Raw genomic sequence first — 115343 nt, 5'->3', positions numbered from 1 at the left:
GTAGTTTCCTTATTCATTTCCAGCCGTAAGATAATGCTTGTGGTTGCTCCTGAAGGTATAGCCATTAGATTCGATCACGTCCTCTGTTGTTGTTGTGGCTTTATGATATCGCTTACAAAATGTTTTGTGAATCATTTGACCATATTGGTGGTTTTGGTCTTTTTGGTCACGAAAAAGAGCAGCGGATGGGTATCCTGCTGCTCTTCGTCTAAGGGTTTATCGGTCGGATCGGCTTAACGCTTTAAACCGGATAAAATGTATTTGTTGACTGGGCGGCCTAGTCCATACTGAAGATCTAGATGAACCTTGCCGCTCTTTTCCAAATATTCGAGATATCGTCGAGCAGTAACCCGGGCGATACCTACACCTTCAGCGACTTCTTCAGCGGACAAGGGCCGAGACCGTTCATTCAAAAATAGAACAATCTGGCGCAGCGTAACAGCTTGCAGTCCCTTCGGAAGCAGAGCGGAGGTGGCGTCTTGGTGCTGTACAGGATCACTGGCCGTACTACCTCGTCCATAGGTTCCGAACAGCAGCCGATCGAGCTCACTCTGAGATACGGTCGTTTCGGCCTCGAATTGTTCCTTCATCACGCGGTAATGCTCCAATGCTTGCTTGACCCTATCAAATTTAAACGGCTTGATGATGTAGTCCACAGCTCCATTTTGCAGCATGCGTTGAATCGTTCGCTGATCGTTGGCCGCGCTGATGACAATGACGTCTACGGACATCTGCTCCTTGCGAATTTGCGCCAGTGTCTCGATGCCATCCTGCAGGGGCATGAAAATATCAAGGATCACAAGATCCGGCTGCAGCGAACGAATCTGTTCAATCCCTTCCAATCCTGAGCCTGCAACACCTGCTACGCGGAAGCCATCGACTCGTTCCACAAACTGCCGATTAACCTCCTGCACCATCAGGTCGTCCTCAATAAGCAGCACATTCATGATCCTTTGACTCATCGTGTATGACGCCTCCTTTACTTAATTTGGCTTATACCTAGTTAACGCCTGGCACAGTGGTTTCCTGAGTCAATCGCATGGGAAAAGAGATGAAAATCGAGGTGCCCTCAGCCGGTTTTGAGTCGACTACGATACTGCCGCCCCCTTTACGAATGATGCTTGCAATTAAATAAAGGCCGAATCCTCTGCCGCCCGACCCTTTGGTCGTAAAGCCCTGATCAAAAATCTTCTCCTGAATAGCGCTATCGATGCCGCAGCCGTTATCCTCAACTAAAATTGACAGTACCTCTTCATCCTGCTCAATGCTGAGGGAAATCCGTTTGTCCGCTCGGATGCCTCCCAGCGCATCAAAGGCGTTTTCTACCAAATTGCCGATCAGGATCACGAAATCATGATCATCGATTCGTTCCGGCAAATGCTCCAGATGGCTCTGCCGATCTATTTCAAGCGTAATGCCCAGCTCTTTACCGCGGCTGATTTTGCCTAGCAGCAAGCCTGTCAAGCTATCGTTCTTGATCCGCTGAGTCAAATATTGAGTCAGTTCGACTTGCTGCTCTGTAATCTCGAAAATATAATCCAAAGCTCTATCCGTACTGCCAAGCTGGATTAAGCCACCTATGGTGTGCAGCTTATTCATGTATTCGTGATTTTGGACACGCAGTGCGTCAACAAAAGTCCGGACGCCTGTTAACTCCTCCGCCATCTGCGCAACCTCGGTCCGATCTCGGAATATGGCAACAGCGCCGACGGTTTGTCCTTTGACGGTAATGGGGACACGGTTGCTCATAATGACTGCGTGACCGATCTGAAGCTCTTTATTATATATAGGCTGGTTCAGCACCAGAATTTCCGGAAGCCTTGTGTCGGGGACAACCTCGCGGATCATCCGTCCAATAACTTCGCCTTGAATGTTCAGCATTTGTTTGGCCGGATCATTGCAAATGGTAATGCGTTCATGTTTATCGATAGCAATAACCCCTTCATGCATGGCGTGAAAGGTTGCGGTTCGCTCGGTTAATAGCTCGGCAATTTCATGAGGCTCCAGCTCGAACATCTGCTTTTTGATATGCTGCGCAAGCAGCCAGGAGCCCCAAATACCAAACACCAGAGAGATCAGCAGGATCAGATAAGCCTGACCGCTCAGCTCCAGCAGCACTTGACCCACACTGGGCAGCAGCTGTCCGACGAGCACAACGCCGACCTGTGTATGCTCAGTATTCATCACGGGAACGAACGCACGGAGCGCGGTGCCCAGCTCTCCTTTGGCCTTGGCGATGTACGTATGCTCGGCAAAGGCAGGTCCTTCATCGGTGCCTCTGGAATAGGTTCCGATATTGCTCTCAACCGGATGCGTCAGCCGCATTCGGTTCATGTCCATCACCACGATGTAGGTCACATCGTTAATGATCCGGATCCGCTCGGCCGCTGCCTGCATCGACGTATCCTTCTGTTGGGGAGTCGATAGACGGCTCGCTACCTCGGGCATTTGCGCGACGGTACGGGCTGTGACGAGCAGCCGCCGTCCAAGCTCGTCCTCCTTAAGGCTGATGATCGAGCCAACCAGAATGGTCCCGCCGATCAGCAGGGAGAAGACCACGATGCCGAACGATAGAAAGGCGATTTTCCAGTTAATTTTCAAACGCTGCAGCATCGTCCGGCACCCCTACAATTTCGTATCAACTACCCCCATACAATAAATCTTTTTAAACGCTATAGCAAGAATAATGCTGGATGATCTCTTGTAGATAACGAATGATTTGATTTTTGTATACCAATGAATACAATAGAGAGGAAGACAAGCGGTAAGGAAAGCAGGTACAGGGATGAGATCGGTAACGGGAATCATAGTTATTGTTGTAGTGGGCCTGACGGCTGCATGGCTGATCGGTTTTTACCCGACCTTATTTGCAGGGCCTACTGTCTATGATGATGAGCAGGTCGGATTTGATCGGCAGATCGTAATTAAATTCAGTCATGTTGTTGCGGAGAATACGCCTAAAGGTCTGGCTGCGCAGGAGTTTGCCCGGCTGGTCAAAGAAAAGACGCATAATCGGGTCAAGATCGAGGTATACCCGAATAGCGTCTTATATACGGAAATTGATGAGATTAGGGCTTTGCAGGAGGGTCATGTCCAAATGATCGCGCCGTCCTTCCCGAATTTATCCTTGCTTCAGCCCGGATGGATGGCGCTTGATTTGCCCTACGCTTTTTTGACCCATGAAGCCGTGCAAGAAGCTTTTAACGGTAAAATTGGACATGTGTTATTCAACCAGCTAGAGCAGGTTAATATGGTTGGCATGGCCTATTGGGGCAATGGTTTTAAGCAGATGACGAGCAATCAGCGGCCTCTTGTGCATCCAGCCGATTTTAAAGGATTGCATTTCCGGACGATGCGAAGCAAATTGCTTGATGCCGAATTTCGTCTGTTTGATGTCAAAACCACCCAAATGCCGTTTAACGACGTCTACAAAGCGATGGAAAATGGAACTGTAGACGGGGGCGAAAACTCCATTTCCAATATATATTCCAAGCGATTTTTTCAGGTTCAGCAGTACATGACGATCAGTGATCATGGTTACCTTGGCTACGCTGTTTTGATGAATAAATCCTTCTGGCAAAAGCTATCGCCCGAGCTGCAAGCAGCGCTTCGCGAGGCTATGGCGGAAGCGACAATATGGGGAAATAAAATGGCTTATGAACTGAATGAAAAGCAGCTTGAGGATATAAGGAAAGAATCCAATATCCAGATTTATACACTAAGTCCGGCAGAAAGAGCTGAATGGAGACGCGCCTGGGAACCGATCTATCCCCAATATGAAGCTGTTATAGGACGGGAATTAATAGATGAAATTCGACGTCTTCAGCAGAAGTACGGTCCATAGGGGGACAGTATGTCAGTGTTCTCCCAAGGCAGTTTTTGCCTTTTCTATTCATTTGAAAACAGTCGTGATATATTAATATAAAATAATCTCATCGATTTCGGAGGCATTCATAATGAACAAGGAAACATTTGTAGCTTGGCTTGAGGAAAAAATTCAGCGCATCAACGATACACCGGTTAGTCTGGTCGAAACGAAGGAAAAACAGCATTACCTGTTAGGTAGCCTGAGGACGCTAGAATTAATAAAAGAAAAAATGGTTAACGGTGATTTTGATAACGAGTAGATTCAGTCGTGGATATCTGCGACTTTTCAACCATTAGTAGGCCATCGACGAAAGAGCAGACGAATAATGACTATTCGATCTGCCCTGCGCCTCTAGCGTATAGGCTTAGTGATTACCGTCTTGATGACCATGATGCTGACCGCTGGAATGCTCACCCATATGGCCTCCCACTTGACCGCCTACGCCATGACTGCCAAAATGGCTGTCTGCATGAACACCTGCCTCATGGTTTCCCCAATGACCGCCAGCATGGACGCCTACGCCATGACCACCAAAATGACTGCCAGCATGGATACCGGCGCCATGATTGCCCAAAACCCCACCGGCATGCACACCTATGCCATGACCGTTAGTACCATGGCCAAAATGAGTGCCAGCATGAACACCGGCACCAAGGGTGCCAAGGTGACCGCCTGCTTGAACGCCAACACCTTGACTGCCAAAATGAGTACCAGCATGAACACCCGTACCATAACCAGCGAGATGTCCACCGGCATGCACGCCAAGTCCATGACTTCCAAAATTACTGCCGGCATGAATACCAACGCCATGCCCGCCCAGATGCCCACCCGCTTGAAACCCGACTCCATGTGGTCCATAATACCCTCCAGCTTGTGGGTGTACCCCGAAGAACTGCTGCGAGTAGGCTTGTGGATAATTCATATGTGGATATTGCCCTTGGGCGTACATATGAGGAATTCCCGGATAGGGCATCGCGTGCTGCTCCGGCTCCCTGTATGTGACTGATTGAGTCACATACGTGGGCACTTCTTGCTGCACATACATGGTTTGGCAATGCATTTTATCCAGACGTGGAATATAGGCAGTGCTTCCCGGAGCGATATCATTAAAGTTTTGAATTTGCGGGTTCATGGCTTCAAGAATGGGCTTGGGGACATTATACATCTGTGCAATTTGCTCCATGGTTTCGCCTTCTTGGCTAAGATGCTGGGCATAATAGTTGCCGTCCAAGTCATCTTCTCCCCTGAAAGAAGGAAAGGAAAAAGGTGACAGTGAGAAAAAAGGCAGTAAACGAGGACGAGAATCCGTTCGGTAAAAGGATGGCTGCCCAACAAAACCTCCGCCAAAACCATCATGACTCTCCAATCCCCCGAAACCTCCCAATCCAAAAGCAAGCTCATTCATAATGTTAACCTCCGCTTATGATAATATAGTCATTTGTCCCTATTGTATGGGCAAATGTCATAATCGGTTCGTAATAAACAGTAAAAATTTTAGTGAGGGCCGCTATGTGATCAGAACGTATTCCAGATATGCCAAGCATCCTCAGGAGGCTGATCAAGGATTGGAGCGTTTTAAGCTTTACCGTTACTGCCAAAAAGTCTGATTTTATTTCTGACGATATTTTTCATCGCATCACGAGCCGACCCCTGATATTTTCTTGGATCCGTGATTTCGCTATCCGATTGAAGAAATTCACGTACTGCCGCGGTGTACGCTACCAAATTTTCCGTATTGACATTGATTTTACCAATACCAGAACGAATAGCATCAACAATCTGTTGATCTGGAATACCTGATCCCCCGTGAAGCACAACCGATACATCAATAGCTTCCGCAACGGTGCGAATATTATCACAGCGAATCCTTGGCTCTTTTTTATACATCCCATGTGCAGAGCCTACAGCCATTGCCATGGCATCGACTCGGGTTTCATTCCAGAAATAGATCGCTTCATCGGGCTTGGCCAGCAGGGCATCCTCCTCAGATACCGTATGATCGTCCTCTGTACCACCAATAGAGCCCAATTCAGCTTCAACAGATACACCAACCGCATGTGCCGCCTCTACGACCTTTCTGGTCATGCGGATGTTTTCCTCCAAGTCGTATTTGGACCCATCAAACATCACAGAGCTAAAACCAGCATGGATACATTTCATCGCGACTTCAAAGCTGCTGCCGTGATCCAGATGCAGAGCCACGGGAACACTTACCTGACGGGCTGCATTTTGGGCAATAGATACTACATTTTCAAGGCCCATATAGCGAATACCCAGCTCACCCACACCAAATATAACCGGTGATTGTTCTTCTTCGGCCACTTCCGCTATCGTATGCGCGAATTCCAAGGTAATCAGGTTAAACTGTCCGACGGCAAACTTTTGTTCTTTAGCTTTCGGTAAGAAGTGAGTCATAGGTACAAGATTAGTCATAGGATGATTCCTCCGTTGATTTAATATCAGCTCGATAAAACTTATGTTCGAAAAAACTGTTGCTTTGATAAAATGGTAATACGATGATCATTTCCCCGTCAAAATATCACATCCTGATCGAAAATTTGATTAAATGTGCAATTTCAACTCAATAATAATTCAATAATTTAAATTTAGCAACAAAATAATGAAAAAATAACGTTTAAAATATCAAAAGTTATCAAAATAAGAGCATTTACATATCATGTTTGTATCGTTTACAATTGAACAATGATAAGTGAAGTGAGCATGTCCAATAAAGTAACACCAAAACAATGGCAAAGAAGAGGTTGAATGGTAATGATTATTAAGAAAAGACATAATCAAATACTTGAAATGATGAAAATACACAAAACCTTGAGTATTGCCGAAATCGCCGAGAAACTGCAAATATCGGAAATTACGGCTCGCCGGGATCTGGAATTTCTCGATAACAATACGAACCTGCTAGTAAGAATCCGCGGTGGCGCCCAGTGGGTTGAGGAACAGCCTGAGCCGAATACAGCCTACCTGAATGATCGCTACTCCGACCGATTTGCCAAAAATCAGCAGGAAAAAATAGCGATTGGCAAATTGGCCGCGTCGCTAATCAAGGAGGATGAAACGATCATTATTGATGCCGGTTCCTCAGCGATTCAACTGGCCAAGCATATCGATGGGAGAAAACGGATCACAGCGGTAGTGACGGCTATCAACGTTGCCGAGGAACTGGAGGGTAAGGAAGGTGTAGTGACGGTTATCACCGGGGGGGTGTTCCGTTCAAGCACAACGACATTAATCAGCCCTTTCATTGAGCAAAGTCTGACAAGTATATATGCTGACAAAGTGTTCATCGGAGTGGCCGGAGTTTCGTTGTCGCACGGCTTTACGGACAATGATCTTCTGGAAACCGATGTCAAAAAAATATTGGTCAACTCAGGCCGAGAAATCTATTGGCTTGTGGATTCCTCCAAGCTCGGATTTATTGCCTCCTTTCATATATCCAAAATTTTACCTACCCATACACTGATAACGGATCAGGGAATTTCACCTCAAATGAAAGAGGATTTGGGTAAGCTATGTCGCATACTAGTCGCTGAAAGGGCGTGACTGCCGTCATTCAAGTAAGGTTTGTCCATTAGAGGTGCCCGACAATAACATTTATTTACTCTTGACCGCGAACCTCCAGACCCACTAAGAAAGTGGAATCTGGAGGTTTTGTTGTTCACGGCCTTACAATCTAATCGCTCTTATTTTGATAATATCGTGATAGATATAATCATTTATACGAAATTAATTATCATATAATATCAGTATTTTGTTGATTTGAACCATATAAAATAGAAATTGAAGAAGATTAATTATTAAAAAAGCGTTTACAATTGAGGTGAATGGCTATATAATCGATTTTAAAGACAAATGTTACAAAATTATCATCCATATTACAAGTGTTCATGAAATATTGATATCATAAATTATCATTTCTATCATGAAACTAATGATCAATATTGTTTCATTTATAAGTTGAAGAGCGAGGGTGAAATCAATATGCTTCCAAACGAAAGGCAACAGGAAATTCTGGAGCTGCTTAAACAAAAGAATACGATCAGTATTACTGATTTTGCTGCTGAGCTTCAAGTATCAGAAATAACGGTGAGAAGAGATTTGGAGCTTCTGGACAATAACAACCAAATCATCCGCATTCGCGGGGGCGCCAAATTATTGGAGAACGAGAAGGTTGAGAAGGATACGAATTTTCTGAACCGGAGGTTTTATAATCAGGCAGCCATTCAAAAGCAGGAGAAAAGGGCCATCGGCAAGCTGGCTGCTTCGCTTGTTAAGGATGACGAAACGATATTGATTGACGCCGGCTCGACAACCCTGTCGCTCGCCAAGCACCTGCATGGAAAAAGAGGAGTCACGGCAATCGTGACAACCGTCAATATTGCCGAGGAGTTAGAGGGAAGGGAAGGCGTTACGACCATTTTGTCGGGCGGCATTTTTCGTTCTAAAACCACTACGCTCGTCAATCCGATTATGGACCGGATGCTGATGCAGATTCATGCTGACAAGGTGTTCATCGGGGTAACAGCGGTTTCACTAACCAAAGGCTTTTCCGGAAACGATTTTCTGGAATCAGAGGTCAAGCGGCAGCTGTTGAATTCCGGTAAGCAGATTTATTGGCTGGTGGATTCTACCAAGATCAATTCAATTAGTACGATTCATATATCACCATTTATCAAGGAGCACTTTATTATTGTCGATGATGGTATTCAGCCTAGTTCGAAAGAACAGCTGGAAAAGCAGTGCCAGTTATTAATTGCAGCTCGGGAAAGGGAATCTGCAGATGAATAAAATGAATGTGGTTATCGGTCAATCAGGGGGACCTACACCTGTTATCAACGCATCGCTGCGAGGAGCAGTGGAGAAGGCATTAAAGCATGATCAGGTGGGCTCCGTTTATGGAACGCCTAATGGATTGCAAGGGATACTGAATCATAAGCTGATCCGCTTAAATGAAAAATTGCCTGAGATTTGTAAGGCATCGGAGCAGCCGGGAGCCATATTGGGCACATCAAGGCATCCGCTGGCTGAAGAAGAATACGCCAAAATCATTGATGAGCTGGAGCGAGTGAATGCTAAGATTTTCTGCTATATTGGCGGCAATGGGTCCTCCAGAACGGTATTGGCGCTGCATCGGTATGCGAGCGCTATGGGCAAGGATATCCGATTTGTTCATGTTCCGAAAACTATCGATAATGATCTGGACGGAACGGACCATTGCCCCGGTTATGGAAGCGCATCCAAATTCCTATCCCATACGGTGCAGCTGTTTGCAGCCGATATGCTGTCATTGCAGACAGTGTCCAAGGTAGAAATTATCGAGGTCATGGGCGGGAATCGGGGATGGCTGCCTGCAGCTAGTGCATTGTTCAAGAAGCAGGAAACCGACTACCCGGATCTGGTCTATTTGCCTGACCATCCGATAGATGCTGATGCCTTTCTAGCTGATGTGGACAACACCTTCAGCAGTAAAGGACGGAGCATTATTGTCATTGTGCCGGATCACATGAAGGTGAACGATCTGGCCAAAGACCCGTATGCCACGGAGGACCCCATTCGCGGACATAATGCAGGCATCGGCTTCAGACTGTCGCAGCACATCAATCGTCAGCTGAAAATTCCGACAAGAGTCACCGTACCGAATTCATTATTTCGAATCGCTTCGGGTTTTGTCTCCAGAATCGATTATCAAGAATCGCTGCTGCTTGGCGACAAGGCCATTGATTACGCTCTGGCAGGTTATTCCGGCGGGATGGTCACCCTGGAGCGGCAATCAAGCTCCCCTTACGTAAGCCGAGTTCAGTGGGCTCAGCTGGACGATTTCGCAGGCAAAGAGAAAACGTTCCCAACGTCATACTGGGATGCTAGCAGACATATGCCGACACCTGCCTTTATCGATTACCTGCTGCCACTGATTGATCAGGAGGAGCCGGGGCTGGTATTCAGCTTGAATTGAGGGTCAATGTGGAGCGGGTGAGGTTCACGTTAATTTTGAAGGGGGGTGAGCGGCTCGGCTTGGCAGAGCGTTCAGACTTATGGCATGAGGTTTTATGACAAGGGGAACTTTAGAAACGAGAGGAGCTTTTATCTATGACATTTATAAAGAATCAACGCCGTCTTATTGCCATGCTTGCCTGCACTACTTTTATTCTTTCTGCTTGTTCAGCCCCAAGTGGGGTCGTTAACAACAATAATCCAGCCCCATCCACCGGTGCAGCTGGCGTCAGCAAAGCCAAAACAAAGGTTACCTGGCTGCAGTATTGGAAAAGCGAGGTTGGTGAAAAGCCGCTCAATGATTTAAAAGCAGGGTTTGAAGCCAAGAATCCGGATATTGAATTGGATATTCAGGACATGCCCTTCTCCCAGATGCATGACAAACTCGTAACGCTGCATGCCGCAGGCAATGTCCCCGACCTCATTCTGCTAACCTCCCCATGGGTAGCTGAATTTGCCGCCTCTGGCATTACCGAGCCTCTCGATACTTACTACAATGCGATGCCCAAGGAATTTCAGACAAGCAATGAAGGTCCTTACTGGAGTCCGTGGAAGGGCAAGCATTATGGTATGGGCTTTATCACAGGAAATACGGCACTTTTCTACAACAAAAAGAAGCTTGCGGAGGCCAATCTGACGCCTCCTACGACCTGGGACGAATACCGCAGCGCCAGCATCAAACTGGCTGATGCCAGCAAAAACAAATTTGCCTTTACAGGCAACATGGCATCCGAGCCGCCATCCACGATTAACACCGAGCTGTGGCCGTTCATCCTGCAAGCCGGCGGCAAGCTGACGGAGAACAATAAAGCGGTGTTTAACTCTCCGGAAGGTGTCAAAGCGCTGGAATTTTACAAAGGGTTGATCAAGACGGACAAGGTGGCTACCCCAGGTGAGCTGTCGGCCGGAGAAAAAGAGAAAAGATCGAATTTCAGTGCCGAGAATACAGCCTTTATGTTTGATGGGCCGTGGGGAATTGCGATTCAGAAAACCGCTAATCCGAATCTGGATTTTGGCGTTGTACCGATGCCTAAGGGCGCGGTTGGCGCCACGATTGCTGGTGGAGGCGCAATCGGCATGATGTCCAAGAGCAAGAACAAGGACGCCGCCTGGAAAGTAATGACCTACATGATGGAACCGTCTACACAAATTGCATGGGCGAAAGCTACCAACAACTTCCCGCACAATAAAACTGCCCTGAAGGACGATTATATTCAAAAAAATCCGCTGCTTAAAGTGTTTGCGGATCAGAATGAGAGTCTCAAGCCGATTAATCCCGATCTTCAGCTGCCGGAAAGTACAGTAATGAGAAAGATCATGATCAATGAGATTCAAAACTATCTGACTGATAAAAAGACAGCCCAGCAAGCGTTGGACGATGCAGCGACAGGTTGGAATGCGGTATTTGACAAGTATAAATAAATGGGGCCAGATGGCCCCTTATCTTTTCACAAAGGAGTTTCCCTTATGAGAGAACAACCGGTCATTCGTTATGTACGAAGGCTCTCGTTTATTTTTCCGGCGATGATCCTTTTAATTCTGCTTACGGGATACCCCTTGTATGATGTTGTTACAATGAGCTTGTTTGATTATCGGAATCCGGCACTGCCGGTGTATGCAGGCATGTCCAATTACAAGTATGTGCTGATGGACCCTCTATTCTGGCATTCTTTAAAAAATACATTGGTGTATACCTTTGGAACCGTAGTATTGGTTATGTTATCCGGATTAATATTCGCCGCATTACTCAATCAGAAAATTAATGTCAAGATACGGGGCGCTTTTCGCTCGGTTCTGATGTTCCCATGGCTGTTATCCAGCGCTGTCGTCGGTTCGGTATGGATGCTGCTGTTATCACCATTTGGTTTATTGAACTGGTTTCTATTGAAAGTAGGGCTCATTAACGAAAGTCTGGCGTGGTTAAGCGACGAAAGATTCGCGATGATTGGATTAATATTGGCTAATACATGGAAAAGCTTCCCTTTCGCCATGCTGATGATATTGGCGGCTTTTCAAACCGTTCCTGATGATATTATAGAAGCGGCACAAGTGGACGGTGCCAATCGGTTCAGACGTTTTGTATTTATTGTCATTCCCCAAATCAAGGATCTGCTGTTTACGATCATTACGCTCGAAATTATTTGGCATTTCCGGTCCTTTGATCTTGTATTCCTGATGACGGGCGGAGGTCCGGTGAATGCAACTGAAGTATTATCGACATATGTATATACCGACGCTTTCCGTTCCCTGGATTTTGGGCATGCCTCTGCAACTGCCATCTTCATGCTTATTGCGATGATAGCTATTTCCAGTCTCTACTTGAGAGCCTCGTTAACCAAGGAGGGCAAATAAGATGAATATGCGCAGGGTTGGTTTGTATGCACTAATTTCATTACTGACTTTCCTCGTAATGGTACCGCTGCTCTGGATGCTCTCGGTTTCTCTGCGAACGAATGTGCAGGTGTTCTCGATTCCGCTCAATTTGCTGCCGCCATCACCCGACCTGGATGCTTACAAGCAAATATTTGCCAAACCGGACATGATCCGTTTGTTTCTGAACAGCTATATTGTTGCTTTTGCCGTTACGCTGCTGTGCATATTCCTGTCTGCTTTATCGGGATACGGCTTGTCACGCTACCAATATAAAGGGAAACGTTTTATTGTTTTATATGTTTTGTTGACCCAGATGTTCCCTATGGTTTTGTTATGTATTCCTTATTTTCTTATTATTTCTCGGATGGGCCTATACAATACGTATACAGCGTTGATTCTTGCTTATACCTCCTTTGCACTGCCTTTCTCGATGTTGATGATGAGAGACTTTGTGAACAGCATTCCGCGTGAACTGGATGAAGCTGCAACGATGGATGGCTGTGGTGCTTATCGAACTTTTTTTCAGATTATATTACCGCCCTGCCTGCCGGGCTTGATCGCTACGGGTGTGTATACGTTTATTTTGGCCTGGAATGAATATTTATTCGCTGTAGTTTTGACCCAAAATATTTCTTCCCGGCCTTTAACATTGGGGATCGGTATGCTGATCGGCGAGTTTACGACACAATGGAATCAATTGATGGCATTATCGCTGATGGCAAGTGTTCCGCTGCTGGTCATCTTTATGTTTGTACAAAAATATTTCCTGCAGGGTCTCACAGGCGGCAGCGTCAAGTAAGGCTGCTGCAGATGCCGAAATTAAGCATAGTTTTTCCGTAGATAAGAATAGAAGCAGTGTTCCCCAATCACCTATACTAATGTTGTACCTACAAGCACTGCTGACTAGTGAAATTCATGAAATTCACGGTCTGTCATGCTTAACTACAACACATTTAGGGAGGATCACAGTCATGTCAACACAAAAGAATCCATTGCTTTCCAAAGAAGAGGTTACTTTTTACGAAGAAAATGGCTATTATTTATACAAGAAGCCATTGTTCAGTCAGGAAAAACAGCAAGAACTGAAACAAATCTTTGAAGAGCAATGGGAGCTGGTTGGCCGCAAATTGAACAGCGAGCTGGATACACCTCATTTTCGGGATGAAAGGCTGCTTAAATTTTTGCTGAGCGATGAGGTGCTGGATTTGGTTGAGCCGCTTCTTGGGCCCAATATCGCGCTATGGTCCAGCCATTTTATTTGCAAAGAGCCTTTCATCGGCAAACAGACGCCATGGCATGAAGATTCCGCCTATTGGAACGGCCGGTTAAGCAGATTCGACAAACTGGTGACCGTATGGCTGGCGATTGATCGCAGCTCGGAAGAGAATGGCTGCATGCGGGTTATTCCGGGCACGCACAACAATGGTTTTTCGGAATATGAGGCTGTGGATAAAGATGAGAATATCTTCGCTACAGAGATCAAAAAAGTCGATGACTCGAATGCCGTATACTTCGAGCTGGAGGCTGGTGAATGCTCACTTCACGATTCAAGGATTATGCACGGAGCCAAGCCCAACACGAGTCCTTACCGTCGCTGCGGTTACACGATGCGTTATTTTGCCACAGATGCTAAATATATTGAAGAGAAGAACTCTCCTGATTTCAAAATTTGGCTGGCACGCGGAATAGACCTGGCCGGCAACCGTTACGAGAATGCCTAAAAGAAGTGGAGATTGCCATGCAGCTTAAAATGTTCAAGGCGACTTGGGGAAATAAGGAACCTCTAGCCAGTTTATTCGCAAAATCAGTTGATGCCGGCTATGCCGGCATCGAGTGTCCGCCGCCTGACCGTGACCATGAAACGGAATTCCGCGAGCTGCTGGAGAAGTACAACTTCGAATATATTGCCCAGGTTGCCACTTATAGTGGAGACCATTATCACGAGTTTGCCGAACTGTCGGCAAGAGCGATCGAGTTTAAGCCGATTCTCATAAATTGCCACAGCTCCGTTCATGGCTTGAAATTCGCAGAAAATGTCCGCTTCTTCGAGCAAGCGCTGGCCATCGAGAAGCAAGCCGGTATTCCCTTCGCGCATGAAACCCATCGAGGTCGGGCGATGTTTACACCCTGGACGACGGCCGAGCTGCTCCAGGCTTTCCCTGATTTAAAAATCAATGCTGATTTCAGCCATTGGTGCTGTACCTGTGAAAGCCTGTTGGGAGATCAGTTGGATAATCTGGAGTTGGCGATGTCCAGAGCCATCCATATTCATGGCCGGGTTGGCCATCGTCAAGGACCACAGGTATCGGACCCTGCAGCTCCCGAATATGCCGCCGAACTTAGTGCGCACACGGGGTGGTGGCTGGAGATTTGCCGACAACGACTGGCCGAGGGCAATTCGTATATGACATTCACACCCGAATTCGGTCCTCCCGGCTACATGCCAACGCTGCCTTACACCAGACAGCCGATCAACGATTTATGGAACGTGAATGAATGGATACGAGTTTACTTCGAACAGCAGTATAAGCAGCAAGCATAATTATGGGAAAAGGGGGATATGAATGGATGAGGATTTCATCGGACCAGAGCGATTGACGAATGAAAAATTTATGATTCTGCCGTCCCCCTTTCGTATTTATCAAACAACAATTGAGCAAAGAGTGAGAACGCATTGGCACGAATTTTTTGAAATGTCGTTCGTACGATCCGGAGCAGGAACACATATACTGAACGGGAATCCGATTCCGATTTCAAGAGGCCATTCCTTTTTGTTAACTCCGGCAGATTTTCACGAAGTCGTACCGGACTCAAATCAACCGCTGCATATTTATAATTTGATTTTTACGAACAGGTTTATTAAAGATGAGCTGATGCCCCACATTTTCGAGGGAATTTCTGTTCATTCCTGTCTATTTCAAGCTGAAGAGTGTGAGTTTATTGAGCAGGTCTACAAACGGATTTGGGAAGAAGCCCACAATTGGCGGTCAGATAGTGAGTTCATTGTGCAAGGCAGTATTGAGCGCTTGCTGATCGATCTCTCACGCAAATGCCGACAGGCTATCGATATACCTCAATGGGCCGGCAATACGGCGGTGCATGAGGGAGTCCGCAAATCGTTAATTTATATACAGCATCATTTTCGTACAACCCTTTCCCTGGAGGAAGTCGCTTCTTATTGCGGCCTATCGACCAACTATTTCAGTGAGTGCTTCAGCAGGATGATAGGCATGCCCTTTCAGGTCTATGTCAAGGAAGCACGGCTTCAATTTGCCAAATCGCTGCTCGGTACGACAACACTTCCGATTACCGATATTTGTTTTGCCTCCGGCTTTAATACGCTGCCTTACTTTGAGCGGGCTTTCAAGCAAAAATTTGCGCTTTCACCCCGCGACTATCGTAAAAGCTCTGTCTATTGAAAGAAAACAGAGCTCTTAACAGTATGATTAAGGATACCAGAAGTACTTTTGTCACAGCTTGCTTACATCAATACGAGGAGGATATGCATGTCTGATAGCGCTGCTTGGGAAGGCACTTTTCATGGAGAACCCGCCATATGGCTGAAATCCGGGAAATATGCAGCAACAATGCTGCCGAACATAGGCGGCAACCTGGTTGCTTTTCGCGATACGAAAAGGGACTTCCGTTTTTTGCGTGAGCCCTCCGAGGAGGAGATGCCTGCGTTTAAAGCGCGTCCGCTTAATCACGGTGTCCCCGTGTTATTTCCGCCTAACCGTTATGAAAATGGCCGATTTCCGTGGGAAGGCTCGACACTTCAGCTGCCGATCAACGAGCAATCCAGAAATAATCATCTCCATGGGTTTCTGTACAATACACCCTGGACCGTTGACGATTATGGGTGTACAGCCAATGAAAGCTACGTGGTCGTCTCGGTTCGTGTGGATGAGACCCATCCCGCCTATTCTCATTTTCCTTATACCTTCACTTTCACACTTCGTTATGTATTAAGCAAACATGGTCTTCTCCAACACGTTATCATACGTAACGATGGTCATAGAACGATGCCTTGCCTGCTTGCGTTTCATACCACGATCAACGCGCCTTTCACATCGGAAGGGGCATCCACGGATTGTCGTGTCAAACTGACGATTGGTCGTCGGTGGGAGCTAAACGATCGTATGCTTCCGACAGGGCGCTTCCAATCACTCAGCCGAGAAGAAGAGCACATGCGTGATGATGGTGTTTACCCATTCAATGAGGTCATGGATAATCACTACACAGCAGAAGCTCAGGACGGACGCAACCGAATGGAACTGACGGATGCCAGGCAGGGCATTAAGTTGATTTATGATGTCGGAACCTCCTACAAGCAATGGATGGTGTGGAACAACTTTGCCAAGGAAGGCTTCTTTTGCCCAGAGCCGCAGATTAACCTCGTCAATGCACCAAACGTCAAGCTGCCAGACCATGATATCGGACTATATGGATTGGCACCGGGCCAAATATGGGAAGAAACAAGCCGTCTCTATATTACGCAAGCTCCATTATTTACATGATAATGACAATATTTGTAATTATTAACAGGCGGGGCTGAAAAAAAGAGAAACGAAGGCGCTGTTTCATGATGACGCTGCAAGTAATCTCATTTATTATGTTGGATGGACAAGCAGGGGTGACTATTGATTTTCCACTGACCACCAAGGAAAAACAACGTGTGTTCACAAACGGCTCTGCTCGCAGCATTTGCGAAAAGAGCTTTTTTCCATTCAGCAGAAAAAATTGTTTGTCTTTGCAGCAACCTTTTTCGTCTATATTCCGTCTTAAAAATTAAGCATTTATTGGTAATGCACTTTGAGGAGGAATGAATGATGAGGATACGCAAAAACGCAAGCACGGCAGCACTTGTATCGATGTTATTACTTTCCAATGTCCCACTGGCACTGGCAGATGAAGCAGTGCCTGCAGCCATGAGCTCCAGACCAATGTCAATCCCGCCAGGTGGCTCCGAGGCTAGTCCAGGAGATGCAAAAATCTCCAAAGAACGGGCTATCGAGCTGGCTAAATCGTATGTAACGATACCAGAAGGCTATACGATCGAATCGGTAAATCTAAATTCCAACAGCTACAACGGGAATCGAATAATAAACTGGAACATAAGCTTTCGCAAGCTTGTTGATAACAAAAATATCGGCAATATGAACATTACCATTAACGGATTGAACGGCAAGCTGATGGAATATTATTCGTACAGCAATGATCCCGATTATAAACCGAGTTATCCTCCTAAAGTGGACCTACAAAAAGCGAAGGGCATTGCCGCGGAGTGGATTGCCAGGCTGAACCCGGATGAGCGTGAGCAGTTGCTGTATAACGACATTCTGGAGCAGTCGCTTAAGGCGCCGCTGAATGGCTCCTACCAGTATTCAATTCGATACGACCGCACGCATAATGGTGTGCCCTTCCCGCAGAACGGTATTAATATTCAGGTGAATGGAGACGGCGTCGTTACCCAATACAGCTTTAATTGGGATGAGAGCTCAACCTTCGAGAAGGCAACGCCGATCAGTGAAGAAGCAGCTGCCAAAGCCTTCAGAGACAAGCTCGTTCCCAAGCTGAATTATCTGATGCTGAACGAAGCGAAGGGCGAGAGAAAGCCAGTCGTTGCATATACGATGGAGCTCCCAATTCTGAATGCAGCTACAGGAGAAGTATGGAAGCAAGGACCCGCTGCCAGCGTCAGCCAAGAAACGGAAAAGCCTTTAACGGATGCGCCTTTAAGTGCGCCACCTGCGAGCAATCTCAATCTGACCAAGGAACAGGCGTTGGAAAAAGTCAGCTCCACGTTTAAGCTTCCGGATGGCGTCAAGCTTGAAGACGCTTCATATAACGAATCGACCAATCCGGTAACAGGTGAGGTACAGTCCATATGGAACCTTCGCTGGAATGAGGAGAAGAGTGCAGACTCCAACATTAGAGCGGGGATCAATGTATGGGCTACAGTCAACAGCAAAACGGGGGAAATTACCAACTTTAGCCGTAATACTTATACACCTTATGGAGATCAAAAGCCGGTTGAGCCGAAGGTAACCGTGGAAGAAGCGAAAGCGAAGGCTATCGAATTCGTTAAAAAGCAGCTGCCTGCGCACACCGACCAGTTAGTGCTGGACACAGCAGCAATCGCCAATTTATTGACTATGCCAGCTGAGCAAAGAAAAATGATGACCGCCTGGGACATCCCTTTCAAGAGAATGATTGACGGTGTTTATGTGAATTATGAAAACGTGCATCTGGCTGTGGATAAAGTGACGGGAGACATCACGAATTATCAGTTCAACTTTTCCAACGTTGCTTATCCGAAGCAGAAGCCAACTGTTATTGATCTAAGCAAGGCTAAGGAGCTGCTGTTGTCTCCCTATACGATCAAGCTTAATTATGTGCAGTTGAATCAAGGGTTTGGGATTATGCCCATAGAGAAAATTCGCGTAATGATGGCTGCGGGAGAGCTGCCGCAAGGCTCTGATACAACCGACAAAGAGGCCAAGCTCGTGTATGTCCTGCAGTCTAAATATAGTGGCGAAAGTTATTTTCTTGATGCCGTAACCGGTCAATGGAGAAATGGCTCTAACGGTGAAGCCATGAGCTTGGAGAAGGTACATGTCACGGATATCGAAGGTCATTATGCACAAACAGAGCTGCAAATCATGCTGGATTACCAGGCGCTGGATGTCACAGACGGAAAAGTAAGTCCGAATGCTTCCATAACGCGCGGTGAATTGGTCAAAATGCTCGTTATCGCAATGAACGGGGGTCGCTCCGGTATTTATTATGGTGCGGAGCGCGCAGCATCCTTCAAAGATGTGAAAAATGAATCACCACTTTTTGCCTACGTGGAGAACGCTGTTGACCGCGGAATCATTCAGCGCGGCAAGGATTTCAATCCGCAGGAGATTATGAATAGGGAAGATATGGCTGAATTGATCGTAGGTGCGCTTGGTTATAAAAAACTGACGGACTATGCCAATATTTTCAGTGACAAATTCAGTGATGCGGGCTTGCTCAAGAACCGTGGTGAAGCAGCCATTGTGATTGGACTCGGGATTATGACGCTTTCGGATGGAAGCTTCAACCCCAAACAGGAAGTTACTCGCGCACAGGCTGCCGTAGCATTCTATCGTTACTTGCAAAAGGCGACTGAGCTGGGAAATAGATACTATTAATTTTATGAGAAGTCCTTTCTAATCTACATGTCAAAGAACCAACATCCCTACTTCAGAAGTAGAGATGTTGGTTCTTTGGCATTGCCACTGTCTTTCCTTTCTTCAAGCCCAAACGGTTGTGTTTGAGTTTATTCTAATATTCTAATGGCATTCGACACTGCTTTAACGTAAATGGCTGCACGTTTGCGAAGATTAATTGGACAGTGTTTCTTTCAAAGAGTCTTCAAACGATATGGGTGCATGACCAATCAAGTCAGCCAGAGTAGAATCTGTTTTCGCAAAGTCGCCTCTGCGGCTAGCTCGAAAAATACCTGGAAGCAGGTTGGCCGTGAATTCAGGAATACCTTGAGAGAGTAAGGCATCCCGGTATTGCTCGTCGGTCACAATTGTTCGCCGAATCGGGCGGCCAGTAACCCTGGAGGCAATCGCAGCTATATCGCTCATATCAAGCGCTTGGGATGAGGTAAGATTAGGTGTTATGCCCTCATAGTTTTGATTAACGATGATCATGGCTATCGCCTCGGCCAGGTCGGCGTGAGAGGTCCAGGCAACCGGACCGTCCTCGGGAGCAATCAGTTCTCCTGTCTCGCTGGCATGTCCCATAAACATAAGCCCTGATGAGCTGTAATATCCATTCCGAAATGATGTGAAAGGTATTCCTGAGGCTTTAAGCATTTCTTCGGTAGCTGCATGGATTGTCATAGGCTCAAAAGGTGACGTCGGAGAAGCCCCTATATGGCTTGTGTACAGCACTCGGCTTGCTCCGGCCTTGCTCGCTGCATCAATTGCCGTCTGGTGTTGACGGAGCGCGGCCTCCCCCAGACTACCGGAAGATACGATGAGAACTTGTGAGGCTCCCTCAAATGCATGAAGCAGAGTCTCGGCATCTTCGAAATTTCCCAACCGGACACGAACTCCCAAATCATGAAATTCATATGCTTTTTTCGGTTCACGGACACTTACACCAAGCTGTGATGCAGGAACATGCTGAAGCAGTCGCCCTACTACCGCACGCCCCAATTTTCCATTAGCCCCGGTTACAATAATCATGATTATCATCATCCTTTCTTTTCTTGTAAAGCGGATTCAAGCATCGAACAAAAATTCAAATGAAGATTCAAATAAAAATACAGTGTTGCTTACACAACAGTTTTGCGTAAAATACATTGTATAATAAAAGAATAAAGAGATTGAGCGCTGACAACAACCAGCAGAAGACCGTTTCTGTTGGATTGACAACGTTTAGGCGATTTTGTAGTTTAACTTTCCATAAGAAAGTGTGGTGTATGGATGAAGGCAAATCCTAATGATCCGCGAGTAAAAAGAACGCATCAATTATTCATGCAGGCTTTCATGGAGCTGCTTGAGCAAAAGAAAAACATATACTCCATATCTGTGCAGGATATTACAACAAGAGCGACTGTTAATCGTTCTACCTTTTATGCACATTTCGAGGACAAGTATGCATTCCTTGAGTATTGGATGAGAGAAAAATTTCAGAAAATCATACAGCAAAGATTGCCAGAAGATTTAGTATTGAATAGAAGCAGTTTGAGAACCTTGATTCAAGCCGTATTCGATTTTCTAATCCGGTTTCGGCAATATATGACTCCTGGAGATAAGGAATTTGAACCCATGTTTGAAACCGCAATGCAGAAGGAAGTTTATCAAATTCTGCTCAAATGGTTAACAGAGAGATCGGGTGGCGCCGCCTTGCCAGAGAGAGCGGAGACGATTGCTAATTTTCTGAGTTGGGGTATATTCGGATCAGCTATGCAGTACAGTCGAAGTTCTCAAGACCTCAAAGCTGATAGGATGGTTGAAAGCGTGTTGGAAGTTGCGGAGATCAGTTTAGTAGCCATTTGTGACTACAAACCCAGTAACGCAAGTGACTAACCAAGCTATACCCTTGCGAAACCTATCCATTTTCACGCAGTCTTCCGTCCTTCAATATTTTTATACAGATTCCATATATTGGAATTTTCCATCTCCTACTTGTAATTGAAAATACATGTCGTTGAAACACTCAACACGATCAGTGACTTTCCGCTTTACCACTATTTGTGATACGGTTCTCCGTGCTGTCTGTAACGGCAAGTTTTAAGGCCATCCTTTTGTGGGATGGCCTTTGCTCGATATCACTCCGTTCTTGACAAAGCATTCTGCTTTGACACGTGCGTTCATGAGAGGTACAGCGACCCTCAAATACCAAGGCGCGTTCCTCGCGAGATTGGATTTCACAAACCCCGGATAAAAAGCGTGCTCCATTTGAATATCATCGAAGTTAATGTGATGCCCGAACCCTATACGGTTTGGTCCGTTTAACCGTTTTGACGTGTCTGCTTAGCTTCTTAAACCGTAATGTGCCCATAAGCACATAATAACTAATGCTCATGGGCAATTCTTCTATTTAATAATTATTGTTTAGCTCCCCATTCCGCAATTTGATCCTTGTAAAGAACCAATAGCTTGGCCAGGGATTTTGTAATCACTTGGGCATCCTTCGATTCAGCAGCCTTTTGCAGTTCCATCTCACCTTTAAACAAAGGGTTATCTAAAGAAATAGTAGCGCCACTTCCAGTGTTCTTGGCTTCGGCAGAGGTGAGAGTGAATGTCTCTGCATCAGCTGGAAGAGCAGGAATAGCAGCAACAGCTAAGGCTACCCCGGCCTTGATATCAGTGCTGGCTGTTGGATTCGTAAGCTCGCCTTGAGTCAGAACTTTTGTGAACTGGCCATCTGCGATCTCCTTCGTATCGGTCGGGTCCATTACTCGAGCAAAACTGATATTTAAGTTTGTCCCTGTGCTATCCAGAGGGGTAGCCTGTCTGAGTACGGCTCCGAATTTTTTCTGAATAGCTTCATGGTATTGAGTTAAAGTGTTTTTCCAATCATTCACCGTATCCGGCGCATAGGTTGCAGCCAGCTCCACAGGATCAGTACGCTTAACGGCAGTAGTAGCAGTAACAGCCTGAAATTGGGTTGATGATGTCAATGTTTGGGATGGGCTTGTCGTGGTCTGACTGGATTCACTCGCATAGGCAGAACTGGCAGCAACGGACAGCAGCAGGGTGGACAGGGCAATTTTTTTAACGATCAGTTTGTGATTCAAGATTCAACACTCCTTGGTTTGTTTTTGTCTTACAAGTTCTAGTTTAGAGTTCAGGTGTGGCAGAAGATTGGTTAAATTGTGGAAAAACAATGGCATTCTCCCCTATCCATCGAAGTCTTGGTTATAATGTAGAAGAGACTTAATAGGAGGTCATATTATTGAACAGCTATCTGATTGCCGTTGTAGACGATGATCTTCATATACGTAATCTTGTTGAAGCCTATTTGCAAAAGGAAAACTACCAAACCATTGGATTGGAAACGGCGGAGGCGGCGTGGGACCTATGGAGAACAAACCCTCCGGATATGTGGGTGCTGGATATTATGCTTCCCGGGATGAACGGCTACGAATTTTGCAGAAAGATTCGCAATGAAGCCGAGGTGCCGATCATTATGATTTCCGCTCGTGACACTGAAGTCGATATCATTCTCGGTTTGGAGCTGGGGAGCGACGATTATTTGGTCAAGCCCTTTAGTCCGCGTGAACTGGTAGCCCGCGTCAAAAGGCAGCTTCAACGGGGAAACAAGCTGAAAAACGCTGATGAAGCCAGTAAAAATCCTGCAGAGCTGCCAAAGATCATAGTCGGCCAGCTGCAGCTGATGCTGGAAGAAAGACGCGTGTTTTGGCAGGGGGAAGAAGTGGAAATGACGCTGAAGGAATTTGAGCTGCTTAAAGCATTAGTCGAGCATCCGAATCGCGCTTTTACACGAGACGAGCTGCTAACCATGGTGTGGGGAGACGATTATTTTGGAAGCGAGCGAGCCGTGGATCATTTGATCAAACGCCTACGCAAAAAAATCGGTCAATTGCCAGTCGAGTCGGTATGGGGACATGGCTATCGCCTGAGAACGGATGGAGGAGAGTTGAAATATGAAGCTGGTTCATCAAATTAATCTCGCTTTCGGGATATTGCTTGTTCTTGTGCTAACGGTTACTGCGATCAGTATTCATTTTGTACTGCTGGACCATTTTATAGGCGCACAAAAAGATGATATGCATGCAGTGGGTTGGAAAATGCAAGAGACACTGGAGCAAGAAGCATACCAGATGACCGAAGGTGCGTCAGAAGTTAACATGGTTCCGAGGATATTCTCGGGTAGCACTGCTGCCATAGCTGCTGTCCCCATAGTAGGCGTTGATGCTATCATCACAGATAATATGGGAAATATTGTGTCCGGCACACTCCCGGCTGCTTCGTCTACCTCGATTACAGGGTTCAAAGCAGTTAATGCGGTTAGCCCGTTGAGCTTAACGAGAGCTGCCACTACAGTTGATATTACTCTGCAGGAAACTGCGAACGTTTCAAGCCTGCAAAATATATGGGAAGGGAGAGACACACGCTTCATAGCCACAGTCAACGCTATTCCCCAAGGTACATTGACTCTCATTACACCAGTTAGTAAAATTACAGCTATTGAACAGGCGCTGTTTGGAAGGCTGCTCATCGTATTAGGGGTTGGAGGCATATTGATGTTCCTGCTCAGCTTATTTATTACCAAGAAACTGATTAAACCGTTGATGAGATTGCGAGAGGAATTAAAAAAAGTGAAGGAACGCCGATTTTCTGAGGTTCAGTTGATCCATGCCGGTGGGGAGATCGGTGTCGTTGCCCATACTGTATATGATCTGGCTGAAGAACTGAATAGATACAACCGGGTACAGAAGCAATTTTTCCAGAATGCATCACATGAGCTCAAAACTCCACTAATGTCCATATCAGGATATGCGGAAGGTATCCGTGACGGTATATTTGAAGGGGAAAGCGTGCAAAAAGGATTGGACATTATCCTCAGTGAGAGCGGCAGGCTAAAAAACATTATCACCGAAATGACGCTGCTGGCGAAGCTGGATAGCGAAGAAAATATTTTCCAGTCGGCAAAGGTTAGCGTGCAGGATATGCTGACGGAAACGATTGAACGGATCACGCCGCTGCTGGTCCAAAAGGGATTAAGTATGGAAATCGTGTACGGTGAAGACAAGCAGGATACAATGGCGATTACCGCTGATCGGGATAAGCTGCTGCAGGCACTGTTAAATGTGGTTGCGAACGCGACGAGGTATGCGAGCAAACATATCTGCATTCATGCCCGGATTTATCAGGACAGGGTTGAAATTTCCATTATCGATGATGGATCAGGAATACCGGAGGACCTGCTTCCCTATTTGTTTCATCGCTTTGTGAAAGGCAAGGGAGGGGAGAATGGACTTGGCTTGGCTATCTCCCGCGCCATCGTTGAGCGCTGCGGCGGTCTTATCAAGGCTCGTAATCGTAAAGAGGGCGGGGCTGTGTTCACGCTCGATTTTCCTTCCGCGGCCTGACTTCATAGATCGCCATCCCCTTTTACAGGAGGCTGGCGATCTTTTTGTCATCATAGTTATCTGTATTACTTGGTTGCGGTGATAGCAAACATAGGCTTATGCTGATTCAGCACCTGCTCGGCATGGCTCAGAATATCTGCATCGAAGCCCTGCCAAACCTGAACCTGCGTAAAGCCGATATGCTTCAGCATATCCACATCCCACATTGGCCTTTTTACATAGCTGAGCGGCAGAGCCAAGGCAAAATCATGACCTTCGGCAATTTCATCCTCCGTACGATAAGGAATATAACCCTGTTCAACAGCCTCCTGCTGAGCCAGTTTTTGAAGGTAGGCTTCTTTGGGATCGGTCAAAAACAGATTCCAATTCCCGTCAAAAATGATCACATCCCCGCCTTCATTCAGCCAGGAATGCCAATTCCGATAAGCTCTGACTGGATTCGTCAAAAACCACGTCACATTACGGGAAATAATCAGATCGAACGACTCAACAGGATCAAATTCAAAAATATCCGTTTCAATGATCTGAACAGGACATCCAAAGTGTGCCGCATTTTTCTTTGCTTTCGCAATCATTTCCGGTGAAGAATCGATGGCTGTCACATCATGGCCTAAACGCGATAAGAGTATGCCGAAAAAGCACGGTCCGGTACCCACATCTAGCACCTTCAGCCCCTTTTTATCCTTAAGCAGTCGGCTAATGATAAGCTCCCATTTTTCGTACGCCCCGTTCGTAAACTCGTTATGTATAATACCGTCATAAATATCCGCCCCCTTATCCCAATAGGCACGGTGCTCTTTGGTTAGCTGCTGTTCACTGGCTGTAGTCATACATATTGCCTCCTTTGCGATGATTGAAAAAGCTTTGTTCATAAATGCTTGCGAATGGTGATCATTATACTAATTGTAATAATTACTGTCAAACGTTAATATTAGGTATAGTAGTCACCTTCGATTTGGCTCATAACGAATCATGGCATGTAATCGCTCTCTAAAAAAATAACTTGCTAATTGTATTATTTACGATTAATAATAAAGGCAAGAAATAATAGGAGGCGTACACATGTATACACGATTTAACATCATGCTCTTCACATTTATGGTTATTATGGCGTTATCAGGCTGCTCGGATAACTCGAATTCCCAGATAGCTGGTCCCAAGGCAGCAGACGTACAAGCTGAAAGCCCCACAACGATTACTATCGCCACTACGCAGGATTCCATGGGAGACAAGCTGGATGCGGCCACCTATAATGGCACCAGACACGCACATGCCTCTGTATATGATGCGTTACTGGATTATCAGGGGAAGGGTGAGCTATCGCCAAGTCTTGCGGAATCCTGGGATATAGCTGAGGATGGTTTGACGTACAGCTTTCATTTGAGGAGAAATGTGAAATTTTCGGATGGTAATGAATTGACTTCCGAAGCAGTCAAATTCTCCTTAGAGCGTGCCGTCAAGCAGGAGGCGAATGCGCCATTGGAAATTTCACAGAAACTGGCCAAGATCGAAACACCGGACAAATATACGGCCATACTCACCTTTAAGGAGACCGCTCCCCAAACCTTGCTGGAGCTGAGCCAAGCCCGTCCCTTCCGGATCATGAGTCCAGATGCTGTAAGTCCCCGGGGCGCTATTGAGGGTGAGTTCAAGAAGGCTATCGGCACAGGTCCATGGCAAGTAGGCAGCTACAAAAAAGGAACCGAAACGGTCTTGGTTGCCAACCCGTATTACTGGAGGGATAAGCCATCGCCATACTCGCTAGTTCTAAAGGTCATTACAGACCCGCAGGCTCGGGTGCTGGCGCTGCAAAATGGTGAGGTTGATTTGGCTGGTGGTGAGATGGGCAACCTGCCGCTTGAAAACATCCCGTTGTTCGAGAACAACAAGAATTTCAAAATCGAAACCAATAGCAGTACAATGTCTTATTTCCTTGTCATCAATCAAAAAAATGAGTTTCTCGCAGATAAAAACATTCGCCAAGCGATCAATTACGGAACCGATACAAGCAAAATGATGAATGGAAAGGGCGCTGAGGTCAGAGGTTTATTTCAGAAAAATGTCGCCTTTGTCACGGACAGCAATCAGCCCGCATATGGATATCATCCCGATAAAGCCAAGCAGCTGCTCGAAGCATCGGGCTACCGATGGAACGCCAGCAAGAAGCTATATGAAAAGAATGGCAAACCGATTCAGCTTAAGCTGGTCATTCAAACGACCGAATATCCGGAATGGAAAGAGATGGCCGAGATTTTTCAAGACAATATGAAACAAATCGGCATACAGGTAGAAGTTCTCAATCAGGAGAGAGCCGCTTACTATAACACGCTCTGGAAGACCAAGGAATACGATCTGATGATTTATCGAACTTATACGGATGCCCAATTACCTTATCGATTCCTGTCATCGCTATTTTATAACACAGACAAGGTGCCAGCCGTTGCTTATCAGGATGACCTCTTAAACGGTTATCTGGACAGCATAGCCAAAACTCATGTGAAAGCGAAGCAGCAGCCTGTGTTTGATCAAATCTTTGCCCGTATTCACGACGAAGCGATGACCGTCCCGATATTTTACATGAAGCAGACCTTTATACATAGCAGCAAAATCACCGGTTTCTCCTTCGGTACGATTGAAGATGATCCTGTCCAATGGCATAAGCTGCAAATTGAGGGAAAATAAATGACCCGCTATCTGTTGAATCGGTTCGTTGTGCTGATTCTCACTCTGCTTTTGTTTACCCTGTTTGTATTTACGCTCATGCGTATGGCTCCAGGAGATCCGGCCGCACTGTTCCTGCAGGACCTTGGGGCTGCCCCTGACAGGGCATTAATTGCAGCCTTACAGCAAAAGTGGGGGCTGGACCAATCCTTTGCCGTTCAATATTTCAGATGGCTGTATGAGCTGATACAGGGCAACCTTGGCAATTCCTATATATCAAGTATCCCGGTTACCGAGGAGATCGTTACGCGTCTGGAACCGACAATGCGTCTAATGCTCAGCTCCTTCGTTGTGACCCTGTTCATTTCGGTTCCGCTCGGCATTCATATCGGACTGCGCGAACACTCACTGCTGGATCGGGTAACTTATGCAAGCACCGTTCTGGGATTGTCGATTCCATTGTACTGGCTGGCCATTCTGCTGATGTTTGGTTTTGGTGTCATGTGGAAGCTGTTTCCCATTGTGGGCAGCGGGTCGTTACGCCATTATGTGCTTCCTGTGACGGCAATCAGCATCATCGAAAGCGTCTATTTTATCCGTATGATTCGCTCCCTGACGCTGGAATATAAACGGGCTTTTTATATAGAAGCTGCTGCTGCCCGTGGCTTGAAAAGGCGGATTTTGTATCCATCCTATTTATTTCGTTCGATGCTGGTGCCGATTATTACGATAATCGGGAGCAGCTTTCCCAGTTTTTTTGGTGCGGCGATCATCATAGAAAATATGTTCAGCTTTCCGGGAATCGGCACCTATATGCTGGATATGATATACCGTCGGGATTTCCCGGTCATTCAAGGCTGTACCCTGCTGCTGGCGACTGCCATCTTTATTTTAAATTTTTTCACCGACCTTTGCTATTATTGGGCTGACCCGCGAATTCAATTAGAAAAACAGAGGTGGGAAAACTGAGCTTATTTGTTTCGAATCATAAAATAGGTTCAGCAGCTATCCTATTTATCTTTCTGTTAATAGCCGTTGGCATATGGGCACCGTGGCTGTCCCCGTATGATCCCTATGCAACGAATTATAACGCCAAGCTGCAAGCACCGAGTCTTGAGCATTTGTTTGGCACCGATTATTTGGGACGGGATATATACAGCCGATTGCTTGCGGGTATTAGTCAATCTGTGTTTCCGGTGTTTGTCATATTAGGCATCGTTATCGTGATCAGCTTATTGATGGGGACGCTAAGCGGCTATTTCGGAAACAGGCTGGATATGCTGTTGATGAGTATTACGGACATTTTTGTCGCTTTACCGAATCTGCTGCTTACAATTGTGATTGTCGGCTTTTTGGGTTTTGGCATCGAGAACGTATACTTGGCTATTATTTTGTCCTGGTGGGCGAAGTATGTACGGTTGATCCGCGGTTTGGTTCACGATGTGAAAAAAGAAGCCTACATCCTGTCCAGCCGGGTAAGCGGCTCCTTTGGTCTTGTGACCATCATCCGCCATGTGCTGCCCAATATCGGTCCGCAGGTGCTGACGATGTTGATTCTCGATGTAAGCCGGGTCATTCTGACCTTATCCGGTCTGTCCTTTCTTGGTATCGGAGCTCAGCCTCCTTCACCCGAGTGGGGAGCAATGCTGCTGGATGGGAAAAATTATTTGCAGATTGCACCCTGGATGGGATTTTTCCCAGGCTTCGTTATTTTTCTGACAGCCTGTGCATTCCAACTATGCGGTGAAATGCTGCGGAAGCGGTTCAAACTGAAGTAGACGACAAAGGAGGCTGCAGATGGCGGTTATAGCTGAAGTGAAAAAGCTGTCCATTACAAGTCAGGATCATCAAACGCTGGTGTCGGACATTAGCTTTTCTTTACATACAGGCAAGACGTTTTGTCTGATTGGCGAAAGCGGCAGCGGGAAAACCTTAACACTCAAAGCGATGCTGGGCATGCTCCCGAATCAGCTTCATCTCTCGGGAGAGCTATTATTTAAAGGTACGAATACCGTTCCATTTACCCGCAGAGAGTGGCAGCAGATTCGAGGCAAGCATATCGGGATCATCTTTCAACACCCGGAACAAGCGCTGCATCCCGCTATTCCAATCGGTCGGCAGCTGGTTGATCTGCTGAGAAGTCATATTTCGATTACAAAGCTTGAGGCCGAACGACAAGCCTGTCGGATGCTGGACAAGGTTGGTTTAAAGCCAGCGGATACAGTAATGAAACGTTATCCTCATCAATTAAGTGGAGGTATGAATCAACGGGTGATGATCGCGATGGCCCTGCTGCTTGGACCGGAGCTGTTGATTGCTGATGAACCGACAAGTGCTCTTGATGTGACCACACAGGCGGACATTCTCACTCTGCTGCGAGGGCTGACTGCCGAGAGGGAGATGAGCCTGCTTCTCGTTACGCATGATCTGCTAATCGCCAACTATATCGCAGATACCATTGCGGTGATGGTTCAAGGGACTATTATCGAACAAGGAAACGCACAGGATGCCATAAAGCACCCTCGGCAAGCGTACACCCGAACCCTGTGGGAGTATCGTTCGAAATTCATGATAACCTAAGGCTGTATAAGAGGAACCAAAGGAGAAGGTCTTATAAGTCATGCTACACATCCAGCATATAAGCAAGCGGATCGCGTTTAAGTCGATTCTTGAAGATATTCATTTCACCTTGCAAACAGGTCGTTCTCTGGCGGTTGTCGGTGAGAGCGGGAGCGGAAAGTCCACACTGGCCCGAATCATTATGGCACTGGAGCGTCCGACATCGGGACGAATTATGTTCAATGGGGTGCCCGCACCGGAGAGAAAAACTGCTGAATTTAAAAGCTGGTATCAGCAGATCCAGTTTGTATTCCAAAACACAGCGGCCTCACTAGATCCCCGTATGACGATTTTCCAAAGTATAGAGGAGCCTTTGTGTCATTTGACCAAGCTCAGGAACAGCGATAGAAAGGAGCTTGTGCACGAATACGCAGCCAAGGTCGGACTACCACAGCGTTTGTTAAGCTCGGTTCCGAGTCATTTAAGCGGTGGGCAATATCAACGGGCTTGTATCGCCAAAGCTTTAATTGTGAGGCCAACGCTGCTCGTGTGTGACGAAATCGTATCCAATCTCGATGTGATTCATCAGCATACCATCATCGAATTGTTGCGGTCCTTGCAAGCGGAACAGCAATTATCACTATTATTTATCACTCATGATCTTTCGCTCGTTCCCAGCTTGTGTGAGGATGTACTGGTCATGAAAGACGGGCGGATGGTGGAGCTTATACAATCAGCTTGTCTGAATTCCAGCCAACATCCGTACACAGCATCGCTTCTGGGTGCGGTTAAGCTGCTTGGGCGTCATTGGAACCATTGATATATCGATTATTGTAGAGCATCGCATCGGTTAGCCGATTCACCAATTGTAGACAGCTGTCATAACGGATACTTATCCGATGATAGCTGTTTTTTGTTTATTTACACGGGTTTTAGGCTTAAATGGTTTTATCGTTGACATTTAAAAAAACTACCACTACGATAACCATTATAGAAAGGGGACTTTAGTCCAATAAGATTAAAGATGATGGGAGGGAAGGATATGATGATAAAGGCAGGACATGTACTGGCACGTTTAACCTCCAAATCACTCAAACGAAGCCTGGTTATTTATTTGCTTATAGCCTGCCTGATGCCTATGCTGCTGTTGACGGTTATTACTTATGGAAGTATTTATTCGATTCTTGAAAATAAAATCAAAAATGGGATTTATTCTACCCTTAAGCAAGAACGAATTGGTCTTGAGAATGTCCTGAATAATCTGGACTTTGCCTCCAAACAACTTGCAATAGATGGAAAAATTGTTAATGATGTACAGTTGTATTCTACGCAAGGCGATTTTTATGACAAAGCGAACATTGGGGCAAGCATTAAAGACAAGATCAATATGATCAGCTATACAAATTTGAATCTGGGAATGATGTTCTATTATGATCCTCGTTCCGATCAGCCGTACAAGTTTGAGAATTTACAGGTGGATTCGAGCCGAGCCATCTCAACGCTTCCTCATTTTACCGAATACCAGGGTGCCGTATATTACGGACCGCACAAAACGATGTACAAGAGCAGCGATAATATTGTCTTCTCCTCGCTCCGCAGGCTGGAAACGAAGGAAAATCTCGAATTATATGTGTATCTGGAAACGAATTACAATTTATTTCGCAAAATTTTAAATAATGAAACTTATGGTATCGAGGTTTCCCACCTATTGATCAATGCGCGGGGGGAGGTTACCTACATGGAAAATGAAAAGGGGTTCACAGAAGCTGACAGTGTGCCTATCCTGCAGGCGATAGATAATGAGAGCGAATACAAGGGCTATATTTTGTTTCATACGATGAGTGAGCAGGGCTGGCAGCTCGTTATTGCCGTCAAGAAAACGGCCTTCAATAATGAAATTTATGCGTGGCTGACCAAGATTGCACTGCTTGTCGTAGCGACTACCTTGTTTGCGCTGCTGCTTGCGCTCATTATTTGGAGAACGGTGTACAAGCCGATGAAAAAGCTGAATAAGGAAATTATTTATATGGCGGAGAACCGCAGCGCTCCCGTTCAGTTCACTAGAGTCGAGGAATTCGACCACCTCTTAATTAATTTTCAGGAAATGAAGCAGAAGATCAATGTGCTGATTGCCGAAATTGAGGAGAGTGGCAGGGAAAAAAGCCGCCTGGAGGTCGAGAAGCTGTTAACCCAGATCAACCCGCATTTTTTGCATAATACACTGAACACAGTCCAATGGCTGGCCAGAATGAATGGCCAAAAAGAGATTGATCGCTTGGTCACGCTGCTGGTCAAGGTGCTGCATTACAATCTCGGTAAGCAAAGCATGATTGTCACGGTGCAGGAGGAGGTCGATGCACTGAACAACTATATAGAGCTGCAGCGTATTCGTTATGATTACGAATTTGATTTGCGGCTGCAGGTGGATTCAGATGTCAGCCATGTAGCGATGCCAAGGTTCCTGCTTCAGCCATTGGTGGAAAATGCAATTTATCATGGCAATGGTGAAAGAAATAATTATATTGAAGTTTCGATTCATAAGAATGATACGGACGGGCTCCTATTGAAAGTAACAGATAATGGTCAGGGCATGGACGATGAGACGCTCCGCAAGCTGCTGGCTGAAAGCAATGAGAATTTAAAAAGAGGGTTGGGGATCGGCTTGCAGTATGTGAGCCGTCTCATTAAACGATATTACGGCGATGCGAGCAGGATGTCGATCGACAGTGTAGTCGATAAAGGCACGGTAATCCGGATCGACATTCCGATTAAGTCTAAGGAGGATTTTGATGATTAAAGCGATAGTCGTAGATGATGAGAGACTGGTGCGCAAAGGCTTTATTTCGATGCTGGATTGGTCAGCCCGCGGGATTGATATTATAGGGGAAGCGGCGGACGGCAAGACGGCTTTGGACATGCTGAAAACTCAGGATATCGATTTGCTGATTACTGATATTACGATGCCGGGCATGTCGGGCTTCGAGCTGATTCAGCAGGTGAATCTGCTGCCCCGCCGAATATGGACGGTCGTCCTTACGTGCCACCACGAATTTAATTTCATTCAGGATGCGCTGAGGCTTGGAGCTATCGATTATTTGGTCAAAACGTTGCTGGACATGGACAATCTGGAGCAAACCATCGACCGGATTGTAGAGCGGATTCATACCGAGGAGAAATACCATCTGGATCGGCAGGCAGAGGTTCATCCCCAAATTTATACAGAGCATGCCGCCATTGTATTTTGCTCATTGGATGAGGTGCCTCCTGGTTCCGAGCTGCTTCAGCAGCCCTTTATCCGTAAGAACCGGATTATCGAGATTGCGCCGGATTTGTGGTCTTTGCCGCTCCGCCAGTCGTATTCCTATGATGAGCTAGTGAAAACAGTGGAAGGCATGGCGCTGCGTCGATGGCAGGGGATGTACCTAACAGGTCTGGAAGGACGATCGATTCAGAACGTGTCCGGATTGCTCGCGCAGGCCTTGCACAACAGAGTTTTCTACACGGCCAGACCCGGAACAAGCTTGATGCGAACAACCTTGGCCGATCTGGAGCGGCGGTATGGAAGCAATCGGACTCATGCTGTAGAGTCCTGCTTAACGAACTGGGTACATCTGAGGTGGGCTTTGAATAAATCCGAATGGGAGCGGCTGCTGGAGGAGACCGAAGCTGTACACCCTGACTTCAATCAGCTGCGTCTGTCCATGCAGCAGTTATTAACCGATTGGGAGCCGCTTTTTCACTGGCACAAGAACGCTCCACAGCTCATCGCGGCGATCAAGAAAAATCAGTACTGGTATGAGTGGAGAAGCTGGACGGCTGAGCTGTCTGCTTATACACAGCTGAAAACCTACGAGCTGTCCGTGACGGCGGAAGTGATGACTTGCTTGATCCGTTCCATTCAATTGATGCGTGATAATCTGGGAAGTGAGCTGACTCAAGAGGCAATTGCCAAGGAAGTAAATATGAGCCGCAGTTATTTCAGCCAATGCTTCAAGAAGCTGGTCGGGGACTCATTTGGCGACTACTTACGTGCCCTGCGGGTAGACGAAGCCAAGAGGCTGCTGGAATCCAGTGACAAGGCGGTTTACGAAATAGCAGCAGCTGTCGGCTTTAGCGACGATAAATATTTTAGCAGAGTATTTCGTGATAAAACAGGTCTGCTGCCAACCGAGTATCGAATGGCCCGAAAGGGAAAATGGTTCGATGAGGGTTGAATTTCGTTCACAAAGTGTGGACGTGGAGTCTATGTTATGATACCGCTTTCTATCCCGCTGCTGGAGTAGGATCTAGTATGATGATAAAGCAAGCAAGGATCAGCACAGTAGATAGGGGACCTATATGAAAGTGAAGCCGTTTTCCTTAATATTGACGACGATGCTGGCTTTGTCAGCATGCAGCCCCGATCACACACCAAGCCGTGCGGAACTGAGCGACAAGGTAAACCAAGACGTTGTAATGAAAGGAGAAGACCTGGCCTTTGGCAAATACAAGGTACCTATCACACTGAGGATCGGTTTTTCGATTCCTAATGAAGCTGGAAGGCTGGCTCAGGGCGATACCTATGATGACAATCCCTGGTCCCGTTATTTCCAGAGCAAGACCGGTATACAGGTTGTACACAGCTGGCAGATCAGGAATGAAGGCGATGCTTACAAAAACAAGCTGAACGTATCGATTGCTGATAACGATCTGCCGGATGCGATGGTCGTGGATCGTCAACAGCTGCGTGCTCTGGTTGATCGCGATATGCTGGCTGATATGACGGAGGTGTTTCCCAAATACGCATCACCGCTTGTAAAAGCAATGTACGATTCCTCCCAAGGACTTGCGACAAGAGATGCTACATTCGGTGGAAAGCTGATGGCTCTACCCAACATTGCGATTGAAGCGGATAGCCCGACCCTCGTGTGGGTACGTCAGGATTGGCTGGATAAGCTGAAGCTGCCTGCTCCCGCAACGTTAAACGATATTGCCGCCATCGCGAAGGCATTTATAGAACAAGACCCGGATGGCAATGGCAAGCCGGATACGATAGGGATTCCGGTAAATAAAGCAATCGTATGGGGTGCAAAGTCGAATATGAATGGCCTTGATTCCGTATTTGGCACCTACCGATCATTCCCGGGAAACTGGCTGAAGGATAGCAAAGGGAACATCTATTACGGCTCGGTCGCCCCAGAAACGAAGCAGGCACTGGGAATGCTGGCAGGGTGGTATAAGGCCGGCATTATCGATCCTGAATTTGTACTGCGTCAGGACCCTAACGAACCGATCGCCGATAACAAGGCCGGTATTTTCTTTGGCCCCTGGTATGCGCCGAGCGGCCCCCTAAGGGAATCCGTCAAAAAGGATATGGCTGCAGAATGGAAAGCTTTTGCCGTTCCCCTTGATACAAACGGGAGGTTCGTCACCCATATGGCCCCGATTACAGACCGTTATCTGGTTGTCAGAAAGGGCTATCCCAATCCGGAAGCTGTCGTACGCTTACTGAATCAGTTCACGCAGTACGAGCGGGTAGACAGCTACATAGCCAATTATGGCAGTGATATGGACCCGGCTCTGCAAGCCTTGAAAACCTACAAGGAAGCTAACCATGTTCAGCCCAGGCATTATTATCCCTTTGATCTGCTGCTGGATTATACCGATTCCGTGCAGCGTTCCTACAAGGCTGTGCTTGAGGTTATAGAGGGCAGGAATCAGTTGGAAAAGCTTGCGCCTCAATATCAGAGCAGCTACAAAAACATGATCATCGACCGTGAGCACCCGAAGAAAAACCTTGATGCCTGGGTCAGCGCCCATGCGAGGGCATACGGTGCCAAGGTTATCGTGGACACGCCGATGGATAAGGTGTACAGCGAATTTTACGGCTTGACGACAACGATGGAAGCCAGGTGGGGAGCGCTCGAAAGGCTGGAGAAGGAAACCTTTCTCCGTATTATTAACGGCAGTGCGTCACTAGACAGCTTCGATAGCTTCGTTCAGCAGTGGAACCAGCTGGGCGGTGAGACGATTACGAAGGAAATACAGAAGTCCATAGATCGATAATAACGATATGACAAGGGGGATTAGCTGTGAAGAAAGGGAAAAAGCTTATAATTGGATTGTTGTCCATGGTGTTGGTCGCGTTATCCGCCTGCTCGAGTCCACAGACGGAGGGTCAAGGTACTGCCCCTGTCAAGGATAATAAAAATGAAAAGGTGGAGCTGCGCGCAACGTGGTCAGGGACAGCAGGACGCCACGAGCGTACATTGAAAGTCATTGAGCTATTCGAGAAAAAATATCCGAACATTAAAATTAATGCGGAATACTCAGGTACTGACGGGTTTTCCGACAAGCTGAATACCCAGATTGCCGGAGGGAACGCTCCTGATTTAATTAATGTCGGGGGCATTACCGATTTGGTGGCCCGGGGCGCAGCCCTGGACATTACACCTTATGTGACCAGTAAAGAAATCAATCTCGATAAATTCGATCCTGCTTTATTGGAGCCGGGCAAGGACAATGGCAAGTTCTATGGCATCAGTCTGGGTACGAATGGGATCGGTTTTTTTTACAACGCGGATCTGATTAAGAAAGCAGGCATGGAGCCTCCCAAAGATACATTCTCCTGGGAAGAGTACGAAGCTTATGGCAAGGAAGTCGTTAAAGCGCTGGGACCCGGCTATTATGCTTTTGCCGATCAATCGAGATATTCGCTTTATATGAATTATTTCCTGCGCCAAACCGGTAAAACCATTTATAAGGACGGCAAGGCAGGCTTTGATAAAGCGGATGTGGTCAGATGGTACACGATGTGGGACCGGATGCGAAATGAAGGACTGCTTCCGACTCCAGAAGAATCGGCAACTTTTACCGATCTATCTGTAGACACCTCTATATTCCCGAAAGGCAAAACCGTATTTCTGATGAGCTGGCTGAATCAATTAACGGCATTTCAAAATGGGATGAAGGATGAACTGCAGATTACAGCGCTGCCGTCCGGCGGACCAGGAGCCAAAAATGGACTGTGGGTACACCCCAGCCAATTCTGGACGATTAATAAAACTTCCAAGCATCCGAAGGAAGCGGCCATGTTCATTAATTTCTTCATTAATGATGAGGAAGCGACCAAGGCTCTGGGCAGTGAGCGTGGTATCCCCAACTCATCGGCCGTACGTGACATGATGAAGCAGACACTGAATCCGACAGAGAAAAAATTCTATGCGTATTTTGAAAATTATATTTCCAAAGCTGGACCGAAGGATCAGGATCTCCCTAACGGTACGGAGTTTGGCAATGCCGTTGTCAGCTCCTCGCAAAAGGTTTATTTCAAAAAAGCGACCATCGATCAGGCTGCGCAGGAAGTTGTAGATGCCTTTGAAAAATCGGTCAAGAAATAAACGATAGCATGATGATCAAATCTGTATGAGGAGGAACCGTGTTGAATTCGATTGTTGCTACGAATAAGGGGCGAGGGCACAAACTGCGGAGACTTTGGAAGGAAAATAGTGCTGCTTACCTTTTTCTCCTGCCATGGTTGTTTGGAATCTTCCTGCTCACGCTCGGTCCGATGCTCAGCTCGCTGTATTTATCCTTTACCAAATATGACATGCTGAAGCCCTCGGAATGGATCGGAATGGACAATTATAAGACGATGTTCACGAATGATGTCCATTATATGAATGCTTTGAAGGTAACGTTCACCTTTGTATTTACATCGGTACCACTCAAGCTTGCTTTTGCGCTGGCGATTGCCATGCTGCTCAATATGGGTCTAAGAGGACTCGGGATATACCGTACGCTTTATTATATCCCGACCCTTCTTGGGGGGAGCGTAGCCATCTCCGTGCTGTGGCGCAAGATGTTCAGCGCAGACGGTGCCGTCAACCAGGTTATGCTCAGTCTGCTCGGTTATCAGGGGCCGGATTGGGTAGCCAATCCCAAATATGCGCTGTATTCGGTTTCGATGCTGGCTGCCTGGCAGTTTGGCTCCTCGATGATTATTTTTCTGGCCGGGCTGAAACAAATTCCTTATGAGTATTACGAGGCATCCAAAGTGGATGGAGCAGGGAAAATTCGCCAGTTCTTCAATATTACGATTCCGCTGCTGACACCTGTGCTGCTGTTTAATATTGTGATCCAGATCATCGGAGCATTTCAGTCATTTACGCAGGCGTTCATCATTAGCGGAGGCACGGGCGGACCGATTGATTCGACGTTATTTTATACCCTGTATTTGTATATGAAAGGATTTACTTCTTTTCAAATGGGATATGCTTCTGCTATGGCGTGGGTGCTGCTGGTTATCATTTCAATCTTCACTGCACTGATTTTCCTCTCATCCAAATACTGGGTAAATTACGGGGATGGAGGTAACTAACAATGACTGATCATCTCGGAAATCGGGCTTGGCTGCTTCATTTTGCGATTGTTTCGCTCGGTGTCATCATGCTGTATCCGATCGCCTGGCTGATTGCCAGCTCATTTAAGCCCAGTAATCTGATTTTCTCTGATCCGGGTCTGTGGCCGACCGAGTTTACGTTAACCAATTATACGACGGGTTGGGCGGGATTCGCCAAAAACAAATTCAGCACCTTTTTTATTAATTCTTTTATCGTGTGTGCTCTGTGTGTAATCGGCAATCTGGTGTCCACCTCCCTGACGGCGTTTGCTTTTGGCCGAATGGGCTTCATCCTGAAGAAGTTCTGGTTCGGTCTGATGCTGATGACGATCATGCTGCCGCACCATGTGACGATCATTCCACAGTATGTGCTGTTCCGCAATCTGGATTGGATCGATACGTATTTCCCGTTGTTTGTACCCAAGTGGCTCGGGACCGAGGCGTTTTTCATCTTTTTGATGATCCAGTTCATACGTGGACTTCCCAAGGAGCTGGATGAATCGGCAAGAATCGATGGCTGCGGGCCGTTCCAGATTTATTGGCGCATTATTATGCCGCTTTGCACGCCAGCGCTGATTACGACCGCCCTGTTCACCTTTGTCTGGACATGGGACGACTTTTTCACGCAGCTGCTGTATCTGAACTCGGCCAAGCTGTTCACGGTTCCACTCGGTTTAAGACTGTTCATGGATTCATCAGGTGAATCGGCTTGGGGACCACTGTTTGCGATGTCGGTGCTTGCGCTTGTTCCCAGCCTGATTATTTTCTTCTCGCTGCAAAAATATTTTGTGGAGGGTATTTCAACCACTGGAATTAAAGGTTAATTAAAACGTGATATGAGAGGCGGAGTTAAAGTGAGTGTAAAAGCGAAGGAAGTCCCTAATGGCGTTTGGCCGGTAATGCTAACCCCGTATACGAAAGACAATGAGGTTGATTATAACGCACTTGAGCAATTAATCGACTGGTATATCAATAATGGTGTCCATGGACTGTTTGCGGTATGCCAATCCAGTGACATGGTTCAGCTCTCGTTAGCTGAGCGGGTAGAGGTTGCACGTTTTGTCAAAGAGAAGGCGGCTGGCAGAGTGCCTGTTGTGGCATCAGGGCATGTATCCGAATCGTTCCAGCAGCAGCTGGAGGAAATTAAACAAATATCGGCAACCGGTGTGGATGCTTTTGTACTGGTAACGAACCGCCTCGCTCAAGAGCATGAGGACGACGAAGTATGGAAGGCCAATGCTGAGAAAATATTGGCGCAATTCCCAGATGTGGATTTTGGTTTATATGAATGTCCTAATCCCTACCATAGACTGATGTCTCCGGAATTAATGAAATGGTGCGGTGAAACGGGCCGATTTGGCTTCATGAAGGAATGCAGCAACAATATTGAACAGATCAAAGCGAAGATCAAAGCCGTAGAAGGCACGCCTCTTAAAGTGTTTGTCGCCAATAATCCGCATGTGCTTGAAACGATGCAAGCAGGCGGTGCGGGCTACAGCGGTATGCTGGCGACGTTCCAGCCTAATCTGTATTCATGGTTGACAGACAATTGGAACAAGGAGCCTGAAAAAGCCGAATTGATCCAGAACTATCTGGGTGCCTCGTGTTTGTTTGAGGGCAGACATTATCATATCGCAACCCGCTACTATTTACAGCTGGAGGGACTTGATATTACCTTGAAGGCCCGCACGAAAAAGGCTTCAGATTTTAAAGTCACGCATGAGCGTGAAGTGGAGCAGTATCGAAAGTTTAATCAATATGTGACGCAAACGATTTTAAATTAGTCGAATCTTTACAAGCAAAGAGCTGATGCATCGTTCATGGCATGGCTCTTTTTTCGATTGAAAACGCCCTGTAGCTACTTGGTCCAGTTTTTATGCTTGCGATATTCGGTTGGCGTCATTTTTATTTTTTGCTTGAAAAAATGCGAAAAGTGAGAGGTGTCATAAAAGCCGAGCAGCTCGGAAATATTCTCGATCGTATAGTAGGAAGCGCTCAGATAAGAGCAAGCCTTATTAATTCTAAGCTGATTATAGAGATCAATCACACCGCAGCCAAATTCCTTCCGCACAAGCCGCTCCAAATGGGATTGGCTAATCGCAAGCTCCTTGGATACATCGCTCAAAGTAATTTTCAGATTCAAATTTTTATTCAAATACGTTAACAAATGATTTTTGAAGTTAACTTCATTGCCATTCATAATCATTTCCACGCAGGAAACAATAATGCCGTCCAAAATATTCGCTATTTTGATTTTCGACAGCTTGGTGAATCCTCTGGATTCCTTCTCAAGTACAGGAAGAAGATCGAGATTATGCGAGTAATCGATAATGATAAAATCCGGAATGTAGGCATCCAGCAGGCCAATCATACCCTTGACATCCTTGGGTGTTTGCAAATTGATACCGAACTGATAATAGCCGGTGGTCGATCTTAATGAATGCGGCTGCAGCGGAGGCGTAATACAAATTTTTCCACGCGTTAAGGTATATTCCTCTCCACCGATCGTAAACAATAAAGTCCCGTCAATCACCCAAATAAACTGGTAGTAGGTGTGATGGTGCTCGGGCATAAACCAATTCTGGGCACGGTTGTAAAAATTGACCTCCTGATAAGGCTCCGCAACGTTATACACCATAAAGCTCTCATTATTTTCCATATTTCTGAGCAGCCTCCCGCTAAAAAACGATATGAGCGAAATATACAAATAATTGATCTGATTGTCAATAGTGGGATTGATTGAAACTATATATAATCTAATTATCAAGACACGCCACACCCAATGTGAAACAGCGTGATTATACAACCTTTTTTCAAATGCGTCTAAATGTGCAAAGGGAAGTGATACAAAGCCTTTCATGTAAACGCTATCTTGATCAAACCATAATCAGGGGTCAATGGAGAATTGCTTAATCATTATGAGGAGGATGAATATGTCTACAAAAAAGTTTGCTCTGTTAGTCGTGACGCTGGTATTTTCAACTACAACTGTATTAGCTGGATGCACAAGCAGCAATCCGCCTGCTGCGAAGCCTGGGGACAGTACTGCTGCACCACAAGCAGGCACGGGTACGATGATTACCGATAAACCGTTAACGGTTACGGGCTGGACTGATTTTATACCTGCACCGGGCTCAACGGGAGTCAGCAGCTATAGCGATCAGATCCTGTGGAAGGAAATCGCGAAGAAAACGAATATTTCCGTGAAGTGGGAAACGACAGCCGCCCCGGCAGCAGATGAATTTAAGCAGCAGTTGGGCCTGATCATGGCTTCAGGTAAAATTCCCGATATTATCGGACATATCGATCCACTGCTGGCTGATCAGTACGGCCGTCAAGGCGCACTACAGCCGTTAGAGGATTTGATTAAGAAAAATGCGCCTAATCTCCAGAAGATTCTGGACAGCAACCCGGCGGTCAAGGGGCAGATCACCTCACCTGACGGGCATATTTATTTCTTCCCGAGGCTGCTGCTGGACCCTCGTACGCAAGCGTTTGCAGGATATATGATCCGCGGGGATTGGCTGCAAAAGGTTGGGATGAAGGCTCCGGAAACGACGGATGAATTGTATCAGGTTTTGAAAGCGTTTAAAGAAAAGGATCCGAACGGAAATGGCAAGGCGGATGAGATTCCATTCACCGACAATCCGAACCCGATCATCTGGGCGTTTGGCGTGGGCAGCCGAGGTCCGAACAGTACCGATGATTTCTTCATCGAGGATAGCAAAATCAAATACGGTCCGACCGATCCGCGCTACAAGGATGCCCTGCAATATTTGAACAAGCTGTACAGTGAAGGGCTGCTGGACCCTGAATACGAGAAAATGAAAGGTGATGTGCGTGACGGCAGAATTATGAATGAGCAGTCCGGCTTCATTTATGGCTCAAATGCGGGTTACCTGACTAAATATAACAAAATGCTGCAGGGTGCAGGCAAAACTCCTGGCTTTAACGCACTGGCTGCTCCCAAAGGACCAACAGGGGAACGCAATATTCTTGGTAGACATAACGAAATCGATCCAGGTCGTGGCGTGTCCATTTCCAGCACAACCAAAAATGCGGTAGAGCTGACGAAGCTGATGGATTACTTCTACTCCAAGGAAGGAGCTACGCTGCTGTACTTTGGTACGGAAGGCGATACGTACACGATGAAGGACGGTGTACCCACCTATACAGATAAGGTGGCGAACGATCCGAAGCTTGATATTCTCGGATATCTGAATACGTATGTCGGCTATGTCAGCGGCTGGCCTTCCGCACAAATTCCTGAGCATTATTTGGCTACGCTCAGCGACGAAGGAAAGAAAGGCAACGCACTGGCCGTGCAGTACGCAGGCAAGAAGAAGGTTCCTGCGTTTCACTTTACCCAAGAGGAGCTGAACGAGGTGCAAACGCTTCAAAGAGATATCAACACGTATATCGATGAAAATATGAATGCTTTTATTCGCGGAAAGAAGCCCTTCAGTGAATATGACGCTTTCCAGGCAGGACTTAAAAAGATCGGCTCTGATAAGCTTGCTGATTTGTACGGCAAGGCTTATGCCCGATTCACCGCAGCGCTTAAGTAAGGTAGTAAGCATTACAACATAAATAGCGTGAAATCAGGCCAAATGCAGGAAGGAGCAGGTTTCCTTCCTGTAGGTCCTGTGAGCCTAAGGAGGTGCATTCAACTTGGAAAATACCGCAGTGCAGCGCAAATCCGGTATGTGGATGCGAAATAAAATGAAGCGGAACCTGGTCTTGTATCTGTTTATCGCTCCAGCTGCTATCTATTATTTATTATTTCATTACGCGCCGATGTATGGCACGCTGATTGCTTTTCAGGACTATAATCCTTTTAAAGGAATGACGAGCAGTCCTTGGGTTGGTTTCAAGCATTTTCAAGCCTTTTTTGATTCCATCTACTTTTTCCGTTTGGTTCGAAATACACTGCTGATCGGACTATACACCATTGTGTTCGGATTTACGATTCCCATCGTGTTTGCAATTCTACTGCATGAGGTGAGAAATTCGAAATTTCGCAATGTAATCCAATCCGTCAGCTATTTGCCGCATTTTATTTCGACGGTCGTTGTAGCGGGCTTGATTGTTAACTTTTTGTCGCCTTCGACGGGATTTGTTAACGGAATTATTGAGCTATTGGGCGGCACGCGAATTGATTTTTTACGTGATCCAGGCTGGTTTCGAACGATTTATGTATCTTCAGGGGTATGGCAGACGGTTGGCTGGAGCTCCATCATTTATTTTGCTTCGTTGACCGGGATCAGTCCGAGCCTGTATGAAGCCGCAGAAATAGATGGAGCAAGTCGGTGGGATAAAATCTGGCATATCTCGCTTCCAGGTATCAAGCCGACGATTATTACGATCCTGCTGCTCGATCTGGGGCGCGTGATGGATGTAGGCTTCGAGAAGGTATACCTGCTCTACAACACTGCCACCTATGAAACGGCAGATGTGCTGAGCACCTATGTATATAGAGCCGGTCTGGAGCAGCAGCAGTACAGCTTTGCTTCCTCCGTAGGTTTGTTCAATTCGTTCCTGACATTTGTCTTTATTATTGTGTGCAATCGGTTGGCCCGGCGACTCAGCGGCTATTCTCTATGGTAACCGAATCTCTTGAAAGCGGGTGGATGTAAGATGAGTCGTATATCAAAAAAAACAAATGTGACCGACGTGGCCATTTATGTGCTGCTGGTACTGACCGCAGTGTTGTTCATATATCCGTTCCTGTACATTATTTCTGCCTCCTTCAGCGATCCGGCCCAGGTGATAGCGAACCCGATGCTGGTCGTTCCGGTAGGTTTTACGCTGGGGGCCTACAAGCTGCTGCTGTCCACGGGTACGATCTGGCTCGGCTATTACAACAGCATCATTTATACCGTCTGCGGTACGGCTTTGAACGTAACGGTAACCCTGCTGGCTGCCTATGCCTTATCGCGCCAGGAGCTGACCGGAAGAAAGGTGATCATGTTTTTTATCGTGATTACTTTATTTTTCAACGGCGGCATGATTCCGACTTATTTGATCGTCAAGTCATTGGGACTGCTTGATACGCGTCTCGCGCTGATTGTCACGGGTGCCGTGACGACCTGGAATCTGCTGATTACCAAAACCTTTTTTGAAATGAACATTCCCCAGGAGCTGCGCGATGCTGCCGAGGTAGATGGCGCAACCGAGTTTACTTTTTTCCAAAAGGTTGCTTTGCCTCTATCGAAGCCGATTATTGCCGTTATCGCTTTGTTTTATGGCTCAGGGCACTGGAACGCCTATTTTAACGCACTTATTTATTTGCGTCAGCGTGATTTGTTCCCGCTTCAGGTGTATTTAAGAGAAATTCTTATTCTCGATCAGAACACGGATATGATGGGGGACGTCAGTGATGGTCGTGTGCTGGTGGCGCTTACGCTGAAATTCGCCGTTATGGTGGCTGCTATAGCGCCGTTATTACTTGTATTTCCGTTCGTGCAGCGCTTTTTTGTAAAAGGTGTATTGATTGGAGCTTTGAAAGAATAGGCAGCGTTTCATGCTGAACCATGAGGAGACGGAGGCTTTACAAATGGAGATAGAGATAATCAAAAACTTGTCAGTGGATGTGCACAGATTAACGAAGGGCGAAGGGCATTACTTTTACGGTTATTATGATAATCCGTCGTGGAGCGGGAATGACCGTTATCACCTGTATACAAAAGTGAAATTTTGGGATCGCCTGCAGACAAGCGAGGATATTGCCGAACTGGGCATGATTGACGTGGAGACGGGTCAGGAAATCCCGCTTGCGGAAACGACAGCCTGGAATTTTCAGCAGGGAACGATGCTGCAGTGGCATCCGTTGGCCCCGAATGATGAAATTATTTTCAATCAGCAGACGGATGATGGCATTAAAGGCGTGGTGATGAATGTCCACACCAGGGAGTCAAGACTTCTGGAACGGCCTGTAGTGAATGTCGATCCGACGGGAAAATATGCGCTGAGCGTTAATTTCTTCCGGATGTATGATTTTCGCCCGGGCTATGGCTACGAGGGGACTCCTGATCCGTTCGTAGATATGCCGCATCCTGAGGAGGACGGAATATTCCGGATTGAGCTGGATACAGGGATTAGCAAGCTGGTGCTGTCGTTACAGAAAATATGGGACTTTACCAAGGGCTATTTTGCAGGCGAAGATCAGAAGATTATGATTAATCACATCAATATGAATACAGATGGAACCCGATTTGTTTGTTTGGTAAGGAATTTTCCTTCAAATGGTAAAAGTTGGAAAACGGCAATATTGACAGCCAACCATGATGGCTCCGATCTATTCCTGCTGTCCGATTATGCGTATGCATCCCATTATCATTGGCGTGATCCGCAGCATCTCGTGATTTATTCGAGCGGCTTGGAAGGCTCGACAGCAGGTGTTCAATTGTATGAATTGAAGGATCAAACACACGAGGTTACGCTGCTGGATCCGCAGTACTTTTTGAGGGATGGCCACTGCACCTATTCACCGGACAGGACTATTATGCTGTATGATAGCTACCCCGATGAGGACAGCTATCGTCATCTGTATGTATATGATTTGGTCAACAGGAAGGGTGTAACGCTCGGTTCGTTCTATTCCTACCCCCATATTAACGGAGATTTCCGCTGCGATTTGCACCCAAGGTGGAACAGGGCCGGAACTGCGCTATCGTTTGACTCCACGCATGAAGGGAATCGTCATATTTATACCGTAGATGTCAGCGACGTATTTAAATAATCGATTGGGTAAGGACAGACTGTTTCCAAGGTCAGAATGCTGACTTGGGGACAGTCTTTTTTTTGGAAACTGAAAGGTGTCGTCACCGTATAATGAGCTATCGACAAAAAGTGAGTTCATGCTTGTCATTTTAAAATAATTACAAGATTATTTTGGATATTTATAGTAGAATAAGTCCGAGTTAATTTTTTTACAGAAAAGGATATTAGAGGGGGAACAGGGCATGGCCCGACTGGAATATCGTTTACTACATAATCCTGCAGAAATGATCTGTCATTATGATCCTATTTCTATCGATGAATTGCTTGTACGCAACGACTCCGATTGGTTTATTCGCGGTGGAACGATATATGAACGGCATCGTACGGAAGAGGAAGACGGTGTTCATCTGATCTATGTGATTCCATCGGATACATCGATAGAGCAGTCCGAACCTGAAATCGTGCAGCAAGAAGGAATTGTAGTAGAAATCCGACAATTTGCAGATGAGGCTGCTGATTATCCGCTCCTGCATCTCAAGCCTTGCAGCAGCTTGCTTGAGGTTCTGCTGCTGCTGCAAACGGAAACGATCAAGCTGAATGGACGCAAGTGGAGTAAAACATCGTTCGAGCTTGATGAGGATCGAAAAATGTTCGTTTATTATGCGAGAACCAACGATTGAGGTGACCAATGATGCTGCCCAAAAAAGAAACGATAACACACACAGAAAAGACTGCTCCCATGAATAAAACGGCGCTAATGGTTTCCGTATTCATGGTTACGGCCTTGGTGGGGTGTGGACAAACTCCCCCAAACGCCAACACTGCTGCATTAGCCAACAAGACCGCTCAGGAGGCGGTGGTATCCGGCGAGGAAGAGATACAAGAGATTCCAGAGTTGGCAAGCACAGATGATATTCCATATGGCGGCACTGCAGAGGATTATTGCCAGGACGATGATGGCGATAACCAATGCGATGACTCAGGAGCCAGCGTGGATAGAAACTATGTGTACAATTACAATGGAAATACTTATTATGGCCGGGAATCGTCCGTATCCTCAGGATTAATTACCGGAGCCTTGGCGGGGCTTGCCGTAGGTGCCGCAGCCGCAGCAATCGGAGCCGCTAAGGCCGGGAAAGCTATGCAATCCAATAAGGCAGCTGCACCCACCAACAATAAGCCGGCAGCCAGCAGCAATGCCAAGAGCACAACACCTGTCGCTGACAGCAAGTCAAAGACTACAACTGCACCAGCAACGACCAGCAAGCCAGCGCCTACGACAACTGAGCGCTCTGGTTCGTTCACCTCTTCAGCGTCTACTGCTCCTTCTTCCAGCTCTTCATCCGGAAGCAAGTCAGTATCAGCACCCAAAGCGTCATCCGGTTCATCCAACGGGATATCCAGTGGAGCGTCCGGCGCCAAGGGTGGAATCGGCAGCTCTTCCAGCAGCTCCGGGTCCAAGGGATCGAGCAGCTAAGAGCTAGATTAGAGGTTGGGGCGTAGTCTGTATGAATTACGAAGAGCTCAGAAATTCGATCTATGGTCCGCTGCGTAAAGAGGGTGTATTTACGTGGGACTTTATGTATGAATCCGAATACGCGCTGGCTGACATTCATCTTATCAACTCCGTTGAACATGAACAGCTTCAGGAGGCGACAGATCGCCTTGCGCGTATTTTCCACAAATGTTATCCCGTGCTGCAGGAGGCGGAGGATGACTTTTTGCTGGCTATGGGAATTCCCGCTGAGGCTTTGCAGACGGTTCGTATCAAGCTTCCAGCTGCTTTTGCAACGGTTTACGGAGCTTTGGATCTGGCATGGACAACGGACGGCATCAAGCTGATCGAGTTTAATGCCGATACACCGTCTTTAATCGTAGAGGCTTATTATGTGAATGGCCACGTATGCCGCCACCACGGTGTGAGAAATCCGAATGAAGGCTGTGAGCAGCATTTTCCACAGGCATTTCAACGTATGCTGGAGAGCTACGGCGAGCTGGCGAATAGCACGGAGCCTATCGCATTTTGCTCGCTCGACTGGCATGAGGAGGATGCTGCTACGACGCGCTACTTATTGCAGCAATCGGGACTGAACGGCCGATTCGTTCCGCTCTCCGATCTCCGGGTATACGAGGATAATCTGTATTTTGTAGATGGCGATTATTTAACACCTGTACCTATAATGCTGCGGCATCATGCTTTGGAAAAGCTGGCTATAGAGACCGATGAGGAAGGTTATCCGACTGGAGCGCATACCCTGGATTTGATTGCACGGGGGAAGGTCGGTATTATTAACCCGCCGAGCGCATTTCTATGTCAGACGAAGGCACTTCTGGCGCTCATCTGGAACCTTCACGAAACCGGTGTTTTTTTTAGCGAGGAAGAGCATGAATGGGTTGCCCGCTACATGCTGCCGACGTATTTTGAGAATCGCTTTATCGGTGAGCATGCTTACGTAGAAAAGCCGATCTATGGCAGGGAGGGCGGATCGGTTACGCTCTATGACGCAGACGGAACTATCGCCGAGCACAACGACAATGATGAGTACCGCGACCAGCCGATGGTTTATCAGAAGCAGGTAGAGCTTCCCCAAATTACAGTTCAAACGTTAAACGGCCCTTACACAGGAAGGGCACTATGGCGTTCTTTTGTTATCGGAGGTACTCCTTCCGCTGTATTATTACGATTAGGAAATAAAATTACGGGCAACGAGTCGTTTTATTTGCCGGTCGGTCTCAAGGATTAAGGCTACGATGCTTAAATAGGAAAGGAACATCGACATGGATCTGAATATGATCATTACATGGGAGCAAATATCTAATTTTTTATTATATTTGGTAACAACCTTGGGACTTATTGGCGCAGGCTTGGGTATTTTTCTGATAATTACGCCATACAAGGAAATGAAGCTGATCAAGGAAGGAGCCAGTCCTGATATAACGAAGGCCAATGCGGGACTAGCGTCCGCTCACGATCTCGGCGGGAAAATGATCGGACTGTGCGTCGTACTGGCCTCGGCTATTTATCATTCTGCTAATCTTGTGGAGCTGCTCCTCTGGGGATTGGTCGCAATTGCTGCCCAAATTATCACCTACTACTTGTTCGGATGGATTACTCCCTTTAAAGTCGCCAAGGAAATTCAGATGGGTAACGTATCTGTTGCAATTCTCGGGTCACGCCTCAGTGTGGGCTGTTCACTTATTATCGCTGCTTTGATCAGTTAGATAGCAAGCTTCGAAAGCGTTAATATGTTTCTGGCATCGGATAAGTCACACTTGTGAGTGGCAAGACGATCAATCCAGCGAAATTTGCTTGCGGAGAATGATCCTATAAGATCAACTCCGCAAGACGATGAATCCCCTGTTCAATCGATGCTTCATCTACTTTTGCAAACCCCAATACCCATCCCTTTCGTTTACTTTCCAAACAATACGGTCCAAGAGGGTACACACGTATTCCCTTTTGGAGAGCTGACTGGGTCACGGTTTCTTCGTCGTAGGACTCTTCAGCTTCAAGTAACATATGTAATCCCGTTTCTACTCCACTTAGTTTGAAACGCCCCCCTAAACCGCTAGCCATAATAGCCTTTGTCATGGCTTCATGTCTTCGTCGGTATACATTTCTGACTCTTCTCATATGGCGCATAAAATGCCCATTCTTGATGAAGTGGGTTAGTGTTAGCTGATCCATAATCGGTAGATGACGGTAAGTCAGCTCCTGTACCCTCGCTAGTTGAGCAATTGCCTCAACAGGTCCAACGACAGCCGAAATACGAATGCCCGGAGCAATCATTTTAGAAAAACTCATGAGGTACAAGGTATTATTAGGCTCCTGGCTAATCAGCGTTGAAAGCGGCTCCCCACGATATCGAAATTCACTATCATAATCGTCCTCAATGATCCAAGATTGTTCTTGAACGGCTTTATGTAGCAATTGCTGCCTGCGCGGCTCTGACATAACGACCCCGACCGCGCACTGGTGCGAAGGGGTCACAAAGGTAAGTTTGGATTGTGGGTGAATATGCTCAACCACAAGACCATACTCATCAACGGGAACAGGCACTACATTCATACCTCGATATTTCATTGCCATCCAGGAAGCTGGAAAACCAGGATCTTCTACAGAAATTGTGTCCCCGTCAGATAAAAGCGATTGTGCGATTAGGTCAATGCTGTGCTGAGCTCCTGAGGTCAACAGTATCTGATTTGTTTGGATATGGATACCTCGTTCGAGTGATAAATAACGCTGAATCTCCTCGCGTAAAGGCGTAAAACCATAGGGATTACCGTAAGCCCAGCTTGATAAGTCCATAGCAGCGGATGCGTGGAGAAACGATTGTCGCCAGTGCTTTTGAAATTGATCATCCAAATAGGGTTCATGGGGACTAAAATCAATATCCACCTCTCGATGTTCTTTGCCTCTGAACCAGTCATGTAATTGATCAACCGCCGTGTTCAACAAGGGAAGCGAGGGGGGGATGGGGCCATATGTTATTAGTTCCTTCGTTGAGCCTGTGACTTGATTCCATTCACTAACTCGCGTTCCTCCTCGACGAGATGTAACCGTATAGCCTCGACTTAGCAATTCCTCATAGACGATCTGTATAGTTGAACGAGAGACACCTATCAGGTGAGCAAGTTCACGGGAAGGAATCAGTAATTCTCCCGGTGGCCAAATTCCGCTTTTAATATTATGAATCGCTTGATCCAGCAATTGCATCCAGATCGGTCTTTCATCTTTACGACTTACTTTCATCATTGCGCACACCTCCAAATAGAAGCTCCAACCCTATAATATGAATTATGGATTGTACATAATTGCGATGTTTGGATGTTTATACACAATCCAATTACTGCTATACTACCGTAATAACGCTGGTATTTGCAATCTGGTCGTGCGGCACTCTAGAAGAGTAACGGAGTTAAGACAGTTGGAGTGGATGAAAAATTATGAATGAATGGAGAGGTTTTGAAATGGATTCGGTTCGTTACAAAATCAGGGAATGCCAGGATCAAGAGAAAATAGAAAGTTTCCTTCACCAAGCGAGAATTGGATATCTTGGGTTGGTAGATGGGAACCTGCCCTATGTGGTACCGCTTAATTATGTATGGACTGAAGGAAAGCTCTATTTTCATGGAGCTGGAGATGGAAGACGTAATCAGGTCATGGGTGAAAATCCAGAGGTGTGTTTTACGGTATGTGAGGAATACGGAACCATTACGGATCCGGTACCTGCCAAAACGGATACGGCTTATATGAGCGTAATGATATTTGGACAAGCGGAGCCAATCATAGATTTGGACGAAGCCACTCATGTACTTCAGGAAATGATCAATAAATATGTTCCCGGCTATTATAACCGCCCCTTGTCGAAGCAGCATGTAGACAAGTATAGGTCGGCTGTGTTCGGCGGACCGGTTCAAGTCTGTCGCGTTATTCCGCACCATATGACAGCAAAAGAAAGTCCAATTGAAGCAGTCAAAATGTATAAAAACGTCATGAAGACCTCAAGCGAAATTTAATGTCAAACAGATATTTGTGCCGCTGTAATGGGGTACATGGATCCATAGATTAACTGGAGCAGCCGTTGAGGTCTGCTCTTTTTTGGCGTGTACTATAAAGATTATAAAAGTGGGCATTAAAGATTATAAGTAATCAAATAACGAATAGCCATGTGGTTTACGGGGGTTCGTCACAATTGTCGCTGTCGGGATTGTATCTATTTATCTGCTTATTCGAAATAATGAAGTCAGCTTCACCGGCAGGGTTTGCAATCATCCAACCCAATATCAAGAATGAGGTGCTGAATGAAAAAAAAGTATGCAATTTGCGGCGTTAGCAATCGAAGCCTGAAAATGTTCATTGGACCTATGCTTTCGACATTTTCCAATCAACCAGAGATCGTCGGTCTGCTCGATATTGACTCCAGAAGGTTTGAGGTATGTAAGAGCAAATACCCGGAGCTTGCCGGTGTGCCGGAATACGGGGCTGATGCTTTTTTGATAAAATGATCGCACAAACGAATCCGGATGTCATTATTGTGACCGGGCGTGACGATACGCATGTCACTTATATTTTGAAGGCGCTGCAGCACGATCTGGATGTGCTTTCCGAGAAGCCGATGGCGACCACTGGGGCTGATTGCCGACGTATTATGGAGCCAGCTATTTCAAACGGTGGAATCGGGTCAGGGCACATTCGGGAGGATTATCGATTCACAAAAGCTCGCATCACTTCGATTTGGTCAATTGGTGGACGGGACAGCAGCCGGTAGAGGTATTTGCGTTCGGTGCTCTTAATTACTACGGTCCAGATGGCGAGCTGAATCCGAAAAAAGAAGACGGACGCCATTGCGCCACCTGTGAGGTGAAGCCCGATTGCAATTATTATATGCGCTGGTCGTCACGTAGCAAGGAGGTTCATGTAGTAGACGATCATATCGGCGCTGTCGGCACCGTAGATGCTCAAGCTCCTTACAGCGAATACCGCTCTGATGCCTGTATCTACGATTCACAAATTGATATCGAGGATACTTATTCGGTTAACGTCAAATATAGTGGCGGAGCGCTGCTCACCTATTCAGTCAACTTTTCACTGCCTTATGAAGGCTATCGGCTGGCGATTAACGGAACCAAGGGACGTATTGAATCAATGGAATACCACTCCTCGGGCAGAGTACCGTTCCCTGTCCCTGTGCAAACGATCGATTATTTTCCGCTCTTTGGCTCCAAGGAAACGATTCATGTCGTTCACAGGCAGGGTGGGCATGGTGGCGGGGACCCGACACTTCTGGAGGATATCTTTCTCGGTCCCGATCCGAAGCGCCCCTATGATATTTTGTCAGGCTCGTTAGATGGCGCCTATTCGGTTGGAACGGGAGAAGCGGTATGGAAGTCCGCTCAGGAGAATCGTCCGATTCGGATCGAGGATGTGCTTACCTCAAATTAAATAATACCTATCAGAAAGGAGGCGTTGGATTTGAAAACACAGGCGGCGAACGGTACAGCAAGCAGCTTGAGCCATAAGGCAAGCTTGTTCTGGAGCCGGCTTATCAAGGGTCGTTATTTATACATGATGGTCACACCGGGCCTGCTGTATTTTGCCATATTTAAATATTTGCCGATGTGGGGGGTCATGATTTCCTTTAAGGATTATTTGCCTTATCGGGGGTGTTGGAACAGTCCTTGGGTAGGCTTTAAGCACTTTGATCGTTTCTTCCATGATCCGGTATTTTGGCTGCTGTTAAAAAATACGTTTGTGCTGGCGATTTATAATATTGTATTCTTCTTTCCGATCCCGATAATTATCGCATTGATGCTGAACGAGCTGCGCGTGGAATGCAAGAATGGGCCGGAGGAAGAGGCAGCCGGTATGAATCCGGTCGAACAGACGCTGTTGATGCGGTATCACTTGAAGGGACTTATCAAGAAATACGAATGTTAATGACAGGTACCGCTGACGCAATAGGTTGGCTGGAACCTTTTTACTTGCAGCATTTTTATTGTTAATTTACGAAACTCGTACTACAATGAGATGAGCAATATAAAAGGTTGGTGAATTGGAATTGAGTAAAGCGATTATTAACGTGCTTGAGAAATACGCTCCAAAGCTGATTGACCTGAAAAAACAGCTAAAGTCGGTATCCTCTGACGAAAAAATGATCATGGGTCAGCTTGATGAAGAGATTAACGGATACAGCTCATCCCTTATTAATAAGAAGATATATGAACTCAAGCGGATCTCAGGAAAAATAGTTGAGACTCGAAATGATATTTCCCAAAAAATCCTGATGAATCTCGAAAATCATAGCACCCCCAATGAAGAGCTTTTTGAGCAGCAGGAATATTTGGAAATGCAGATTTTGATTTTGGAGAAAGCGATTCAGAGAAAGCAGGAGCAGAACCGCCAATTTAGCCATAGCGTAGAGCGGAACTTTATTGACCATCCATTTATTTCTTCAACCACTCCCAATGAGTCCACGCTGAAGCTGAGACGTAACCAAAAGGGAATTCTCGAATTGAATAAATCCGGGTTCAGAAACCTTTTTTATCAAAATAGCAATGGAACTCTGCTGCTGCCTTATGACGCGCGTAATTTGTTCGGTGTATTTAAGATGTGGGAGCAAAAGGGGAAGACCAAGGAATTTGAATTCGCTTTTAAAGAGCTGCTGCATAATGTGAATGCGGATATTAACGGCGGCGAATACGATACCCTGCATACGAGCCTGGACAACCTCGGCAAAACGTCGATTGTAATGGAAGAGTTTTATGATGCGGAAGCCAAGAAACGCAGGAGAACGAAAATTCATAATCCTTTTCAGGATGTCGATATCGATCGAGACACGAATACGGTTTTTATGAGGCTAAGCGATGATTTGTATAAAAATCTTCTGGCTGGCAACGTGGTGTCGATCAGTATCTCGCTGTTTAATGACCTTGCCACACCGACCTCAAAGAACCTGTATTTGATTGTCGTTAACAAAACAAAGGATCGCGAATTTGTTCTTGAGGTCGAAGCCCTAATTAATCATTTGGGTCTGAACACGAATGATAATTACAAGGCGTATGTGATGCTGAAAAACTCGTTTGATGAGCTGCAAAATTTTGATGTTATCCGTAATTATGAAATCGTCAAGAAAGGCCGGGTGCCGGTTAAGGTTATATTTGAGCCGAGCGAATGGCTGCAAAAAGCGACGGATACGATCGAGGAACGATTGCTTATTTAATCCGAAAAGCCTCTTCATCCGAAGAGGTTTTTTGTTAGGTCCAAGTGAAACACCTCTCTACTACGAAATTAAACACCTCTGCACTACGAAAAAATGAAAAAAAGTAGTTTTTTCTCGAGCTTTTTTCCACCTCTCTACTACGAAGTAAACACCTCTGTACTACGAAAGACCTCTCTACTACAAAATAAACACCTCTCTACTACGAAATAAAACCACTCTGCACTACGAACCACCTCTCTACTACGAAAACGAACCACTCTGTACTACGAAGTAAACACCTCTCTACTACGAACCACCTCTTTACTACGAAAAATAACACCTCTCCACTACGAAGTAAACCACCTCTGTACTATGATTGACCAATCTTAATCTGAAATGGTATTGTCGAAAATACCGGAATCCTGTTTAACGATCCTGAGTGATCAGGATCAACAAAAAAACCTCCGCTGTGAGCGGAGGCTTCGCTGGGAAGTAAAGTCGCCAAACCTTACTTTCCGAGCTCCAGATTACACTGGATACTCATATTGTCGATAAATCCATACCGGTTGCAGCTGTTACCAGCAGTCAGCAACCTCACCCAACCTTAATCCGCAAAAAAAGGCGCGATTGAAGGTCTGCTTAAATTTTGTCTTTTAAGGGATTGTCCGTATATTGTAATGAATTGCACTTGTCCTGTAAAGTTTTTTTTCAAATTTTTTCAAATTAACCTGTAAAGCTGTGGAAGGGGGTATGATCGAGTCATGGGAGAGGCCAAACGAAAGTCAGACGTAAACCGCAGCGCGAGCTATTTGCAGCTGGGCAATAAGAATCTGGGCAGCACTTACCCCGTCTCGGTAGATCATACCTTCCTCACCGATCTATTCAATCTGGAGAAGTCCTATGCTAGCGATTCGGTGGTCATGTTCCGCAAGAACAGCCATCCGCTTCGCAAATTTCACGTTACCGGGACGACTATCCGTTTTATGATGACGATCTCGCGCCGCTTTAACACGGAGGGGACGCTGGCAGGCTGTCCGCTGCACCGTCTGTATCAATTGATGGCCGAAGAGTACGAGGAGAGCTGCACGAAGGAGCAATTTTACGCGGAGGCTCACAAGCTTATTGCCCTTGGCATCTTGTCCGTTTCTCGCAGTGGGATTATTAATGAGTGGAAGCTGGAGTCCTTTAAACGGGATACTGGCCGTTTTGTCTTGTTTCACCCCCTGGTGTTCACCTCTTCGTTTACAAATTTGCCGATTGCCGCTCAAAAGCTGTATTTGTATATGGTGAACAAAAATGGAGAAAAGCTGAAGCATAAAGATAAAGAGCTGCTTGGACGCCATTCGTGGTTGTACACACTGACTCATAAATCACGCCCCGCGCAAATTCGGGAATTATTGCAGTCTCTTTCTGAGGTGGAGATCAATGGGCAGCGGTTATTTCTGGAATGCTCAGTGGAAAAGGATGCGCTGGGCCGTTGGGCTGTTCATTGGGTGCTTAACCCGACCTTCGTTGTTCAGCATGTGCCTGGTGCGCATTACCGTATGGTTCCAAAAGCAAAAATCCCCTACTCCCAAACAGTCTCTCGTCTGCGTCAGCTGCTCAGCTTTTATCGGGTTTCTGAGGTAGAGCAGCTTGGCAATGGCAGTGTATTCCTCGGTTTGGCTCAGCTCTTACATAATGCCAGCATGACCATACTGCGTTTTGCAGCGGCTCGGATTCGGGACATCGTGATGCGCTATGGTTATCATGGTATGGACTTGGTCAGCCTGCTTACTGTCGAGCTTGAGGATCGTTCTTTTGCTGCCTATATGGAAATTATGAAGGAAACCGGAGCTTATCGGTATATAGAGGCGTCTCAAGATGAAGGGGTATATGCCGAAGCAAGGCCGCTCCAGTTCTTCCGCGCGATCAAGGACAAGTTCTCGCTTCGCGAATTTGCCAAGGTTTGCAGCAGAGCAGTCTCTGAGCTTGGAGAGAGGTATGGCAAACCGTTGAATCAACCTGTCTCTTCCACGAACGAGCATGGGTTCAGAGGCAGCACTCTTCAGCATGAGGCTTTTTATCTGGAGGATTTCCTGCTTGAGCTTGAATCATCTACAATAAATGGAAAAGTTATCGCGTAGCTCCCTGTAATTTCAGGGGGCTGTTAGTCTTACCAGAAATCAATTGACGATTATTCCCAAAAGTAGAATTCACACAGAACTATCGTGGATTCCCACCTATTTCGACAGCTAGGGGCAACAGGATTCGCTGTATCAGCGGCTGGTTGCCCTCTATTATTAACTTCAAGTTATGAATTCAGACTATTGGTAAGCGTCATGGTTAGTTATTTCGAAATATTACAGTACGTGTAGTTAATTAATTAGACAGCTTTTGTGGACCGTTGGGAGATAGGGGATAAGTATGCAGCCTTCTTAGGGGAATTAGTTATTAACAAGGGGATATATTGCAAATCTCTGAATCTATAACTCAATTATCATCGAGTCTGAATTTATGCACATAAGTGGATAGCTTGTCTGAAAAGTTATTCACAGGCTGAATAATCATCTTTGTCTGATCTGGCTTTGCTTCTGTTGATACTTTTCCTAATAGGTACTTGATTTAATAGGTACTAATTTTTAAAAGATAAATAATTTAGAGAATTGGTTTAATAAATTTACATGTTGCTAATCCCTGTATTTTCCTCAAAAAACATGATAGATTTCATAAATTGAAGTTTTATTGCGGATTTACCGGAGGGCCGACTCAATTATGCCGAATTCATGGCTGCGAATCTCGGTAAGCTTAATCTGTCTGCTTTTAAAACATTCGCTGCTGCGCACCCTGCAGTCATTCCAGCTGACGCCGTTATCGTACGTCCTGACGGAACCGAACAACGCGATCCTGACTCACCGCTGCCTGGAATAAGTGTGCAGAATGGACTCATTACCATTAGCTTTAGTAGTGCTCCTTCGAGCACACCTACTATTAAAGACTTCGTTGTTACACAATCGGTGTACGGAGGCAGTAATCCTCAGGTTATCGTTCCTTCGGGTCTCCAGCTGAATTCAGACGGTACTGTGGTATCGCTGAGCGTACCCACAATAGCTGCGACGAACATTGCCCAGACAATTGTCTATACTGTGGCTTACAAGCTCTCCAGGACGGTATCAGCAGGTTTCACGCTTGCCGCCCATCCAACGACGGGAGAGCCTGTGGAGCAGGCTCAACTGAGGAGCATTCCCTGGTTCAAGCATCCGGTAATACCGTTACCTTCAAGGTGACCGAAGTGCAGTCGGCAGCGGCAGATCAAAACGTGGTGTACAGCTTGTCCTATTTGAATGGAACAGCTGTCAATACGCTGGGCTTTATCGTTGGCAAGATTCCAGCAACGATAACATCTGTTAGCGCGGTGAACGGTAGCATAACTGTTAAATTTGCGGCAGGCTCAACGGTTAGCGAAGCTACCTACCAGAAACTTTTGTTCAAACAGTCGATTGACGGAATGACACTTACTGATGTAACCGCAACCTCTCCTGTTTTGGATTCTGTGAATAATGCCGTTCCTTTACCGTGCCAACTGTTCAAAAGCTGTATACTGAGCAAAGCGTCAATGTGTCTAATCAGTCGTTCCAAGGTTTTGTTAACAAACATGTTTCACCATATATTTTTCATAGACAGCCCATTCAGGTCTTTAACAAAACTGTCTAATGAAAGAAAAGAAGCCTGAGGTTCACACATCGACTGTGAACCTTAGGCTTCTTCTATGAAATGAGTGGCTTTGATCATGTATTTGTACAACTAACAAACAAATTGCCTTACAGACTCTCCGTCTCACACCGTAATAACGCTAATCCCGAGCTCCTGCAGCCGCTTTAGCGTTTCCTTGTCTATGCGGCGGTCCGTAATAATGACATCGACCTCAGACAAATCGGCAACATGAGTGAACGCCTGCACACCGAATTTACTGGAATCGGCCAATAGAATCACCTCGTCCGCCATGCCGATCATCTTTTGCTTAATACGGGCCTGCAGCTCGTTGGATTCGCTGATGCCGCGGTCCAGATGAACGCCCTTGCACGACAGGAAAACTTTATTGACATGGTAGGCGTCCAGGGAACGCTCGGCCAGTGGCCCTACGAAGGACAAGGAACGCTGCGCTAATATGCCGCCTGTTGAGATGACTTCGATCTTTTCTTTACTGCTTAGCTCCGTTGCGACCTTGATTGCATTGGTCAATACGGTGAGAGACAGATCAGGCAGATCGGCAGCCATATACCAAGCCGTGGAACTGGCATCCAGCAAGATACGATCCTTCAGGTCGATTCGCTTGATCGCTTCCTGAGCTATACGTTTCTTCTCATCGGCATAGGTGATTTCCCGTTCAGCATATGGAATTTCCGGCTGCTGATTGTCCTTGACACTGACCGCTCCGCCATGCGAGCGGCGCAGTCGTCCAGCTTGCTCCAAGCGGTCCAGATCACGTCGAATCGTCTCCTCCGTTACCTGACATAGCTCGCTCAGCTCAGAAACTCGGATACCGCCTCTTTCGTTGACCAAACCTACAATCTTTTCATAACGCTCCGCAACCAGCATACTTAACCTCTTTTCACAAACAATGTTATTCAGTCATTCCTGTCAGCTTCAGAAATTGATCGTAGGCGTCGGCCCACTGATCTTGTGCTTCAGGTTCATAAGTGATAATACTAAAGGAATCCCGGATCACCTGGCGTGCTTCCCATATGTCCTGGAATACCCCTTGAGCAATCCATTGAACGGCCATATTGCCGATAGCGCTGCCTTCAGATGGCCCCGCCCATACCGGCTTGCCAATCGCATTAGCTGACCATTGGCAGAGCAGCGTATTATGAATACCGCCGCCAACCATATGCAAGCCGTTAAACCGTTGCCCGGACAAGCGTTCCGTCATTTCAAACACGTAGCGGTATTTAAGGGCAAGGCTTTCGAGAATGCAGCGAACGATTTCACCGACCGTTTCAGGGGCTTGCTGTCCAGTTTGACGGCAATATTGGGCTATTCTTGAAGGCATATCTCCAGGAGCCAGGAACAAGGCATCATCAGGATCTATGAACGCCTTGAATGGCTGAGCAGCTCCGGCCAATTGTACTAATTCGGGAAAAGCATACGATTTTCCTGCTTTCTCCCACATGCGGCGGCTTTCCTGCAAAATCCATAGGCCCATAATATTTTTGAGCAGGCGATAGGTTCCCTCGACACCACCTTCATTAGTAAAATTAAGCTTCTGCGCCATTTCATTAATGACCGGCTTGTGTACCTCGGTTCCCATCAGCGACCAGGTGCCACAGCTCAAGTAAGCAAAGGATCGATCCGTAGCCGGAACCGCTGCGACGGCTGATCCTGTATCGTGTTCGGCAACTGCATAAACGGGAATCGAAGGTATGCCCAGCTCTTCACAGACGGATGCTTGCAGCATACCGGCTTGACTTCCTGGCTGCAGCACATTGCCAAACCACGCTGCAGGGAATTCCAGTAGTCGGAGAAGCTCAGCATCCCAATCACCTTTAACGGGATTGAACAGTTGAGTCGTTGTAGCATTCGAAAACTCATTGTGCATTTCGCCCGTCAAGAAATACCTCAGCAAATCCGGAATCATTAAAAAGCGGTTATCTGCCTGCAGCCAAGGGGAGTTAGCCTGTTTGAGCGCAAACAACTGAAATATTGTATTAAACTGCAAAAACTGAATGCCTGTTCTCCCAAAAATAACCGACGCAGGTATCTGTGCAAACAAGGTTTCCATCATATTTTCCGTATGTCGATCCCGGTAATGATAAGGGTTCCCAACCAGCTCGCCATTTTTGCCGATAAAGCCAAAATCAACGGCCCAGGAATCAATGCCGATGCTGTTTACTTCAATTCCCTGATTTTTGGCGATTAGCAGTCCTTGCTTGATTTCATGATACAACCGTAAAATATCCCAATGCAAGCGGTCGCCCACCTGCACCGGATCATTGGAAAACCGATGAAGCTCCGTGATTTCGATCCTGCCATCCGTCAGGCGGCCGAGCAGCGCTCTGCCGCTGCTCGCCCCCAGATCAAAAGCGACAATGTTCCCCAAAGGATATCACCCTTATTCGTTAATTAGTTTCCGCGTTTAAGCAATACTTCCTGCTCATAGGATTTTACTTCTGCCAGCCACTCTTCACGCACCGGCACGCCTTTGGATGCACAATAGTAATCCCAGATGGCGCCAAAAGGATAGGATTTGAACTCTTCTGTCAATGCCAGACGTGTAGTATAGTCGCCTTCAAGCTCGGCTTTCTTCAACGCTTCCACGGGATCAAGCATCGCCCGCATCAGTGCTTTGATCGTGTTGCGTGTACCGATTACCCAAGCCGCTACACGGTTAATGCTCGCGTCGAAGAAATCGAGGCCAATATGTGTTTTTTCAAGCAGATTACCGCGCACTAATTCTCTGCCGATCTCGATCAGCTCATCGTCCAGTGTTACCACATGATCGCTATCCCATCTCATCGGGCGGCTGACGTGCAGCAGAATGCCATCGGTGAAGAGGGCAAGGGATGACAGCTTGTTGGAGATGACCTCTGTCGGGTGGAAGTGACCTGCATCCAGGCAGATCAGCTTGTTATTCTGGATGCCATAACCCATATAGAACTCATGGGAGCCGACCACGTACGCTTCCGAGCCGAGTCCAAACAGCTTGCTTTCAACGGCGTCCAGGTTATAGGCTGGATTGAGCTCTTCAGCGAATACTTCGTCCAATGCCGATTTCAGGCGCTGTCTTGGTGCCATACGGTCTGCCGGAACATCCTTGTAGCCATCTGGAACCCATACATTCGTGACGCAAGTTTGACCCAATTGCTCACCGAAAAAGGCGCCGATTTTTCTTGAGGTTTTGCAGTGATCGATCCAGAATTGACGTATTTCGGGGTCGGAGTGGCTTAATGTAAATCCATCTTTGGATTTTTCATGGGAAAAACAAGTCGGATTGAAGTCCAGACCCAAGCCTTGCTCCTTGCACCAGTCTACCCATTTTTGAAAATGCTTCGGCTCCAGCTCATTCAGCTCGACCTTTTCATCTGTATCCGCATAGATCGCATGGAGATTTACCTTGTGCTTGCCGGGAATTAAAGAGAACGCTTTCTCCAGATCCGCTCGAAGCTGTGCAGGGGATTGTGCTGCTCCTGGATAATTACCGGTTACGGAAATACCGCCGGTCAAATCCTGATCACGATTAAGAAATCCTTTTACATCGTCGCCTTGCCAGCAATGCATCGAAATTTTGACTTTTTCCAGCTGCTCGAGCACTTGATCGACGTTGATGCCGTGAGCTGCGTACAGCTCTTTTGCTAATTCATAATTGGCTTGAACATTTTTGTCCATGGGTTTTGCTCCTCTACCTTAGGATTTGATGGGATAAGCGATGACTGACATCAGAGCATTCTCGGCCTGAGTTGTATCCAGACGGCTGTATTGTACGATAATCGGAATATTGCTTTGTACTTCAATGGCATAGGGAACACCAAGTGGAATAGATGTTCCTTCCTTGGTAGCCAGGGAGCTCGTGCGGATATGCTTGGTACGGCGGCCGGCAACCATTTCCTGAATGTCCTCAAGCGGAGGACGGTCCTCGAAAAAAATCGTAATGGTAATGTGGGCATCCTCTGAAGATGTGTTCAATACACAGATCGATTCGTGGCTGGTTAACGTCCCTGAGCTGAACTCCGGAATGTAACCGTCAGGAATAATCCAAAGCTTTTCCCCTGTGGCAGACGGCATGTCACGGCCTCCTTTTAATAGTAAATCTATGAGTTATCCGATGTATACAAAGGGGTGAAATTAATTGCATTCATTGTATTGGTTTGTATACATCGGAGTACACTTAAAAACATACTTGCACCATCAATGATTAACGAGTGAATGCAGCAGGAACGCCGCCGTCAATTGTCAGCATGCAGCCTGTGGTTTTATCGGATTTGGAAGATGCAAAGAAGGCAATTCCTTCGGCGATATCACGCGGATAAATATTAACGAGCAGGGTGGTGCGTTTCCGATAATGCTCTTCCAGTTGATCGGGCTCAATGCCGTAGGCAGCGGCACGTTCATTGCGCCAGCTTCCGTTCCAGATCGCAGAGCCTTGCAGGATCGCATCCGGCAGAATCGTATTGACGCGAATACCAAATTCTCCGCCCTCTGTAGCGATACAACGTGCGAGATGAGCTTCCAGCGCTTTGACAGAGCTGTATGCAGACGCGCTTTTTCCAGCATATATGGAATTTTTGGAGCCAATGAATACCATGTTACCGCCGATAGCTTGTTCCTTCATCAGGATGAAGGCTTCACGGGCCACAAGGAAATATCCCGTTCCAAGCACGTTCATATTCAGATTCCATTCCTTGAGTGATGTTTGATCAAAGGGACTTGAGGTGGCAAGACCGGCATTGTTGACGATAATGTCCACACCACCATAGGTGATAGAAGTCTCAGCATAAGCAGCTTGAATCATTTCTTCGCTCGTTACATCCATCTTGACGGCAATCGCGCGGTTCTCTCCATACTTGGCATTGATTTCTGCCGCAACCTTCTCGGCACCCTCCAGGTTAAGGTCGGCCAGTACGACATGCGCACCCTCAGATACAAGACGACGAGCCGTTTCACTGCCAATCCCGCCAGCTCCGCCGGTAATAAAAGCAATTTTGCGGGAAAATTCCGCTTCTGCAGGAGCGAGTGACAATTTGTAAAGCTCTAATGGCCAATATTCCACATTGTAGGATTCGTTTTCGCTTAGCGATACGAATTGACCCAGAGCGGTAGCGCCTCTCATGACAGCTATTGCACGGTGATACAAAGCGCCGCTAACCTGGGACATCGCCCAGCTTTTGCCCGTGTTGATCATACCTACACCCGGAATCAGAATGACACGCGGCGCAGCCTCAAACATCACATCGCCTTCATTTTTGTTGCGGTCGAAGTAAGCTTTGTACATTTCTTTATATGCAGCGACGCCTTCTTTTAGCTTCGCTTTCAATCCTTCGATATCGTCTGCATTGGGCGTCCAGTCTATGAACAAGGGAACAACCTTCGTGTGGACCAAATGATCCGGACAAGCCGCGCCAACCTGGGACAATGCTGCGGAGTTGTGTCCGCCTACAAATTGCAGAACATCATCGGCATCGTCAAAGGAAAGAATCATCTTCTTGGCATCACTCACTGCGCCGCGAATCGTCGGCATCACTTGTGCAGCAACGGTTCTGCGTACCTCTGCAGCAAGTGCTGCATGCTTCACGCCACCAAAAACCTGCTCTTCTTTAATGCGTGCTTCGATGAAGTTTTCCGCTTCGGTAATGATTTTGATCGTTTGGGCGTAAGCCGCTTCAGACGTTTCGCCCCAAGTGACCAGGCCGTGTTTTTCCATAAGGACAAGCTCAGCCTTAGGGTTGTTCAGCACGCCTTCTGCGATCATTTTGGAGAGCGTGAAGCCGGGACGAATATAAGGGACCCATACAAAACGGTCTCCGAAAATTTCACTTGCCAGCTCCTTGCCATTATCGGCGCAGCAGAGACTGATGATGGAATCGGGATGGGCATGGTCAACGTGTTTAAATGGAAGAAAAGCGTGCAGCAGCGTTTCGATTGATGCGCGTGGATGTTTGGCGTCAATCATGCAATTTGCCAGATAAGCGACCATTTCTTCATCGGGCATTTCCGATTTTTCAAATAAAGGACGAATATCCTCCATACGCAGACCAGTAAAATTAGACGCTTTCATGGAAGCCAGATCTGAACCGCTGCCTTTGACATACATGACCTCTACGTCACGACCACGGAAATCCTTGACGATGGTTTTGCTGGACGTATTTCCTCCACCATAATTGCATACGCGACGATCCGTGCCAATCAGATTGGAACGATAAACGAGTTGATCCAGACCGGTGACTTGCTTTGATGCTTTAGACGCTTCCCACAAACTTTGTACCATGCTTATACCTCCGTATGAATGTTTATTTGATTTTGTTTACATCTTATCATATTTGTTTGTGTTTGAATATATGAAATTCAAACACAAACAAAAGTATTGTGATAAAAAATAGTTTTGGTTATTTATTGTTTTGTTAAGCTGCCTTTCTCAAATCCGGTAAGCTTTGCGAAAGGCAGAAGGACTCATGCTGTAGGTATTGGAAAATACACGGCTCAAATAAAATCCGTTCTGATAGCCGCATTGCTGAGCAACCGCTTCCAAAGTCAGCTCGGTATTCAACAGCAGACTCTGTGCCTTGCGCATTCGGATAGCTGTCAAATACACGATAGGTGAGACGCCCATAGCGGCCTGGAATCGTCTGGAAAATTGCGACTGACTCAACGACGCTTGATCAGATAAAAGCTTCAAGGAAAGCGGCTCGTATGCGTGATTGTGGATATGTCGAACCGCGGCACGGATGACCGGATCCGTTGTAGTAATTTGAGTCGTCTTGTCTAACTGCTCTGCGGCACATAAGTACAACAAATCGGTCAACAAATGCTGCTTATAAGCGAACTGCCCCTTAATACTCGAATCGGCAAACTCGCGAATGCGCGAAAACGTCGCTGAATAATGATCGATTCTTTGGAAGGAAACTTTGCCTGAAGAGACATCGGGTCCAGACATAATAGGACGATTATCTGCATCCGTCCACCTGAATTCGATGAATAGGAAAGAGATAGGCTCCAGTGCCTGGCGGTACAGTGTCACTCCAGGGGGACACAATAGGAGCTCACCAAATTTGGTGCGTCCTTCCTCATTACCCATCCGATACAAAAAGCTGCCATCATCAGCCGCCAATAGCACCCAATTCTCGTAAGTATCCTCTGCCAGCATAAATGACCTTTTAATTGAAGTATTGTACCAGCGAACCAGAGATGCTTGGAAGATTGTATCCAGCATCGTTTGTCCCCCTCTCGTTTACACACAAAAAAAGATATGGAAGTTAAGAATTTCCTGCATGTAAGTCTTGTTTTGTAAGTAGTAAGATGATATCAGGAATTGAGCAAATAATATATAGTCGAAAAGAAAAGGATGTGTGTAGGCCATGAAGAAGGTTGCTTATTTAACAAACGATCAATTGAAGAGTTACAACGATAATGGGTACCTCGTGCTGCGAAAAGTATTCTCCGAACAAGAGGCTGCCGTATGGCGTCAGGATAGCGAGCGGCTGCTCAGCTTGAACGAATATCTTGATCCGAACAATCTGCGGGTTGGTTACCGTAAGATCGAAGAACGTTCCATTATCGAGAAGATCGACCCTGTGCAGGATCTTTCAGCTGTATTCCACGGTCTGGTGAACGATGAACGCATTTTATCCCCGCTTCGTGATATTTATCAGGATGAACCGACGTTGTTCAAAGACAAGCTTATCTATAAGCTTCCCGGTGTGACGGGGTATACGATGCATCAGGATGCCTCATGGTGGCAGGGCTTTCCGATAGAAGGATTGATTTCGGTCATGGTCGCCATCGATGGCGCATCTAAGGAAAACGGGGGCTTGGAGCTATTTCCGGGCTATCACTCTAAATTCCGCTCAACGCCGGGCGAGCTGCGTAATATGAACGCGGAGGAAATCGCTGAAATCGATTCGGCGAAGGGACAAATTGTAGAGACAGAACCTGGGGATATTATTATTTTTCATTCGTTCACGCCGCATCAAAGCGGTCCGAATACAGCCAACGTCAGCCGCCGCCAGCTGTATCTGACTTATTCCCCTGCCAAAAACGGCCAGCTGTATAAAGCACACTACCAGCATTATTGTCGGTATGTCACGAATTTAAGATCGAATACTGATCCGAACGAATTGTATTTCAAATAAGTGACGGTTTACATCTGTTAAAAATGTGAAACCTATTCGGGTGCAAGGACATATCCTGTAGTATAGGCATACAAACAGGGTGTGATGGCATGAAGATCAGGCTGCAAACCGACATGAAGGTAAATATGAAAACCATATTGAAGGATAGTATTATTCATGTATCTGATGATGCACTCAAACGGGAAGTCAGAGGGATTGTGTTATTCTGGGCGGAAAAACGACTGCTGGAGGATGGATGGCCCAGACCGAACAGCACCAAGGCGATTCGGGAATATTTGATGGAAAACGGAGTCATAGGTGACATTACGGAAGATCTGGAAGATATCTGAATATGGAATGCGTGCACATGAAAACAAGGATAGCTCTGCTGCTGGAGAAGCAGCGGGACTATCCTTGTTTGTATTTTAGCATCAAGAACTAATGTTCTACACGTTGTTGATCAGAATTTTGTGTGCAGTCGACATAGAAGGGGAAAGCAAGATTTTTTTCGTAATGATCAGTGGGAGCCTGATTCCTATCTATTTGTATTTCCATCTTTTTTTTGGTTGATAGCTTCACGGGGCGGCTCCTTGTGATTACATCTATACATAGAATAAGCATGATACCAATTGTAACAAAAAACACGATAGCATAGACGGTCATCTCTTGAATCATCGTATTCCTCCTATGAATCTTTTTTCAAAGTTTACCAAATAGTCGCTAAAAATGTACTCGAAACCCACTGTCAAGCTATAGCTTTTATTGTCGAGGGGCGTGAATATGAATAAATTGTAGTAATTCAGAAAGGTTTAGGAGGAATCGAAGGAGAGAAAGCGAATAAGAACAAAATAACGAGCATTTAACAAAAAATGTTAATATATCGGCAAAAGGAGAGGTTGAACGATGCAGGAGACGATAGCGGTTGAATGTGTAGAAATAGCGCCTTTCAAAGTACTTGCGGTACGGACGGCGATGCTGCCGGACAAGAGTGGTACACGGGTGGCGTGGAGCAAGCTAACAGCACAGGTTCCGTTGGACGATGAACGACTGACGCTTGGACCGTCCGCATTTGTGTTCATTCCACAGGAGCAGTGGGGCGGGAAGGTCGATACGCTCTGGGTTGGACTGGCGGTTGCTGAATTCGGTGATGTACCCGATGGCATAGAAGCATTGGAAGTGGGCGGTGGGCTGTGTGCAAGCGCGCACGTGCACGGAGATGAAGCACACATGTGGCGTGTGTATGAAGCCATGTTTGCTTGGCTGGAGCAGTCACCTGATTATGAGCTGGATAAACGACAAGGCGTATTGGGGATGGAGACAGTACCACTCGAACCGTTGAATGCCTTAACCATTCCTTATGCAGCCATCGAGACATTCGATTTCACCATGCTGTACCCGGTACGCAAGAAGAAGTCGGATTGATTTTGACGTGTAAACGAACAAATAAAAACGGCATTTCTGCCGTTGTACGAAAATAACTATTTTATTTTGGCGATAATAGATGGACTCATGATGAATGTGATATGGGATGCAGGCCGTATTTGTGTATAACTTCCGCAACGGCATGCTCAAGATGGGATTTTGCTACATATTGCGCATGTGCTTTGAGCTCTGGATGCGCATTCCCGACAGCTACTCCCAATCCGGCAGTCTGTATCATTTCCAAATCGTTTAAATTGTCACCGATGGCGATCACTTCCTGCAGCCCGATTCCAAGATGGTTCGCAAGCGTTATTAAAGCTTGCCCTTTGGACACCGACTGAGGGAGCACCTCCAGGTACGTAGGCTCCGACCGCACCAATTCACAATGAACCCCCACCATAGATTCCAGTGTTTCCGATACTCCGGAGAAATCCTGAGCCTCATTAATGATCAGTATTTTGTTGACATTGCTTTGCTTCAAAAAATCCGGAGTATCCCAGCTGTGACACTGTACCTTATCTTTTTTCATATAGGCCTCGATAGGTTCCGTAATTTCCTTGACCCATATTTGTTTGTCAGCATAAAAAATCATATCCAGCGGTTGGTCTTGCAGCAGTTGAAGGCATCTTTCAATGACATTCAGCGTAAGCCTTGCTTCAAAATAACAGTGATCCGTGTTGAAATCGACAATTTTACCCCCGTTGTATAAGATAACCGGATGACGGATATCCAGCTCCTGTGCGTATGGCAGCGCGGCTTCCTCGACCCGCCCAGTGGCGAGTGTGACGATTCCGCCCTGCTGTTGAAAAGCATAAATCATTTCCTTATTGCGCTTACTGATCATTTGCTGCAGATCCACCAGTGTCCCATCAATATCGGTGACGATCATGCGGTAGCGATGCACTGACGGCATTATTTGTACACAATCCTTTCTGGAGCCAGCGGTAGCATAGATGAAAGGTAAAGGGTTCCTGGCCGTGAGCCTGTAACATATAACTCAGCTCCAGACATTTGCGCCAACCGTTCCCATTCATCCTGAAATTGTTTATATTCGGTGTCATTGCTCGTAATTAATATCCAGTCTGGAGACAGCTTTCTGAGCAGCTGTTCGTTCCATCCATCAGCCATACCGTGATGGCCAACCTTAAAGCCGCATGGCTGCAGCTTCTCATGCTGCATAATCCGATCCCAGTTCGAGAGCAGCGCATCACCACCGAATAGTAATAGCTGAAGACCATCCGCCTGCTCGAATAACCAGACACTGCTGTCCTGATTGGATAAGGAATCGAAATTAATCAGCAGCTTCTCTTGTATGACCGGTTCGAGAGATGAAGAACACAGCTGCACAATATTCTCGTAAGCCGGTAAATCATTGACATTTAGTGGGTCCAGATGCCGCAATACAAAGGGTCCGAAACTCCATGAAGCAGAGGCAGTTCCTTTACTGAAAGGCTGACGCAAGGATATGGTTGTTTTTTGCTGGAGCAGCAGCTCCCATAATTGATTGTAAGCATGGAACATCCGGGCAGTTTGTATCGCTTTTGGGTGGCGAATATCACTTAAAGCGAGCGAGAACCGAGGGTAAGGCATAACCGCCTCGATGACAGGAATATGCTCCGCTACCTCAAGCAAGCCTGTCAGATGATCAGGATGCAGATGGGTTAGAATCATCAGGTCGATCTGTTTCCAGCCTCTTTCTTGAGCAAAACGGTAAGGTTTTACAGACTCATGAAAGAATTGATCCCCTCCGTCGATAAGCACGACAAAAACTCCGATTTCTGTGGGGATTTCCAGAAAAAAAGCGTCACCCCGACCCACATTCAATGCATATACAATGGGGCTCATGCTTCATCTCCAATTAATAGATGGATCTTCTTTTTGTCCAAGGCAATACGGATGCTGCCTTCCAAATATCCACGAACACTTGGACTGCTATCATCAACGATCCACTGCATAGAACCGGCTTCTGCCCAATATCTGATCATTCGACCCAGAAAGCTGCTTCTTGTAATGAATCCGCTCCATGCATTATCGTAATTTCCTTGGCCAGTTTCATAGGGGATAACGGAAATGCATTCCGGTCTTATAACCAGTGTCACCTTGTCTCCCAGCTTTGCAGTATAACCGGTTTTATCGACCCTGATCGCCATATCCGCACATTTGACAATATAATCCTCAGCTTCCACGCCAACCACTTCACCGTTCAGGAAGTTGGCAACACCTACAAAATCGGCTACAAACCTGTTGTTCGGTTTAAAATAAACCTCCCAGGGCGTACCGACCTGATAGATGGTCCCTTTGTTGAACACGGCAATCCGGTCTGACAACGAAAGTGCTTCGTCCTGGTCATGGGTTACGAAGATTGCCGTAATTCCGGCGCGCTGCTGAATATCTCTTATATCGTTTCTTACTTCCACACGCATTTTGGCATCAAGATTGCTTAAAGGCTCATCCATCAGCAAAATATTTTGTCCTATGATCAATGCCCTCGCGAATGCGACTCTCTGCTGCTGGCCTCCGCTCATCTGCTTCGGATATCTGTGCTCCAACCCCTGTAGTCCGAACATATCGAGCATCGCTTCGACTTTTTCCTTTAGCACATTGGCGGGCACCTTTTTCAGCTTTAAGCCGTAGGCAATATTCTCAAAAACAGTCATATGGGGGAATAGCGCATATTCTTGAAAAACGAGCGGGGTGTTTCTTTTGTAAACCGGTGTGCCGTTTACTTGATTTCCTTCTATATAAATAGCTCCGGAGTCGGGCTCATGGAAACCGGCGATCAACCTCATCAGCGTCGTTTTTCCACAGCCGCTTGGCCCGAGCAGCGTGGTAAAGCTGCCTCTTTGTATGTCCAGTGATACATTATTGATCGCCTTGAAAGCTCCGAACTGCTTCGTCACATTTTCAATTTTGATAATCGAGTTCTCTGCACTCATCATATGCCTCCGTTATAACCCAATGGATTTACCCTGTTCTTTCATAAAAAGCCGAGCTATGCCGAGTACGGCGAAGGCGATGGAAATAAGCACGACCGTAAATGCTGATGCGCTGCCCCAGGCACCGTTCTGTACAAGGCCCAGAATTGAAACCGTACCGACCGACGTTCCTGCCGAATAAATGAATATGATCACGCTTAGGCAGGTCACCGAACGTAAGAAGGAAAGTACAAGTCCCGATAGAAAAGGCCCTCTGAGCAGGGGAAGCAGGATGTTCTTGAACGTTCTGAAATTGCCAGCGCCCATATTGAGCGATGCCTCCTCCAGAGAGGTTCCAATCTGCTGCAGGCCTGCAAGACTGGCGCTGTAACAGGTAGGTAAATTCCAGAACATCAATGCGATAATCATAATGGCGGAGGTTCCCGTCAGTACGAGCGGCCCTTCGTTAAAAGCAATGGCAAATCCGAGGCCGAGAAATACTCCTGGAACAGCTCCAGGTAAAATGGCCAGAAAATCCAGCAAACGGTTGATCCCAATCTGCTTTCTTTGCACGATATAAGCAAGCGGCAGTGAAAATAATGCTGCTGCAATCGAGGAAATGAGCGCAAACTTGATGCTGTTGAACATTTCCTTACCCTTGGCTAACACATAGCTCATATTATTCAAAGTAAAGGACCAGTCATATCCCCATGTCTTCGTGAAGGCTCCGTAAAACAGCACCCCATAGACCGCTAATATAACTGCCGTAACGAACATACAGAAGGCGAACAAACCCCATTTTACATAAAAAGGGACAGGATACGGCGCCAAGGAGGTTTCTTTGCCCGTGACGGTTACATAGGAGCGTTTGCCGACCCAATTCCTGTTCAGTACAAACAGTCCGAGCGCTGGAATGAGCAGAGCCGTAGACAGCATAGCTGCCGAAGGCAGGTCGAACAATCCGGCCATCTGCATATAAGCCTCAGTTGGAAGAAGCATATAGTTGCCTCCGATAATCATCGGGTTGCCGAAATCAGCCAGCACATTCATGGCGGCGATGAGCGCACCTCCCGCAACACCAGGTCTGCACAACGGGAACAATACATCCTTAAATACTTGCCAGCGAGTTGCTCCCAGGTTATACGCAGCATATTCCAGGTTCGTCGGACCCGTCTTAAGGACCCCGTTAATAACAGCATAGGCATAAGGGAAAAATGTAATCGTCTGAACCAGCCATAGCCCATGCCAGCCGTAAATATCAAAGTTAAGGTGCAGCACATGCTTGGAAATGATCCCCTGCCTGCCAAACAATAAAATATACGACAGCGCGACGATAAAAGGAGGGGAGACAATCGGTAAAAGGGTAATAAAACGGAAAAGCCCTTTGAGCGGAATATTCAGCCTTGTAATGGAATAAGCAAAAATAAAGGCGACGACGGTGCAGGAAATCGTTGAAATAACCGTCATGAACAAGCTGTTTAACGCTGCCTGAAACCAACGTGAATTGCTGAACAATTGTAGATAATCGCTTAATTGCGGAAAGCTAATGACTTTGAGGATCGGCCAGCATACAAAATAAACAGTGATCAATATGATCATGACTATAAGCGCAGCCAGAATCGGTTCTTGCTTCAATCGTTTCAAATCGGCCCATGCGTCTTTAACAGCACGTGAGATCAAGGCAGGTCACACCTTTCGATTGCTAAACTTGCCTATGTGGTAAGAGAGAAACATTTCCCGCACAGGCAAGTCAGCGGTTTGCTTTATATGGCGGTTGCGATTGTTATTTCTTTCCGGTCATTTCAGTGAACTTCTTCACAACATCAGCCTTCATCTGGGCAGCTTTCTCACGATCATATTTCACAAGCTTAACATCCTCGATTTTAATCATACCTTCCGGTGGAGCCACGTCTTTTCTAACTGAATAACGGTTCGATAATTTCGTGTTCATTTCTCCAACCGGCTTGGTTAACAGCCAGTCGACGAACTTCTTCGCATTATCCGTGTTGGCTCCGCCTTTCACAACACCTACGCCGCCGATTTCAAACGCGGTTTGCTCCGGAACGATAACCTGAATTGGATAGCCTTGCTTGGCGGATTTAACGATATCATGGGCCCAGGACATTCCAGCGACAAATTCACCTGTAGCCGTAAGATTAATGCCGTCACCGGCAGCAGGGGTGTAGTGATGAACGTTGTCATTGAGCTTTTTCAAATAGTCCCAGCCTTTGTCTTCACCCAATCTGAACAGCTGTTCTGCTACAAAAATGTATCCTCCGCCAGCTGTAGCCGGGTTGGACGTTATGAATAAGCCTTTGTAGGCAGGATCAAGCAGATCATCCCACGTTTTCGGTTCTTTAATACCTTTGGGTTCAAGCTCTTTTTTGAATCTGTCCTTATTCAGCACGATGCCCAGTACGCCCATATACCATCCTTGCCAGAAGCCTTTAGGATCATTGAACTGGGCATCCAGATCCTTAGCGTTGGGTGAGGAGTATTTCTCCAGCAATCCTTGGGAAGCAAGAGGCTCGTAAAATTCAACAGAGCCGCCGACAAAGATATCTGCTTTGGGGGAAGCTTTTTCAGCTTGAATTCGTGTGCTTGCCTCTCCAGCTCCGCTTAAACGTAAATATTCGATTTCTATACCCGTATCTTCTTTAAACTTTTTTTGAATTTGTACAATATCATCTTCATTGAGGGCGGCATACACGGTCAGTTTTTTGGATGCTGCAGGGGTGTCTTTGGGTGCTTCCTTGGTTTCAGCCGGTTTCGGAGCAGAAGCCGTTGTTGGACTTGTACTGTTGGTTCCACATCCGGTTAACGTTACAACACTGACGAGCGTAAAGGCAGTTAATGCACCAATCCATTTTTTTAACACGTTTGTTCCTCCTTGTTTTGTTGCCCAATGGGCATGGGGTTAAAGAAGCGGGATATAGCTTGATTTCAAATTTATTGTGTTATTTGCAGTGCCTTGCAGGTTTGCCTTACGATCAATTTGGCCTTGATCAACTCGGATTTAGGCGTCATTTCTTTATCAGCAACCATTTGCAGCAGCAGCTCGGCCGCTTTGGTACCCATTTCCGTACGGGGCTGCTCCATTGTAGTTAATTGGATCCAGTGCAGCTCCGTGTATTCCAAATTATCGAAGCCTATGACGGAAATCTGATCCGGTACCGCAATTTTGTGCTGAGCCAGCCATTCGAGAGCCCCGATACCAAGCAAATCGTTCCCGGCGAATACAGCAGTTATGTTCGGATTTTTCTCATACAGCTTGCTCATGGCCTTACGGCCGCTGTCTATGTTTCTTCCACCACTCATCATGATGCTGCTGTCATCAGAGAGAAGGCCGTGCTTCCACATGGTATCTTTATAGCCAAGCAATCTTTGAATTCCGGTAAATGAGCTTTCCGGCATTCCGATAAATCCAATCTGCCTGTGGCCCATCCCGATTAAATAATTGACCGCCTCTGTTGCTGCCTCATAATGATCAACATCAACATAAGGTGCCGATAGTCCCGGAGGCGTTCTTCTCCGTAAAAATACGACAGGCATATCCAGACCGGAAATGAGTTCCTTGAATGAATCGTCCAAGAAATCGGGAGTAATAATAAGCCCGTCAAACTGCCGCTCAATGGCATTAGAAAGAAATTGCTTTTCCTTCTCAGGATCACGGTTCGTATTCCCGTACACAACCTGGTACCCTTTTTTGGATAAAGTATCCTCAACTGCATTGGCTAGACCGGCAAAAAACGGATCCGATATTTCCGGGATCATTAAACCGATCGTATACGTTTTTTTGTTAATTAGTCCTCTCGCTATCGCATTGGGCCTGTAATTTAGAGCTCGGATCGCCTCCATCACTTGCAGCTTTGTTTCTTCGCGCACATCGGGATGATTATTCATTGCCCTTGAAACTGTAGATACTGAAATTCCTAAATGCTTAGCCACGTCTTTAATATTTGCCATATGCACACCTCATTCACAAACGTTTCCGGAAACGTTCCCTATGTTACATTACGATGTTTCCACTTTCAATCCGTTTTGCCCAAATTTACATAATCTCAAGAAACGAGTCGTTTTTTCGCTCAAATCTTAATAATAATTTTAAAATTACATATATTTTTGAACAATAATGTCGTTGTACAAATACAAACGTTACCGGAAACGATTGTATAAAAGAGAGGACCTGTCATCTGGATACCTCCATCGGTGGGGGAGCTGCATGTCATATTACAAGCCCGATTGGCATATACATGTGGTTAAAGTCAGATACATGTCCAACACGAAAATACATGTTTGAAGATTGCGCGAGGGGATGGATGTAACATATGGAACACGCAGATCCAATCATTGCGATCCTGGGCATAGGTACGGCTGTACCGGAATTTCGGATCGATCAGGCGGATACCGCACATCGATTAGCAGAAGCGTTAAGAGACAGTCCCGATTCCGCACGTTGGGCCAAACGAATATTTAAGCAGTGTGGGGTAGAAACACGCTACACCTGCGAACAGAATCTGCTCGAATCCGCTGATAGCTGCCGTTATTTTCCAAGAAGCACGACACAGGATGCCCCTTCAACCAGGGACAGGATGCAAACCTACAAAAGGGAGTCGGTTCCCTTAAGTGTGGATGCTGCTCATAAAGCTTTACTGGATGGGAACATCAAGACCTCGGATATTACCCATCTGTTCACGGTCAGCTGCACAGGGCAGTTTCTGCCCGGCTTGGATACGGTCCTGGCTAACCAATTGGGACTAGCCGCGGATGTCAATCGGACACCGCTTAACTTTTTGGGCTGCGCTGCCGGATTGAAGGCTATTTCTTTGTCACGGCAAGTGCTCTTGGGTAATCCGTCTGCCAAGGTGTTAATTGTATGCGTTGAGCTATGCACACTGCATATTCAGCCTTCGAGTCAGCGTGAAGCCTTATTTGCAGCTTCTTTTTTTGGTGACGGGGCATCGGCTTGCATCATAGGGGCACCTGGACCTGACCATAAGGATGTGTTTCAGCTCGACAATGGGCGTTCCGTTCTGCTGCCGGATTGTGCCGATGAGATGGTATGGGAAGTTGGCAACTATGGATTTGATCTTTATCTGTCTCCAAATATTCCTAAGCTGATCGCAAGCTTGGTACCTGCCGAGGTTGAACATTTGTTAGACGGTAAGCCGAATCCAGAGCTATGGGCCATACATCCCGGAGGTCGAGGGATTGTTGATTCCATACAAAGCCTATTCAAGCTTACAGATGAGGAGACCCGTCCCAGCCGAACCGTACTTCGTGATTATGGCAATGTATCCTCAGCAACCCTGTTATTTGTCCTGAACGAGATGAAACAGGAGTTGAAAAGCAAGGGCTCAGGACCAGCTAATGGGATTGCCTTGGCATTCGGCCCAGGTCTGACCGCAGAATTGATCCCGATAACGTATCTACCAGTAGTCATTAGTCGAGAACAGCTTATAGGCCATGTCCGTGTTTAGAAGCATACAGCGAAGGGCCGAAGAGCCCGAATTAATGGACGACCTTACTATAGGGGGAGCTGCGCTGCGGGAAGCCTTGCATCACCTTCGGCTGCTGAATCGGATTTTCGGTGCCTCTGCGCCAACACTTTATGGAGTCAAACGTTTGTGGCTGGATGCCGGCAAGCCGGGAAAGTTAACTATTCTGGATATTGGGTGCGGGTTGGGGGATGTGAATGCGCATCTCCTGAGCTGGGCGGACAGGAATCGCATCGAGCTCCAGCTTGTATTGATCGATATTACGGAAGAAGCCTGTGAAGAGGCAAGGCTGTACTTTCAGAATGAGCGGCGTGTGCAGGTGAGGAAAGCTGATTTGTTTTCACTGCCGGAAGCCTGTGCAGATATCATTACGGGAACGCAATTTGTACATCATTTTGCAGCGGACGAGCTTCCCTCAGTCGTAGACAAGATGCTGAAGGCTTCACGATTAGGTGTTGTGATCAATGATATTCATCGGCATTGGATTGCTTGGGCAGCGGTGTGGCTTGTCACGCGAATGATTTCCAATAATCGTTATATTTTACACGACGGTCCATTGTCCGTAGCCAAAGGCTTTCGATCGGCGGATTGGCAGCATCTGAGGAAAACGTTGGATACCCCAAGGATGTTTTATGCATGGAGACCGTTATTCCGGTATGTTGTCGTGTTAAACAAGACCAGATCTAATTCCAATAACGGAGTTGAGCAGGGATGAATCGTACTTACGATGCAGCCATTCTTGGTGCTGGAGTTGCAGGCAGCAGTCTGGCCAAAAAGCTCGCGGATCAGGGCTGGGATACCGTTCTGATCGATCGTCAGTTGTTTCCCCGGCACAAGGTTTGCGGAGAATTCCTTTCACCGGAATCCCAACACACACTGAAAGCATTAGGTTTAATGAAGGCTGTGGAGTCGCTGCAACCAAGCATGATTACCCGGATAAGGCTGATCTTTAGTCACGGCGCTGCCTTGGAGATTCCTTTGCCTGGACATGCTTTCGGAGTGAGTCGTTATTTACTGGATTCCACATTCCATAACGAGGCTCTAGGGTCCGGTGCACAGCTTCAGATGGCAACAACGGTCACATCCGTGTATCCCAATGAGGATGGATATACGATTGAGACGAAGCGGGATGGGCTGAACAAACAGATTCAGGCACGTACGGTAATCGCTGCTTGGGGGGCTCATCGTCGTTCTGGACTTCCGGGCTCTGCTCCTAAGAGTTCCGTTCAGTCTATGCACATCGGGGTGAAATCCCATTACTCTGGAATAGAGATGGAGCCTGTTGTTGAATTGTATGTATTCCCTGGTGGTTATCTGGGTATTGCGCCTATTGAAGATGGACTTGTGAATGTTGCGGCGCTTTTGACACAGAGCGCTTTTGGAAAAACAGAAAAAACGATTCTTGGCATGATAGAAGCTGCGGCCCGCAGAAGCCCAAAGCTATATCGAAAACTGGCTCAAGCGACTCCGGTGCCAGGTACGCAGTCGGCCGTCTCCCCGATTGATTTAAAGCGCAGACCCTTGGCATGGGATGTAATTCCACATGTGGGGGATGCTGCGCTCATGATACCGCCATTATGTGGAGACGGCATGTCGATAGCTTTGCGTTCGGCGCGATTGTGTGGCGTACTAGCCGACCGCTATTTACGTGGGGACCTAACACTTGGAAGCTGGCGTCATGAATATACGCAGTCTATACATCGGGAATTCAAGCGTCCTATGAGATGGGGGCGCTTCCTGCAATGGTTGTTTGGCTTACCGATGGTGCCCCGACTATTGCCTGGATTAGCGAATCTGGCACCAGGACTGGCTATTGAATTGGTTCGGGCAACCCGATTACAAGGAACTGAGTAAGCATGGGAGTTCACAGGCTTGCACTGCTCTCTTACCGCTATCCCAAGGTTGTTATATCGTTCTGGGCTTTGTTTCTGCTATTTTTTGGTAGTTACGCAAGCAAGCTGCCTACGGTCCTCAAGGATCACGGTTTGCTCCCGAGTGGAGCCTATGTCCAGGTTCAGCAGCTATTGTCCGCTGATTTTCATATACCTGATAACCCCATCATGCTTGTTTTTGAAAAAAAAGAATTCGTATCGCTGGAGCGGTTTCAGCATTATATCGAACAAGCCTTAAATCAATTGCGTGGAATTGACGGTTTAACTGAAGTGATATCACCACTCCAGACGCAGGGAATGCTTGAAGGAAATTATGCTTACGCGCTTCTTTCCTTTTCCTATAAGCCTTATCAGCTGAAGCCCGTACTGGCAAACTTGCATAGCCGTTTGCTGAACCAGCAGGATATGACGGTGACCATGACAGGGAAATCTGTCGTTCAGGATGATGTGAACCGGGCAAGCGAACATGATTTGCGCAAAGCGGAGCTGATCGGCATACCGGCAGCGTTCATCATCCTGTGGTTTGCTTTTCGAGGAATCGTTTCTGCGCTGATCCCTGTTGTTATAGGCATGATTGGGGTAGCCGGCACTATGGGGATCATGTATGGGATAGGTACACAGCTGGAGCTTTCCAATTTTGTGCTTAATGTCATCCCCATGGTAGGACTCGCTTTGAGTATTGATTTCACCTTAATTCTGGTTAGCCGATTTCGAGAAGAATTGGAGAGACAAGCAGCTGAGCCAGCGATGGTTACAGCCATGCAGACAGCTGGAAGGGCTGTCTTATTCTCGGCTTTTAGTGTTTTGTTAGGTTTAATGGGAACCCTGTTCATTCCACTTCCTATTTTCACTTCGGTTGCTGTAGGCGCGATGACTGTAATAGTCGTTTCGGTATGTCTGACTTTTACCTTATTGCCTGCGATGCTGTCATTCTTATGGCCTGCCATTCTAGCGGAAAGCAAACCGCAGTCCGATAAATCAGCAGCTAGAAGAAACAATGTTTGGTATGCCATATCTCTGTTTGTAATGAATAAACCGATGCGTATGCTTGTATTAGCTTCATTACTGCTAATCGGCTGTTTGCTGCCTGTAAGCAGGATGAAGCTTGCCATACCGGACGCTTCATCTTTACCTGCTGTTTATAGTTCCCGTCAGGCTGTAGAGGTGTATCAAGACCATTTCATTACTCCTTCGACCTCTCCTATTGTTATGATCGTGCAAGGGAAATTCGATAAACTGAACAAACAAGATTGGATGGAGGCTTATGCCTTAGTTCAATTTCTGGAAAAGGATCCAAGTGTTGTACGTGTTGATTCTGTTTTTTCCACCTTGAGCATTCAGCCTGCGAAGCTGGATGCATCGTTACAGCAGCAGCCGCTACCACAGAACCCATATGGATCGGTGCTGCAGCGATTTGTGAATAAAAACCACATGCTGATTCATGTAACATTAAGGGGAAGCCCGTCTTCGGAACAAGTAATGGAGTGGCTCAGACAACGGGAGCAGACCGGAGCATCTGCAAAATTACCGTATGTGCTGGGTGGAGAGGCCAAGTACCAGCAGGAAGTGTTTGATGCTATATTTCACAATCTTGGTTACGTGCTATTGTTCATTATAATTTCCAATTATTTGGTATTATTGTTTGCTTTTCGATCCCTGCTTATTCCGCTTAAAGCTATTGTGATGAATCTCCTGAGTCTGGGGGCCGCATTCGGCATTCTGGTATGGATCTTTGAAGAGGGAATTCTGGGAATGGAACCAAGCAGTATCGCCATCATGATTCCCGTATTTATATTTGGACTGACCTTTGGTATCAGTATGGATTATGGAATGTTCTTGGTATCGCGAATCTATGAAGAATACCGCAAGACACAAGACAATGATCGTGCGGTGCTCATCGGGCTGGCGTCAACGAGCAGAATCATAACCTCGGCCGCCGCAATTATGATTGTGGTGACAGGACCATTTGCATTTGCCGACGTTGTCGGGGTTAAACAGCTTGGGATCGGTATCGCAGCAGCTATTTTGATAGATGCCACCGTAATAAGAATGCTCGTCGTTCCTTCTTTAATGAAATTGCTTGGCAGTTGGAACTGGTGGTCACCGAGATGGCTCAAATAGACTGTGTTAATTGAATGGATAAGATTAATTTACATAATTTGGATATTGAGTGATACAAAGAAGCCTTTCGTTTATGAAGGTTTTTTTGTAGTTGCCTGTGTCTGTACATTTTCTGCATGTTGCCCCCGAGCACAAATCCACAAAAAAATATTATCGATGCAGGAAAGCAGGTAATCCTGCTAGAAAGCTATCTAAAAGCTTATTTCGATTTGTGACACGGGGAGGGACTTTATGATCAACGACTATCGTTTTGCGGATGAAATATTCATTCAGGCATTTCAGCATGCACCGATTGGGATGGCTCTCGTAGCAACAAATGGAGCGGTTCTAAAGGCGAATGCTTCCGCATGCTCCATGTTAGGATATTCGGAAGACGAGCTAACCCGAATCGCTTTTCAAGAAATTGCACATCCCGATGATGTAGTGCTTAATCATGAGCTTATGAGTCAATTAATCGAAGGCAAGCGGGAATCGTACCAGATGGAAAAACGATTTTTTCATAAGCAGGGTTCTATTACATGGCTTCAATTAACCGTCTCCTTAGTCAGGGATGAGGGAGGCAAACCTTTATTTTTTATATCACAGCTTATTAACATATCCACCTTTAAGCTGGCTGAAGAAGGGCTGCGGGAGAAAGAACACCAATTATTATACAGTGAACAAAGGTACAGATCGTTATTCGAGCATCATCCTGACCTGATCTTCTCAATGGATTTGGAGGGGACGTTCACTTCAATCAACCATTCGGTGGAGAGACTTATCGGATATACGGATCAACAGATTCAGCACAACGCGGTGAATTATCGCACGTTTATGCATCCTAAAGACAATAAGAAGGTAGAATACCATTTTGCACTGGCGGCAAAGGGGCTTACACAACGCTATGAGACTGAGGCATTAGATAAGAATGGGAATTGTATCAGCTTTGATGTCACACATATTCCTATCATCGTAAACCATCAGGTGATGGGGGTGTATGGAATTGCCAAAAATATTACCAAACAAAAGGAATTGTGGCTGCAGCTGAAGGAAAGTCAGGAGCTGTACCAGATTATTTCAGACAATGCTCAGGAAATCATTTCATACAGTACGCCGGATGGAATTACCCGATATGTGTCTCCAGCAATCAAAACCATATTGGGTTATGAACCAGAGGAAGTGATCGGCACGGTTACGACCGATTATTGGCATCCTGAGGATCGGGCATTTTTGATCTATAACGGCCTTTTTCCCATCTCGGAGGTCGATATCTTTACCTGCAGAGCCCGTCATAAAAATGGACATTATATTTGGATCGAGACCACCTTGAAGCTAATCAGAAATCGAAAAGGGAAAATCTCCAAATTATTTAGCGTTGGAAGGGATATTTCTGAGCGCAAGCAAGCTGAGGATGAGCTGAGGAAGACGAAGGACAGACTGGAATCGCTGATTCAAAATAATGCCGATGCGATTTGGGTGATTGATCTTGAGGATCAGGTTATTGAAGCGAATGCCGCCTTCGAAAGCATGTTTCAGTGGAGCTTGGAGGAAATTGTTTGTGCGGACTTGGTATTACTAATAGTACCCGATCATCTTAAGGATTCGGTCAGAATGAATCTGAATCAAGTGAAATCCGGCCATTCGGTGATAGGTTTTGAAACGGTCCGACTGCGTAAAGATGGAAATCTCATCGAAGTAAGTGGAACCTTATCCCCAGTGCGCGATGAACAAGGCCTAATAGTCGGGATCATGGGGATGTACCGCGATATCAGTGAAAGAAAAAGAGTCGTTCAGGAGCTGAATGCTGCTAAGGACCAGCTGGAATCTTTTATTGATCATAATGTCGATCCGATTGTAATCGTAAACCTTGAAGAAAAGGTGTCCAGGGTCAATCATGCATTTGAAAAGGTTTTTGGATGGTCAGCCGCAGAAATTATTGGCCTCTCCATCCTGAAGCTGCCCATTATGCTCCCTGATCTGTCGCCGCAGATGGATATGAGGCAGAAGGTATTCAAATCGGATGAGCCACTCACCGGGTATGAAACAGTCAGACGCCGGAAGGACGGTACGGTTATTCCTGTTATGCTGTCAAGCTTCGGTATGCGGGATGAACAAGATCATATCCATGGCTGGGCTGTTATCCTCAGAGACATCACTGCGCAAAAGCAAGCGGAAGAACTCGTGATCAATTCCAAAAAATTATCGATAGCCGGTCAATTGGCAGCGGGAATTGCTCATGAGATCCGAAATCCCATTACTGCGATTAAAGGCTTTGTGCAGTTCATGCAATCGGGATCGCTTCAGAAGCAAATCTATTTTGATATTATCTCGTCTGAAATTGAACGGATCGAAATGATTTTGAGTGAGCTGTTAATTCTCGCCAAGCCGCAATCTGTCCAGTATGAGCGTAAAGATATTCGTATTCTCATCGGACAAGTGACCACCTTGCTGGGGACTCAAGCCATCATGAACAATGTGCAAATTGATACTGAGTTTGAGCTGGAGACGACTTACATTTTATGTGACGAAAATCAATTGAAGCAGGTCTGTATTAACTTTATCAAAAATGCAATAGAAGCTATGCCCAAGGGCGGCACGATTGTGATTCAATTGAAAAGCAAGGATCGCAAAAATCTGCTGCTTCGCTTCATCGATCACGGATTTGGGATTCCCGAACATATCCTCTCCAGACTCGGGGAGCCTTTTTACACAACCAAAGAAAAAGGCACCGGACTTGGTTTCATGGTCAGTAAAAAAATTATTGAAAATCATCAAGGCTCGATAGAGGTATTCAGCAAAGAACACGAAGGTACAACGGTTGAGGTTACTCTTCCAATTGCTCATTAAAGGGTACATGAGATTATTTTAAGGAAAACTAGAATTATTAAGAAATGATGAAGATTTGTATGTTATACTTCTGCTATCATCAGATTTTTAGATAGAACAGGTGGCGTATGCATATGATGTCCAGAAGGCAATTTGTCAAAAGAATGCTGGCTATCCTGGGGGTTCTCGCAGGTGGCGGTACAATATGGAAATATGTGCTTGATCATGAAAAACCGCTGCATGCCGAATCTGATTCCACAGCTGTAACTACTCCTGCACCTGCTCAGCAGACAATCAATCCGACGTCGAGTCAGCTGCTGTTTTCCTTTTTCCTGTTAAGCGATCTTCATATTTCCGATGGGATCTCGATAATGACGGATAAGCTGCATAGCGCATTAAAAGATGTCAGCAGCTTTGAATCTCCGGTGGAATGTATCGTGTTGGGTGGAGATCTGACGGATATGGGCCGTGAGACGGATTACAAGCTGCTGCGCAAAATATTAAACGGTTACAAGCTTCCTCCGATTTACGCCAACATGGGGAATCATGATTACTATGATATTTGGTTAGATAAGAAAGGCGAGTTTGCCAAGGAAACCATGCCTAACGGCAAGAGCGATGCTATGGCCAAAGAGCGTTTTATGAAATTTTTTGGATATAAGGATCAACCCTATACCGATTTCTGGATGGGTGGCTTTCATTTCATATTGGTGTCTCAGGAAGCTTATGTCGGCGATAAACCGGAGTATGGCGAGGGGGCCTGGTATTCGGATGCACAGCTGGCCTGGCTGAGCAACCAGATGAAGCAGCATGAGGACGGGAAACCCGCTTTTGTGTTTATCCATCAGCCGCTGCCCGCTCCGGGTACGGATGGAGGCTCGCATCAGTTGGTCCGAGCCAAGGAATTCCGTGAGATTCTTAAGCCGTACCGTAACGTATTTGTTTTGTCGGGTCATACGCATCGTAACTTTGCCACGGAAAATCACTACAACCAGGATAATTCGTTCCATTGGTTCAATAATGCCTCGGTTGGCAAAACCCGCAGCTCTGGAAATGACAATGTTGCTCAGGGCATGTATGTGCAGATTTATGAGGATAAGGTTGTGGTCCGGGGGCGCGAATTTTCGGACCGCAGCTGGATCGATTCAGCCCATTACACCGTGCCGCTGCAAGCGAAGGTTTGATAGATTTACTCTCGATGAATCGAATGTACCCATTCTGAAGCCTCCAGCTTCCACACTGACAAGTGTGAGCCGGAGGCTTCTTCGATTAGATAAGCTCGTCCTCAAGAACTTTTCTGACACATCTGGCGTCTAACTCATAGCTGGAAAAATATATGTATAAATGAGGCGAGCACAGATGTTAAAGAAAACGATGCTGACTTGGCTCGGAGTGCTGTTCGTATGGTGTTTGTGGTCAAGTACAGCTGAGGCGGAAACAGGCTCTGTTCAAGTGAGCGTAGTGAAATTCCCCGTGAAGGTTAACGGGCAAGTTATGAACAACAAGCAGTTGGATTATCCATTCGTGGTGTACAAGGATGTGACCTACATACCGTTAAACTGGGACTTGATGCAAGAGCTAGAGCTGAATATCGATTGGAACGCAGACGAAGGCTTGAAGATTTACAGAAGCTGCTGTACGAGTCCTTACTGGATGTACCCGGCTCTTGAGAAAACAAAATACGTACAGAGTGGCAAGGCAGCAAACTTGTTGACCCGCACCTATACGGCCAAGGTGGCCACTGCTCCCATTCAATTATGGGGTGCACAAATTGTTAACGATAAGGAAGAATATCCGTTCCTAGAGTTCAGGGATGTGACCTACATGCCGCTGACATGGACGTTTGCTCATACACGACTTAGGATGGATTTGCAATTTAGCCTTGAAGAAGGACTGTCGATATGGAGCGGTCAGGACCAAGTGCTCCAGCAAATTGTATATGATGATGCCGAAGCCTTGTATGTGGATGCCTTGGGTAAAGATTATAAAACCTACGCCATGATGAAAATCGATAAAAAGCTGCAAACGAAACCGGAATGGGTCGCGAAGGAGCAGGTGCAAATCATTCGTGACAAGGCTGCTCAGGAAGCACAGGCTGGAGCCTATGAGGGGAAGAAGGTTGCAATTGAACGTGTGGACAACAGCCTCACCTATGAAGGCTTCCAGCTTGGAGAGCTGCGTAAAGAGGAACAAGGAATCCTCGGCGATACCAAGCTGCAGATTGAAGGTACGCTGTATGAGATCGATAGCAAGCGAAAGCTGCTTGCCGTGTACACCTATTTCCCGATAGCCGTTATAGGACCGCCGCCAGGCAGCCGCTATCAGTTGTTCGCGATTATAGATGGACAACTGCACCCAGCCACGAATTATCCCTATAAGCCACAGTATGTTGTTAAAAATACTGACGGCTCGGTTTGGATTGCACGAGATCGCATGCCGTTCAGGGATTTTTATTTCCGCGGCTCCGGTTTGCTGGCGATTATGGACATAAATGGTAATATACGCCTTGCCAACGAAGTCTGGAATGAACAGGATATCAGCCCGATTGGATTTAGCAGCCCTACAAGAAATCCGGTTGAACCCGATGGACGGTTGATTGTAAGGCTGTACGGCAAGTCTTACACGAACGAGTTGGGAATCGATCCTTCTACAGGGTTAAACCCTCTCACCAGCGAACTCACTGACTCTCAGAAAGACGGCTTGTACGAGGTATTGCCTACACTGGAGCTGCGTAAATTATCGAAGGCTCCTGACGATGGACTTTCCTTTTACCGAGACAGTGAAGGTGATATCTACACGATTCAATTGTACAGCAATACGTTGACGAATTGGACACAGAATCGTTCAAAAACCTGGAGTGACATCGAGCTGCTGCAATAATGTAATAAACCTACTTTGCTGTATATAACAAACTGTTGAAGGACAAATTGGCGTACAGACAAGGTGTAACCATTGGTTACACCTTGTTCGTCGTATTTAATGTCTCTGTAGTCATATGGAGTCCGCGCCCAAGTTGTTTCTGTATTGGGTAGGTGTCATGCCGATATACTTTTTGAAGATTTGAAAAAAGTATTTTTCATCGTTATAGCCGGCGGCATGGGCAATATCACTTAGCTTCATACTTCGATCGTGGAGCAGACTGCAGGCGTGATCGATACGAATTTTGTGCAAGTGGTCGAGAAAATTGGTTTTAAGCTCCTGCTTGAACAGAAAGCTTAAATATCCGGGAGTAATGAAAACTTCACGGGCTACGGTTTCCCGATTGATGTCCTTATGATAGTTATGCTCCATATAATCAAGTACGGATTGGAACATTTTATTACTGTTTTTTTTCACATGTAATTGCTCACTGGCTTTTAATAAGATGTTCGTTAATGTCTGTACGATGTAATCCATACTGGAATGCTCGATAATTCGGGTAAGCTCTGTAAGACTTTCACCGAATACGTCATTCGTATTTACGTTTTTCTCGATACAATAACGGTATAAGGCAAATACAAGAGCAAGCATGGACTTTTGAATATGCTCTTTCGAGGTGCTGGCTGGCTTAAGCGCTTCGTTAAATGCGTTCAGCCTGTCCGCTATAGCGTTCTGATCCCCTGTGGCCACAGCCTGGATGATCGCTTTCTCCTGGGATAAAGGGTAGGAGGTGTGAACGGGATCATCATCGACAGTTTCCTTGTAATCAACAATCTTTTCGGTACCGATAAAATATTTCATATCCAACGCCCGGATTGACTCCTGATACGAAATTCTCAGATGGCTAATACCCGGATCAAAGCTGCCTATACCGATTGAAACCGTGAATTTCAAATATTGACGAATATGCTGCTGCACCTCTGCTGCGTGTTGGTTCAGTTCATCGCTGCCTGTCCAATCCTCTGTATTTAAAATAACGATGATATCATCCTGATGTTCAAATGCAGCACATCGAAATAAGGCAGAAAACGTTTCCTCGGCTATATTCTTGACACCGTATTTGAACAGCTCGATATCCTCTTGATCATACTTTCGCTGCAGCATATGCAGATTATCAATTTGTAAGACAATGATTCCAAAAAACAGGTGGGGAAACGCCTCTCCATTCATATGCAGATTGGCCAGCAGACGCTCGAACGGTGGATTATCTGTCATCACCAGCCGGCTTAAAGTCTTCTCCTTTAAAAGCGGAAAGCTTTCGCGAAAGCCGACCTTGAGCTTTTCCAACGTATTCTCCTGTTGGCGTGCCTCCTCAATGATCGCTTTAAGCTTAAGAACCGTATCCAATATTTCCTGTGTTCGGCTTGGCTTTAGCAGATAGTCACTGGCGCCAATAGTTAGCGCTTTTTGTGCATAGGCGAATTCGTCGTATCCGCTCATAATCACACATTTGATATGTGGATATTCGTTAGAAACATGCTCAATCAGGGAAAGCCCGTCCATCTCCGGCATACGTATATCGGTGAGCAGGATATCCACATGAATATGATTCAACAGCTCGAGGGCCTCAGCCCCGTCTCTGGCTTCACAAGCAATTGTAATATCGTGCTTCGTCCAATCAATCAGGGAACGTATGCCTGTGCGGGCTCTTTCCTCATCATCGACAATCATTAAATGGATCATAAACGTGGTTCCTCCTGGGTATCGGGTATAGCTGGGATTACAATTTCAACTCGGGTTCCTTGACCCAGCTCACTTTCATAATTCAGTTGATAACCTTCCTTGTAATAATGTCTCAGTCTGGCATTCACATTCTGGATCGCATAGCCACTGGTTTCTTGTCCTGTGTACACGTCACTGTCGGCTGGTTCTGCCAGTATCCGTTGAATCGCTGCCGCATCCATGCCAGGTCCGTTATCTTCAATGACAAATCGCAAAGTATCACCCTGCAGAGAGCCGCTAACCGATACAATTCCGCCGCCGCGCTTGCGCTCAATGCCGTGAATTAACGCATTTTCGATAAAAGGCTGAAGAATGAGCTTCAAAATGACATAGGGCTCGATTTCATCCGCGATATCAACCCGATATTCCAAAAGATCCTTGAATCGCATTTGCTGCAGTGATAAATACAATTCAATCAATTCTTTTTCCTTTTTGACATTGGTAAAGCTTTTGCCGCGATTCAGGCTTAAACGGAACAATCGGGACAGGTTCACAATCATCTCACTGATCCGGCTTTGACCGGCTGCTTCAGCTTCCCAAAATATCGTATCCAGCATGTTATACAAAAAGTGAGGATTGATTTGCGATTGAAGCGCCTTGAGCTCGGCTTCCTTTTCTTTAAGCTGAAGCACGTAGGCATCGTCGATCAAGGCTTTAATGTTAGCGACCATGCTGTTGTATCCTCGGCTTAATTCACCGATTTCATCTCTATATTTAATATCCACCCGTTCATCAAAATGGCCATTCTGAAATCGTTTCATCGACAAGAGCAATTGACGCAGAGGTGCAGTTAAAATCGAAGTTAAAATAAACATAAAAGGTATACTGAGGAGCAAACATGCCAAAATTAATACAATAACAAACACCTTGATCGAGCTTAGCTCCTGCGTCAGTGAAGCCAGAGGTACCGCATACAGTATGCTCCAACCGTTTTCGTTGATGCCGCTGTAGGAAAGGAGCAGCTTCTCCCCATTGCTGTTAATAATCATGGAACCGGACTCGCTTTGCTGCCTTGTCGCTGTAAAAGACAAATCCGGGTTGTTCATATTAAAAAAATCTTTGCCCGCCTTCAATAACGGAGAGCCGGTTTGATCGAGAATGACGATGCCATGGTTCTGATCATGTAAATTTTTTAAGTACAGGTTGCGAATCGTATTTTGGTTAATTCCGACGAAAATGAATCCAATCGTGCTGCCATCGCTGACATTGCGGATGATCCGGCTCATTCCGATTTTCTCATTCCGGTTATTCTGAATGAACACATTGTTATCATCGGTTAGCGGAAACCAGTAGGAAGCGCCATTCTGTTCCTCGGTTTTGCGGTATACCGCGCTTTCCTGAATGTGAATGAACGGGTTGGCGCCGCTGCTATCATCGGTGGATACCTGAAACAAAGGGGCTGATCCTTGTCCATACAATGCCAAATAATCAAAGTTCCGCGTGAGCAGCATCTGGTTCATGATCGATGCGGACGAGCCTGAATATAGCGTGGTTTCCAGCTCACTGGTTGAGTCCACGCTGCTCTTAAGCTGGCTTTGTACCTCGGATGCGAGACTGAATACGGTTATCCAATCCGCAATATTTTTTTGCAGCATCACAATATTGTTGTCAACTTCTTTAATAATTCCGAGATTGGTCGTACTGACCTTGTTAATAATTTCTTTACTGGAGGTTTGATAGGAATAATAACCCAGCGTTAAACAAAGGACGACAATGAGCAGGTAAAAGAGAATGAAGATTTTATATTTGATACTCAGGTTTAAATAAAGCTTTCCTATATTGATCATCTCCAGGTATGATACTGATTCTGGTTGTATTGTATATCCCAGCGGCAGTTTTCACAACGTAGGCATCCAAACATTCGATAAAATTAAACTTTACCCGTTTTTTCTCTACTGTTTCTTAGCGCACACTTTGCTATGATCCAAGTAACAAACGAACCTTACAAACGAGACAATCAAATTTATTATTCAGGGGGAGCTCACTTATGAAGAAAACGAATCCAATGGTTAAGGCTGCTTTGCTTACAACGGCTGTGGCAATGGTTGGTACATTAGCAGCTTGTGGAGCCGGCACTGATACGAAAACAACGCCAAATCCAGCTGCAAATACGCCAAGCCCGGCAGCCTCAGGTGCCAAAAAAGAAATTACGCTGCGGTTATTTTCCAACCTGCCTGATCGCAAATCCGGACAAGGACTGGCCGAGCAGATGGCTATTGACAGCTATGTCAAAGACAATCCCAATATCAAGATTGATGTGGAAGCACTGGCTGAGGAGCCATTCAAAAACAAGCTGAAGGCGTATATGGCCTCCAACGAACCGATCGACATCACCATGGTTCATGGCGGGGCTGAGCTTGGTACGCTCGTTAAAGCCAAATACGTCAAAGAACTGAATGCCAAGGAGTATGAAGGAGACAAATACAACTTTTTCCCAGGTGTCTACAAATCATTCGAATTTGACGGGAAAATTTATGGACTTCCGCGAAATAGTGACTATGAAGTGATTTATTATAACAAAAAAATGTTTGCTGATAATGGAGTCAAGGTTCCAACAACCTACAACGAGCTTTTGGATGCGGCTAAAGCCTTCAGGGCTAAAAACATTACGCCAATGTCGATCAATGGAAAAGATTTGTGGAGCTTCGGATTGCTGTACCAAAATATTCTGCAGCGCGTGAGCGGCGATCAAAGCCTGATCCTGGACGCTGTTGATCAGAAGAAAACTTTTTCCCAGGACCCAAGCTTTTTAAAGACAGCACAGCTGATGAGCCAGCTGCGGGACGTCAAGATGTTCCAGGATTCGTTCATGACGGCTGATTACGGCGCTTCGCAAAATCTGTTCACGCAAGGCAAAGCAGCTATGTGGTTTATGGGCTCATGGGAAGCGGGAATGGCTACCAATGATAAGCTGCCGGAAGCGTTCCGTACTAATCTTGGGGTTGCCAAATTCCCGGTAGTCGAAGGCGGCAAGGGTAAGGAATCCGATTTGCTGGCCTGGAACGGCGGCGGATATTCAGTTACAACCTCCTCCAAAAACCCGGATGAAGCCAAAAAGTTTTTTGATTATTTGATGAGCGCGAATCAATGGGCCAAGTATGCTTGGGAAACCGGCGCCGCTGTACCTGCACAAAAATACAATTTAACCGGAAAAGAAAGCGAGGTTCAAAAACAGCTTACCGATATCCTGGTTAAGGCCTCTACAACTGCTGGAGCCTCTTTTATCGACTACGGTTCACCGGCATTTAAAGATGATGTTCAAAATGCATTCGGCAAGTTTTTTGCAGGCACCTTCACACCGGAACAGCTGGTTGCTGAATTGCAGGCATCAGCGGAAAAACAAAAGAAATAAGCAAGGCAATGAGAGATAGAGGGATGGGTCGAGGACAGCACAGCCTGTTCTTGACCGATATCCATGTGGAAGGAGTGAGGTACCATGCAAAAGGTGCTTGGCAACAAGATGGCTATTTTCCTGTTTGTATTTCCAGGTATTTTGTTATTTATGGTTACGTTTCTGGCACCGATTGTGCTTAGTGGGTATTATTCGTTCACTGACACACTTGGCCCGGGTACGGACGTTAAAATGGTCGGATGGCAAAACTATCAGGAGTTGTTGTTTGAGGATTCACGCTTTTGGAGATCATTAATGAATGCGCTCCTGCTTGGAATTGGATGTATCGTATTGCAGCATCCGATCTGTATAGCCTTCGCTGTTCTGCTCGATCGTATCGGCGGCAAAGCCGAAAAGGTGTTTCGTACGATCTTTTTCATTCCTTGTGTCATTTCTGTAGTGGTCATCTCCAGAATGTGGTTGAGCATCCTGGACCCTGATTTCGGGATTCTCAATAAAATTCTGGATTTGATCGGGCTTGGATATTTGCAGCATGCCTGGTTGGGCGATACGAGTACCGCGCTTGGCTCCTTGCTGTTTATTTTAATTTGGGCAGGCTTTGGCTGGGGCCTTCTGTTCTATTATGCCGGCGTCAAAGGGATTCCCGAGGAGCTATATGAGGCCGCACATCTGGATGGCGCTTCAGGTCTGAAGCTGCACCTGAAAATTACACTTCCACTGCTTTCACCGGTCATTGCTGTTCAGGTAACTCTTGCGATCGTTACAGCACTGAAGCAAATGGAAACCGTGTTTCTGACAACCAATGGCGGTCCCGGTGATTCCACACAATTTCTGGCTGTTTACTTGTACAATAAAGCCTTCTCCGCGAGCCAATACGGCTATGCCAACGCGATATCGATTCTGTTTATTCTCGTTTGTCTAATCGCGACCTATATAAGCAACAAAATGATTCGCAGCGATATAGCTGAATATTAGGCGGTGACAAATATGAAAAACAAACATAAAACGATGCTCTGGATCCTGTTTATACTGGTAGCCTTCGGGCAGCTGTTCCCGTTAATTTGGCTGTTCAATTATTCGCTGCTGAACAGCAGCGACTTTTTCTCCTCCAGTATTTTGAAGTGGCCAAGCCAGCCGGAATGGCAAAATTATGTGAACGCATGGGTGGACGGCAAGTTCCCAAAATATTTGTTCAACAGTGTATTGGTATCAACGGTAACGATACTTTTAACCGTGTTTTTGTCCTTATCGCTTGCTTACGCCTTTACACGGATGCAGTGGAAAATGCGTTCGTTCTTTTTTACCTTGATATTGTTAGGCATCATGATACCGATTCACGCCACGCTGCTTCCGAACTTTGCTATTTTCAAAGCTATTGGCTTGACCAATTCGTATCTTGGTTTAATCATTCCTTACACAGCCGTCTCGGTTCCGCTCGGAACCTTCATTTTATCCGGTTTCCTGCGCAGTATCCCCTCAGCCATCGAAGAATCGGCTGTTATGGATGGCTGCAGCATTTATCGGATCGTCTTTCAAATCATTATGCCGCTCACGATGCCAGCGTTGGTCACGATAGCCGTAACTACATTTTTAACCTGCTGGAACGAGTTTATTATGGCTGCAACCTTTTTGAGCAAGGATTCATTAAAGACGCTGCCATTTTCCGTGATGAATTTTGCAGGCCAGTATTCCTCCGATTACGGCTCACAGTTTGCGGTAATGGTACTGACCTCGATTCCTGCGATTATTATTTATGCGTTGTTTAATGAGCAAATTACGAAGGGTGTTACTGCTGGTGCGGTTAAAGGATGATGCTGTAAGCAGCTATTGTTGATTAGTTGTCGATTCGCTTACTATATTCCGCTCATCAGACACAGGTTATAGCCTACAGCCGTTAGTCTTTGGCTGCTGATATAATACGGGTGACTGTAGCGCGCGAGTGCCTGCTCGCTGTCCTTGGCGTTAGCGTCCGCCCAAATCCGGATCATGCCGTCCGGATAAAAGCAGAGCAGCTGCTCGCCCGGCATATCGAGAAAATGCGAGGCCATCGCAACCGACCCGCCGACCTTGCCGTAAGAGCGCCCGCTGCGGTCAAGCACTTCTCCGTCCCCGCCGGGAATGCCGCGGACGAGCTCATGGTACCCGTCGCCGTTCAGGTCGACGGGCACCATCCGATAGACGCTGAATGGCAGCTCATACGGCTGCCCGCTGGACGCGTCGAAGGTAAATTCATCGCGGTCCTGATGGAAGCGTCCATCGGGACCGCATGTTTTGGTTCCGATGCGGATCGCCATCGCCACATGCCCGCCCTCATCCTTCAGGCGTGCGGTCCAGCCCATATCCATATGGCCATGGTCAACTTTTCCCCACACGCGACGTCCCTCCGTATCGTATACAATGACGCGCGGCGACGCTGAAGGGTCGGTTTCGCGTATCGTATACAAGCCCCACGCTTTTGCTTGGGCATCCCACACCGGTTGGACGATATCGGAATGTCCCTTATAGCTTTCGCGATCGGCACAAAACAATTCGGTTCCGGTATTCAGCTCAATGCATCGCTCTCCCCAAAAAATTTCATCCACACCATCCTGATTGAAATCAACAACAGGACATAAATGGCTGCCTCTGGCACCCGGGTCATCCTTGCCTACCTGAAATTCCCAACGCGGACTCATATCAGAATTCCAGCCTTGCAAATACATATTGCCATAGGTACCTTGTGCCGTAACCAATACAGGCTCGCCATTAACCATACCTCCGGCAATAAAATTACGGTACTGTGTGGACATAGGCTGCTGCGTGTCTTTATACACCCACGGATACTGCCCGATGGTTTCTCCTGTGCTGCCGTCAATACGTTCCAGGCAGCTGCTTTGCAGACTAAGCTGATGCTGCATATTCAGATTGTTGACGAACCAGATTTCATCCGTGCCATCCCCATCCAGATCAAAAGGGAAAACCGGGCAAAACCAGATTCCTGGGATAACGGAAGAACCAAAGTCACGCTTCCCTAAGATCTCGCCCTCCGGCGTAAATAGCACCAATTTCAAATTGTCCGTCGGAAAAAAGAACATCTCCGCATAAGGATCAATATCAAAATCCGCGCTGTACACGACGGCGATCGCTTTTTTGCCCTCTTTAATCCGCACGGGAAACGCCCGCAGCATGCCGATGGGGGAGCCGAGTGACAGCTCCAACACCTGCTTCAATTCAATGTCCTTACGATCCTTCGCTTCCATATTCATACTTCTGACCTCCTATAATATGGTGAATGGTATAACCTGCCTCAGCCTTTAACCGCCCCAACCATAACCCCTTTAACAAAAAAACGCTGAATAAACGGATACACAATCAGAATCGGCAGCGCGGATAAGAAAATAGCGGCTGTCCGCAGCGATAGGGAGGAAACGTGGCTCATCGCAGACATATCTCCTAGTAGAGCGGCCATTTCATTTTGAATAACCATATCTCTTAAAAACAGCTGCATGACCTTCAAGTCGCTGGAGCTTGTATAAATGACCGCATCCATGAAGGAATTCCAGTGATGGACGGCGATAAACAGTCCGATAGTCATAATAGAAGGGAGCGATAAGGGCAAGTAGATTTTCAGAAAAATCGTGAAATCGTTAGCTCCGTCAATTTTGGCTGATTCCTCCAGATTGTCCGGGACATTCTCGAAAAAGGTACGCAGCAAAATCACGTTCCACGTGCTGATTGCAGTCGGGATCACAAGTGCCCATATCGTATCCATCAGACCAGTCGCCTTCACGATCAGGAAGCTCGGCACAATGCCGCCGTTAAACATCATCGTAATGATGATATAGATCATGAACCACTTTCTGCCCGGCAGATACGTTTTGGAAAGCGCATACGCAATGGTCAGCTGCAGGCACAGATTGATGGCCAGTCCAAGCACAGTTCGGGTGACCGTCACGAGAAACGACTGCAGGAATTGATTGTTGGCAAGGATTAACGAATAGGCCTCCAGATTAAAGCCTCTTGGAATCAACAGCAACTCGCCCTCTGTAATCAAATCCGAATTGCTGACCGAGGCCAGAATCACATAATAAAAAGGAAAAAAAGTCATGATCGCGAACAACACCAGAACAGCACCAATCACGGTTGAAGCTGACCATTTATAAGACATGCACAACACCCCTTTCTTTTACCATAACGACACATCGCTGAATTTGCGGGCGAGCCGGTTCGTGCTCCAGATCAGGAAGAAACCGATAGCTGACTGGAATAAGCCAATAGCCGCTGTCGTACTGAACTGGGCGCTCTGCAGACCAACCCTGTAAATATACGTGCTGAGCACATCCCCGACATCGTACACGGAGGGATTATAGAGAATATAGATTTGTTCAAAGCCAACCTCAAGCAAATAACCGATTTTCAAAATCATCATAATAATAATCGTATTGCGAATTCCTGGCAGCGTAATGGAAATCAGCTTGTGCCAACGATTCGCCCCGTCAATCGTCGCCGCTTCATACTGCTCGGTGTCAATGGAGCTGAGTGCTGCCAAATAAATGATCGCGCCCCAACCCGATTCCTTCAGTATCGAGGAAGCGATGACAACAGGACGGAAGTATTCGGATTTACTCATAAAAAAAACCGGCTCCATACCCAAATAACGCAGTATGCTGTTGACCAGCCCTTCATTGGGAGCCAATAGCTGGATCACGATACCGCCAAATACGACCCAAGACATAAAATGCGGGAAATAAACGACGGTTTGGATCGTCCTTTTGAACAATACGCTTTTCATTTCGTTCAACAGCAAAGCCAATATAATCGGAACCGGAAAAGCAAATATCAGCTCGTACAAATTGATCAATAACGTATTGCGGACGATCATGAAAAAATCCTGATTGTGCAGCAGAAACTCAAAGTGCTTCAAGCCGACCCAAGGGCTGCCGATAATGCCTTTGGAGAAATTATAGTCCTTGAAGGCGATGATCACCCCGTACATCGGTAAATAGCGATAAATAAAATACCAGATTACTCCCGGGAGCATGAGCAAATACAAATATTTATATTTGCTGATCGCCAGCCGGATAGCTGCAGTCCGACTTCTTTTCTTCGAGCGACTAATGATTGCTTGCATTTCTAGTGGTGTCGCCATGTTAATTCCCCTTCCTGTTCGATATGGTCTTTATTATAGGGGGGTTATTCCAGCGCTGATATTGTTATTATGCCGGATCATGTACATATTTTTGACTTTTGGCTTGCTATTTTTCCTTCCAAAGAAATAGACCTTATCCCTAAAAAAGGTTGATGATATACTTAATGACGACGCTTTCAATGATTTAGATGAAGCTTTGGCGGGGGGATGAAGTATGCTGAAAAAATTAAAAAACATGAAAAAATGGCTTCTTCTGCTCATGATTCTTGTACTGATTCAGACTTTTGCTTACGAGTTTTATTTGATTAAAGCACAGGTTGAGGCGTCTGAGCGTTCGATTGAATCCTTTCGATCCACGCATGAAAGCCAGGCATCGCTGGCCTTTTTATTGGAGGACCAGATCAGCTCGATTTATTATCGGCTCACACTCGACCAAACATTGGGGGAGTGGATGCAGCAGCGGGAGCCTACCATATCCAATATGTATTTACTGGGTCTTCTTCAGGACAACTCCTTGAAGATTATTAGCAGTAATCCGCTTGTCGTCTCTGTATATATTTATGGAAAAACAACGGGTACGGTTTTATCGACCAACCATGAGTTCACCAAGCTTGACCAATTTCCCGATAAGGAGATTTTTACGGAATTCAATGAAAAAAACGGACATTGGGTTGGCAAACGGCTGGAAAAGGCCGGTTACGGTAATGCCAAAAGCATTATTTCCTTTATAGGCGCAATCGGTAACAATGGACTGGTGGCGATCAATATCGATGAACGTAAGCTGCTGAGTCAATCGGCCGATTTGTACGGGACCCTGCTTGTGGGCAAGGAACGGAATATTCTTACGTTTCAAGACGGCAAGGAAGTCAAGATCGCGGAGCTGCCTGTAGAACGATTACCCCAAAAGCCGACTTTACTGGATCAGCCATTTTCGCTTGAAGGGCATAAGGTATTTCAGACCGGTCATGCGAGTGGGGAATGGGAGATGATTTCCATCGCTACACCTATCGAGTCCTCGCCTGCATGGCAGTATCGCAAGATCATGATCGTGGTGCTAAGTCTGTTTCTCATTGTGCTTGCAGCACTTATCTACAGATATGCCAAAAAATCGTATTTTCAGCCGATAGAACGGCTTGAGCATAATTATAGTAGGAATCTTGATGACCTGAAGCACAACTTCGTACTGAATGTACTGACCGGCAAGCTCAAGGAAGCGGATATTCGCGAGAAAATGACGGAAATGGGCGTGCAGTTTCCTTCCGACCGGATCATGGTCATTGTGTTTCAGATTGATGATTTCTATGATTACCTATTAAACATGAAGCAGGACGACCGTTTTTTTATGGATAAAACGATCTACAATGCAATCAAGTGGACCTTCATGACCTCTTACGCCTCTTATGCGGTGAAAGCGGAGTTGGAGAAAATCGCGATTCTGCTCTCGATTCCGAGCGATATGGATGAAGCCGGCATGCTGCACAAGGTGGAAGGAACCATCCGTTATTTACAAAATGAGATCAGGGATAACTGCAATCTGACGATTTGCGCTGGTATTAGCCGTTTGCAGGAAAGCTTGAAGGATGCGCATACCGGTTATTATCAAGCCCTGCAGGCTGTTGGCTTCAAGACGATCTATGGTAAGCACAGCATTATACGATACCAGGACATTTCAGCCAAACATTCCGATGAGCATGTATATCTTGTAACTGATATCAACAAAATGTGCAATCTGATTAAAGAAGACCGGCTTGATGAATTCGAAAGCTTGTTCCGGCGGATGCAAAATGGAATGCTGAATGAAGAGAAATTTTCGCTTGACCGCTTGAATGCGCTATTTTCCAATGTCCTGTATGGAATTGTGAAGTTGACACTCGAACAGCGGTTTGATTTTGCAGACATCGTGAAAGAGGATATTTTTATGAAAATATACAGCTATGAATTTCTTCAGGATAAAACCGATTACGTGATTCATATAGCCCGTACAGTATCAGCAGCCATTCAGGCGCGTAAAAATTCCAATAATAAAACGGTTCAGCTCATCCTCGATTATATTCACGATCATTACGATCAATCGATTTCGCTGACGACCATTTCCGACTCCCTCGGAATTAATTCGTCCTACATCAGCACATTAATCAAGCAGGAGGTGGGTCAAGGGTTCGTCGATTATATGAATCAGCTGCGAATCAACAAAGCGCAGAATTTGCTGCAGGACCCGAATTTGACGATCAAGCATATTTCGGAAATTTGCGGATATGAAACGGTGCACTCCTTTATCCGCAATTTCAAGAAGGTACATCTGCTCACCCCAAGTGAATACCGCAATAAATCGCTATCCAAAAGGAATGTATAAAAAAATAAACATCTCGTTTTGCAACTATTTTACACAAGTTGAAATAATGTAAATTGCCAAGCGAGGTCCAATGATTTAAAAATGGAATTACCGGCCGATATTACCGATTGCCATTTAAAAGGGGGAGCAGCTTCAGTCGGTGGAAACGATTTGTATCTATAAAAGGAGGATGTCCGGATGAGAAGGGTTACCTGGAACAGAACAGCTTTACCAGCATTATTGGCTGCAGCGTTAGCAGCTATGGTCGGCTGCAGCAGCACAGGGTCAGGGGGAAATACGGCAGCGGCACCAAAGGATGCGGGCCCGTATAAATTTAAAGTGATGTTTGACTACAACGTCGATCCCAAAGGAATGTCGCTCTCGGATAACGAGTACATCAAGTTTCTGAAGGAGAAGACAGGGGTGGAGGTCGTGCTGGATTCACCCGGTACGGCTGGCTACGTAGATAAGCTGAATGTACTTATGGCATCGGGCAGCTATCCGGATGCGTTTGCTGTAGGCGATCGCGATCTGGTTATGAAATATGCCAAAGACGATTTGTTGGCTGATCTGTCTCCTTATATTAATGATACGGCCAAGTATCCGAATCTGAAGAAGGTTATGCCCCCTGATGCATGGCTGCCGGTTACCGAAAAGGGCAAAGTGTTCGCCATTCCTTACAGCAGGCCCGACGGCTTGAGTCAGGTTGTGTATATCAATAAAGAATGGCTGGATAAGCTGAAGCTGCCGATTCCCAAAACCATTGATGATTTTTACAATGTGATGAAGGCGTTTACAATCAATGATCCTGACGGTAACGGGAAGAACGATACGTTCGGCTTATTAACGAATAATACCGTTGATAACGGAGCTCGTGCGTTCAAAGCTGCCTTTAATGCGGAGGCCTACTCCATTCGTGATGGGAAAGTAACGCCATCGGAAATCACGCCGGAGTACAAAGAATTTTTGAGATTTATGAACAAGCTTGTCAATGAGAAAATTCTCGACCCGGAATTTCCGACCATCACAACACCCATTTTCCAACAAAAGTTTAAAACGCTCAAGTATGGCATCATCTCTGGATTCTGGCATTATCCGTCCGGTCTGGAAATTCCGAAGGAGGTCATGAGCAAATACATTGCGGTTCCCGCGCCGCTGCAGCTTGACGGTAAAGCCTCCAGCTTCGTATATCCGAGCTTGAACCGGCATTATGTGGCGATTCCCAAAACGACCAAAAATATCGATCAATTGATGAAATTTATGGATTGGGCGGTATCACCGGAAGGAATGAAATATTCGTTCATCGGTGTTCCCGATTTCAACTATAAGGAAGCTGGCGGCAAGATTGAGCTGACTGCCAATCAGTTAGCCCCGATCCATTGGGCGTTTTCGCTGGTCCGTACCGGACAGCTGACGGAGGATGTGAAGAAATACATCGGTGTCGTGTACCCGAAGGAGGCGGTAGATAATCTGGAGATGGCAACGAAGATAGGTAAAGCGGATGTGCTGCGCGCTGCGCTTCCTTTTTACCCCGAGCTGACCGGCTTCAATCTGGCTAAAATCAGCAGTGAATATACGACCAAAGCGATTCTCGGCAACGCTGATGTGGACAAAACATGGGATGATTACGTCAGCCGTTACAAATCCGCAGGCGGGGACAAGGCTATCGAATTCTGGACGAACTGGTACAACACCGAAGGTAAAAATGTGGTCAAACCTTGATTTAAAAAACTTTAAAGTGAATGCTTACGAAGTCAGTTTTTTTTTCAAAAAACTTTAAAGTAAATGCTTACGAAGTCAGTTTTTTTCAAAAAACTTTAAAGTAAATGCTTACGAAGCCAGTTTTTTTTCAAAAAACTTTTAGGAGGCAACAAAACATGGCAAATTCTACAGTTCAGGTTAAATTGGAAAAGGTGTTGGAGTTATCGCTCGGGCAAAATTTGGGGCAGCTTCGCGCTATACCCGTACAGCTGGGTGGCGGACAAAAGGCATTTCTGGCGATTTATGCAGCGGACTTTGATGTAGATCCGTCTGTGAACATGTTTTTCTATCCGACGGATAACCTCAAGATGACGCTGTTTACCGAATCAGGCGAAGTGCTCTGGAAGCGTGAATTTGGCAAAGGGTTGGTTCCTGGCATCTGGTTTTGCCCGGTATATGCGTTCGATTTGAACGAAGACGGTGTGGATGAAATCTGGTTTGTTAACAATACGAATGAACAGCATCCGTTTGCACTGCCATTTTACCGCTTGGAGCAGCTGGATGCGGCGACCGGGGAGACGGTAGGGCATTGGCCATGGCCTCATGAAGGCGGTAAGGTAGAACCGCTGAGCTGCACATTCCGTAATTTCATTGTCGGCGGTTACGTCCATGGGGAGCCCGTTCTTGTGACGGCTCAGGGAACATATATGGATATGCGGCTGCAGGGCTGGAAGGCTGATATGACGAATCGTTGGGAAACCCTTATCAAGAGGGAGGAACCGGGTGCTCGCGGCAGCCATGTCACCCCTGTGATTGATCTCAATGGAGATGGAATTGACGAGCTGATGTGGGGAGAGCGCTGCATTGAGCTTAATACAGGCAAGGAGCTGTTCTGCGCGGACCGTGACGTCTATGAGGGGCACTCGGATGTCGTTCAGCCTATATTGGACAGCAGCAGCCAAACCTGGTCGTTGTTCACCGTTCGCGAATCCGATCCCGCAGCAACACCACGAGTTGTCATGTTTGATGCTCAGGGAAATCGCAAGTGGGGCGATGTCGAACAGGGGCATATGGACATTGGCTGGGCGGCTAGATTAAAGGATGATCGCAGCCATGTGACAATGGCGATTCGGATTGGTGCCAAAACGTGCGGACCGGACGGACGCTTCCATCAAGATATGGATGAATTCACCTATGATGCGGGAACCGGCACGCCCTACGAGCTGCCGTTCAGTGTGTACCGTACGATGCCGGTGGACTTGAATGGCGATGGCTTTCACGAGCTTGTTCGTGGAATGCCAGGGGGTGACGGGGAGGTCATCGACCGTCATGGTGTCTCCCTTGGCAGTGTTGGCGGTACAGTTGCCATGGCGACCAAATTTCTGGATATGCCGGGCGAGCAGATCCTTGCGTTCAGCGCTGACGGTACGATCAGCATCTGGGCTGACCGCAACGCCGAGGATACACCGGAGGCGATAGCCCGCTATAATCATCCTTACTACAAAGCTTGCCAGAAGCTGTACGCTGTCGGTTACAATTTGTACATTATTAGCGGCTTGTGAGTGGAGACATAAGCAAGCAGACAATCTGCTGAAGTTAAGTTGGCAACCCCTTAAGAGAACATATTAGCGGTACTTGGCAGCCCTACCCGGTTTTCCAACGGGTGCAGGGCTGTTCGTTTTCCTATTTATTTGATGGAAACGCTTTTTTATGAGAAGATTGAAATGAATAAATATGAGAACGTAAGGAGTGAGCGTACTGATGTCAACGCCAACGATCAAATGGGGCATTGCCGGTCCGGGCAATATATCCAGACAATTTGTTAAGGATTTGGCTTATGCTGAAGGGGCAGAGGTGGTTGCCGTTGCGGGAAGGAGTCTGGAGAAGGCAGAGAGCTTTGCCAAGGAATTCAATATCCCGCAAGCTTATGGAAGTCTGGAGCAGCTGGCTGAGGACCCGCAGGTGGATATCGTCTACGTGGGTACGCTGCATCCCGCACATAAGGACAATACACTTACATTTCTACGGGCCGGAAAAGCGGTGCTGTGCGAAAAACCATTTACCATGAATGCCGCGGAAGCCGCGGAAATGATCACGTATGCCAAGGAAAATCGTGTTTTCCTGATGGAGGCCATGTGGACACGCCATTTGCCTGCGATTCACAAGGTAAGACAATGGCTGGAAGAAGGGAAGATCGGTGAGGTTAGACTGGTTAAAGCAGATTTTGGTTTTAATATCGGCTGGAAGCCGGAAAGCCGTTTACTGAATCACGCATTAGGTGGCGGAACGCTGCTGGATGCCGGTATCTATCCTATTTCCTTTATATCGATGGTATACGGTACACAGCCTGTTAACATCATGAGCAGTGCAAGAATGGGAGAAACCGGGGTAGACGAGCAGTTTTCACTGCTATTTGAATATGAGGGAAAGCGGGCGGCATCACTGAATGGATCTGTTCAGCTGGCTATGGTCAATGATGCTTACATATTCGGGACTAAAGGCCATATTCATGTTCCTTTATTTCTAGCGGCCCGCTCAGCCATACTGAAGGTGACGGGTGAAGAACCGGTAACCTACGAGGATGATCGCAAGGCACACGGATTTGTATTTGAGGCAGAGGAGGCCATGGCCTGCCTGCGAGAAGGGCGGACTGAAAGCAAGATTATGCCTCTGGATGAGACACTTGCTATCATGACTACGATAGATACGATCAGAAAACAGTGGAATTTAACCTATCCTGCTGATAAATAATTGGTGAACGGCCAATAACCTGCTCATGGATGAGCAGGTTGTTTTTTTATCTACAGCCTTACAAACATGAAGGGTTAATTGTAGGAAATAAGTGGAGATGGTAAAATAGGGGAATATTTACGTGCATGTGTCTCAATGTTCAAATAAGTACAGGGGGCTGAATGTGATGAAGATGAATTTGTATTATCGTATGCTGCTGTCTTACACGCCTATTTTCTTTGTGGTCATTTCGATCCTGATTTTTTCTTTCTTCGCTGTATTGAACAATTCGGTCCAGAAGCAGATCGTGATGACGAACGAGGCGATTACAACGAAGGTTGTTCAGGCTATCGACGCGAATCTCAAATCGGCGGAACGCACGGTGATCAAAGAAATCGTGGCCAACCAGACGATGAAGGATTTTTTTTCAACCTCGGAATCTAAAGTGCTGTATGACTATTTTCGCATCTCACAAAAAATGGACGAACTCTCGTCCATCCTCCCCTTTTCCAATTCTATCTATGTGTACAATGCCAATTCCGGCAAGGTTTTATCAAGAAGTGGGCTATCGAACCTGGATCAGTTTGGTGATCGGGATTTTCTGCTTTCCGCCTATAATTCGGCTGTGAATCCGAATACCTGGAGCGATCCCCGAATGTATAATGAGTTTGTTCATGAATCCATAGGTGAAGAACGTGTCGTATCGCTGATCAAATATTATCCCTATATTGGTGAAAAGCAGGGTGCTATTGTCGTTAATATCCATTTACAGGCTTTGAACGGGTTTATTAAAGATTTGGTTCGATCAGATACCGGCCCGATCGAGCTGTTGACCTCGAAGCTGGAGCCGTTTAACCTCAAACACACTCTTCAGGAATCAACTGCCGCTCATGAAGGAACCAATCGGCTATTTACAAAATCGGAGTATACAGGCTGGGGGTATGTATCGGCACAAAGTGATAAACGATTTTCACTGTTAGCGTTGCTTAATGATTTTTGGATCGTTGTCGGATTCATAGCCATCCTATCCGGACTTGTCGGGCTAACCTATATTACACACCGCAATTATAAACCGATTCAAGCCATTGCAGGGCGCATTCAGAACTATTCCAAACGTAAAAGCGGAGAGCTGGTCAAGCGCTCAGAGAAGGATGAGTTAAAATATATCGAGTACGCGATTGATGATTTATTGGAAAGAGCTGGTCAATATGAGCAGCTGCATAAGGATGATCTGCTCATTCGCAAAAGACAGGTGCTCTTTGATTGGCTGGAGGGTCACAAGGTATGGTCTGACAAGTCGTGGAAGCAGGAGATGGAGAATCTTCAGCTGCCTACCCAGTTTCATCGACTCACAGCTGTCATTGTGGAGATTGACCGTTTTTCACAATTTACCAAGACCTATAATACGAGAGACCAATACCTGCTTAAATTTGTGCTTAGCAATGTACTTCAGGAAATTGCCCACAATGATCAGTTATTTGTTTGGAACGAATGGTTTGAACCCCAGCAGATGGCGGTTGTTCTGTACCTCAACAGTGATCAGGAGCAGAATCAGGCTGCGGTATGTGATGTGATGAAAAAAGTGCAGGCATGGACCTTAAGCAACCTGGGCTTTACGGTTTCTGTAGGAATCGGCTCGGAGATTCAGTATCCGGGTGAGATCACCGAGTCCTATTCGGAGGCAAAGGAACACGTATCGTATAAGCCGGTATTTGGCCTAGGCGCCATGATAGGGAGCTGGGACCTGCAATCCAAGGCAGAAGGCCGTATTATCCCGCATCTGCAATTGGCCCGGACGATAGCGAGGTCTTTTCGGATGAGTGACGGACAATGGCAGTTCCATTTAACTGGGTTGTATCAGGAGTTAAAAAAAGGGCGATTTTCACAAACAGACATGGAAACCATTACGAATTATATGATGTATCATTTGCATAAAGAATTGCTGGAGATGGCGGACGAAGTGAACCATCTGCTTCACAATGAATATGATTCGGAATTTGAAGCGATAGCCAATGGGTCGGAAACTCTGGATGAATGGCGAGACCGGTTGGGAACCCTGCTCTCCGTATTGGAAAATAAAATATGCTCTCTGCGGTCCGTCAAAAATAATTATGTGCTCATTGGACGGGTGAAAGAGTATATTGAGCTTCATTATGCCGATTCGAATTTGTCCTTGAACCAGATCAGTGATCGTTTCGGGATGAATCCACGTTATTTGAGCAAGCTGTTTAAGGAAGAATTCGGTGAAAAATTTATTGATTACATGCTTAGAAAACGGTTGGAGGCAGCTCAACAGCTCCTGTTGAATACGTCACTGCCCGTACAGGATATCGCGGAGCAGGTTGGTTACGTCCATGTCATTTCATTTCACAGAGCCTTCAAGAATATGTTCGGATTACCTCCGGGGGATTATCGGAAACGTGCCGAGGGGCGATAAACTCCATCCCTGCCTGGGGCGAAGGCTAATATTGATCGGAATTGTTAAGTGAACACAAAAGGTTAAGCGAGCAAATGGAAGCGTTTTCTAACAAATCGTTAAGCGGCGATTCATGTAAATTGATCCTCTTCCGCTGCTGCTTTAAAGTTTACCTTACATTACACAGAAAAGGAGGTAGCCTATGCCGGGCAAGAAATCTGCAGCAGGAGGTACCGTCGTTAGCTCGGAATCTTTACCGCAAGCGTCAGTAAAGCTGAAGAGAAGGTTTCCCATTGGCCAGGATTGGCAGCTCTATGCCTTGCTGTTCGTGCCGATGCTGTATTTTTTGGTATTCAAATATATACCGATGTATGGCGTAACGATTGCATTTAAGGAATTTAATATGTTTCAGGGAGTCTGGAGTAGCCCGTGGGCGGGGTTGGATGCCTTTCGTGAGATTTTTCTGATGAAGGATTTCTATAAGGTACTGCGCAACACGCTTCTGCTCAACCTGCTGGATCTGATCGTTTCATTCCCCGCACCCATTGTATTGGCACTATTGTTAAATGAAATTCAAATCAAATGGTTTAAAAAAGGCACGCAAACGATTTTGTATTTGCCGCATTTCATTTCCTGGGTCATTATAGGCGGGATGGTTTATCAGCTGTTGTCCACCAATACAGGGTTGGTGAATCATTTATTGAAAGCGTCGGGACTTGGCGTTATTCCATTCCTGACAGATCCGGTATATTGGATCCTTACTTATGTAGGCTCAGGAGTTTGGCAAAATGCGGGATGGGGCACGATCATTTATTTGGCCGCATTGACCGGTATTAACAAGGAGCTGTATGAAGCGGCTGCAGTGGACGGGGCTGGACGACTGCGGAAAATATGGAATATTACGCTGCCAGGCATCAAGCCCACGATTATGATCCTGCTTATCATTAACATTGGCCATATGGCGAGTATCGGATTTGAGCGGCCATACGTGCTGGCGAATCCTCTAGTTACCGATGTATCCGATGTTATCAGTACCTATGTGTACAAGGTAGGTGTGCAATCGGCCCGCTTCTCAATCGCAACGGCTATCGGATTGTTTCAGGCTGTGGTCGGTTTAATTTTCCTGCTCTCATCAAATTATATTTCCAAAAAAGTGACCGACCAAGGCATATGGTAAAGGGGGAAGCTGAGTGACAACCAGCGTGAATGATAAAATTATCAATGCGTGCATCATTACCGTAGTAACCTTTGCATCTTTCCTGTGCCTTGTGCCGATTCTGCATTTGGTTTCCATTTCGCTTAGCTCCAATGCGGCTATATTATCGAATCAAGTCACGCTGTTTCCGGTGGAATGGAGCACCTTGGCCTATGAAACCGTGCTCAAGGACGTGAAGATGTTTAAATCACTCTTGTTTACGATCCTGCTGGTCGTCCTGTTTACTACGATTTGTATGGTGATGACGATTTGCGCCGCATATCCGTTGACGAAGAGCAGGCTGAAGGGCAGAGATTTTTTTCTGTTGATGATTTTGTTTACGATGTTTTTCAGCGGAGGGCTGATACCTGAGTATTTGCTCGTTAAATCGCTGAAGCTGACCAATACAATCTGGGCGCTGGTGCTTCCGGGAATGGTCAATGCTTTTTATTTAATTATTTTGAAGTCCTTTTTCACCTCAATTCCTGAGGAGCTTGAAGAGTCGGCGCGCATGGATGGAAGCTCTCATTTTGGAACTTTGATTCGGATCGTGCTTCCACTGTCGATGCCTGTTCTTGCGACGCTCAGCTTATTTTATGCCGTAGGCAGATGGAACGCATTTATGGATGCGCTGTTTTATATTACGAACCAGGATCTGTATCCGATCCAGCTCAAGCTGTATCAGCTCGTGATCAGCAATCAGATGAGCGATTCGATGGCCACAGAAGGGATGAGCGCAACGGCTCCTATTCCCGAAAGCCTCAAGGCAGCGAGCATTATGTTTGCAACCGTTCCTATCTTGCTGGTTTATCCGTGGCTGCAGCGCTATTTTATTTCCGGAATGATGATTGGTGCGGTAAAAGGTTGAGGGTAAATAATCCGAATGGAGAGTGGACTGCGATGAAACTGAACAAGAAATCTGCATATCGGGCACTGGGTAGTACGCTCGCAATCACGCTGCTGGGCGGGACGCTTGCTGCCTGCTCGGGCGGGGAAAGTCCAAGTGGCGGTGCGTCGGATAGTGGCAAGAAAGGTGCTCCCGTCACATTAAAAATTGAGCTGTTCGACCGCGGCAATACCCCTCCAGGTGCTCCGCCGCTCACAGAAAGCTACTTTGTCAAATATATGCAGGAAAAGTTTGGCGATCCCAACAATATCAAGCTGGAATTCGTAACGGTTCCACGGACAGAGGAAGTACCGAAGCTTAACGTGTTAATGTCGGCCAATGAAGCGCCTGATATGATATTTACCTACAGCGATCCTGCTGTTCAGAACTGGGTCAAGCAGGGAGGCTTAACTGAGCTCGGGGAATTGCTGAACCAATATGGGCCTAATTTGAAAAAATATCTTGGGGAGCAATTGCTCAGCTATGGGAATTTTAGTGGCAAGCAGTATACAATTCCGGCAAAAAGAATTATTATAGCAGCTCAAACTCCCATCATCAGAAAGGATTGGCTCGATAAGCTCGGCATGCAGCCTCCCAAAACAACGGACGAGTTTTATACGGTTTTGAAAGCGTTTAAAGAAAAAGACCCCGGCGGCACGGGAGGCAAGGTCATTCCTTACGGAATCAGGTCCAACGGCAATATTGACCCACTGGTGAGATCATTCTGGAAGAAGATGACGGAGGAGGAATACAGCTCTCTGCCTGATTTGGTTAAGCCGGGTAATAAGGACGGGTACAAGTTCTTAAACAAGCTGTATAACGAAGGGTTAATCAGTCCAGACTTTGCTCTGGATAAGGATGGCAAGAAGTTTCAAGCCGATCTGGTTAACGGTCTTATCGGATTTGCCATTACGAATACGAATGAACCTGTATATCAAGCCTATTACTCGACGCTTCAGAAAAATGTGCCGACAGCCACACTGCTTCCCGTTGATCCATTCACCAACTTTGAGGGCAAGCACGTCAAGCAAATTTATCATCCGTTGTCTGCCCATATCGCAATTCCCAAATCGAGCAAAAGAGCTGTTGAGGTCATTAAGTTCTTAAACTGGATGTCCGACTATAAGGTGATCTTTGATCTGCAAAATGGTACGGAGGGTGTGACCTACAAAAAGGGTGATGATGGACTTCCTGTGATCATAGATACGGATGAGGCCAAAAAGGTCATGTACAACTATCTCGATTATAGTATGCTGATCAACGGTAAGGATATGGGAGACCCCGAGAAAACATTAAAAGCCAATGCCGCAGATCCGAAGTATAAGGATTTTACGATGAGCAGCATCAAGGTTGGCGATCAGGACGGACAATTGCCCGCGCGGTTTAACCGACCTATTGAGGCGCAAATCAAGTACAATCAGACACTGGGCGATAAAGGACTCGAAATTTATGTAAAAACCGTTACCGCCAAGCCAGCCGATTTTGACAAGCTCTACGATGATATGGTCGCGGAATACATGAAAACCGGCGGCAATGAAGTGCTGGAGGAGCAGAAGAAGGCGTTCCAGGAGATGAAAAAGTAATCGTGCACGGTACAAGCAAGCGATTGACCCCAAAATTAACTGTATATCGAATAAGCTTATGGGAATCCATAGGCTTATTTATAATATCAGCGTATAAGTTTTCAGCAGAGCTGAATATTCTGATATTGCAAGAAAAGCTACATTTAAAACACGGATTTTTCTTATTTGAGTTCAGCAAAATGTACAAATACGCTATAATAATGTCTATATTGACCATGATGGAAGTTTATTCCTGCCGTATTATAAAGGTAAATGCAAGCATAAGATGAATCAAACGTCCAGCCCTCCTCAACTGATATTGAAAGCCACCTTACACAAGGAGTTATCCATGATTTGCTCAGGGAGGTTATTTGAATGGAGAGACAGCTGCACAGCAGCCAGTTCATTAAGGAACAATCTTTTCCCTTTTGGATCAAAAGATTTTATCACGATCACGAGCATGTTCCGTTATTGCACGGTCACGATTTTGTTGAACTGGTATACGTGATCCGCGGCGAAGGTCAGCATGTGTTCGAGGGCCACTATTATGAAATTCGCACTGGCGACGTATTTATTATTAACCCGGGTGAGGTCCATACGTACAGCATCCAGCCGGGCAAGGAGCTTGAAATTATCAATTGCCTGTTTTTGTCGGATCTGATTCAAGGCAATTGGCTGCTTGATCTCGGGATATCACAGTCCATGGATTACTTTTATGTGCATCCTTTTATGGACAAAAGAGAACGTTTTCACCGCTGCCTGAACATGTCGGGACCGGATGGGGCACGTGCCTTAAGTCTGCTGGAAACGATGATGGGCGAATTTGACAACCGGCAATCCGGCTCTGAAACCTTAATTCGGCTGCAAATGGTGGAGCTGCTTATTATGCTTTCACGCTCATACCAGCAGGCACAAGGGCAATGCGGCAAAGAACCGGTACGCAACCAATCCAAGCATATGCTGATCCGCCGAATATATGGTTATTTGGAGCGGAATTATGATAAGAAAGTATCGATACCCGTTTTGTGCGAGCTGTTTACGATCAGCTCCAGACAATTGAACCGGATTTTTAAACAATCGATGGGCATGACAGTCGTGGATATGCTTCATCAAATTCGTATTGAGCGAGCCAAACACCTGCTGAAGGAAACGGACGAGAAGGTCATTACCGTGGCGGGCAGAGTCGGCTATGAGGACCCGGCTTTTTTTAGCAGGCTGTTTCATCGTCGGGTTGGCTGCTCCCCGGGCAAATATCGGGAATCCTCTTGAAACCTATGAATGGAAAGGAGGGTTTCCTGTGTGGCGATGGAATGACCGGATGCTCAAAACCAAGATGTTTATTTCCTTTTCAATTGTTGCCTTGGTCATCGTCGGCATCACCTGCGGTATTTTTTATTACAAAAATACGAGCGATATCAAGAGCCAAACCTTTTCCTTATCCAAGATTATAGCGAAGCAATTTTCTGAAATGCTGGATTTATATATGCAAAATATTGAAGAACTAACTCTTTCCATTTCTATCGATCCTGCTATTCAAAGCAATCTGTTTGATTTTTATAAAGCTTCCAATCCGATTGAAAAGGAAACGATAGGCTACAGATTAAACCCGATATTATTTAACTTTTCCTATCCCAAATCCTACGTACAGAGCATTTCCATCTACACCTTGGACGGACATTTGTATCATTACACGAAGTATGTCAAACCGGAACCGGTCGTTTCCCTATCGAGCGAGCAGTTGCACAAGTATGCGGAGGTGCTGGGCAGCAAACCGTTTATTCTGGTGCCGGCTCCTGAGGAGCAAAAGCTTGGAGATAATCCGGAAACCGTCGTTTCCTTTATTCGTAAAATTACGAAGATCCCTACCCAAACGATCATGGGATTCGTGGATATCAAAATCAATCTGAACGCATTCAAGATGGTGCTGACCAACACCGAAGAGAAAGAAAATGACAGCACGATGCACGTATTGATCGTCAATGACGAAGGTGAAGTTGTTTTTGAAAATGGGAGTCGTCTCATGGGAAATTCCCAGGCACGCTTTGACACCACGATATTCAGTAAGCCCCTCCCGGAAGGGGAATTAAGGTGGAAGGACAAGGTTTACCTGTATACTTTTGAAAAATCAAGCTATACAGGGTGGTCGACCATCATTCTCATCCCTAAGGACGTTATTATCTTAAAGCAAAAGCGCATTCAGGATATCGTCATCATTATCGGACTCATCAGTATGCTGCTGATCGCTACCGTCTCTTATATTTTGTCCCATCAAATTACTCTCCCACTCAGCAATATGGCGCGCAAAATGTCCCGGGTCGAAATCGGCGATTTGAGTCAGAGAATGGATTATACAGGAGCCAATGAAATCGGAAAGCTTAGCCGGATGTACAATCATATGCTCGACAGCATTTCCCGCTTGATCCGCGAAGTGTACGAATTAAAGCTGGCAGAGAAAAATGCTCAACTATCGGCGCTGCATGCTCAAATTAATCCGCATTTTTTATACAACACCCTCAATATTATGAAGTCGATCAGCCGTTTGCGGGGAATTGAGGAGGTAGCCGAGATTTCGGAATCACTAGCCGGGTTATTTCAGTACAGTATGAAAAATCTCCATCGACCCGTGGCCCTGGCTGAAGAAATTGAGCACATCAACAATTATATCAAAATTCAGCAGCATCGATTTGGCAGCCGTCTGGAGCTGCAATGCGATATTTCGGGAGCTGTGCTGCAGGCTTCTATTCTTAAGCTGACGATTCAACCGCTTATTGAGAATGCTGTAAATCATGGCCTTCGCAAGGTGAAGACAGGTGGATTTATTCGTATACAGGCAGTCTGTCATGAGTCCGTTCTGACAATAACGGTGACCGATAACGGAGCTGGAATGAACGAGGCGCAGAGAATGCAGATAGACAATACCTTGGATAGCACAAGCTCACTCCATCAATTTCAGAATATCCACCATGGGATCGGACTTTTGAATATCCACCAACGGGTTCAGCTTTTTTACGGAAAACCGTATGGATTGCAGGTTAGCAGCAAGTCGGGTGTTGGGACTACAGTAACCCTGATGATTCCGTTCAGTCGGGTCCAACCTGTGAAGGGAGAAATCGCGCAATGAATATTTTTGTAGTAGAGGACGAGCATTGGGCATTGGCTGAGATGGTCGAGCTGTTCAAAAGCTACGAGCCCGACCACCGTATTTATGCTTTTGAAAATGGCGATGATGTGCTGACAGCTCTGGAATCCGTTCGGCCGCATTTGGTGCTGACAGATATTAATATGCCGGGTATTGACGGTTTGGAGCTGATAGAGAAGCTGAATCAATTGGACCCGAATATCATGAGTATGATTGTCAGCGTTCACGACGAATTCGAATATGCCCGTGTCGGAATGAGGTTTGGGGTTATTGATTATCTCCTGAAGCCGGTAAAAAGGGATATCCTGTACAAGGCTGTGGATCAGGCGATTGTACATATCGAGAAGGAGAGCAAGCGGAGAGAGGAATGGTTGAACGGATCGATAACGCAAATGCTGCTTGCCGAGGAAATTCCTGATTATGATATTTTGCAGTCGATAAATGGTCGTGCCTATTGTATGGTGCTGCTCGTATTGGATAAGGGCTCGGCGGTAAAAGGCTGGAAGGATTCGGCTATCAGCTGGAATGAGCTGAGGCTGCAGCTTGTCAGTAAATATGCCTCAGAGAGTGATCTCTACTGTGTTGATCTGGACTGCCGGCAAAAGATCGTTCTAATCCCGTTACCTCATATAATACAAATGAGCGATATCCAAGAGAAGCTATCCTTTTTATATGAACAATTACGTGCGCTTCCATCTCCAGTCCATATGGGATTTGCTGTTAAATCGGAGCGAAGCAGCCTTTACCAGGTATGCTTGGAGCTGCAGCAGCGGCTGGATAAGCAGATGACCTTTGGCATGTCCACATGGCTGCCGCCGGAATTGAAAAGGCAGGATGCCGAGCTCGGTACGGTATGGGAAAAGGTTAGAGTCATGGAGCTTCATTATAAGAAGGGCGATATGCTAAAAGGAAGTGCGGTTTTACAGCTTATTATGGAGGAGCTCCGCTTGAAGCAGGTGACCCGACGTCAGCTTCAATTGTTTATTCATGATCTGCTGTATTCTCTGAAATATAATGTGCTTGCCTCCAAAATGGGGATGGTAAGTGTTCACGATCTGCAAGAGGACGTTCGGCAGCTGAATCAATTGGCAAGCTACACAGAGTTGTTTAATTGGTTAAATGAAAGTATTGTCAGTATTTATTGTGAACAGGAAATCAAGGACTTTAATCCGAAGGGGCTTGTACCTGTTCTGCTTCAGCTCATCCATAACCATTTTCAGGGAAATATTTCCTTACAGCAGTTTGCATCCGAGCATCATGTCAGTCTGGGTTATTTATCACGTATTTTTAAAAGCCAGACCGGGCATACGTTCTCGGAATACATAACGAATTATCGGATAGGCAAAGCCAAGGAGCTGCTGACAAGCGGGGTCGAGCGGCTGCAGGAAATCAGCAGTTTGGTCGGTTACGAGGATCCCCGGCATTTTAGCGCGCTGTTCAAAAAAATAGTAGGTGAAACGCCGATTACCTATGCGAAGCGACATGCAGGCAAGAAATAAGAAAAGCTTCTGATCGAAGTCTATTCGGTGAAGATACATCCGTGTTTTAAATGTAGCTTTTCTTGCAATATCAGAATGTTCAGCTCCGCTGAAAACTTATACGCTGATATTATAAAAAAAGGAAAAATCCCCCCCATAAAAGAGTGCAAATCGTAGGTATGCTGGAAAAAGCATCGAACGTACAATGAAATCAAGGCCGAGGGAGACGCTTACGAAGTAAGTCTTCTAAAAACTGGCAACGCTTACGAAAACTTTTAGGAGGTCAAAAAAATGAGTCGAGTCAGGTTCTTAACCGTCTGTTCTTACGCAGCATTGATAACAACCGTAATTGCAGGCTGCAGTACACAACCCCAAGCACAACCCGCTGGCGGTTCAGCCCCGGCCACAGGCACTCAACCCGCTGCACCCGCTCCGGCCGCAGCCAAGCCTGCCGAACCGGTAACCCTTACCCTGTTGATCGGTTCGACCGGAACACCGTACCCCGCTACACAGGCAGTAGCAGCAGAAGCCGAGAAGAAGCTCAACATCAAGATCAAATTTGACATTAAGCCGGACGGTACGGAGGGCGACAATCTGGTCAAGACACGTCTGGCTACAGGGGATATGGCGGATATTCTTTACTATAATTCGGGTTCCCTGCTGAAGGCGCTCAATCCGGAAGAAAACTTTGTGGATTTGACTAAGGAGCCGTTTATGGCTAACCTGCTCGATTCCTATAAAGAAACCGTTTCCTCCAATGGCAAGGTTTTTGGCGTCCCAGGCGGCTCATCGAATGTCGGCGGCATTCTGTATAATAAAAAGGTGTACAGTGAGCTTGGCCTTACCGTACCAAAAACATGGGCAGAATTCATCGCAAACAGCGATAAAATCAAAGCTGCCGGCAAAACGGCAGTCATCGGTTCCTACAAAACGACCTGGACCTCACAGCTCTTCGTGCTTGGCAATCAATATAATGTTCAGGCTCAAGTACCTAATTTTGTGGCGGATTACACAGCCAATAAAATGAAATATGCATCTACACCCTCAGCGCTTCGCGGCTTTGAGATGACAAGTGAAGTGTTCAGTAAGGGATACATGAACAAGGATTTCCTCGCGACAACCTACGATAATGGACTGAAAATGCTTGCTGAGGGTACAGGCGTACAATACCCGATGCTGACTAGTGCGATTGATGCCTTGGCACAAAATTATCCCGATAAGGTAAAGGATATAGGCGTATTTCCAACACCAAGTGATAATGCCAGCATCAACGGCTTTACGGTGTGGATGCCAAGCTCCTACTACATCAATAAGAAGAGCAAAAATGTGGAAGCGGCCAAGAAGTTTTTGGATTTCATCATGTCGGCGGATGGACAGAAGGCTTATATGACCAAGAGCAAAGCAAATGGCCCCTATGTGGTCAAAGGAATCAAGGTTCCTGACGATGC

96 protein-coding genes and 1 pseudogene (2 of these 97 cut by a window edge) are annotated in these 115343 nt (G+C 46.3%); 69 read left to right on the top strand and 28 right to left on the bottom strand.

Features of this window, described 5'->3' with window-relative positions; all coding sequences use genetic code 11:
* The 3 genes from LRL21_RS07970 to LRL21_RS07960 all read right to left on the bottom strand — a co-directional run.
* Positions 1-65: the 5' portion of an NAD-dependent malic enzyme gene (locus tag LRL21_RS07970; RefSeq protein ID WP_240415245.1), read on the bottom strand. 1393 nt of this gene lie to the left of the window's left edge; 65 of the gene's 1458 nt are visible here — the first part of the coding sequence; the start codon lies at positions 63-65; the stop codon falls past the left edge of the window.
* A gap of 168 nt (positions 66-233) precedes the next feature.
* Positions 234-962 (bottom strand): response regulator, encoded by a 729-nt coding sequence (locus LRL21_RS07965; RefSeq protein ID WP_240415244.1) that lies wholly within the window; start codon positions 960-962, stop codon positions 234-236.
* Positions 963-999: 37 nt separating this feature from the next.
* Positions 1000-2613, bottom strand: a complete 1614-nt coding sequence (locus LRL21_RS07960; protein ID WP_240415243.1) for an ATP-binding protein — start codon at positions 2611-2613, stop codon at positions 1000-1002.
* A 172-nt stretch (positions 2614-2785) separates the two neighbouring features.
* Here LRL21_RS07960 and LRL21_RS07955 point away from each other — a divergent pair, with 172 nt between their 5' ends.
* The gene (locus LRL21_RS07955) at positions 2786-3844 is read left to right on the top strand and encodes a DctP family TRAP transporter solute-binding subunit (protein WP_240415242.1); all 1059 of its coding nucleotides are present in this window, start codon (positions 2786-2788) and stop codon (positions 3842-3844) included.
* Between the two features lie 112 nt (positions 3845-3956).
* Positions 3957-4127: a hypothetical protein gene (locus tag LRL21_RS07950; protein ID WP_240415241.1), complete on the top strand. Its 171-nt coding sequence runs from the start codon at positions 3957-3959 to the stop codon at positions 4125-4127.
* A 105-nt stretch (positions 4128-4232) separates the two neighbouring features.
* On the opposite strand, the gene LRL21_RS07945 is transcribed toward LRL21_RS07950, so the two are convergent.
* Together LRL21_RS07945 and fba are read right to left on the bottom strand one after the other, a co-directional pair.
* Positions 4233-5273, bottom strand: coding sequence for a LysM peptidoglycan-binding domain-containing protein (locus LRL21_RS07945; protein WP_240415240.1), 1041 nt, complete (start codon positions 5271-5273; stop codon positions 4233-4235).
* Between the two features lie 170 nt (positions 5274-5443).
* Positions 5444-6301 carry a class II fructose-1,6-bisphosphate aldolase gene (gene fba, locus LRL21_RS07940; protein ID WP_240415239.1) on the bottom strand — a complete coding sequence of 286 codons (858 nt, stop codon included), beginning with the start codon at positions 6299-6301 and terminating at the stop codon, positions 5444-5446.
* A 339-nt stretch (positions 6302-6640) separates the two neighbouring features.
* Here fba and LRL21_RS07935 point away from each other — a divergent pair, with 339 nt between their 5' ends.
* The 12 genes from LRL21_RS07935 to LRL21_RS07880 all read left to right on the top strand — a co-directional run bounded on the left by LRL21_RS07935 (position 6641) and on the right by LRL21_RS07880 (position 19428).
* Positions 6641-7429 (top strand): DeoR/GlpR family DNA-binding transcription regulator, encoded by a 789-nt coding sequence (locus tag LRL21_RS07935; protein WP_240415238.1) that lies wholly within the window; start codon positions 6641-6643, stop codon positions 7427-7429.
* 438 nt (positions 7430-7867) lie between these two features.
* Positions 7868-8674: a DeoR/GlpR family DNA-binding transcription regulator gene (locus tag LRL21_RS07930; RefSeq protein WP_240415237.1), complete on the top strand. Its 807-nt coding sequence runs from the start codon at positions 7868-7870 to the stop codon at positions 8672-8674.
* Positions 8667-9839: a diphosphate--fructose-6-phosphate 1-phosphotransferase gene (locus LRL21_RS07925; RefSeq protein ID WP_240415236.1), complete on the top strand. Its 1173-nt coding sequence runs from the start codon at positions 8667-8669 to the stop codon at positions 9837-9839. The genes LRL21_RS07930 and LRL21_RS07925 overlap by 8 nt, the downstream gene beginning before the upstream one ends.
* Positions 9840-9973: 134 nt before the next feature.
* Complete coding sequence (locus LRL21_RS07920) at positions 9974-11299, top strand: ABC transporter substrate-binding protein (RefSeq protein WP_240415235.1); 1326 nt, start codon at positions 9974-9976, stop codon at positions 11297-11299.
* Positions 11300-11344: 45 nt separating this feature from the next.
* The gene (locus tag LRL21_RS07915; protein ID WP_240415234.1) at positions 11345-12229 is read left to right on the top strand and encodes a carbohydrate ABC transporter permease; all 885 of its coding nucleotides are present in this window, start codon (positions 11345-11347) and stop codon (positions 12227-12229) included.
* Position 12230: 1 nt separating this feature from the next.
* Positions 12231-13049, top strand: a complete 819-nt coding sequence (locus LRL21_RS07910; RefSeq protein ID WP_240415233.1) for a carbohydrate ABC transporter permease — start codon at positions 12231-12233, stop codon at positions 13047-13049.
* A gap of 172 nt (positions 13050-13221) precedes the next feature.
* Positions 13222-13971 (top strand): phytanoyl-CoA dioxygenase family protein, encoded by a 750-nt coding sequence (locus LRL21_RS07905; protein WP_240415232.1) that lies wholly within the window; start codon positions 13222-13224, stop codon positions 13969-13971.
* A gap of 17 nt (positions 13972-13988) precedes the next feature.
* On the top strand, positions 13989-14792 hold the full coding sequence (locus tag LRL21_RS07900) for a sugar phosphate isomerase/epimerase family protein (RefSeq protein ID WP_240415231.1): 804 nt from the start codon (positions 13989-13991) through the stop codon (positions 14790-14792).
* Between the two features lie 22 nt (positions 14793-14814).
* On the top strand, positions 14815-15669 hold the full coding sequence (locus tag LRL21_RS07895; protein WP_240415230.1) for a helix-turn-helix domain-containing protein: 855 nt from the start codon (positions 14815-14817) through the stop codon (positions 15667-15669).
* Between the two features lie 87 nt (positions 15670-15756).
* Positions 15757-16767 carry an aldose 1-epimerase gene (locus LRL21_RS07890; RefSeq protein ID WP_240415229.1) on the top strand — a complete coding sequence of 337 codons (1011 nt, stop codon included), beginning with the start codon at positions 15757-15759 and terminating at the stop codon, positions 16765-16767.
* 65 nt (positions 16768-16832) lie between these two features.
* Positions 16833-17042, top strand: coding sequence for a hypothetical protein (locus LRL21_RS07885; RefSeq protein WP_240415228.1), 210 nt, complete (start codon positions 16833-16835; stop codon positions 17040-17042).
* Positions 17043-17076: 34 nt separating this feature from the next.
* Positions 17077-19428 (top strand): YcdB/YcdC domain-containing protein, encoded by a 2352-nt coding sequence (locus tag LRL21_RS07880; protein ID WP_240415227.1) that lies wholly within the window; start codon positions 17077-17079, stop codon positions 19426-19428.
* A 192-nt stretch (positions 19429-19620) separates the two neighbouring features.
* On the opposite strand, the gene LRL21_RS07875 is transcribed toward LRL21_RS07880, so the two are convergent.
* Positions 19621-20478: an SDR family oxidoreductase gene (locus tag LRL21_RS07875; protein ID WP_240415226.1), complete on the bottom strand. Its 858-nt coding sequence runs from the start codon at positions 20476-20478 to the stop codon at positions 19621-19623.
* Between the two features lie 240 nt (positions 20479-20718).
* Here LRL21_RS07875 and LRL21_RS07870 point away from each other — a divergent pair, with 240 nt between their 5' ends.
* Positions 20719-21324, top strand: coding sequence for a TetR/AcrR family transcriptional regulator (locus LRL21_RS07870; protein ID WP_240415225.1), 606 nt, complete (start codon positions 20719-20721; stop codon positions 21322-21324).
* A 521-nt stretch (positions 21325-21845) separates the two neighbouring features.
* Here the strand turns inward: LRL21_RS07870 and LRL21_RS07865 are convergent.
* Positions 21846-22538 (bottom strand): hypothetical protein, encoded by a 693-nt coding sequence (locus tag LRL21_RS07865; RefSeq protein ID WP_240415224.1) that lies wholly within the window; start codon positions 22536-22538, stop codon positions 21846-21848.
* A gap of 158 nt (positions 22539-22696) precedes the next feature.
* Here LRL21_RS07865 and LRL21_RS07860 point away from each other — a divergent pair, with 158 nt between their 5' ends.
* Entirely contained in the window at positions 22697-23431 is a 735-nt protein-coding gene (locus tag LRL21_RS07860) for a response regulator transcription factor (RefSeq protein ID WP_240415223.1), read from the top strand.
* Complete coding sequence (locus LRL21_RS07855; RefSeq protein WP_240415222.1) at positions 23409-24857, top strand: sensor histidine kinase; 1449 nt, start codon at positions 23409-23411, stop codon at positions 24855-24857. Before LRL21_RS07860 ends, LRL21_RS07855 begins: the two co-directional genes overlap by 23 nt.
* 65 nt (positions 24858-24922) lie before the next feature.
* Here LRL21_RS07855 and LRL21_RS07850 read toward each other — a convergent pair whose 3' ends face one another.
* On the bottom strand, positions 24923-25687 hold the full coding sequence (locus LRL21_RS07850; RefSeq protein WP_240415221.1) for a class I SAM-dependent methyltransferase: 765 nt from the start codon (positions 25685-25687) through the stop codon (positions 24923-24925).
* 232 nt (positions 25688-25919) lie between these two features.
* Here LRL21_RS07850 and LRL21_RS07845 point away from each other — a divergent pair, with 232 nt between their 5' ends.
* The 12 genes from LRL21_RS07845 (at position 25920) to LRL21_RS07790 (ending at position 40241) form a co-directional block, all read left to right on the top strand.
* Positions 25920-27539, top strand: coding sequence for an ABC transporter substrate-binding protein (locus LRL21_RS07845; protein ID WP_240415220.1), 1620 nt, complete (start codon positions 25920-25922; stop codon positions 27537-27539).
* Entirely contained in the window at positions 27540-28487 is a 948-nt protein-coding gene (locus LRL21_RS07840; protein ID WP_240415219.1) for an ABC transporter permease, read from the top strand. It begins immediately after the preceding gene.
* Positions 28475-29296: an ABC transporter permease gene (locus LRL21_RS07835; RefSeq protein ID WP_240415218.1), complete on the top strand. Its 822-nt coding sequence runs from the start codon at positions 28475-28477 to the stop codon at positions 29294-29296. The genes LRL21_RS07840 and LRL21_RS07835 overlap by 13 nt, the downstream gene beginning before the upstream one ends.
* Positions 29297-29315: 19 nt before the next feature.
* A complete protein-coding gene (locus LRL21_RS07830) occupies positions 29316-30098 on the top strand; it encodes an ABC transporter ATP-binding protein (protein ID WP_240415217.1) in 783 nt (260 codons plus the stop codon).
* A gap of 40 nt (positions 30099-30138) precedes the next feature.
* Positions 30139-30897, top strand: a complete 759-nt coding sequence (locus LRL21_RS07825) for an ABC transporter ATP-binding protein (RefSeq protein ID WP_240415216.1) — start codon at positions 30139-30141, stop codon at positions 30895-30897.
* A 222-nt stretch (positions 30898-31119) separates the two neighbouring features.
* On the top strand, positions 31120-32874 hold the full coding sequence (locus tag LRL21_RS07820) for a sensor histidine kinase (protein WP_240415215.1): 1755 nt from the start codon (positions 31120-31122) through the stop codon (positions 32872-32874).
* Positions 32867-34291, top strand: coding sequence for a response regulator transcription factor (locus tag LRL21_RS07815; RefSeq protein WP_240415214.1), 1425 nt, complete (start codon positions 32867-32869; stop codon positions 34289-34291). Before LRL21_RS07820 ends, LRL21_RS07815 begins: the two co-directional genes overlap by 8 nt.
* A 124-nt stretch (positions 34292-34415) precedes the next feature.
* The gene (locus LRL21_RS07810; RefSeq protein ID WP_240415213.1) at positions 34416-36122 is read left to right on the top strand and encodes a type 2 periplasmic-binding domain-containing protein; all 1707 of its coding nucleotides are present in this window, start codon (positions 34416-34418) and stop codon (positions 36120-36122) included.
* 26 nt (positions 36123-36148) lie between these two features.
* A complete protein-coding gene (locus LRL21_RS07805) occupies positions 36149-37456 on the top strand; it encodes an ABC transporter substrate-binding protein (RefSeq protein ID WP_240415212.1) in 1308 nt (435 codons plus the stop codon).
* Positions 37457-37497: 41 nt separating this feature from the next.
* Entirely contained in the window at positions 37498-38436 is a 939-nt protein-coding gene (locus tag LRL21_RS07800) for a carbohydrate ABC transporter permease (protein WP_240415211.1), read from the top strand.
* Between the two features lie 2 nt (positions 38437-38438).
* Positions 38439-39281, top strand: coding sequence for a carbohydrate ABC transporter permease (locus LRL21_RS07795; RefSeq protein ID WP_240415210.1), 843 nt, complete (start codon positions 38439-38441; stop codon positions 39279-39281).
* Between the two features lie 30 nt (positions 39282-39311).
* A complete protein-coding gene (locus LRL21_RS07790) occupies positions 39312-40241 on the top strand; it encodes a dihydrodipicolinate synthase family protein (RefSeq protein ID WP_240415209.1) in 930 nt (309 codons plus the stop codon).
* 74 nt (positions 40242-40315) lie between these two features.
* On the opposite strand, the gene LRL21_RS07785 is transcribed toward LRL21_RS07790, so the two are convergent.
* Positions 40316-41116, bottom strand: a complete 801-nt coding sequence (locus LRL21_RS07785) for a helix-turn-helix domain-containing protein (protein WP_240415208.1) — start codon at positions 41114-41116, stop codon at positions 40316-40318.
* Between the two features lie 274 nt (positions 41117-41390).
* Here LRL21_RS07785 and LRL21_RS07780 point away from each other — a divergent pair, with 274 nt between their 5' ends.
* The 8 genes from LRL21_RS07780 to LRL21_RS07745 all read left to right on the top strand — a co-directional run bounded on the left by LRL21_RS07780 (position 41391) and on the right by LRL21_RS07745 (position 49401).
* The gene (locus LRL21_RS07780) at positions 41391-43025 is read left to right on the top strand and encodes an extracellular solute-binding protein (protein ID WP_240415207.1); all 1635 of its coding nucleotides are present in this window, start codon (positions 41391-41393) and stop codon (positions 43023-43025) included.
* 103 nt (positions 43026-43128) lie between these two features.
* Complete coding sequence (locus LRL21_RS07775; RefSeq protein ID WP_240415206.1) at positions 43129-44064, top strand: ABC transporter permease; 936 nt, start codon at positions 43129-43131, stop codon at positions 44062-44064.
* 30 nt (positions 44065-44094) lie between these two features.
* The gene (locus LRL21_RS07770) at positions 44095-44970 is read left to right on the top strand and encodes a carbohydrate ABC transporter permease (protein WP_240415205.1); all 876 of its coding nucleotides are present in this window, start codon (positions 44095-44097) and stop codon (positions 44968-44970) included.
* A gap of 43 nt (positions 44971-45013) precedes the next feature.
* Positions 45014-46198 carry a TolB-like translocation protein gene (locus LRL21_RS07765; protein ID WP_240415204.1) on the top strand — a complete coding sequence of 395 codons (1185 nt, stop codon included), beginning with the start codon at positions 45014-45016 and terminating at the stop codon, positions 46196-46198.
* A gap of 223 nt (positions 46199-46421) precedes the next feature.
* A complete protein-coding gene (locus tag LRL21_RS07760) occupies positions 46422-46859 on the top strand; it encodes a hypothetical protein (RefSeq protein WP_240415203.1) in 438 nt (145 codons plus the stop codon).
* Positions 46860-46867: 8 nt separating this feature from the next.
* On the top strand, positions 46868-47656 hold the full coding sequence (locus LRL21_RS07755; RefSeq protein WP_240415202.1) for a hypothetical protein: 789 nt from the start codon (positions 46868-46870) through the stop codon (positions 47654-47656).
* 31 nt (positions 47657-47687) lie between these two features.
* Positions 47688-48923 carry a glutathionylspermidine synthase family protein gene (locus tag LRL21_RS07750; RefSeq protein ID WP_240415201.1) on the top strand — a complete coding sequence of 412 codons (1236 nt, stop codon included), beginning with the start codon at positions 47688-47690 and terminating at the stop codon, positions 48921-48923.
* A 34-nt stretch (positions 48924-48957) separates the two neighbouring features.
* Positions 48958-49401, top strand: coding sequence for a DUF350 domain-containing protein (locus tag LRL21_RS07745; protein WP_240415200.1), 444 nt, complete (start codon positions 48958-48960; stop codon positions 49399-49401).
* Positions 49402-49504: 103 nt separating this feature from the next.
* Here the strand turns inward: LRL21_RS07745 and pdxR are convergent, their stop codons facing one another.
* Positions 49505-50935, bottom strand: coding sequence for a MocR-like pyridoxine biosynthesis transcription factor PdxR (pdxR, locus tag LRL21_RS07740; protein ID WP_240415199.1), 1431 nt, complete (start codon positions 50933-50935; stop codon positions 49505-49507).
* Positions 50936-51150: 215 nt separating this feature from the next.
* Here pdxR and LRL21_RS07735 point away from each other — a divergent pair, with 215 nt between their 5' ends.
* The 7 genes and pseudogenes from LRL21_RS07735 to LRL21_RS07705 all read left to right on the top strand — a co-directional run bounded on the left by LRL21_RS07735 (position 51151) and on the right by LRL21_RS07705 (position 58593).
* On the top strand, positions 51151-51699 hold the full coding sequence (locus tag LRL21_RS07735; protein WP_240415447.1) for a pyridoxamine 5'-phosphate oxidase family protein: 549 nt from the start codon (positions 51151-51153) through the stop codon (positions 51697-51699).
* Positions 51700-51984: 285 nt separating this feature from the next.
* Positions 51985-53125: pseudogene (locus LRL21_RS07730) on the top strand (Gfo/Idh/MocA family oxidoreductase).
* Positions 53126-53155: 30 nt separating this feature from the next.
* On the top strand, positions 53156-53620 hold the full coding sequence (locus tag LRL21_RS07725; protein ID WP_240415198.1) for a hypothetical protein: 465 nt from the start codon (positions 53156-53158) through the stop codon (positions 53618-53620).
* Positions 53621-53741: 121 nt separating this feature from the next.
* Entirely contained in the window at positions 53742-54902 is a 1161-nt protein-coding gene (locus LRL21_RS07720) for a replication initiator protein A (RefSeq protein WP_076229498.1), read from the top strand.
* Positions 54903-55642: 740 nt separating this feature from the next.
* On the top strand, positions 55643-57007 hold the full coding sequence (locus LRL21_RS07715) for a hypothetical protein (RefSeq protein ID WP_240415197.1): 1365 nt from the start codon (positions 55643-55645) through the stop codon (positions 57005-57007).
* Positions 57008-57646: 639 nt separating this feature from the next.
* Positions 57647-58147, top strand: coding sequence for a hypothetical protein (locus LRL21_RS07710; RefSeq protein WP_240415196.1), 501 nt, complete (start codon positions 57647-57649; stop codon positions 58145-58147).
* Positions 58144-58593, top strand: coding sequence for a hypothetical protein (locus LRL21_RS07705; protein ID WP_240415195.1), 450 nt, complete (start codon positions 58144-58146; stop codon positions 58591-58593). Before LRL21_RS07710 ends, LRL21_RS07705 begins: the two co-directional genes overlap by 4 nt.
* Before the next feature lie 104 nt (positions 58594-58697).
* Here the strand turns inward: LRL21_RS07705 and LRL21_RS07700 are convergent, their stop codons facing one another.
* From LRL21_RS07700 to LRL21_RS07675, 6 genes are all read right to left on the bottom strand, one after another.
* Positions 58698-59459 (bottom strand): DeoR/GlpR family DNA-binding transcription regulator, encoded by a 762-nt coding sequence (locus LRL21_RS07700; RefSeq protein ID WP_240415194.1) that lies wholly within the window; start codon positions 59457-59459, stop codon positions 58698-58700.
* Between the two features lie 25 nt (positions 59460-59484).
* On the bottom strand, positions 59485-60960 hold the full coding sequence (locus LRL21_RS07695; RefSeq protein WP_240415193.1) for a rhamnulokinase: 1476 nt from the start codon (positions 60958-60960) through the stop codon (positions 59485-59487).
* A 23-nt stretch (positions 60961-60983) separates the two neighbouring features.
* Complete coding sequence (gene rhaA / locus LRL21_RS07690) at positions 60984-62246, bottom strand: L-rhamnose isomerase (protein ID WP_240415192.1); 1263 nt, start codon at positions 62244-62246, stop codon at positions 60984-60986.
* Between the two features lie 18 nt (positions 62247-62264).
* A complete protein-coding gene (locus tag LRL21_RS07685; RefSeq protein WP_240415191.1) occupies positions 62265-62642 on the bottom strand; it encodes a sensory rhodopsin transducer in 378 nt (125 codons plus the stop codon).
* Between the two features lie 130 nt (positions 62643-62772).
* Positions 62773-64842: a bifunctional aldolase/short-chain dehydrogenase gene (locus tag LRL21_RS07680; RefSeq protein WP_240415190.1), complete on the bottom strand. Its 2070-nt coding sequence runs from the start codon at positions 64840-64842 to the stop codon at positions 62773-62775.
* 147 nt (positions 64843-64989) lie between these two features.
* Positions 64990-65784: an AraC family transcriptional regulator gene (locus LRL21_RS07675; protein WP_240415189.1), complete on the bottom strand. Its 795-nt coding sequence runs from the start codon at positions 65782-65784 to the stop codon at positions 64990-64992.
* A 145-nt stretch (positions 65785-65929) separates the two neighbouring features.
* On the opposite strand from LRL21_RS07675, the gene LRL21_RS07670 reads away from it, so the two are divergent.
* Positions 65930-66703, top strand: a complete 774-nt coding sequence (locus tag LRL21_RS07670; protein ID WP_240415188.1) for a phytanoyl-CoA dioxygenase family protein — start codon at positions 65930-65932, stop codon at positions 66701-66703.
* Positions 66704-66792: 89 nt separating this feature from the next.
* Positions 66793-67032, top strand: coding sequence for a hypothetical protein (locus LRL21_RS07665; protein WP_240415187.1), 240 nt, complete (start codon positions 66793-66795; stop codon positions 67030-67032).
* A gap of 88 nt (positions 67033-67120) precedes the next feature.
* Here the strand turns inward: LRL21_RS07665 and LRL21_RS07660 are convergent, their stop codons facing one another.
* Complete coding sequence (locus tag LRL21_RS07660; RefSeq protein WP_240415186.1) at positions 67121-67357, bottom strand: hypothetical protein; 237 nt, start codon at positions 67355-67357, stop codon at positions 67121-67123.
* A gap of 228 nt (positions 67358-67585) precedes the next feature.
* On the opposite strand from LRL21_RS07660, the gene LRL21_RS07655 reads away from it, so the two are divergent.
* Positions 67586-68104, top strand: a complete 519-nt coding sequence (locus LRL21_RS07655; RefSeq protein ID WP_240415185.1) for a GyrI-like domain-containing protein — start codon at positions 67586-67588, stop codon at positions 68102-68104.
* Between the two features lie 85 nt (positions 68105-68189).
* On the opposite strand, the gene LRL21_RS07650 is transcribed toward LRL21_RS07655, so the two are convergent.
* The 6 genes from LRL21_RS07650 to LRL21_RS07625 form a co-directional block, all read right to left on the bottom strand.
* Positions 68190-69017, bottom strand: a complete 828-nt coding sequence (locus LRL21_RS07650) for an HAD family hydrolase (protein WP_240415184.1) — start codon at positions 69015-69017, stop codon at positions 68190-68192.
* Positions 69017-69949, bottom strand: a complete 933-nt coding sequence (locus tag LRL21_RS07645) for a ComEC/Rec2 family competence protein (protein WP_240415183.1) — start codon at positions 69947-69949, stop codon at positions 69017-69019. Before LRL21_RS07645 ends, LRL21_RS07650 begins: the two co-directional genes overlap by 1 nt.
* Entirely contained in the window at positions 69946-71043 is a 1098-nt protein-coding gene (locus tag LRL21_RS07640; protein WP_240415182.1) for an ABC transporter ATP-binding protein, read from the bottom strand. Before LRL21_RS07640 ends, LRL21_RS07645 begins: the two co-directional genes overlap by 4 nt.
* 9 nt (positions 71044-71052) lie before the next feature.
* Positions 71053-72699, bottom strand: coding sequence for an ABC transporter permease (locus LRL21_RS07635; RefSeq protein WP_240415181.1), 1647 nt, complete (start codon positions 72697-72699; stop codon positions 71053-71055).
* Positions 72700-72802: 103 nt separating this feature from the next.
* Complete coding sequence (locus LRL21_RS07630) at positions 72803-73897, bottom strand: ABC transporter substrate-binding protein (RefSeq protein WP_240415180.1); 1095 nt, start codon at positions 73895-73897, stop codon at positions 72803-72805.
* 71 nt (positions 73898-73968) lie between these two features.
* On the bottom strand, positions 73969-74985 hold the full coding sequence (locus LRL21_RS07625; RefSeq protein WP_240415179.1) for a LacI family DNA-binding transcriptional regulator: 1017 nt from the start codon (positions 74983-74985) through the stop codon (positions 73969-73971).
* Positions 74986-75347: 362 nt separating this feature from the next.
* Between LRL21_RS07625 and LRL21_RS07620 the strand changes: the two genes are divergently transcribed.
* The 7 genes from LRL21_RS07620 to LRL21_RS07590 all read left to right on the top strand — a co-directional run bounded on the left by LRL21_RS07620 (position 75348) and on the right by LRL21_RS07590 (position 86215).
* The gene (locus tag LRL21_RS07620) at positions 75348-76499 is read left to right on the top strand and encodes a type III polyketide synthase (protein ID WP_240415178.1); all 1152 of its coding nucleotides are present in this window, start codon (positions 75348-75350) and stop codon (positions 76497-76499) included.
* Positions 76486-77232 (top strand): methyltransferase domain-containing protein, encoded by a 747-nt coding sequence (locus LRL21_RS07615; protein ID WP_240415177.1) that lies wholly within the window; start codon positions 76486-76488, stop codon positions 77230-77232. The genes LRL21_RS07620 and LRL21_RS07615 overlap by 14 nt, the downstream gene beginning before the upstream one ends.
* Entirely contained in the window at positions 77229-78371 is a 1143-nt protein-coding gene (locus LRL21_RS07610; protein WP_240415176.1) for an NAD(P)/FAD-dependent oxidoreductase, read from the top strand. The genes LRL21_RS07615 and LRL21_RS07610 overlap by 4 nt, the downstream gene beginning before the upstream one ends.
* A gap of 2 nt (positions 78372-78373) precedes the next feature.
* On the top strand, positions 78374-80530 hold the full coding sequence (locus LRL21_RS07605; RefSeq protein ID WP_240415175.1) for an MMPL family transporter: 2157 nt from the start codon (positions 78374-78376) through the stop codon (positions 80528-80530).
* A gap of 231 nt (positions 80531-80761) precedes the next feature.
* Positions 80762-83356 (top strand): PAS domain-containing sensor histidine kinase, encoded by a 2595-nt coding sequence (locus tag LRL21_RS07600; RefSeq protein WP_240415174.1) that lies wholly within the window; start codon positions 80762-80764, stop codon positions 83354-83356.
* Positions 83357-83469: 113 nt separating this feature from the next.
* On the top strand, positions 83470-84519 hold the full coding sequence (locus tag LRL21_RS07595; RefSeq protein ID WP_240415173.1) for a metallophosphoesterase family protein: 1050 nt from the start codon (positions 83470-83472) through the stop codon (positions 84517-84519).
* Positions 84520-84694: 175 nt separating this feature from the next.
* Entirely contained in the window at positions 84695-86215 is a 1521-nt protein-coding gene (locus LRL21_RS07590) for a hypothetical protein (protein ID WP_240415172.1), read from the top strand.
* 111 nt (positions 86216-86326) lie between these two features.
* On the opposite strand, the gene LRL21_RS07585 is transcribed toward LRL21_RS07590, so the two are convergent.
* Together LRL21_RS07585 and LRL21_RS07580 are read right to left on the bottom strand one after the other, a co-directional pair.
* Positions 86327-87937: a response regulator gene (locus LRL21_RS07585; protein WP_240415170.1), complete on the bottom strand. Its 1611-nt coding sequence runs from the start codon at positions 87935-87937 to the stop codon at positions 86327-86329.
* Complete coding sequence (locus LRL21_RS07580) at positions 87934-89763, bottom strand: sensor histidine kinase (RefSeq protein ID WP_240415168.1); 1830 nt, start codon at positions 89761-89763, stop codon at positions 87934-87936. Before LRL21_RS07580 ends, LRL21_RS07585 begins: the two co-directional genes overlap by 4 nt.
* A 200-nt stretch (positions 89764-89963) precedes the next feature.
* Here LRL21_RS07580 and LRL21_RS07575 point away from each other — a divergent pair, with 200 nt between their 5' ends.
* From LRL21_RS07575 to LRL21_RS07565, 3 genes are all read left to right on the top strand, one after another.
* Positions 89964-91328, top strand: a complete 1365-nt coding sequence (locus tag LRL21_RS07575) for an ABC transporter substrate-binding protein (protein WP_240415167.1) — start codon at positions 89964-89966, stop codon at positions 91326-91328.
* 84 nt (positions 91329-91412) lie between these two features.
* Entirely contained in the window at positions 91413-92303 is an 891-nt protein-coding gene (locus LRL21_RS07570; protein ID WP_240415166.1) for a carbohydrate ABC transporter permease, read from the top strand.
* A 12-nt stretch (positions 92304-92315) separates the two neighbouring features.
* The gene (locus tag LRL21_RS07565; protein WP_240415165.1) at positions 92316-93140 is read left to right on the top strand and encodes a carbohydrate ABC transporter permease; all 825 of its coding nucleotides are present in this window, start codon (positions 92316-92318) and stop codon (positions 93138-93140) included.
* A gap of 41 nt (positions 93141-93181) precedes the next feature.
* Here LRL21_RS07565 and LRL21_RS07560 read toward each other — a convergent pair whose 3' ends face one another.
* The 3 genes from LRL21_RS07560 to LRL21_RS07550 are packed head-to-tail and all read right to left on the bottom strand — an operon-like array spanning position 93182 to position 96456.
* The gene (locus tag LRL21_RS07560; RefSeq protein ID WP_240415164.1) at positions 93182-94573 is read right to left on the bottom strand and encodes a hypothetical protein; all 1392 of its coding nucleotides are present in this window, start codon (positions 94571-94573) and stop codon (positions 93182-93184) included.
* 41 nt (positions 94574-94614) lie between these two features.
* A complete protein-coding gene (locus tag LRL21_RS07555; protein WP_240415163.1) occupies positions 94615-95475 on the bottom strand; it encodes a carbohydrate ABC transporter permease in 861 nt (286 codons plus the stop codon).
* An 18-nt stretch (positions 95476-95493) separates the two neighbouring features.
* Complete coding sequence (locus LRL21_RS07550) at positions 95494-96456, bottom strand: ABC transporter permease (protein ID WP_240415162.1); 963 nt, start codon at positions 96454-96456, stop codon at positions 95494-95496.
* Between the two features lie 214 nt (positions 96457-96670).
* Between LRL21_RS07550 and LRL21_RS07545 the strand changes: the two genes are divergently transcribed.
* From LRL21_RS07545 to LRL21_RS07490, 12 genes are all read left to right on the top strand, one after another.
* Positions 96671-98809 carry a helix-turn-helix domain-containing protein gene (locus LRL21_RS07545; protein ID WP_240415161.1) on the top strand — a complete coding sequence of 713 codons (2139 nt, stop codon included), beginning with the start codon at positions 96671-96673 and terminating at the stop codon, positions 98807-98809.
* A gap of 177 nt (positions 98810-98986) precedes the next feature.
* A complete protein-coding gene (locus LRL21_RS07540) occupies positions 98987-100510 on the top strand; it encodes an extracellular solute-binding protein (RefSeq protein WP_240415159.1) in 1524 nt (507 codons plus the stop codon).
* 155 nt (positions 100511-100665) lie between these two features.
* Positions 100666-102051 carry a hypothetical protein gene (locus tag LRL21_RS07535; RefSeq protein ID WP_240415157.1) on the top strand — a complete coding sequence of 462 codons (1386 nt, stop codon included), beginning with the start codon at positions 100666-100668 and terminating at the stop codon, positions 102049-102051.
* Positions 102052-102250: 199 nt separating this feature from the next.
* Positions 102251-103240 (top strand): Gfo/Idh/MocA family protein, encoded by a 990-nt coding sequence (locus LRL21_RS07530; protein ID WP_240415155.1) that lies wholly within the window; start codon positions 102251-102253, stop codon positions 103238-103240.
* Between the two features lie 166 nt (positions 103241-103406).
* On the top strand, positions 103407-105656 hold the full coding sequence (locus LRL21_RS07525) for a helix-turn-helix domain-containing protein (protein ID WP_240415153.1): 2250 nt from the start codon (positions 103407-103409) through the stop codon (positions 105654-105656).
* A gap of 181 nt (positions 105657-105837) precedes the next feature.
* The gene (locus tag LRL21_RS07520; RefSeq protein WP_240415151.1) at positions 105838-106812 is read left to right on the top strand and encodes an ABC transporter permease; all 975 of its coding nucleotides are present in this window, start codon (positions 105838-105840) and stop codon (positions 106810-106812) included.
* Between the two features lie 13 nt (positions 106813-106825).
* Entirely contained in the window at positions 106826-107698 is an 873-nt protein-coding gene (locus LRL21_RS07515) for a carbohydrate ABC transporter permease (RefSeq protein WP_240415150.1), read from the top strand.
* A 32-nt stretch (positions 107699-107730) separates the two neighbouring features.
* Positions 107731-109299: an extracellular solute-binding protein gene (locus LRL21_RS07510; protein ID WP_240415148.1), complete on the top strand. Its 1569-nt coding sequence runs from the start codon at positions 107731-107733 to the stop codon at positions 109297-109299.
* Between the two features lie 354 nt (positions 109300-109653).
* Positions 109654-110547: an AraC family transcriptional regulator gene (locus LRL21_RS07505; RefSeq protein WP_240415146.1), complete on the top strand. Its 894-nt coding sequence runs from the start codon at positions 109654-109656 to the stop codon at positions 110545-110547.
* Positions 110548-110575: 28 nt separating this feature from the next.
* Positions 110576-112399 (top strand): cache domain-containing sensor histidine kinase, encoded by a 1824-nt coding sequence (locus tag LRL21_RS07500; RefSeq protein WP_240415145.1) that lies wholly within the window; start codon positions 110576-110578, stop codon positions 112397-112399.
* Positions 112396-113916: a response regulator transcription factor gene (locus tag LRL21_RS07495; protein WP_240415143.1), complete on the top strand. Its 1521-nt coding sequence runs from the start codon at positions 112396-112398 to the stop codon at positions 113914-113916. Before LRL21_RS07500 ends, LRL21_RS07495 begins: the two co-directional genes overlap by 4 nt.
* 270 nt (positions 113917-114186) lie before the next feature.
* Positions 114187-115343 carry the 5' portion of an ABC transporter substrate-binding protein gene (locus tag LRL21_RS07490; protein ID WP_240415142.1) on the top strand. It continues 208 nt past the right edge of the window, so 1157 of the gene's 1365 nt are visible here — the first part of the coding sequence; its start codon is at positions 114187-114189; its stop codon lies off the right edge, out of view.

The organism is Paenibacillus periandrae, from assembly GCF_022458865.1.
In the GTDB taxonomy this organism is placed as follows: domain Bacteria; phylum Bacillota; class Bacilli; order Paenibacillales; family NBRC-103111; genus Paenibacillus_S; species Paenibacillus_S periandrae.
The sequence above is the reverse complement of the archived record's forward strand: the minus strand, read 5'-3'. Positions and strand labels throughout refer to the sequence as shown.

Bases quoted from the DNA above. Each gene is read 5' to 3' on its own strand.
- LRL21_RS07965 (WP_240415244.1), bottom strand. From the start codon at position 962: ATGAGTCAAAGGATCATGAATGTGCTGCTTATTGAGGACGACCTGATG.
- LRL21_RS07960 (WP_240415243.1), bottom strand. From the start codon at position 2,613: ATGCTGCAGCGTTTGAAAATTAACTGGAAAATCGCCTTTCTATCGTTC.
- LRL21_RS07955 (WP_240415242.1), top strand. From the start codon at position 2,786: ATGAGATCGGTAACGGGAATCATAGTTATTGTTGTAGTGGGCCTGACG.
- LRL21_RS07950 (WP_240415241.1), top strand. From the start codon at position 3,957: ATGAACAAGGAAACATTTGTAGCTTGGCTTGAGGAAAAAATTCAGCGC.
- LRL21_RS07945 (WP_240415240.1), bottom strand. From the start codon at position 5,273: ATGAATGAGCTTGCTTTTGGATTGGGAGGTTTCGGGGGATTGGAGAGT.
- fba (WP_240415239.1), bottom strand. From the start codon at position 6,301: ATGACTAATCTTGTACCTATGACTCACTTCTTACCGAAAGCTAAAGAA.
- LRL21_RS07935 (WP_240415238.1), top strand. From the start codon at position 6,641: ATGATTATTAAGAAAAGACATAATCAAATACTTGAAATGATGAAAATA.
- LRL21_RS07930 (WP_240415237.1), top strand. From the start codon at position 7,868: ATGCTTCCAAACGAAAGGCAACAGGAAATTCTGGAGCTGCTTAAACAA.
- LRL21_RS07925 (WP_240415236.1), top strand. From the start codon at position 8,667: ATGAATAAAATGAATGTGGTTATCGGTCAATCAGGGGGACCTACACCT.
- LRL21_RS07920 (WP_240415235.1), top strand. From the start codon at position 9,974: ATGACATTTATAAAGAATCAACGCCGTCTTATTGCCATGCTTGCCTGC.
- LRL21_RS07915 (WP_240415234.1), top strand. From the start codon at position 11,345: ATGAGAGAACAACCGGTCATTCGTTATGTACGAAGGCTCTCGTTTATT.
- LRL21_RS07910 (WP_240415233.1), top strand. From the start codon at position 12,231: ATGAATATGCGCAGGGTTGGTTTGTATGCACTAATTTCATTACTGACT.
- LRL21_RS07905 (WP_240415232.1), top strand. From the start codon at position 13,222: ATGTCAACACAAAAGAATCCATTGCTTTCCAAAGAAGAGGTTACTTTT.
- LRL21_RS07900 (WP_240415231.1), top strand. From the start codon at position 13,989: ATGCAGCTTAAAATGTTCAAGGCGACTTGGGGAAATAAGGAACCTCTA.
- LRL21_RS07895 (WP_240415230.1), top strand. From the start codon at position 14,815: ATGGATGAGGATTTCATCGGACCAGAGCGATTGACGAATGAAAAATTT.
- LRL21_RS07890 (WP_240415229.1), top strand. From the start codon at position 15,757: ATGTCTGATAGCGCTGCTTGGGAAGGCACTTTTCATGGAGAACCCGCC.
- LRL21_RS07885 (WP_240415228.1), top strand. From the start codon at position 16,833: ATGATGACGCTGCAAGTAATCTCATTTATTATGTTGGATGGACAAGCA.
- LRL21_RS07880 (WP_240415227.1), top strand. From the start codon at position 17,077: ATGATGAGGATACGCAAAAACGCAAGCACGGCAGCACTTGTATCGATG.
- LRL21_RS07875 (WP_240415226.1), bottom strand. From the start codon at position 20,478: ATGATTATTGTAACCGGGGCTAATGGAAAATTGGGGCGTGCGGTAGTA.
- LRL21_RS07870 (WP_240415225.1), top strand. From the start codon at position 20,719: ATGAAGGCAAATCCTAATGATCCGCGAGTAAAAAGAACGCATCAATTA.
- LRL21_RS07855 (WP_240415222.1), top strand. From the start codon at position 23,409: ATGAAGCTGGTTCATCAAATTAATCTCGCTTTCGGGATATTGCTTGTT.
- LRL21_RS07850 (WP_240415221.1), bottom strand. From the start codon at position 25,687: ATGACTACAGCCAGTGAACAGCAGCTAACCAAAGAGCACCGTGCCTAT.
- LRL21_RS07845 (WP_240415220.1), top strand. From the start codon at position 25,920: ATGTATACACGATTTAACATCATGCTCTTCACATTTATGGTTATTATG.
- LRL21_RS07840 (WP_240415219.1), top strand. From the start codon at position 27,540: ATGACCCGCTATCTGTTGAATCGGTTCGTTGTGCTGATTCTCACTCTG.
- LRL21_RS07830 (WP_240415217.1), top strand. From the start codon at position 29,316: ATGGCGGTTATAGCTGAAGTGAAAAAGCTGTCCATTACAAGTCAGGAT.
- LRL21_RS07825 (WP_240415216.1), top strand. From the start codon at position 30,139: ATGCTACACATCCAGCATATAAGCAAGCGGATCGCGTTTAAGTCGATT.
- LRL21_RS07820 (WP_240415215.1), top strand. From the start codon at position 31,120: ATGATGATAAAGGCAGGACATGTACTGGCACGTTTAACCTCCAAATCA.
- LRL21_RS07815 (WP_240415214.1), top strand. From the start codon at position 32,867: ATGATTAAAGCGATAGTCGTAGATGATGAGAGACTGGTGCGCAAAGGC.
- LRL21_RS07810 (WP_240415213.1), top strand. From the start codon at position 34,416: ATGAAAGTGAAGCCGTTTTCCTTAATATTGACGACGATGCTGGCTTTG.
- LRL21_RS07795 (WP_240415210.1), top strand. From the start codon at position 38,439: ATGACTGATCATCTCGGAAATCGGGCTTGGCTGCTTCATTTTGCGATT.
- LRL21_RS07785 (WP_240415208.1), bottom strand. From the start codon at position 41,116: ATGGAAAATAATGAGAGCTTTATGGTGTATAACGTTGCGGAGCCTTAT.
- LRL21_RS07780 (WP_240415207.1), top strand. From the start codon at position 41,391: ATGTCTACAAAAAAGTTTGCTCTGTTAGTCGTGACGCTGGTATTTTCA.
- LRL21_RS07770 (WP_240415205.1), top strand. From the start codon at position 44,095: ATGAGTCGTATATCAAAAAAAACAAATGTGACCGACGTGGCCATTTAT.
- LRL21_RS07765 (WP_240415204.1), top strand. From the start codon at position 45,014: ATGGAGATAGAGATAATCAAAAACTTGTCAGTGGATGTGCACAGATTA.
- LRL21_RS07760 (WP_240415203.1), top strand. From the start codon at position 46,422: ATGGCCCGACTGGAATATCGTTTACTACATAATCCTGCAGAAATGATC.
- LRL21_RS07755 (WP_240415202.1), top strand. From the start codon at position 46,868: ATGATGCTGCCCAAAAAAGAAACGATAACACACACAGAAAAGACTGCT.
- LRL21_RS07750 (WP_240415201.1), top strand. From the start codon at position 47,688: ATGAATTACGAAGAGCTCAGAAATTCGATCTATGGTCCGCTGCGTAAA.
- LRL21_RS07745 (WP_240415200.1), top strand. From the start codon at position 48,958: ATGGATCTGAATATGATCATTACATGGGAGCAAATATCTAATTTTTTA.
- pdxR (WP_240415199.1), bottom strand. From the start codon at position 50,935: ATGATGAAAGTAAGTCGTAAAGATGAAAGACCGATCTGGATGCAATTG.
- LRL21_RS07735 (WP_240415447.1), top strand. From the start codon at position 51,151: ATGGATTCGGTTCGTTACAAAATCAGGGAATGCCAGGATCAAGAGAAA.
- LRL21_RS07715 (WP_240415197.1), top strand. From the start codon at position 55,643: ATGGGAGAGGCCAAACGAAAGTCAGACGTAAACCGCAGCGCGAGCTAT.
- LRL21_RS07710 (WP_240415196.1), top strand. From the start codon at position 57,647: ATGGCTGCGAATCTCGGTAAGCTTAATCTGTCTGCTTTTAAAACATTC.
- LRL21_RS07700 (WP_240415194.1), bottom strand. From the start codon at position 59,459: ATGCTGGTTGCGGAGCGTTATGAAAAGATTGTAGGTTTGGTCAACGAA.
- rhaA (WP_240415192.1), bottom strand. From the start codon at position 62,246: ATGGACAAAAATGTTCAAGCCAATTATGAATTAGCAAAAGAGCTGTAC.
- LRL21_RS07685 (WP_240415191.1), bottom strand. From the start codon at position 62,642: ATGCCGTCTGCCACAGGGGAAAAGCTTTGGATTATTCCTGACGGTTAC.
- LRL21_RS07680 (WP_240415190.1), bottom strand. From the start codon at position 64,842: ATGGTACAAAGTTTGTGGGAAGCGTCTAAAGCATCAAAGCAAGTCACC.
- LRL21_RS07675 (WP_240415189.1), bottom strand. From the start codon at position 65,784: ATGCTGGATACAATCTTCCAAGCATCTCTGGTTCGCTGGTACAATACT.
- LRL21_RS07670 (WP_240415188.1), top strand. From the start codon at position 65,930: ATGAAGAAGGTTGCTTATTTAACAAACGATCAATTGAAGAGTTACAAC.
- LRL21_RS07665 (WP_240415187.1), top strand. From the start codon at position 66,793: ATGAAGATCAGGCTGCAAACCGACATGAAGGTAAATATGAAAACCATA.
- LRL21_RS07660 (WP_240415186.1), bottom strand. From the start codon at position 67,357: ATGATTCAAGAGATGACCGTCTATGCTATCGTGTTTTTTGTTACAATT.
- LRL21_RS07655 (WP_240415185.1), top strand. From the start codon at position 67,586: ATGCAGGAGACGATAGCGGTTGAATGTGTAGAAATAGCGCCTTTCAAA.
- LRL21_RS07650 (WP_240415184.1), bottom strand. From the start codon at position 69,017: ATGCCGTCAGTGCATCGCTACCGCATGATCGTCACCGATATTGATGGG.
- LRL21_RS07645 (WP_240415183.1), bottom strand. From the start codon at position 69,949: ATGAGCCCCATTGTATATGCATTGAATGTGGGTCGGGGTGACGCTTTT.
- LRL21_RS07640 (WP_240415182.1), bottom strand. From the start codon at position 71,043: ATGATGAGTGCAGAGAACTCGATTATCAAAATTGAAAATGTGACGAAG.
- LRL21_RS07625 (WP_240415179.1), bottom strand. From the start codon at position 74,985: ATGGCAAATATTAAAGACGTGGCTAAGCATTTAGGAATTTCAGTATCT.
- LRL21_RS07620 (WP_240415178.1), top strand. From the start codon at position 75,348: ATGGAACACGCAGATCCAATCATTGCGATCCTGGGCATAGGTACGGCT.
- LRL21_RS07615 (WP_240415177.1), top strand. From the start codon at position 76,486: ATGTCCGTGTTTAGAAGCATACAGCGAAGGGCCGAAGAGCCCGAATTA.
- LRL21_RS07610 (WP_240415176.1), top strand. From the start codon at position 77,229: ATGAATCGTACTTACGATGCAGCCATTCTTGGTGCTGGAGTTGCAGGC.
- LRL21_RS07605 (WP_240415175.1), top strand. From the start codon at position 78,374: ATGGGAGTTCACAGGCTTGCACTGCTCTCTTACCGCTATCCCAAGGTT.
- LRL21_RS07600 (WP_240415174.1), top strand. From the start codon at position 80,762: ATGATCAACGACTATCGTTTTGCGGATGAAATATTCATTCAGGCATTT.
- LRL21_RS07595 (WP_240415173.1), top strand. From the start codon at position 83,470: ATGATGTCCAGAAGGCAATTTGTCAAAAGAATGCTGGCTATCCTGGGG.
- LRL21_RS07590 (WP_240415172.1), top strand. From the start codon at position 84,695: ATGTTAAAGAAAACGATGCTGACTTGGCTCGGAGTGCTGTTCGTATGG.
- LRL21_RS07585 (WP_240415170.1), bottom strand. From the start codon at position 87,937: ATGATCCATTTAATGATTGTCGATGATGAGGAAAGAGCCCGCACAGGC.
- LRL21_RS07580 (WP_240415168.1), bottom strand. From the start codon at position 89,763: ATGATCAATATAGGAAAGCTTTATTTAAACCTGAGTATCAAATATAAA.
- LRL21_RS07575 (WP_240415167.1), top strand. From the start codon at position 89,964: ATGAAGAAAACGAATCCAATGGTTAAGGCTGCTTTGCTTACAACGGCT.
- LRL21_RS07570 (WP_240415166.1), top strand. From the start codon at position 91,413: ATGCAAAAGGTGCTTGGCAACAAGATGGCTATTTTCCTGTTTGTATTT.
- LRL21_RS07565 (WP_240415165.1), top strand. From the start codon at position 92,316: ATGAAAAACAAACATAAAACGATGCTCTGGATCCTGTTTATACTGGTA.
- LRL21_RS07560 (WP_240415164.1), bottom strand. From the start codon at position 94,573: ATGAATATGGAAGCGAAGGATCGTAAGGACATTGAATTGAAGCAGGTG.
- LRL21_RS07555 (WP_240415163.1), bottom strand. From the start codon at position 95,475: ATGTCTTATAAATGGTCAGCTTCAACCGTGATTGGTGCTGTTCTGGTG.
- LRL21_RS07550 (WP_240415162.1), bottom strand. From the start codon at position 96,456: ATGGCGACACCACTAGAAATGCAAGCAATCATTAGTCGCTCGAAGAAA.
- LRL21_RS07545 (WP_240415161.1), top strand. From the start codon at position 96,671: ATGCTGAAAAAATTAAAAAACATGAAAAAATGGCTTCTTCTGCTCATG.
- LRL21_RS07540 (WP_240415159.1), top strand. From the start codon at position 98,987: ATGAGAAGGGTTACCTGGAACAGAACAGCTTTACCAGCATTATTGGCT.
- LRL21_RS07535 (WP_240415157.1), top strand. From the start codon at position 100,666: ATGGCAAATTCTACAGTTCAGGTTAAATTGGAAAAGGTGTTGGAGTTA.
- LRL21_RS07530 (WP_240415155.1), top strand. From the start codon at position 102,251: ATGTCAACGCCAACGATCAAATGGGGCATTGCCGGTCCGGGCAATATA.
- LRL21_RS07525 (WP_240415153.1), top strand. From the start codon at position 103,407: ATGAAGATGAATTTGTATTATCGTATGCTGCTGTCTTACACGCCTATT.
- LRL21_RS07520 (WP_240415151.1), top strand. From the start codon at position 105,838: ATGCCGGGCAAGAAATCTGCAGCAGGAGGTACCGTCGTTAGCTCGGAA.
- LRL21_RS07510 (WP_240415148.1), top strand. From the start codon at position 107,731: ATGAAACTGAACAAGAAATCTGCATATCGGGCACTGGGTAGTACGCTC.
- LRL21_RS07505 (WP_240415146.1), top strand. From the start codon at position 109,654: ATGGAGAGACAGCTGCACAGCAGCCAGTTCATTAAGGAACAATCTTTT.
- LRL21_RS07495 (WP_240415143.1), top strand. From the start codon at position 112,396: ATGAATATTTTTGTAGTAGAGGACGAGCATTGGGCATTGGCTGAGATG.